Annotated in this window: 95 protein-coding genes and 2 tRNA genes (2 of these 97 running past the window's edge); 43 read left to right on the top strand and 54 right to left on the bottom strand. The window is 44.4% G+C overall.

Going from position 1 to position 115,343, the window contains the following annotated elements:
* The 5 genes in view from glp to P2W76_RS08420 are tightly spaced (at most 3 nt apart) and all read left to right on the top strand, a layout consistent with a single transcriptional unit that may run on beyond the window.
* Positions 1-922, top strand: partial view of a gephyrin-like molybdotransferase Glp gene (glp, locus tag P2W76_RS08440; RefSeq protein WP_276347284.1) — the 3' portion only. Its footprint begins 272 nt before the window's first position; only the last 922 of its 1,194 coding nucleotides appear in the window; its start codon lies beyond the left edge, outside the window; the stop codon is at positions 920-922.
* A 1-nt stretch (position 923) separates the two neighbouring features.
* A complete protein-coding gene (locus P2W76_RS08435; RefSeq protein ID WP_276347283.1) occupies positions 924-1,655 on the top strand; it encodes a sulfite exporter TauE/SafE family protein in 732 nt (243 codons plus the stop codon).
* Positions 1,655-1,888: a MoaD/ThiS family protein gene (locus P2W76_RS08430; protein WP_276347281.1), complete on the top strand. Its 234-nt coding sequence runs from the start codon at positions 1,655-1,657 to the stop codon at positions 1,886-1,888. Before P2W76_RS08435 ends, P2W76_RS08430 begins: the two co-directional genes overlap by 1 nt.
* Positions 1,889-1,891: 3 nt before the next feature.
* Positions 1,892-3,010, top strand: a complete 1,119-nt coding sequence (locus tag P2W76_RS08425) for a HesA/MoeB/ThiF family protein (protein ID WP_276347280.1) — start codon at positions 1,892-1,894, stop codon at positions 3,008-3,010.
* Between the two features lies 1 nt (position 3,011).
* On the top strand, positions 3,012-3,455 hold the full coding sequence (locus tag P2W76_RS08420) for a molybdenum cofactor biosynthesis protein MoaE (protein WP_276347278.1): 444 nt from the start codon (positions 3,012-3,014) through the stop codon (positions 3,453-3,455).
* Here the strand turns inward: P2W76_RS08420 and P2W76_RS08415 are convergent.
* The 7 genes from P2W76_RS08415 to P2W76_RS08385 all read right to left on the bottom strand — a co-directional run bounded on the left by P2W76_RS08415 (position 3,415) and on the right by P2W76_RS08385 (position 11,288).
* A complete protein-coding gene (locus P2W76_RS08415) occupies positions 3,415-4,338 on the bottom strand; it encodes a Gfo/Idh/MocA family oxidoreductase (RefSeq protein WP_276347277.1) in 924 nt (307 codons plus the stop codon). The two genes, P2W76_RS08420 and P2W76_RS08415, sit on opposite strands and share 41 nt — an antisense overlap.
* Before the next feature lie 19 nt (positions 4,339-4,357).
* Positions 4,358-5,413, bottom strand: a complete 1,056-nt coding sequence (locus tag P2W76_RS08410; protein WP_276347275.1) for a glycosyl hydrolase family 18 protein — start codon at positions 5,411-5,413, stop codon at positions 4,358-4,360.
* A 391-nt stretch (positions 5,414-5,804) separates the two neighbouring features.
* Positions 5,805-6,566 (bottom strand): sugar isomerase domain-containing protein, encoded by a 762-nt coding sequence (locus P2W76_RS08405; protein WP_276347274.1) that lies wholly within the window; start codon positions 6,564-6,566, stop codon positions 5,805-5,807.
* Between the two features lie 8 nt (positions 6,567-6,574).
* Positions 6,575-7,741: an MFS transporter gene (locus P2W76_RS08400; RefSeq protein WP_276347273.1), complete on the bottom strand. Its 1,167-nt coding sequence runs from the start codon at positions 7,739-7,741 to the stop codon at positions 6,575-6,577.
* Between the two features lies 1 nt (position 7,742).
* The gene (locus P2W76_RS08395) at positions 7,743-8,699 is read right to left on the bottom strand and encodes an ROK family protein (RefSeq protein WP_276347272.1); all 957 of its coding nucleotides are present in this window, start codon (positions 8,697-8,699) and stop codon (positions 7,743-7,745) included.
* 52 nt (positions 8,700-8,751) lie between these two features.
* Positions 8,752-9,417, bottom strand: coding sequence for a polysaccharide deacetylase family protein (locus P2W76_RS08390; protein WP_276347271.1), 666 nt, complete (start codon positions 9,415-9,417; stop codon positions 8,752-8,754).
* 59 nt (positions 9,418-9,476) lie between these two features.
* Positions 9,477-11,288 carry a glycoside hydrolase family 9 protein gene (locus tag P2W76_RS08385; protein ID WP_276347270.1) on the bottom strand — a complete coding sequence of 604 codons (1,812 nt, stop codon included), beginning with the start codon at positions 11,286-11,288 and terminating at the stop codon, positions 9,477-9,479.
* 180 nt (positions 11,289-11,468) lie between these two features.
* Here P2W76_RS08385 and P2W76_RS08380 point away from each other — a divergent pair, with 180 nt between their 5' ends.
* The 4 genes from P2W76_RS08380 to P2W76_RS08365 all read left to right on the top strand — a co-directional run bounded on the left by P2W76_RS08380 (position 11,469) and on the right by P2W76_RS08365 (position 14,967).
* Entirely contained in the window at positions 11,469-12,212 is a 744-nt protein-coding gene (locus P2W76_RS08380; protein WP_276347269.1) for a DeoR/GlpR family DNA-binding transcription regulator, read from the top strand.
* Positions 12,213-12,325: 113 nt separating this feature from the next.
* A complete protein-coding gene (locus P2W76_RS08375) occupies positions 12,326-13,126 on the top strand; it encodes a DUF5668 domain-containing protein (RefSeq protein ID WP_276347268.1) in 801 nt (266 codons plus the stop codon).
* A gap of 39 nt (positions 13,127-13,165) precedes the next feature.
* Positions 13,166-14,224, top strand: coding sequence for a histidine kinase (locus P2W76_RS08370; protein WP_276347267.1), 1,059 nt, complete (start codon positions 13,166-13,168; stop codon positions 14,222-14,224).
* Positions 14,225-14,226: 2 nt separating this feature from the next.
* Complete coding sequence (locus P2W76_RS08365; protein ID WP_276347266.1) at positions 14,227-14,967, top strand: LytTR family transcriptional regulator DNA-binding domain-containing protein; 741 nt, start codon at positions 14,227-14,229, stop codon at positions 14,965-14,967.
* Between the two features lie 132 nt (positions 14,968-15,099).
* Here the strand turns inward: P2W76_RS08365 and P2W76_RS08360 are convergent, their stop codons facing one another.
* Positions 15,100-15,987 (bottom strand): flavin reductase family protein, encoded by an 888-nt coding sequence (locus P2W76_RS08360; protein WP_276347265.1) that lies wholly within the window; start codon positions 15,985-15,987, stop codon positions 15,100-15,102.
* Positions 15,988-16,077: 90 nt separating this feature from the next.
* On the bottom strand, positions 16,078-17,082 hold the full coding sequence (locus P2W76_RS08355; protein ID WP_276347264.1) for a fumarylacetoacetate hydrolase family protein: 1,005 nt from the start codon (positions 17,080-17,082) through the stop codon (positions 16,078-16,080).
* A 159-nt stretch (positions 17,083-17,241) separates the two neighbouring features.
* Between P2W76_RS08355 and P2W76_RS08350 the strand changes: the two genes are divergently transcribed.
* The 7 genes from P2W76_RS08350 (at position 17,242) to P2W76_RS08320 (ending at position 24,381) form a co-directional block, all read left to right on the top strand.
* On the top strand, positions 17,242-18,408 hold the full coding sequence (locus tag P2W76_RS08350) for a homogentisate 1,2-dioxygenase (RefSeq protein WP_276347262.1): 1,167 nt from the start codon (positions 17,242-17,244) through the stop codon (positions 18,406-18,408).
* Positions 18,409-18,427: 19 nt separating this feature from the next.
* Complete coding sequence (hppD, locus tag P2W76_RS08345; protein ID WP_276347592.1) at positions 18,428-19,552, top strand: 4-hydroxyphenylpyruvate dioxygenase; 1,125 nt, start codon at positions 18,428-18,430, stop codon at positions 19,550-19,552.
* 120 nt (positions 19,553-19,672) lie between these two features.
* Complete coding sequence (purN, locus tag P2W76_RS08340) at positions 19,673-20,251, top strand: phosphoribosylglycinamide formyltransferase (RefSeq protein ID WP_276347261.1); 579 nt, start codon at positions 19,673-19,675, stop codon at positions 20,249-20,251.
* 51 nt (positions 20,252-20,302) lie between these two features.
* Positions 20,303-21,829: a bifunctional phosphoribosylaminoimidazolecarboxamide formyltransferase/IMP cyclohydrolase gene (gene purH / locus P2W76_RS08335; RefSeq protein ID WP_276347260.1), complete on the top strand. Its 1,527-nt coding sequence runs from the start codon at positions 20,303-20,305 to the stop codon at positions 21,827-21,829.
* 102 nt (positions 21,830-21,931) lie between these two features.
* The gene (locus P2W76_RS08330; protein ID WP_276347258.1) at positions 21,932-22,954 is read left to right on the top strand and encodes a rod shape-determining protein; all 1,023 of its coding nucleotides are present in this window, start codon (positions 21,932-21,934) and stop codon (positions 22,952-22,954) included.
* An 84-nt stretch (positions 22,955-23,038) separates the two neighbouring features.
* The gene (gene mreC / locus P2W76_RS08325) at positions 23,039-23,866 is read left to right on the top strand and encodes a rod shape-determining protein MreC (protein ID WP_276347257.1); all 828 of its coding nucleotides are present in this window, start codon (positions 23,039-23,041) and stop codon (positions 23,864-23,866) included.
* Positions 23,866-24,381, top strand: coding sequence for a rod shape-determining protein MreD (locus tag P2W76_RS08320; protein WP_276347255.1), 516 nt, complete (start codon positions 23,866-23,868; stop codon positions 24,379-24,381). Before mreC ends, P2W76_RS08320 begins: the two co-directional genes overlap by 1 nt.
* On the opposite strand, the gene P2W76_RS08315 is transcribed toward P2W76_RS08320, so the two are convergent.
* Entirely contained in the window at positions 24,374-24,811 is a 438-nt protein-coding gene (locus P2W76_RS08315; RefSeq protein ID WP_276347254.1) for a DUF983 domain-containing protein, read from the bottom strand. The genes P2W76_RS08320 and P2W76_RS08315 overlap by 8 nt on opposite strands.
* Positions 24,808-25,680: a helix-turn-helix transcriptional regulator gene (locus P2W76_RS08310; RefSeq protein ID WP_276347253.1), complete on the bottom strand. Its 873-nt coding sequence runs from the start codon at positions 25,678-25,680 to the stop codon at positions 24,808-24,810. Before P2W76_RS08310 ends, P2W76_RS08315 begins: the two co-directional genes overlap by 4 nt.
* Before the next feature lie 316 nt (positions 25,681-25,996).
* Between P2W76_RS08310 and mrdA the strand changes: the two genes are divergently transcribed.
* Positions 25,997-27,913 (top strand): penicillin-binding protein 2, encoded by a 1,917-nt coding sequence (gene mrdA / locus P2W76_RS08305; protein ID WP_276347252.1) that lies wholly within the window; start codon positions 25,997-25,999, stop codon positions 27,911-27,913.
* Positions 27,910-29,169, top strand: coding sequence for a rod shape-determining protein RodA (gene rodA / locus P2W76_RS08300; protein ID WP_276347251.1), 1,260 nt, complete (start codon positions 27,910-27,912; stop codon positions 29,167-29,169). The genes mrdA and rodA overlap by 4 nt, the downstream gene beginning before the upstream one ends.
* Here the strand turns inward: rodA and P2W76_RS08295 are convergent.
* Positions 29,162-30,091 carry a hypothetical protein gene (locus P2W76_RS08295; protein ID WP_276347250.1) on the bottom strand — a complete coding sequence of 310 codons (930 nt, stop codon included), beginning with the start codon at positions 30,089-30,091 and terminating at the stop codon, positions 29,162-29,164. The genes rodA and P2W76_RS08295 overlap by 8 nt on opposite strands.
* A 170-nt stretch (positions 30,092-30,261) precedes the next feature.
* Between P2W76_RS08295 and P2W76_RS08290 the strand changes: the two genes are divergently transcribed.
* The gene (locus P2W76_RS08290) at positions 30,262-30,840 is read left to right on the top strand and encodes a thymidine kinase (RefSeq protein ID WP_276347249.1); all 579 of its coding nucleotides are present in this window, start codon (positions 30,262-30,264) and stop codon (positions 30,838-30,840) included.
* A gap of 17 nt (positions 30,841-30,857) precedes the next feature.
* On the opposite strand, the gene P2W76_RS08285 is transcribed toward P2W76_RS08290, so the two are convergent.
* Positions 30,858-33,662: a S8/S53 family peptidase gene (locus tag P2W76_RS08285; protein ID WP_276347248.1), complete on the bottom strand. Its 2,805-nt coding sequence runs from the start codon at positions 33,660-33,662 to the stop codon at positions 30,858-30,860.
* A 256-nt stretch (positions 33,663-33,918) separates the two neighbouring features.
* On the opposite strand from P2W76_RS08285, the gene P2W76_RS08280 reads away from it, so the two are divergent.
* Positions 33,919-34,956, top strand: coding sequence for a LacI family DNA-binding transcriptional regulator (locus P2W76_RS08280; protein WP_276347246.1), 1,038 nt, complete (start codon positions 33,919-33,921; stop codon positions 34,954-34,956).
* 19 nt (positions 34,957-34,975) lie between these two features.
* On the opposite strand, the gene P2W76_RS08275 is transcribed toward P2W76_RS08280, so the two are convergent.
* From P2W76_RS08275 to P2W76_RS08265, 3 genes are all read right to left on the bottom strand, one after another.
* Positions 34,976-37,252 (bottom strand): FAD-dependent oxidoreductase, encoded by a 2,277-nt coding sequence (locus tag P2W76_RS08275; RefSeq protein ID WP_276347244.1) that lies wholly within the window; start codon positions 37,250-37,252, stop codon positions 34,976-34,978.
* 26 nt (positions 37,253-37,278) lie between these two features.
* On the bottom strand, positions 37,279-38,973 hold the full coding sequence (locus tag P2W76_RS08270; protein WP_276347243.1) for a sodium:solute symporter family protein: 1,695 nt from the start codon (positions 38,971-38,973) through the stop codon (positions 37,279-37,281).
* Between the two features lie 330 nt (positions 38,974-39,303).
* Positions 39,304-39,378, bottom strand: a tRNA-Val gene (locus tag P2W76_RS08265).
* Positions 39,379-39,645: 267 nt separating this feature from the next.
* On the opposite strand from P2W76_RS08265, the gene ligD reads away from it, so the two are divergent.
* Together ligD and P2W76_RS08255 are read left to right on the top strand one after the other, a co-directional pair.
* Complete coding sequence (gene ligD, locus P2W76_RS08260) at positions 39,646-42,342, top strand: DNA ligase D (RefSeq protein ID WP_276347242.1); 2,697 nt, start codon at positions 39,646-39,648, stop codon at positions 42,340-42,342.
* Between the two features lie 223 nt (positions 42,343-42,565).
* The gene (locus P2W76_RS08255; protein ID WP_276347241.1) at positions 42,566-45,070 is read left to right on the top strand and encodes an ATP-binding protein; all 2,505 of its coding nucleotides are present in this window, start codon (positions 42,566-42,568) and stop codon (positions 45,068-45,070) included.
* On the opposite strand, the gene P2W76_RS08250 is transcribed toward P2W76_RS08255, so the two are convergent.
* From P2W76_RS08250 to P2W76_RS08220, 7 genes are all read right to left on the bottom strand, one after another.
* Complete coding sequence (locus P2W76_RS08250) at positions 45,071-46,399, bottom strand: sigma-54 dependent transcriptional regulator (RefSeq protein WP_276347240.1); 1,329 nt, start codon at positions 46,397-46,399, stop codon at positions 45,071-45,073.
* Positions 46,400-46,475: 76 nt separating this feature from the next.
* The gene (locus tag P2W76_RS08245; RefSeq protein ID WP_276347239.1) at positions 46,476-46,790 is read right to left on the bottom strand and encodes a hypothetical protein; all 315 of its coding nucleotides are present in this window, start codon (positions 46,788-46,790) and stop codon (positions 46,476-46,478) included.
* Positions 46,791-47,003: 213 nt separating this feature from the next.
* Positions 47,004-48,803 (bottom strand): serine hydrolase, encoded by a 1,800-nt coding sequence (locus P2W76_RS08240; RefSeq protein ID WP_276347237.1) that lies wholly within the window; start codon positions 48,801-48,803, stop codon positions 47,004-47,006.
* A 58-nt stretch (positions 48,804-48,861) separates the two neighbouring features.
* Positions 48,862-50,172 (bottom strand): RagB/SusD family nutrient uptake outer membrane protein, encoded by a 1,311-nt coding sequence (locus tag P2W76_RS08235; protein ID WP_276347236.1) that lies wholly within the window; start codon positions 50,170-50,172, stop codon positions 48,862-48,864.
* 20 nt (positions 50,173-50,192) lie between these two features.
* Positions 50,193-53,195 (bottom strand): SusC/RagA family TonB-linked outer membrane protein, encoded by a 3,003-nt coding sequence (locus P2W76_RS08230; RefSeq protein WP_276347235.1) that lies wholly within the window; start codon positions 53,193-53,195, stop codon positions 50,193-50,195.
* A 38-nt stretch (positions 53,196-53,233) separates the two neighbouring features.
* Entirely contained in the window at positions 53,234-54,427 is a 1,194-nt protein-coding gene (locus tag P2W76_RS08225; RefSeq protein WP_276347234.1) for an anhydro-N-acetylmuramic acid kinase, read from the bottom strand.
* Positions 54,428-54,599: 172 nt separating this feature from the next.
* Positions 54,600-55,343, bottom strand: a complete 744-nt coding sequence (locus tag P2W76_RS08220; RefSeq protein WP_276347233.1) for a DeoR/GlpR family DNA-binding transcription regulator — start codon at positions 55,341-55,343, stop codon at positions 54,600-54,602.
* Positions 55,344-55,478: 135 nt separating this feature from the next.
* On the opposite strand from P2W76_RS08220, the gene P2W76_RS08215 reads away from it, so the two are divergent.
* Positions 55,479-55,919: a hypothetical protein gene (locus P2W76_RS08215; protein WP_276347232.1), complete on the top strand. Its 441-nt coding sequence runs from the start codon at positions 55,479-55,481 to the stop codon at positions 55,917-55,919.
* Positions 55,920-55,995: 76 nt separating this feature from the next.
* Here the strand turns inward: P2W76_RS08215 and P2W76_RS08210 are convergent, their stop codons facing one another.
* Positions 55,996-56,967, bottom strand: coding sequence for a methylenetetrahydrofolate reductase (locus P2W76_RS08210; RefSeq protein WP_276347230.1), 972 nt, complete (start codon positions 56,965-56,967; stop codon positions 55,996-55,998).
* Positions 56,968-57,405: 438 nt separating this feature from the next.
* Here P2W76_RS08210 and P2W76_RS08205 point away from each other — a divergent pair, with 438 nt between their 5' ends.
* Complete coding sequence (locus tag P2W76_RS08205; protein ID WP_276347229.1) at positions 57,406-59,976, top strand: TonB-dependent receptor; 2,571 nt, start codon at positions 57,406-57,408, stop codon at positions 59,974-59,976.
* A gap of 75 nt (positions 59,977-60,051) precedes the next feature.
* On the opposite strand, the gene P2W76_RS08200 is transcribed toward P2W76_RS08205, so the two are convergent.
* Together P2W76_RS08200 and P2W76_RS08195 are read right to left on the bottom strand one after the other, a co-directional pair.
* Positions 60,052-62,862 (bottom strand): TonB-dependent receptor, encoded by a 2,811-nt coding sequence (locus P2W76_RS08200; protein ID WP_276347228.1) that lies wholly within the window; start codon positions 62,860-62,862, stop codon positions 60,052-60,054.
* Between the two features lie 227 nt (positions 62,863-63,089).
* Positions 63,090-64,487, bottom strand: a complete 1,398-nt coding sequence (locus P2W76_RS08195) for an alkaline phosphatase PhoX (protein WP_276347227.1) — start codon at positions 64,485-64,487, stop codon at positions 63,090-63,092.
* A gap of 168 nt (positions 64,488-64,655) precedes the next feature.
* Between P2W76_RS08195 and P2W76_RS08190 the strand changes: the two genes are divergently transcribed.
* From P2W76_RS08190 to P2W76_RS08175, 4 genes are all read left to right on the top strand, one after another.
* Complete coding sequence (locus P2W76_RS08190; protein WP_276347226.1) at positions 64,656-66,275, top strand: helicase associated domain-containing protein; 1,620 nt, start codon at positions 64,656-64,658, stop codon at positions 66,273-66,275.
* Between the two features lie 171 nt (positions 66,276-66,446).
* On the top strand, positions 66,447-66,779 hold the full coding sequence (locus tag P2W76_RS08185; RefSeq protein WP_276347225.1) for a YegP family protein: 333 nt from the start codon (positions 66,447-66,449) through the stop codon (positions 66,777-66,779).
* Between the two features lie 178 nt (positions 66,780-66,957).
* Positions 66,958-67,470 carry a DUF892 family protein gene (locus P2W76_RS08180; RefSeq protein WP_276347224.1) on the top strand — a complete coding sequence of 171 codons (513 nt, stop codon included), beginning with the start codon at positions 66,958-66,960 and terminating at the stop codon, positions 67,468-67,470.
* Between the two features lie 96 nt (positions 67,471-67,566).
* On the top strand, positions 67,567-68,325 hold the full coding sequence (locus P2W76_RS08175; protein ID WP_276347223.1) for an SDR family oxidoreductase: 759 nt from the start codon (positions 67,567-67,569) through the stop codon (positions 68,323-68,325).
* A gap of 21 nt (positions 68,326-68,346) precedes the next feature.
* Here the strand turns inward: P2W76_RS08175 and P2W76_RS08170 are convergent, their stop codons facing one another.
* Positions 68,347-69,006 (bottom strand): DUF6766 family protein, encoded by a 660-nt coding sequence (locus P2W76_RS08170; protein ID WP_276347222.1) that lies wholly within the window; start codon positions 69,004-69,006, stop codon positions 68,347-68,349.
* 406 nt (positions 69,007-69,412) lie between these two features.
* A tRNA-Phe gene (locus P2W76_RS08165) sits at positions 69,413-69,485 on the bottom strand.
* A gap of 188 nt (positions 69,486-69,673) precedes the next feature.
* Here P2W76_RS08165 and P2W76_RS08160 point away from each other — a divergent pair.
* From P2W76_RS08160 to P2W76_RS08145, 4 genes are all read left to right on the top strand, one after another.
* Entirely contained in the window at positions 69,674-70,126 is a 453-nt protein-coding gene (locus tag P2W76_RS08160; protein ID WP_276347221.1) for a VOC family protein, read from the top strand.
* A gap of 63 nt (positions 70,127-70,189) precedes the next feature.
* Entirely contained in the window at positions 70,190-72,364 is a 2,175-nt protein-coding gene (locus P2W76_RS08155; RefSeq protein ID WP_276347220.1) for a DUF5916 domain-containing protein, read from the top strand.
* Positions 72,365-72,440: 76 nt separating this feature from the next.
* Positions 72,441-73,754, top strand: coding sequence for a (Fe-S)-binding protein (locus tag P2W76_RS08150; protein WP_276347219.1), 1,314 nt, complete (start codon positions 72,441-72,443; stop codon positions 73,752-73,754).
* A gap of 80 nt (positions 73,755-73,834) precedes the next feature.
* Positions 73,835-74,629 (top strand): (Fe-S)-binding protein, encoded by a 795-nt coding sequence (locus P2W76_RS08145; protein WP_276347218.1) that lies wholly within the window; start codon positions 73,835-73,837, stop codon positions 74,627-74,629.
* 193 nt (positions 74,630-74,822) lie between these two features.
* On the opposite strand, the gene P2W76_RS08140 is transcribed toward P2W76_RS08145, so the two are convergent.
* On the bottom strand, positions 74,823-75,479 hold the full coding sequence (locus P2W76_RS08140; protein ID WP_276347217.1) for a hypothetical protein: 657 nt from the start codon (positions 75,477-75,479) through the stop codon (positions 74,823-74,825).
* Between the two features lie 86 nt (positions 75,480-75,565).
* Positions 75,566-76,039, bottom strand: a complete 474-nt coding sequence (locus P2W76_RS08135; protein WP_276347216.1) for a hypothetical protein — start codon at positions 76,037-76,039, stop codon at positions 75,566-75,568.
* Positions 76,040-76,324: 285 nt separating this feature from the next.
* Here P2W76_RS08135 and P2W76_RS08130 point away from each other — a divergent pair, with 285 nt between their 5' ends.
* The 3 genes from P2W76_RS08130 to P2W76_RS08120 are packed head-to-tail and all read left to right on the top strand — an operon-like array spanning position 76,325 to position 80,365.
* Positions 76,325-78,439 carry a TonB-dependent receptor gene (locus P2W76_RS08130; RefSeq protein WP_276347215.1) on the top strand — a complete coding sequence of 705 codons (2,115 nt, stop codon included), beginning with the start codon at positions 76,325-76,327 and terminating at the stop codon, positions 78,437-78,439.
* A gap of 4 nt (positions 78,440-78,443) precedes the next feature.
* On the top strand, positions 78,444-78,983 hold the full coding sequence (locus P2W76_RS08125; protein ID WP_276347214.1) for a YfiR family protein: 540 nt from the start codon (positions 78,444-78,446) through the stop codon (positions 78,981-78,983).
* Between the two features lie 53 nt (positions 78,984-79,036).
* Entirely contained in the window at positions 79,037-80,365 is a 1,329-nt protein-coding gene (locus P2W76_RS08120; protein WP_276347212.1) for an ATP-binding protein, read from the top strand.
* Positions 80,366-80,419: 54 nt separating this feature from the next.
* Here the strand turns inward: P2W76_RS08120 and P2W76_RS08115 are convergent, their stop codons facing one another.
* Positions 80,420-81,580, bottom strand: coding sequence for a BamA/TamA family outer membrane protein (locus tag P2W76_RS08115; protein WP_276347211.1), 1,161 nt, complete (start codon positions 81,578-81,580; stop codon positions 80,420-80,422).
* A 65-nt stretch (positions 81,581-81,645) separates the two neighbouring features.
* On the opposite strand from P2W76_RS08115, the gene P2W76_RS08110 reads away from it, so the two are divergent.
* Complete coding sequence (locus P2W76_RS08110; RefSeq protein ID WP_276347210.1) at positions 81,646-82,134, top strand: ABC transporter ATPase; 489 nt, start codon at positions 81,646-81,648, stop codon at positions 82,132-82,134.
* Here P2W76_RS08110 and mtgA read toward each other — a convergent pair whose 3' ends face one another.
* The 4 genes from mtgA to rpsF all read right to left on the bottom strand — a co-directional run bounded on the left by mtgA (position 82,135) and on the right by rpsF (position 84,110).
* Positions 82,135-82,854, bottom strand: coding sequence for a monofunctional biosynthetic peptidoglycan transglycosylase (gene mtgA, locus P2W76_RS08105; protein WP_276347209.1), 720 nt, complete (start codon positions 82,852-82,854; stop codon positions 82,135-82,137).
* Positions 82,855-83,018: 164 nt separating this feature from the next.
* Positions 83,019-83,462, bottom strand: a complete 444-nt coding sequence (gene rplI, locus P2W76_RS08100) for a 50S ribosomal protein L9 (RefSeq protein ID WP_276347208.1) — start codon at positions 83,460-83,462, stop codon at positions 83,019-83,021.
* Positions 83,463-83,478: 16 nt separating this feature from the next.
* Positions 83,479-83,742, bottom strand: a complete 264-nt coding sequence (rpsR, locus tag P2W76_RS08095; RefSeq protein WP_079702150.1) for a 30S ribosomal protein S18 — start codon at positions 83,740-83,742, stop codon at positions 83,479-83,481.
* Positions 83,742-84,110 carry a 30S ribosomal protein S6 gene (gene rpsF / locus P2W76_RS08090; RefSeq protein WP_276347207.1) on the bottom strand — a complete coding sequence of 123 codons (369 nt, stop codon included), beginning with the start codon at positions 84,108-84,110 and terminating at the stop codon, positions 83,742-83,744. Before rpsF ends, rpsR begins: the two co-directional genes overlap by 1 nt.
* A 702-nt stretch (positions 84,111-84,812) precedes the next feature.
* Between rpsF and P2W76_RS08085 the strand changes: the two genes are divergently transcribed.
* On the top strand, positions 84,813-86,621 hold the full coding sequence (locus P2W76_RS08085) for a DNA polymerase III subunit gamma/tau (RefSeq protein WP_276347206.1): 1,809 nt from the start codon (positions 84,813-84,815) through the stop codon (positions 86,619-86,621).
* A gap of 98 nt (positions 86,622-86,719) precedes the next feature.
* Here the strand turns inward: P2W76_RS08085 and P2W76_RS08080 are convergent, their stop codons facing one another.
* Complete coding sequence (locus P2W76_RS08080) at positions 86,720-87,139, bottom strand: hypothetical protein (RefSeq protein ID WP_276347205.1); 420 nt, start codon at positions 87,137-87,139, stop codon at positions 86,720-86,722.
* 151 nt (positions 87,140-87,290) lie between these two features.
* Between P2W76_RS08080 and P2W76_RS08075 the strand changes: the two genes are divergently transcribed.
* A complete protein-coding gene (locus P2W76_RS08075; protein WP_346429828.1) occupies positions 87,291-88,523 on the top strand; it encodes an NADP-dependent isocitrate dehydrogenase in 1,233 nt (410 codons plus the stop codon).
* A gap of 124 nt (positions 88,524-88,647) precedes the next feature.
* Here P2W76_RS08075 and P2W76_RS08070 read toward each other — a convergent pair whose 3' ends face one another.
* Entirely contained in the window at positions 88,648-89,352 is a 705-nt protein-coding gene (locus P2W76_RS08070) for an RluA family pseudouridine synthase (RefSeq protein WP_276347591.1), read from the bottom strand.
* 49 nt (positions 89,353-89,401) lie between these two features.
* Positions 89,402-90,217 carry a 3-methyl-2-oxobutanoate hydroxymethyltransferase gene (panB, locus tag P2W76_RS08065; RefSeq protein ID WP_276347203.1) on the bottom strand — a complete coding sequence of 272 codons (816 nt, stop codon included), beginning with the start codon at positions 90,215-90,217 and terminating at the stop codon, positions 89,402-89,404.
* 279 nt (positions 90,218-90,496) lie between these two features.
* On the opposite strand from panB, the gene carA reads away from it, so the two are divergent.
* The 3 genes from carA to P2W76_RS08050 all read left to right on the top strand — a co-directional run bounded on the left by carA (position 90,497) and on the right by P2W76_RS08050 (position 93,518).
* The gene (gene carA / locus P2W76_RS08060; RefSeq protein ID WP_276347202.1) at positions 90,497-91,597 is read left to right on the top strand and encodes a glutamine-hydrolyzing carbamoyl-phosphate synthase small subunit; all 1,101 of its coding nucleotides are present in this window, start codon (positions 90,497-90,499) and stop codon (positions 91,595-91,597) included.
* Between the two features lie 86 nt (positions 91,598-91,683).
* Entirely contained in the window at positions 91,684-92,979 is a 1,296-nt protein-coding gene (eno, locus tag P2W76_RS08055) for a phosphopyruvate hydratase (RefSeq protein WP_276347201.1), read from the top strand.
* A gap of 221 nt (positions 92,980-93,200) precedes the next feature.
* Positions 93,201-93,518, top strand: a complete 318-nt coding sequence (locus P2W76_RS08050; RefSeq protein WP_276347200.1) for a septum formation initiator family protein — start codon at positions 93,201-93,203, stop codon at positions 93,516-93,518.
* 176 nt (positions 93,519-93,694) lie between these two features.
* Here the strand turns inward: P2W76_RS08050 and P2W76_RS08045 are convergent, their stop codons facing one another.
* From P2W76_RS08045 to fabG, 7 genes are all read right to left on the bottom strand, one after another.
* Positions 93,695-93,832 carry a hypothetical protein gene (locus tag P2W76_RS08045; RefSeq protein ID WP_276347199.1) on the bottom strand — a complete coding sequence of 46 codons (138 nt, stop codon included), beginning with the start codon at positions 93,830-93,832 and terminating at the stop codon, positions 93,695-93,697.
* Between the two features lie 199 nt (positions 93,833-94,031).
* The gene (locus tag P2W76_RS08040) at positions 94,032-94,301 is read right to left on the bottom strand and encodes an HTH domain-containing protein (protein ID WP_276347197.1); all 270 of its coding nucleotides are present in this window, start codon (positions 94,299-94,301) and stop codon (positions 94,032-94,034) included.
* 10 nt (positions 94,302-94,311) lie between these two features.
* A complete protein-coding gene (locus P2W76_RS08035; protein ID WP_276347196.1) occupies positions 94,312-96,477 on the bottom strand; it encodes a peptidase domain-containing ABC transporter in 2,166 nt (721 codons plus the stop codon).
* Between the two features lie 6 nt (positions 96,478-96,483).
* Complete coding sequence (locus tag P2W76_RS08030) at positions 96,484-97,659, bottom strand: HlyD family efflux transporter periplasmic adaptor subunit (RefSeq protein WP_276347195.1); 1,176 nt, start codon at positions 97,657-97,659, stop codon at positions 96,484-96,486.
* 156 nt (positions 97,660-97,815) lie between these two features.
* On the bottom strand, positions 97,816-99,903 hold the full coding sequence (locus P2W76_RS08025) for a hypothetical protein (RefSeq protein WP_276347193.1): 2,088 nt from the start codon (positions 99,901-99,903) through the stop codon (positions 97,816-97,818).
* A 55-nt stretch (positions 99,904-99,958) separates the two neighbouring features.
* Positions 99,959-100,705, bottom strand: a complete 747-nt coding sequence (locus tag P2W76_RS08020) for an SIMPL domain-containing protein (RefSeq protein WP_276347192.1) — start codon at positions 100,703-100,705, stop codon at positions 99,959-99,961.
* Between the two features lie 48 nt (positions 100,706-100,753).
* A complete protein-coding gene (gene fabG, locus P2W76_RS08015) occupies positions 100,754-101,497 on the bottom strand; it encodes a 3-oxoacyl-[acyl-carrier-protein] reductase (protein ID WP_276347191.1) in 744 nt (247 codons plus the stop codon).
* 343 nt (positions 101,498-101,840) lie between these two features.
* Here fabG and P2W76_RS08010 point away from each other — a divergent pair, with 343 nt between their 5' ends.
* Positions 101,841-102,170: a hypothetical protein gene (locus tag P2W76_RS08010; protein ID WP_276347190.1), complete on the top strand. Its 330-nt coding sequence runs from the start codon at positions 101,841-101,843 to the stop codon at positions 102,168-102,170.
* Positions 102,171-102,173: 3 nt separating this feature from the next.
* Here P2W76_RS08010 and P2W76_RS08005 read toward each other — a convergent pair whose 3' ends face one another.
* From P2W76_RS08005 to truA, 6 genes are all read right to left on the bottom strand, one after another.
* A complete protein-coding gene (locus P2W76_RS08005; RefSeq protein WP_276347189.1) occupies positions 102,174-102,533 on the bottom strand; it encodes a methionine-R-sulfoxide reductase in 360 nt (119 codons plus the stop codon).
* A gap of 239 nt (positions 102,534-102,772) precedes the next feature.
* Positions 102,773-103,156 (bottom strand): septal ring lytic transglycosylase RlpA family protein, encoded by a 384-nt coding sequence (locus P2W76_RS08000; RefSeq protein WP_276347188.1) that lies wholly within the window; start codon positions 103,154-103,156, stop codon positions 102,773-102,775.
* 106 nt (positions 103,157-103,262) lie between these two features.
* A complete protein-coding gene (sucD, locus tag P2W76_RS07995; protein WP_276347187.1) occupies positions 103,263-104,165 on the bottom strand; it encodes a succinate--CoA ligase subunit alpha in 903 nt (300 codons plus the stop codon).
* 251 nt (positions 104,166-104,416) lie between these two features.
* On the bottom strand, positions 104,417-105,691 hold the full coding sequence (gene dctA / locus P2W76_RS07990; protein ID WP_276347186.1) for a C4-dicarboxylate transporter DctA: 1,275 nt from the start codon (positions 105,689-105,691) through the stop codon (positions 104,417-104,419).
* 101 nt (positions 105,692-105,792) lie between these two features.
* Positions 105,793-107,553 carry an ABC transporter ATP-binding protein gene (locus P2W76_RS07985; protein ID WP_276347185.1) on the bottom strand — a complete coding sequence of 587 codons (1,761 nt, stop codon included), beginning with the start codon at positions 107,551-107,553 and terminating at the stop codon, positions 105,793-105,795.
* Positions 107,546-108,316, bottom strand: coding sequence for a tRNA pseudouridine(38-40) synthase TruA (gene truA / locus P2W76_RS07980; RefSeq protein ID WP_276347183.1), 771 nt, complete (start codon positions 108,314-108,316; stop codon positions 107,546-107,548). The genes P2W76_RS07985 and truA overlap by 8 nt, the downstream gene beginning before the upstream one ends.
* Before the next feature lie 227 nt (positions 108,317-108,543).
* On the opposite strand from truA, the gene P2W76_RS07975 reads away from it, so the two are divergent.
* On the top strand, positions 108,544-109,011 hold the full coding sequence (locus tag P2W76_RS07975; RefSeq protein WP_276347181.1) for a DUF4293 domain-containing protein: 468 nt from the start codon (positions 108,544-108,546) through the stop codon (positions 109,009-109,011).
* A gap of 141 nt (positions 109,012-109,152) precedes the next feature.
* On the opposite strand, the gene P2W76_RS07970 is transcribed toward P2W76_RS07975, so the two are convergent.
* The 3 genes in view from P2W76_RS07970 to P2W76_RS07960 are tightly spaced (at most 19 nt apart) and all read right to left on the bottom strand, a layout consistent with a single transcriptional unit that may run on beyond the window.
* Entirely contained in the window at positions 109,153-110,856 is a 1,704-nt protein-coding gene (locus P2W76_RS07970) for a RagB/SusD family nutrient uptake outer membrane protein (protein ID WP_276347180.1), read from the bottom strand.
* 17 nt (positions 110,857-110,873) lie between these two features.
* Positions 110,874-114,017, bottom strand: coding sequence for a SusC/RagA family TonB-linked outer membrane protein (locus tag P2W76_RS07965; protein ID WP_276347178.1), 3,144 nt, complete (start codon positions 114,015-114,017; stop codon positions 110,874-110,876).
* A gap of 19 nt (positions 114,018-114,036) precedes the next feature.
* Positions 114,037-115,343, bottom strand: partial view of a RagB/SusD family nutrient uptake outer membrane protein gene (locus P2W76_RS07960; RefSeq protein ID WP_276347177.1) — the 3' portion only. Its footprint extends 526 nt past the window's final position; 1,307 of the gene's 1,833 nt are visible here — the last part of the coding sequence; its start codon lies beyond the right edge, outside the window; it ends in the stop codon at positions 114,037-114,039.

The following is a 115,343-nucleotide window of genomic DNA, read 5'->3' as shown; positions in this document are numbered from 1 at the left end:
GGCGGTGCGGATATTTACCGGGGCGCCCGTTCCGGAGGGTGCAGATACGGTTGTAATGCAGGAAAGGACCCGCGTAGATGCAGGAAAGCTGATAGTTGAAGACGAAAACCTGGCAGAAGGCTTAAACTTCCGCCCAAAGGGAATAGAGATAAAAGCAGGCGCACTGGCTATGGAAGCAGGAAGCTTTCTTACACCCGCTGCGCTGGGCTATCTTGCTGGCGTCGGAGTAAGCGAAGTCAGCGTGTACCCCAAACCGTCTATAACCGTTATCCTGACCGGCAACGAGCTGCAGGTACCTGGAGAACCGCTACAGTATGGCCAGGTTTACGAGTCCAACTCTTTTACCCTAAAAGCCGCCCTGATTCAAACTGTCGCTGAGATCGACTTTCTTGTTGTCGAAGATACCTTGCTAAAGCTTACAGCAGTTCTGGCGTATGCCCTGGAAAAAAGCGATGTTGTCTTATTGACTGGTGGAGTAAGTGTAGGCGATTACGACTTCGTGATCCGGGCGGCAGAAGCGAACGGAGTGGACCAGGTATTTCACAAAATACGGCAGAAGCCCGGGAAACCACTATTCTTCGGAAAGAGAGACGAAAAGATCGTATTCGGGCTGCCCGGCAACCCGGCGTCCGTATTAAGCTGCTTCTATGAGTACGTACTGCCCTGCCTGGGCCGGATGAGCAAGCGCGAAACTGCTTTGGAAAGCCGGAAAGTTCCATTAAATATGGCATTAAAGAAACCTGCCGGACTTACCCAGTTTCTAAAAGGACATTATGATGGAAAAACTGTGAGCGACCTGAAAGCCCAGGAATCCTTCCGGCTAAGCTCATTTGCCAAAGCAAACTGCCTGATAATACTTGAGGAATACCGGACAGATTATACGGAAAATGAACTGGTAGAAATCCACATGTTACCGGAATAATATGGAAAGCATCTATTTATTTTATTGCCTTCTGTTCATTGTTGCAATGTTGTACTCGTCGGTCGGACATGGCGGAGCAAGCGGCTATCTGGCTTTAATGGCAATCTATGCCTTCAGCCCGGAGGTAATGAAGCCTACAGCACTGATCCTGAATCTATTTGTTTCGCTGACCTCCTTTATCCAGTTCTACCGGGGGGAGCATTTCAAATGGAAGATATTCATGCCATTGGCATTAGCGTCCATTCCATTGGCATTTCTTGGCGGATTGGTTATAATGGAAGCCTCTGTTTATAAGAAGATACTCGGTTCCTTGCTCTTTATTCCCGTCATCCGGTTTTTGTTCTTCGCAAATATTCCTGATAGCGAATTAAGAAAGAGCAATATATTCCTGTCAGTGCTCATCGGATCTCTTATTGGCTTTTTATCCGGGCTGATCGGCATAGGCGGCGGAATTATACTATCACCAATACTCCTGCTGCTGAGATGGACAAACCAAAAGCAGACAGCAGCGATCAGCGCGCTGTTTATTTTTGTGAACTCATTATCGGGATTGGCCGGGCAGCTCACCAAAGGAATTAACTTCAGTCCCGATATGCTCGGTTATGTGAGCGTTGCCTTTGCCGGAGGCTTGTGCGGAGCTTACCTCGGTGCCTTGAAGTTCAACCAAAATATTTTAAAAAACACCCTGGCGGTTGTTCTGATGATGGCCGGCTGGAAGCTTATCTTTACATAATGCAGGTTAAGGTTTTAATATTCGGACAACTGACGGACATTACGGGTCTTTCGGAGCTTTTGGTGACTGATGTTTCTACGAGCAATGAACTTATTGAATCTCTTACCGGAAAATATCCTGAACTCGCAACTGCTAAATATGTGGTCGCTCTCGATAAGAAGGTTATCAGTCAGGAAACCCAACTGCCTGACAATAGCACTGTGGCTCTGCTTCCACCCTTTTCCGGAGGATAGAATATGGCATATAAACAGGGAAACCCCAGATATCAGCGCCAAACAGCTCTTAAGGAACTGGGCGACCAGGGCCAGGAAAAGCTTCAAGATGCCAAAGTACTGGTTATTGGAGCAGGCGGGCTCGGCTCACCTGCGCTGCAATACCTGGCCGGGGCAGGCATAGGAACCCTCGGTATCGTGGACCATGACTTGGTTTCTTTAAGCAATCTGCACAGGCAGACCCTTTACTCGGCCGACGATACCGGCCTTTCAAAAGCTCTAAGGGCACAGGAAATCCTGGCGGCTCTTAACCCGGAAATTGATATCATTTCTTATAATGAGATGCTTAACTCGTCTAACGCGCTGAATATCATTTCTGGTTTCGGGATCATACTCGACGGCACGGATAATTTTGCAAGCCGTTACCTGATCAACGATGCCTGTGTGCTTTTGAACAAGCCCCTGGTATATGGTGCGATTTCAAGATTCGAAGGACAAATAGCAGTTTTTAATCAGCTAACAAACGATACACCCGTTCCGGCCAACTATCGCGATCTTTTCCCTGACCCACCGGGGGAAGGTGAGATCCTTAACTGCGAGGAAGCCGGAGTGCTTGGGACACTGCCCGGAATTATCGGGACAATGATGGCAAACGAAGCTATAAAACTGATCACCGGAATTGGCAAGCCGCTCATTAATACTTTGATGACCTATAACTCATTAAACAACCTGATGTATGAGATGGAAATTCAGGCGGCGGAGCACACCAGGTCGCTGATCCCGGCAGATCAAACCGAATTCAGGAATACAGATTACGAGTGGCTGTGTTCAAGCCGCTCGGAACTAGAGGTCGACCGCGTTTCATTTGATAGGCTGATAAATGATAAATCCGCAACCTTTATTGATGTCAGGGAGCCGGATGAAATGCCATTTATCACGGAATTCGATCACATAAAAATCCCCCTGGGCGAAATACTGGAAAATGCGGCTGTTGTTGACACAGAGACAATTGTCTTATTCTGTCAATCCGGAATAAGAAGCTTAACGGCGGCGGGTGCCTTAACTGAAAAGTACGGCAATTCAAAAAAAGTATATAGTTTAAGGGGTGGAATTCTCAATTGGAAAAATCTAAAAAGATCCTGATATGACGGAGAGAAAACCTAAAAATATATTTAAGGACGGGCCGATACCCGCATCATTTATTGCAGAAAGCATACAGAAGCACAGCACCCAAAAGGCTATTGGCGGTCATAGTATATTCCTCGGCCAGGTAAGGGCTGATGAAACGGAAAAGGGAGTGGTATCAGCTATCGAGTACACCGCTTTTGAGGAAATGGCATTGGAGAAAATGCACCTGATAAGGGAAGATATATTTGCCAAATACCCGCTTACCTGCATGCATGTACATCATAGCCTTGGCACGGTTGAAGCCGGTGAAATATGCTTATTCGTTTTCACCTCTTCGGCACACCGCAAGGCTGCAATAAACGCTTGCGAGGAGACTGTAGAGCGCTTGAAGGCTGAGCTGCCCGTTTGGGGCAAAGAGATCATAGGGGGCGAATCACATCAATGGAAAGTGAACCGGTAATCTCCTCACACATCTGATGCGTCTGCAACGATTCCGCACTTGAAAACTCCGGCTTTCCGCCAGATCCAACAGCCTGCAGAAAATCTCCCACTATCTGCTCAAATCCTCTTTTATAAAGCGTGGAATCCCAGTCGCCCATCCCTTTACTCGTATCGTCCCTGTTAGATTGAATATGTACTGCGGATACGTTCAGAACACTTCGCTTCTCTCCGGAGCTAAACACTTCTACTTTTTCTTCTACCAGTCCCGAGTCACGGTTCATTATACCCATTGCGATCGCCCCGTTATCTGCTATCAGTTGGATGACCACATGGTAAAGCAGATTATCCTTCTTCATACCACTTACCTTCAGCTCTTTAACAGGGTAAGGGAATAGGTAACGTATAGTATCTACAACATGAATAAAATCATCGAAAATGAAGTTCCTTACGTCGCCTGGCAAGGCTACCCGGTTCTTTTGCATGATGATCATATTAGGTTCGGCTACTTGTTTCAGTTCACGGTAAGCCGGGGCGTACCGCCGGTTGAAGCCTACCATCAATAGCAGCTTCCTGCTTTCAGCTAATCGAACCAGGCTTTTCGAAGACGCATAATCGTAAGTGATCGGCTTATCTACATACACATGAATATCATTCATCAGCAACAGCTGGATAATCTCCACATGACTGCTCGTTGAGGCATGGACAAATGCTGCCTGGATACCGCTGTTCAATATCGACTCAAAATCACGGTGCAGGTTTTGAAAACGGTACTGCCTGCCAATCCGCGAAAGCTTTTCCTGGTCTGGAGTATATAGGTGAAAATCCAGCTCCTTATTGCATAATACCGGTAAATATGCTTTTTGAGCAATATCCCCGAGGCCAATGATACCTATCTTTAGCACGATCTTATAGTAGTCAAGCTTATTTACGAACCGTTTCTTTCCTCAGCACATTCCATCCCTCAGGGTCTTCACCACCAAGTACCCACACGGAAATACCTCTCAGGTTATATTTCTTCAGCAAGTCAAGTTTTGGCTTTAACGACTGCGCATCCTCGATAAATAAATACTCGAACACGCCATCTTTGTCCCACATCGCCCAATTCACCTGAGCTTTCTCATGCCAAACCTTCTTCGCGTTATTCTGTCCCAAAAGATGCTGCACCATTGGGTATTTGGCACTTCTGCCATTTGCAAAACCGCCACGCTCAGTAGTATAATCGGTAAACCAGTGCACCGAATAGTTTGGAATCCCCATCGAGAGTTTCTCGGGTTTAACACCTTGATCAAGAAGGTATTTAATAACCTTTTCCATCCACTCCGGACTTGCAACCGGTCCTGGCGGAGTACGCCTTGTATGCTGATCGTAGGTCATGATAGAGATAAAATCGCCGATCTCTGATAATTCTTTGAAAGAGTATCCCGCTCTCCAGTTTTCATATAAAAAGAGGTGATATGCGGTAGGTCCGCCTACATTCTCTGTTGCATGGACCAGGGCAGCAGATAACTGCAGCTTATTTTTGTGAAGTGCGTCTGCAGTCTCCTTGAAATACTGAGTAAAATATGCCATGTCGCGGATGCTTAATCCTTCCAGATCAAACTGCCAGCCATCCAGATCATATTTCTTAGCGTACTCAAGCATCATTTCTATGGAGCGCTTGCGTGCTACAGGATTTGACACAATATCATGCAGCAGTTTTTGATCAAAGCCGCTGTTTACAATCAGGGGCATAACCTTCACATTATTTGCCTTAGCCAGAGAAAGCACACGCGGGTCTACTGATCCGGACAGCGTGCCCTCTTTACTCACTAAAAATGTCTGCGGACAGACGATTGATATTTGGTCCACATTCGCTCTGAAGCTCTCGAAAGATTCAGGGGTGTTAACCATGTAAAACAGGTTTTCTGATTTTGTCTGTGCTTTTGTAATGGATGCTGCAATTATGAGCACCGCCATTAAGAATATCCTTTTCAGCATGAGGTGATGGTTTTGGTTGGTGTAAATGTAATCAATGACACTTAGGGGTGCAATGGGGATAATGATTTGTTAAAACTTACTTTCAAGACCCCAACGTGGACCAGTTGCCCGAATTTTATTAATGATGAGTTCCAGTTTTATCTGGAATGACTACGTGATTAGGTATACTCTATGCGGCTAGTTCCTCATATATAATTCATGTATAAGTCGTATTTCAGTCGTCTTCAATTGTCATATGTCCGACCAATATCCGACTAACGTCCGACTAATATCCGAGTAATAAGCCGTGTCAATACAATGTTGTCTATACTTTAAACTGGCCATCACTCACAGAATTCATCCCTTCAAACTTGACAAACAAGTCTGAAGGAATGAATCTGTTTGATCGGATTTAAACTCCCGCTATCCTTCTCTTATACTCAGCCAGGCAATCTTCCAATCTTTCTTTAGCCGTGTCATCACCCGGAACATTATGTGATGGATGAATAAATAATTTGACACCACGCTCAGCGAGGATCTCAGCTACAGTAGTAACTGTCATCCATACACAGGTAATAAATGCCATTGTGGAAACGGGGCCAATTTTATCCTGGTGGTTTTTAAGGTCTACTGAGGCATCGCCTATAGGAGCGCATGAATCTACCACATGGTCAGCGATGTCAAATATGGTTTTACCGCTCGAATGACGGGTTTTCTTCCCTACGGCTTCAGATGCAGACCCGAATACGATCACCTTCATACCTTTTTTCTTCGCTTCGAGCGCTACATCGATGTTTACATTATTTATTCCAGTATGAGAAAAAAGCCACATAGTATCGCGGGTATCGAAAGTATAGCCTTTCATGATCTCTACGCCATATCCTTCAACACGTTCAAGAAACACAAACTGGTGCACGCCCATTTCTCCGGTTATCCTGGTAAAAAATGTAAGAGGAAGTTCCACCATCGGATGGAAGCCTACAAAGCCCCCTATACGCGGGTACATCTCTTCGATCGGTATGGTGGCATGGCCGCATCCGAACGTATGGACCCATCTCCCGGCTTCAATTGAATCGGCCATTATTTCTGCTGCAATGCGGATATTATCCATTTGGGTTTCCTCGATACGGGTCATTACATCCCTTGCATTCTTAAGCCATTGTTGTGCTAACATAATTTGTATTATTTATTGTTGAGTGGATTGATATTTATTTTTCTGATGATTAAAAGTGTTAAGATGAACATGACGGCGTTCAACAAATAGGTAACCAGGGTCAGATTGGATATCCCATAACCCTGGGCTATAAGGCCCATCAGGTAAGTGACCAGTATATTTCCGATCAGCGCGATAACCAGCACAACGCTGAATGCCGTTGCAGAAAGGGCGGCATAACGTTCGCCCACAAATCCAAGCATCACCGGGAAACCGGAGGCAAGACCCGCGCCGGTAATGATCAGTCCGCACACAGCCAGTTCAAAGGAATGATTTAAACGCAGCAGCGTGGCCCCCAGGAAAAGAAGCCCTAATGAAACGTACATAATACTGTGCGGTTTTGCCTTCCTGAACACACTGCCAGCCAAAAGTCGTGTAACAGCCATACCTACCACGTAAAGCGATAGGGCATAAAGTGCGTTACTTCTTGAAACGCTGAGCTGGTCGATAAGGTAACTGGTCGTCCAATTGTTGATCACTGCCTCGTAAGCGCTCTGACAGAAGAGAAAAAAACCTACAAGAAGTATGAAATTATCGCCAAGCAATTTCATACCCTGTAACACAGGTATGTCCTGCTTCTGCTTTGCAGGAGGAAAATTGATCAGGGCAAAGAATGCCGCTGCCAGAAGTGTCAGAAACCCGACAGACGAAAGGATTGCACTGAAAGAATACCGGCCTTCAAGTATGCCCAATATAAACGGCATACCGAGCGCCCCTACCGCGAATGACACGCCAAGCAAACTCAAATTTGCACCTTTATTCTCCATACTGATGTCGGCAACTACAGCATTCGTTGCTCCATTTATAGCACCTCCTGCCAATCCAAATAGAAAAATGAATATTTTAAGGAGACTCAGATCACCGGCGTATGCTATGCCTTGAAAACCTGCGAACATGCAAAGGGAAGATATTATTAGAAAGGCTTTGTAGCCATATTTATCACAAAGCGGTCCAAAGACCAGCGAACCGGTAAGGATGCCAAAAGGCATAATTGAGAACAGAGTGCCGGCGGTAATTTCGTCCAGCATAAACTTCTCGCGAAGGCCCGTGGCTACTGAACCCAGCGTTATCAGCCCTATCCCGAACAACAATAAGCCTAAACAGGCAGCAAAGAAAACTAGTCTGGCTTTATACATTTCACTTATCAATTGGTTTAATGCTTTTTAGAGCCAGATATGCTGCACCGTAAACACCTGCATCACCGCCCAGGCGGGAATGTTCAATGCTGACCTGGGTTACAGAAATAGGTTGAGCCCATTTATCGGCCTCTGCTTTGATTTCAGGTATACAACGGGCTGCAGGACCAAAAACCCCGCCTCCCATAATTATTTTTTCGGGATTGAAAAGACTGATCAGGTTAGCTATGGCCATTCCCCAGAAGCGGATACACTGATCTATTACCTCGCGTGCAATACCGTCGCCTTGATCATAAGCTGAAAACACATCTGCTGCTGTTATATCGTCCAGAGCTTTATCGCTTAAAATGCCGTCGTATTCGGTAGTTTCCTGCAAAAGCTCGCGGCACACTTTAGCGATGCCTTCTCCTGAAGCGTGGTATTCGAAACATCCGCACGGGATATATTTATCCTTGAAGTGCCCATCAAGCGCCATCCAGCCTATACAGCCTGCTATGTCATGCGCTCCCCGAAGTATCGTATCGTTAATCAGAATACCCGCCCCGATTCCCGTTCCGACAGAAAGATAGATCGCATCGCTGCAGCCCTTTGCAGCACCTTTCCAATTTTCGCCCAGTATATAACATGCCCTGTCGCTGTCAATAACAACCGGTATAGATCCGCAAACATCCTGCAATTCTTTAAGCAGCGGATAGTCATCCCATCCAGGAATATTTGGTGCCCAAACGGTCCCGCTACTAATCCTGCTTATACCCGGAACACAAACGCCGATAGCAGTTATGCCGCTTTCCGCTGAAGTTCGTAAGAACTTTTCTACAAGCTCTGTGACCAGGCCGCCGACTTCGCTGCCTTTTTTACCATGGAGCGCAACAGACTCCTTGCTGACCATATCTCCCGCGGCACTAAAAAGAGCTGCTGCTATTTTTGTCCCGCCTAAATCAATTCCGAGTACCGACATAATAGTTAGTATTTAGTACAAAGTATTTAGCACCAAGTATTTTGTAGTTAGATTATCTCTTAGCAAATCCAGGCTGATCATCCATAAGATCATTCAGCTTCACGAAACTGTATCCCATACTCTTTAATTCTCTCAGCAATTCATCCAGCCTGTTATAAAATTTATCTGTCCGGCGCGGATCGGTACCGATGTGTACAAGCAAAATAAAGCCGTTTAGACCATTGGTATCTGTTCTTTCTTTCTCAATTATCGACCGATAAATCTCATCAGCAGGCCGGTAAGCCGCGCCCATCTCAGGGTATGTATAATCGGCTGCAGACCGCGTGCCCGGCGAAAAGTTAATCAGCTTTAAGCCCATCTCATCCGTCCATTTAGCGATGGTAGAATTGTACCATTCATATGGAGGAAGGAAATACGGCGCATCTTTCCTTCTTATACCGAAACCTGCCATTCGTTCATAGTTCTTAAGCAAGTCATCATTAAACTCTTGGCGGCTGACCAGCAGGCTGCCTCTTTTCGTCCAATCCGCGTACAAAAGGTGCCTGTCTGAATGCGCTCCTAGATAATGCCCGTCCTTTTTCAAGCCCTTAATAAGTCCCTTAAAACGAGCGTCAGCATAGAAGTTGCCCGTAAGGAAAAACGAAGCGGGTACATTGTTCTGTTTGAGTGCACTCCTGATCACTTCTCCGCCATCAGCAAATTCGTCTCCTGTAAACACCAGGGCTATCTGCTTCTTTGTTATATCACCACGAATTATCGCTCCGTTGGCATCAATAACTACTTTTTTTCGGCGACTCCCTCCCGTGAATCATGTTCTTTAGCTGCCAGTAAATAAACCAGTGCCGCCGTTCCATCCATGGTTGGCTCATTGGTACTGTAATCACCTATATCATCGTGGTAAACCGCCAGTTTTGATTGGAATTCAGCATACTCATCCTCTTTTGACAACTCAATACCTATCAGGTTTCCATAAATACTGCCGTATACCGGCCCGTCGACTAAACCTCCATCCAATGGATAGTTTTTAAGAACGGTCAGTGATGAATGCGGATCGACCGGGGTATCGCCATGCGAGGGGAGACCGAACACCATGCTGGTGCCCCATGGATTAAGTCCGAAAAGCCAGTCGAAGCTTGACTGCTCTAACTGTACATAAGTATTGTCACCGCTAAGTTTCCGGTATAAATAACATTGTATCGCAAAAGATGTGGTCAGGTTATTAGAGCACCAGATAAACGGAACCCCACGGTAGAAAGCGTTTCCTTTTGATTTTTGCCAGACCTTTTCAATACCTTCCTTGTAGTAGCTGATCAGCTTCGCCTTAGCAGCAGCGTCGCCGCTTTTTGCAAGTTCAAAATGACCGAAATTATGGAACGGATAATATTGATAATGGTTGGCAGTATCTGCGCCCATCCATGGTGTAATCTTTTCCTCATCACTGTATTTCAAGCCTTGCTCCATATATTTCTTATCGCCGGTAAGCTGGTAAATTGCGGCTGCACCCAACTCCATGTCATCTACCCAATTACCTTCGGCATAAATATAAGGAGCCCTTACTGAAGCGGTTTGGGCATTCCCTGGCTTTGCAAGGCCGAAATTATATGCGGAAATCGACCGGTTCCGAAAGATATCGGCCATAAACTTATCCTGCCCATTATAAACCTGGGATGCAAGGGCAAATGCGCTTGCAAATTTACCGGCAGTAGAAGCTGTACCTGTTGCGTTGTTTTTAAATTTACCCAGGCCTTGCTTTTCACCAGTTATAAAATAAACCGGCCTTCCTGTCCCCCTGCCATAGCCGTAATCCACAGAATCAAGATGAGGCAGGCGGTATCCCGCATGATCCCGGTCGTCAGCTATCTGATTAAACATCCAGCCTTCCCTCGGGTGCATTTTCAACAGCCAGTCCAGTCCCCACCTGGCTTCATCCAGCACGTCAGAGGTTCCGTTAGTGCCTTCAAGTCCGTTGGCCAGATGTCTGTCGTTAAAAACAGCGGGAAAGTCGCGGTAGGCAGCAAGCAGGTGATAGGTCGCATTAGCTGAAGTAGTTGAATATTGAAGGTAATCCGACGCGTCATGCCAGCCTCCTGTAACATCAACAGGCGTCTTGTCGGGCATTGGGCCGTAGACGCTATAACCGTCGTGTACATGGCAGCTGGCTTTGAGATATGGATTATACCCGCATCGCTGCTGGCGCATATATCTGAGAGCAAAATCTGCCGACCCTTTATAGGCTTCCGAGCCAATGGAGAATTGGGGCGACCGGGTTTCTCCTGCCTGAAGATAATATGTTCCTGGCTTTTCAACCTCCGAAAAATCAAGACGATAAGAGGATATAAAAGGACCGTATTCTCCAAAATTCTTACCGGCAGCCTTCTTTAAAACTGTTTTGGAAGTAAGGGCATCGACCAGTTCGAAGCTTCTTACCCTGTTCGAATTCTTGGAGGCAAGAACAGCAACTTTTACTGCCTTATCCGAATATCCCATCTGGTTAATCCTGATCCAACTGCTGGCTTTCTCCTGCGCCACAAGACCGGATGAAATGAAAGCAATTAAAGAAATAATTAATGATTTTCTGATAATAGCCATAATGCTTATTAAGAATGCAATATTTTGCGATATCTTATTTTCAAATGTATAATAATTGCAATAAAACGCAAACAAAATATTTAGTTTAGCGAATTAATCCGGCAGTGTCCTTGATTTGTGAATCAGAGTTTAGATTATATTTGACCATTAATTTCAGTAAATAATTCCATAATTAAACGAATGCTTCAGGAAGAACGGCAGAAAATAATTCTAGAACAGATCAGCCTTCATCACAAGGTTTTATCGAACGAGCTCTGCACTTTGTTAGGTGTTTCACTTGATACGGTGCGCAGGGATCTTATGGAGCTTGAAAAAGAAGGCAAGATCCTAAAGGTTCATGGTGGCGCTTTGGCTAAGACCTTTCATCAACCTTTTCAGCAGGCAGCTGTATATGCGAAAGAGGAAAAGATGCGAATAGCCGAAAAGGCATTAAGCCTGGTTCAGAACGGCATGACCCTTCTTACGGGAGGCGGGACTATTATGGTGGAGTTTGCCAAGATGATTCCCGCTGACCTGACAGGTACTCTTTTTACGGTAAGCCCACTGGTAGCCCTCGAGGTAGCGCAACGATCAAGTGTAAACGTGATCCTGCTTGCCGGACAGCTGGCGCCTAATTCTTATATATGTACGGGAGCCTCTGTTGTGAGCCAGCTTTCGGAGATACATGTGGACTTATGCTTTTTAGGAACGAACGGGATATCAGCAGAGGCAGGCCTGACGGATTATGACTGGGAGATTGTACAGGTTAAAAAGGCGATAATCAAGGCTTCACGAAGAGTTGCCGTGATGAGTATCGCCGAAAAGCTTGAAACTAATCACAAACTACAGGTTTGCAGTTTAAACACAATTGATTTTTTACTGACTGACCTGGCGCCTGGCGATAAGAAACTAGAGAAGTACAATCAGTTCTTCAAGGTGATTTAGGGTTAGATTTTTACCGACAAATTACCGACATTCACCGAGAACTAGGGTAACCTCGCCTAATATACGTTTGCCAGTGACCTTTTTTGCCCTAGATTAGATTCAAATTTAATGATATGCAAAATCTAAAAAGCTCCAATCAAAAATCAGGCAAAGCTCTCGTGGGCTTAATAATGCTTGGTGTGGGATGTTTATTATTACTCAGAACTTTAGATATATTTTTCGTGCCCGGATGGATATTCAGCTGGCCGGTATTTTTGATAATCATCGGCTGTTATATTGGCTACCGCCAGGGATATGACCGGCCATCGGCTTTTGTTCCCATCGTTATTGGTGTAATATTTTTAAGCAACAGGGTGCTTCCGGATATGGACCTAAGCAGGTTTTTCTGGCCGCTGCTGATCATTGCCTTTGGAGTATGGATGATCATGGGAAGAAAGACGCCAAAAGGCCTGGATAATTTCGGGAACTGGGACAAAAGCAATGATTCAAATAGCTGGTCGGCACGTTCCGACCAACCCGTAGGCGGAAGTGCTGATCCGTCGAACACTGGCAGTACAGCAGGTGAGGGACAGTTTCCGGAAGACAGGATAGACTCGGTCTCCATATTCGGAGGGATCAAGAAGAACGTTGTGTCAAAGAACTTCCGTGGCGGTGATATTGTAAATTTCTTCGGCGGTTCAGAGATCAACTTAATGCAGGCCGACATAAATGGCAGGGTAAACCTGGAGGTTGTTCAGGTGTTCGGGGGTACGAAGATCATCGTGCCTTCTAACTGGACAATACACTCCGAAATGGTGGCCATTTTTGGTGGCGTGGAAGATAAACGGCCTCCCCAGCTAAACTCAGTTCCCGACAAAATATTAGTTATTACAGGCACGTCACTATTCGGCGGAATAGACATCAAGAGTTTTTAGGATAAGCGGTAATTTATTTTAAACCAGATAATCACAGCGGTGTCTCAACATCAAATCCGGTCAACTAACTCTGTACTATCAAGGAATAAGATCTTCCTGATCGTTATTCAATGTATTGTAGTGTGCGTTATTGCGCAATCGGCTATATTACTTTGGTATGGGTTTACACCCGAGACCTCTATGATAGATGGGTCTATCAGCACGATCTTACTCGCCATAGCCTGTTACCTTATTGGGAACAACCTTAAATATTACAGGCCTGAGAAGAACCGGTACCTGTTGATGTTGATGTATTGCGCTATCCTGGCTTCGATCTGGCTTCTAGTCAACCATTGGATATTAGATTCATTGGTGTTAACAGATCCGCATTATGCAGAGTTCCTTTATAATTCACTGCCGGTGAGATTCTTCCTGGGACTCCTGATCATTAGTTTGATGGCAATGATAAGCGTGGTTTATTATACGCAGCAAGATCAGAAAGAAACGGAGAAACGAAAGATTGAAGCCGAAACCCTTGCACGGGATGCAGAGCTTTATAATCTTCGGCAACAGTTGCAGCCTCACTTTCTTTTTAACAGCTTAAATTCAATTACAGCATTAATTGGCAGCCGGCCGGAAGAAGCGCGTAAGATGATTCATCAATTATCCGACTTTCTGCGCGGGACTTTAAAAAAGGAGGATCAGGCACCTGTTACCTTAGAGGCAGAACTGGAACATCTTCAGCTCTATCTGGACATTGAGAAAGTAAGGTTCGGACATCGCTTATCAACGGAGATTTCATTTCATGAAGCTTGCAGGGCTTTATTATTACCGCCAATGCTCCTGCAGCCGATTGTAGAAAATGCCATAAAATTCGGCCTTTACGATACCACCGGGGTGGTTACCATCAGTATTTTTGCCGAGTGTGTTGAAAATGAGCTCCATGTGACTGTTCAAAACCCGTACGATCCGGATACCACCCGGCCTAAGCACGGAACTGGATTCGGGCTCAGTGGGGTAAAACGCCGGCTTCATTTATTATTTGGCCGCACCGACCTATTGGAAACTACATCTTATACCCATATATTTACAACAACTGTAAAAATCCCTCAGGTATAAAAATGCGTGTTATTTTAATTGATGACGAGCCTCTGGCCCGTTCAGTAGTAATAGAATATTTGCAGTCGTGGCCGCAGATTGAAATCGTACAGGAGTGCAGTGATGGGTTTGAAGGTGTCAAAGCCATTGCACAGCATGAACCTGACCTGATCTTCCTGGACATTCAGATGCCTAAAATAAATGGCTTTGAGATGCTGGAATTGATCGACCAGCCACCGTCCGTGATTTTTACCACCGCTTTTGATGAATATGCTATTAAGGCTTTTGAAGAGCATGCGATCGATTATTTGCTGAAGCCTTTTACCAAAGAACGATTTGACAGGGCTGTCCAAAAATGGCTGGACACAAAGCCAACAGCAGAAGCCAAAAAAGACACTACCCAGATCCTTGACAATATTCAAACATCATCTCCCAAGAACGAACGTGTAGTTGTAAAAACAGGTAACAAAATCAAGATCATCCCCTTAAACGATATTATATTCCTCGCTGCAGATGACGATTATGTAAAGATCCATACTGCTGAAGGCTCTTTCCTGAAGAACAAAACAATGTCTTATTTTGAAAAACTTCTAGGCGACGTTGATTTTGTGCGTGTTCACCGTTCATACATTGTAAAGATTGATGAGATCACGCGAATAGACCCCTATGAAAAAGAATCCCATCTGGCTATTCTTAAATCGGGAGAGAAAATTCCAGTAAGTAAGACGGGGTATCCGAAATTGAGACAAGTCCTGGGACTTTAATAGGTGAAAGTGGAAAGCTGAAAACTGAAAGTTCTGGATTTCCGACACGTGCTTGTACGTTTTGCTTCAGTTTTCAGTTTTCCACTTTCAGCTTTGCTTTTTCGCCCAGACGTACAACGTATTATTTACAACTCAAGAAAGAAGTGCCTTCCACGCCTCAATAACCCTACCCTCCTCCAGAAGCCTTCGGGCATACTGATGCAGCTCACGTTCGCGGTTGGTGCTATCACCGATAGTTGCATCCATGATCTGTTTTAGCTCAGGATCCGATTGAAATTGAGCAATCTCATCGTCAGCAGGCAAGTGTTCGACATTTCCAAGCTGCCCCAAATTGTTCCCCGTAAGAATATGCGAACTTCTGATAGCTAAAGGGATAGAATCCACTCCTATTCCCAGCGTCCGTACAGGTTTTTCGACTTTAAAGAGATTATCTTCTCCTACGCGGCAATACCAATCTCCTCCTAACCGGGCTACCAGATCAATTTTAGCCTGGTCTATCTTGCCGTTCTCGTCAAGAATATCTTCGCGGATATGGATCCGCTTTACTTCAACTATTACAAGGTTCCCGGCGCCACCATTATCTCCTAAATGAATAACCCGGCTTACAATGCATTCCATCTGCACAGGTGATTCAGCTACTCTGGGCGGCTTTACAAGATCGGACGCTAACTGGGTAAATCCAGCCTTTATAAACTCATTTACTCCTTTTGGATATTCAACACTTGCAAGAGAGGTTTGCCTGACCATATCGTAATTCACGATGTTAATTACGCATTCCGGCACCTGGAGAACATTCTCCAGGCTATGTTTAGTAGTATTATCCCTCACCCTGCGCGCAGGCGAAAACACGCATATTGGAGGATTTGTACTGAACATATTAAAAAAGCTAAAAGGACTAAGGTTGATATTTCCCGCTTTATCAATGGTAGACACGAAACAGATCGGGCGCGGCGCTATGGCATATTGCAGGTAATTCTGCAGTTCGGCGGTACTGAGATCTGAGGGGTTCAGGGTTAGCATAGTAATGGATTAATGAACAAGGAGCAAAGAACAAAGACCAATGTTTGCACCTTCGATTCCGCCCGAAAGTCAGTCCTTGTTCTTTGCTCTTTATTCTCTGTTCTTTTTTAATTTAAGTATCGACCAATCTGTATCTGATTTAAGAATCGTATTGGTCAGACGGCCAAGCCCGGTGATCTCCATTTCAACAATATCACCTGGCTGCAGCCACTGGGGCTTGTAGTTCGGATCGTTTAACAGCCCGGTACCGTTTAACTCCAGGAAACATCCTGTGCCTACAGTGCCGGACCCGATCACATCGCCAGGTAAAATATCCGCTCCGTAAGAACACCGCTCGATGATCTCTGCAAAGGTCCAGTCCATATCTGCCATTGATCCGGAAGAAACCTCTACCCCATTGACCCAGCATTTCATCGCAAGATCATAAGCATTCCCAACATGGCCAGCCTTTGGAGATGTTTTAAATTCTTCCAGCTCGTCAGGAGTTACCAGCCATGGACCAATAACCGTTGAGAAATCTTTTCCTTTTGCCGGACCAAGGTTGAGAAGCATTTCCTCCATCTGCAAAGTACGGGCACTGAGATCGTTCATAACCATATATCCTGCAATATATGAATCCGCCTCTGCGGCGGGAATGTTTCGGCCCTTCTTACCGATGACGATGGCAGCCTCAAGTTCGAAATCCAGCTTCTCAAAATGATCAGGCATACACTCAATATCACCAGCTCCCTGAATTGCGTTATGATTGGTAAAATAAAAGATCGGATACTGATCAAATTCCGGGATCATTTCAACCCTGCGATTCCTCCTGGCTGAGGCGACGTGCTGTCGAAAGGCGTAACCATCCCGGCATGAAGATGGATGAGGCACGGGAGCAAGCACTTCGAAGAACACTTCCTCCTTAGCTTCCTGCTTCCCGGACTTAATGTCCAGAACTACCTTTTTTGCCCTATCCATTAATTCCTCGCCCCCGTACAAAAATTCGTTCATATTATCCGGGATAAGCTTATCGCATGAGTTAAGATTATAAATATGACCTTTTACAAAAACACCGAGATGCTCTTGGTCTTCGGTTTTATAGGATATCAGTTTCATAAAATTTCTGTTTGGTTAGCGGCTTACTCAAAACTAATGAATTGAAATAAGGTTTCCGAAATTATAAAGATGCCCGGAACTTTCATTTACCATTGAACTTTCATTAGCAGAAAACGTTACCTTTATGCTACCAATTATACTAACCAATAATTCTAATATATGCCTGTCTACCATACATTAGGATCTATTCCGCACAAACGACATACCGCATTCCGTAAACCGGATGGCAGTTTGTATGCTGAGGAACTGGTCTCTACTGAAGGGTTTTCCAGTTTGTATTCCCTGGTTTACCATTGTCACCCGCCCACTATTGTTAAATCGTTGGGCGAATCCTACTCTGTAGAACCGAAGATCGCCAGGGAGAAGCATTTGAAGCATACCAGCCTGATCGGTTTTAACATAAAGCCTGAAGATGATTTCCTGGAAAGCAGAAAGCCGGTTCTCGTCAATAGCGATCTCCATATCTCCCTGGCCGCCCCGCGCCGTTCAATGACTGATTATTATTACAAAAACAGTCAGGCAGATGAGGTCATTTTTATACATGAAGGCAGCGGCGTACTTAAAACAGGCTTCGGGAAGATCAAATTCACGTACGGGGATTACCTGGTAATTCCGCGGGGCACGATATATCAGATAGAATTTGATACGGAAAACAACCGGCTCTTCATTGTCGAAAGCTTTAGCCCGATAAGAACACCTAAAAGATACAGGAACCAGTGGGGACAATTAATGGAACATTCTCCCTTTTGTGAACGTGATATCAAAAGACCACAAGGCCTCGAAACGAATGATGAAATAGGAGATTTTAAAGTCCTTATCAAAAAACAAGGACTTATTTATCCCTACGTTTACGGTACTCACCCATTTGATTTCATTGGCTGGGACGGATTTCATTATCCATGGGCATTTTCAATCCATGATTTTGAGCCTATTACCGGCAGGGTCCATCAGCCGCCGCCAGTTCACCAAACCTTCGAAGGACATAACTTCGTAATTTGCTCCTTCGTACCGCGCAAATACGATTATCACCCCGAGTCTATTCCCGCACCGTATAATCACAGCAATGTAGACAGTGACGAGGTATTGTATTATGTAGATGGCGATTTCATGAGCCGGAAGAGTGTGGCAAAAGGCCAGATCACTCTGCATCCCGGGGGGATTCCCCATGGTCCGCATCCCGGAACAGTAGAAAAATCGATAGGCAAAGAGAAGACCGAAGAACTCGCCGTAATGATCGATCCATTTAAACCCCTGATGCTGACAGACTATGCCATAAGCATCGAGGATGAGTCCTATCACAAAAGCTGGCAGGAAAACGTGGAGTAACCTTGTAGAAATTCATCTTATGAAAACTGACATTCTTGCAAATAAAGCTCAGGATACAGACTTCCTTCCCTTGAACGGGACTGACTATATTGAGCTATACGTTGGGAACGCTAAGCAGGCGGCCCACTTTTACAAAACCGCATTCGGATTTCAGAGTCTGGCCTATGCCGGACCTGAAACCGGCGTAAAGGACCGCGCCTCATATGTGCTGGTGCAGAATAAGATCAGGCTTGTGCTAACGACGCCACTTTATCCGGAGCACCCGATCTCCGAACAACTGACCAGGCATGGAGATGGAGTAAAGATCATTGCGCTTTGGGTTGATGACGCTTATAGATCTCATAAAGAAACAACCTCAAGGGGAGCCGAGAGCTATATGGATCCTCAAACTCTGGAAGATGAGGACGGTGTACTAAAAATGAGCGGAATATACACCTATGGCGAAACTGTGCATCTATTTATTGAACGGCTAAATTACCGGGGGCTTTTTATGCCAGGGTACGAAAAGTGGGAAAGCCATTACAATCCCGAAGAAACGGGGCTTTTGTATATTGACCATTGCGTAGGCAACGTCGGCTGGCACCAGATGAACAAATGGGTGAAGTTCTACGAGGATGTAATGGGCTTCAAAAACATCCTTACGTTCGATGACAAACAGATCTCTACGGAATACTCTGCCTTGATGAGCAAGGTAATGAGCAATGGGAATGGCTACGTTAAATTCCCGATTAATGAGCCTGCGGAAGGTAAAAAGAAGTCACAGGTTGAGGAATACCTGGACTTTTACGGAGACGAAGGGGTCCAGCATATCGCTATAGCAACAAACGACATCGTTGACACGGTTACGAAACTACAGGATCGGGGAATCGAGTTTCTTAAGGTTCCAACTGTATATTATGATGATCTTGAAAGCCGTGTGGGCAAAATTGAAGAGGACATAGAACCACTTAAACAGCTAGGTATTCTGGTAGATCGTGATGAAGAGGGTTATTTGCTGCAGATATTTACCAAACCAGTGGAAGACCGGCCCACTCTCTTCTTTGAGATCATACAACGGAAGGGAGCCAAATCATTCGGTGCAGGAAACTTTAAAGCATTATTTGAAGCGCTGGAAAGGGAACAGGAGCTGAGAGGAAATTTGTAATCGTAATTTTAAATTCACTTTGGTCCAACAAATCAACAGCAATCGCGTTATGACCACGTATTTATTAAATTCGCTTTCATGAAGCGACCAAAATAATATCTTTGTTAAAAAACATATAGTTTGAAGAAACGAATAGCCATTTTTGCCTCAGGTTCCGGATCAAATGCACAGAAGATCATGGAGTATTTCAAAAAACACGACGACGCAGAAGTAGCTATAGTCCTTACAAATAACCCCGAGGCCTACGTTTTACAGCGTGCAGATAATTTTGAGATACCATCGCATATTTTTGATAAACACGAGTTTACCAAAACCGACGATGTGGTACAACTTCTGAAAAACCTTCAGATCGATCTCATTGTACTTGCTGGCTTTCTATGGCTCATTCCGCAGAATCTCCTGAAGGCCTTTCCTAATAAGATCATTAACATCCATCCCTCACTTCTGCCTAAATTTGGCGGCAAGGGCATGTACGGTGATAAAGTTCATCAAACTATTCTTAATGAAAAAGAAGAAGAATCTGGCATTACCATCCATTTTGTAAATGAGCATTTCGACGATGGTGAGGTTATCCATCAATCGCGCTTCAAAATTGAGAGTGGTGACGATCTGGAAATGATCAAGTTTAAAGGGCAACAGCTGGAACATTTGCATTACCCGAAGATCGTTGAAGGGCTTTTGAAAAAGATGAAATCTTAAAAACTTTCTCGTCAAAAAAACTATCTTTGCGGCTTCAAGTAAACTTTTTCAATGAGCCATCCCGTTAAGATCAAAAACGCCTTAATTTCAGTCTATTATAAAGATAATTTAGAACCGCTTATCCGCCAGTTACATGCAGACGGTGTTACTTTTTACTCCACAGGCGGAACTGAAAAATTCATCCGTGACCTCGGTATCGATGTTGTCGCTGTAGAAGATCTTACCGGCTATCCTTCCATTCTTGGCGGTCGCGTAAAAACACTTCACCCAAAAGTTTTCGGGGGCATTTTGAATCGCAGGGATAATAATGAAGATAAAGCGCAGATCGGGCAGTACGAGATTCCGGAGCTTGACCTGGTGATCGTCGATCTGTACCCTTTTGAAGAAACCGTGAAATCGGGCGCAAAAGAACAGGATATTATTGAGAAGATCGACATTGGAGGGATCTCCCTTATCCGTGCAGCGGCAAAAAATTACAATGATGTGGTTATCATCGCGTCAAAAAACGACTACACAACCTTAAGCAATATTCTGACTGAAAATGCAGGATATACGATGTTATCGCATCGTAAGTCATTTGCCCGCCAGGCATTTAACATTTCTTCGCATTATGATACCGCTATATTTAATTATTTCAATCAACAGGATCCACTAACCGTCTTTAAATACAGCGAGCAGAACGTGAGTTCGCTTCGTTATGGAGAAAATCCCCATCAGAAGGGTGTCTTTTATGGTGACTTGGGTGAGATGTTCGATAAACTGAACGGAAAAGAGCTTTCCTACAACAACCTTGTCGACGTGGATGCAGCCGTATCACTGATAGACGAATTTAACGAGCCTACCTTTGCGATCTTAAAGCATACGAATGCCTGCGGTGTGGCTTCTAAAGATTCAATCCTGGATGCATGGAAAACGGCCCTCGCCTGCGATCCTGTTTCTGCGTTCGGTGGCGTTTTGATATGTAACCGTGAGATTGATGCGCAAACAGCTGCTGAAATAAACAACCTTTTCTTTGAAGTGCTGATAGCGCCTTCCTATAATGAAGATGCCCTTAAGATCCTTAGCGGAAAAAAGAACCGGATTATCCTGAAAAGAAACGATATACAGCTTCCGCCAAAGCAATTCAAAACGCTTTTAAACGGCGTTATCGAACAGGATAAAGATCTTCTGATAGAAGGCCCGGAACAAATGATCCCGGTTACTGACCGCAAGCCTGATGAACAGCAGCTGAAAGACCTGGCTTTCGCAAATAAGATTGTGAAACATACTAAATCTAACACGATTGTGCTGGTAAAAGATGCCTGTTTGATTGCCAGCGGCGTTGGTCAGACATCCCGTGTAGATGCACTACAGCAAGCAATTGTAAAGGCCAAAGCATTTCATTTTGAACTTTCGGGTAGTGTAATGGCATCAGATGCCTTCTTCCCCTTCCCTGACTGTGTGTCTATTGCTGCCGATGCGGGTGTTGTGATGGTTTTACAACCAGGAGGATCGATCAAGGATCAGGAATCAATAGACATGGCGAACGAAAAAGGAATCGGTATGGTAACCACCGGTGTACGTCATTTTAAACATTAAAATAACGCCATAAAAATAAATTCTGATAAGCCTTTTTTCACAATAATGATTAGTAAAAAGAGTTTATCTTAGCATACATTTTCAACATCTAACAACACAGGAATGGGTTTATTTAACTGGTTTACACAAGAGATCGCGATTGACCTCGGCACCGCAAACACTCTTATTATTCATAATGACAAGGTTGTGGTAGATGAGCCCTCTATCGTGGCTTTTGACCGCACTACCAACAAGGTAATTGCCATTGGCCGACAGGCCATGCAGATGGAAGGTAAAACTCATGATAATATCCGGACCGTAAGACCTCTAAAAGACGGAGTGATTGCCGATTTTAATGCTGCGGAATACATGATCCGCGGTATGATCAAAATGATCAATAATGGTAAAGGCTGGTTTTTTCCATCGCTGCGTATGGTTATTTGTATCCCTTCTGGCATCACAGAGGTTGAAAAACGCGCTGTACGCGATTCTGCCGAGATCGCCGGAGCGAAAGAAGTTTATTTAATACATGAGCCAATGGCAGCAGCTGTAGGTATTGGTATTGATGTTGAAGAACCGATGGGAAATATGATCATTGATATTGGTGGTGGAACTACTGAAATTGCAGTTATTGCTCTTTCCGGAATTGTCTGTGATCAATCTATCCGTGTTGCCGGAGATAATTTCGATAGCGATATCGTTCAATATATCCGCCGCCAGCATAATATTATGATCGGTGACCGTACGGCCGAAAAGATCAAAATTGAGGTAGGCGCTGCCTTGCCAGAGCTTTCTGATCCGCCATCAGACTACGCGGTACAAGGACGCGACCTCATGACCGGTGTTCCAAAACAGATCACTGTTTCATATACTGAAATTGCACACTGCCTTGATAAATCTATTTCCAAGATAGAAGAGGCAATATTGAAAGCACTTGAGATCACTCCGCCGGAGCTTTCAGCAGACATTTACCAGACAGGGATATATCTAACCGGTGGTGGAGCACTACTTCGAGGTCTTGATAAACGTATTGCAGCAAAAACCAAACTTCCGGTTCACGTTGCTGAAGATCCGCTGAGGGCAGTGGTCAGAGGAACGGGCATTGCTTTAAAAAATATAGGTAATTTCAAATTCTTAATGCAGTAAACGAGTTGTAAGTTATAAGTATTAAGTTTGATTTCCGTTGAATATGGCACTTATAACGTATAACTTACAACCTATAACTCACCTATGCGTAATCTCTGGCTTTTCATAAGTAAGTACAACGCATTCTTTTTGCTGGTGATTTTCTTCACAACTTCGCTGATCATGCTGGTAAACAACAATTCTTATCAGCGGGCCAGCGTGTGGAACTCTTCGAATCAATTTGTTGGGAGTGCTTACGAAAAAATGAATGAATTCAGCAGTTACCTGGTGCTTGGAAAAACCAATGACAGTCTTGTGGCCGAGAACGCGCGGCTGCGTAATTTATTAAAGTCTTCCTTCTACAGCGACAGCATTAAACGGGTTACGGTCAATGACACCCTGCTTAAGCAGCAATATACGTATACCGTTGCGAAGGTTATCAATAATTCCATTCATCAGAAGAATAATTATATCACCATCAACCGCGGTAAAAAACACGGGATCGAAAAAGGGATGGGCGTTACATCGGCTACAGGCGTTGTGGGAATCGTATTGAATGTCTCTGATAATTTCTCCACCATTCGTTCTCTTTTGCATACCGAAACAAAGGTCAGTGCAAGCGTTAACGGAAACATAGGTTCACTCGTTTGGGGAGAGGGAAATTTCGATGCCCGCTATGCCACTCTTAAAGACATCCAGGGCCACCTTGTTGTTAAAAAAGGTTCCCGGGTAATTACGTCTGAATTTTCGTTATTCCCGCAAGGAACGAACATCGGGGTGGTGTCAAAGACAGGTTTAAAAGGTACTGAAAGCGCATTAAATATCGAGGTTAAACTGGATACTGACTTCTCTGCGCTGCATTATGTATACGTAATTAACAATGTGCTATCCAGGGAGCAGTTATCCCTTGAAGCGCTAAACAAAGCTGAATAATGGGAAGGGCGGTTATTATTAATGCGATTCGATTTGTGCTGCTGATAGCCACCCAGGTTTTTCTGCTGAAGAATACCGGATATTATAACCTCAGCGTTCCATACCTTTATATTCTTTTCATCTTATTGCTGCCTTTCAACATCCCGAACGGACTGCTTTTCTTACTTGCCTTTGTTACAGGACTAACCGTTGACGTTTTCTACGATACCCTGGGCTTGCATGCGCTTGCATGTAGTGTAATGGCGTTTGTCAGGATTATATTTATTAGTATTACGGTGCAGCGCGACGGCTTCGACAATGAGCCGGAACCTCGTCTCGGAATCATGGGATTCAGATGGTTTGTATTTTATGCTATTATCCTCGCGTTCTTCCACCATCTTGTCCTGTTTATCTTCGAGGCATTCCGTCTATCTGATCTGGGCCACACCTTAGTAAGAGTGGTGCTCAGTTCCCTTCTCAGTACGTTTTTAATCCTGGTAACAGAGTTTGTGTTTTATCGCAAAAAAGTCAGATAGCTGTTTTGACCTTCTTATCCCGGCTCATTTCGGGAACGTAATGAAGCCCTGGTGTCAGGTAGTATAAGAGGATAAGCCTTGAATACCGGTAATTAAATGGCGCCAGAACAACAACCACCGGGAAGATTACTGCCATATATAACCATGGGCTTTCGCTGTTATGCGTAATGAAATAGGTCAGCAAACCTGCTATTATCATCTGCGCTACGTTGAAACCATAACTCACGAACATGGCGACGTAAAAATATCCGGGTTCCCTTTCGAATTTAAGGTTACAATGCGGACAATTCTCGTTCATCTTCTGTGCTCTAAATCCATACATAGAGTTCTGAAAAACATCGCCTCTTCGGCACCTCGGACATTTCGAGTTAACAAGAGCGTACAATTGTGAGATCCTATGATCTTCCTTTTTTTCAGTAAATAGTTTCATGGTTTATATGCTTTTTTAAATTCCTCGGGTGTCTGCCCGACATGCTTTTTAAAGGCTTTTGTGAAATAGGAGTTATCAGTAAAGTTCAACAGATGTGCTATCTCCGAAACACTGAGGTCAGGGTTAATCAGTAGCCGCCTGGCTTCCAAAAAGATCCTGTTTCTGATTACCTCACCTGCTGATAATCCCAATAGATCGTTACATAAGGCATTCAGGTGATTAGGAGTTATATAGAGCAGTTCGGCGTATTCTTTAGGGAATTTAAGCGTTCTGTAATTTATTGATATGAGCTTCTGGAAGTTCTTCAACAATGTATAGTTGTACGAAGATGTGTCATCTTTTGGCAAAGAAGGAAACAAACGCGCTACCAGCACGAAAACATTAATCGCTAATACCTTCACCATAGTTAAGCCAAAATGATCGTCACAAGCACTTTCCAACAGCATATCCTCGAAAAAAGATTCAATTTTAGACTGCAAGCTAATGGGGATGTCTATCACTGAATCCGAAACGTTCCCTCTAAAAAATCTGAAAGAGTCAATAAAATCAGGCTTGAGCAGAAACGACTGAAATACTTCAGCGGAGAAATTGATGATGTATCCGTCTACAAAGCCATCAAGATCCCAGCTATGCACCTGACCAGGGGCCATGAAATATATCTGATAGGGCCTGATAGCAAACGTTTCAAAATCAATCGAGTGCGTACCCCTACCCTGAGTAAATAATAGAACGTGATAGAAGTTGTGGCGGTGAGCGTGCCTCAGATGATTGTGTGCTTCAAAATACGGACTAAAGCGACTTACCTGGATGCGGTCTTTACGAAATTCGGATACAGAGGAGATATCATATACGGGAATTTCATTTTCCATATACAAAATTACCTATTAAAGACATCATTCCATGGTAGAATTTATTGAATCAATGGCATTTTTTACTTATTTATCTGAATTTACTTTAAGCACAATGAGGGTGGCGGAAGAGGCGTTAAATATTGAATTGCCCGGCAAAATTTCAAGAAAAATTCCGCTAATCAAAATCTTAACAGAACGTGTATAATACTCAATTTGAACAATTTCTTTTATTACTTTTACACTGTAATTGCAGCAATAAACAGATGCTTTTTTTGAGATCTGCACTACTGGCTGTCACGTCCTTAAGTAACCCGGCATTTAGAGTAACCCGTTAATGAATAGTTTTTTTGCAAGAAAGTTTGTTGTTCAGGGTATTTTTATTGTCATTGCGATTATTCTGCTTGCACGATTATTCTACATTCAGGTTATCACCGACGAATATATCCTATCAGCAGAAAATAATGTCATCAGGCGTTTGCCTGTATATCCTGCCAGGGGAGTAATTCTGGACAGGAAAGAAAAGATCCTTGTTCAGAACGAGCCGGTTTATGATCTGATGGTCATACCCCGGGAAGTTAAACCTTTTGATACGCTCGAGTTTTGCAAACTCATCGGTATAGACAAAGCAAGATTCGACCGGCAATTCAAAAAAGCAAAATCATATTCTCCTTACAAAGCCTCTATTTTTGAAAAGCAACTTTCTGTCCAGATCTATGCTTCCTTTCAGGAACGGCTCTCGGATTTTTCCGGTTTCTTCGTTCAAAACCGGACAGTCCGCCGTTATCCTGATAGTCTGGGGGCTCATTTCCTGGGCTATATCGGGGAAGTAAATCAAAAGGTTATCGCAAATTCAAACGGCTTTTATAACCAGGGCGATTACCACGGTATAACCGGGGTTGAGAAATCGTACGAGGAACTTTTGCGCGGCCAGCGCGGGGTACAAAACCTTATGGTAGATGCACTGAACCGGCCAAAAGGACATTATGCTGATGGTAAGTATGATACTGTTGCAGTGGCGGGTGAGCACATGATTTCTTCCCTCGATAAAGAACTTCAGGGACTTGGCGAGCGACTTATGAAGAATAAGATTGGCAGTATCGTGGCTATCGAACCCGCAACAGGGGAGATATTATCTTTTGTAAGCAGCCCTGGTTACGATCCAAACTTAATGGTTGGCCGTCAGCGCGGAAATAATTACATGGCACTTCTTAATGACAAATACAAACCAATGTTTGTTCGCCCTATACAGGCGGAGTATCCTCCCGGTTCAATTTTCAAGGTAGTGAATGCCCTGGTTGCCCAGCAGTTCGGTGTGATCAATGATAAAACATTGTTTTTTTGCCCCGGAGGCTACAGGTATGGCCGGCGAGGCTGGATGGGCTGCACACATGTTCATGGTGCTACTAACCTCCGCCGCTCTATTCAGGGGTCCTGCAATACTTATTATGGATATACTTACGCCAGAATGATCGATCAGGCGGGTATGCGACCTGTAAATGCGTATAAAAGGTGGCGCAACGCTGTATCCGCATTTGGAATTGGCAGCCAGCTTGGGATTGATCTTCCGGGGGAACGCAGGGGCCTGTTACCTACCGATGAACTTTATACTAAACGATTTAAAAGTGACAAGTGGGGATCTTCTTACACCATTTCTTTATCAATCGGGCAAGGTGAACTGGGAATCACACCTTTACAGATGGCCAATGTAATGGCGATTGTTGCTAACCGGGGCTTCTTTTACAAACCTCACCTTATTAAAGCCATAGGTGATAAAAAAGTCGTGAAAGACGAGTTTACAATAAAAAATGATGCAGGTATCGACCCCAAATATTTCGAAGCTGTAATCCAGGGGATGAGTGATGTTGTAAACCAGGGCGGCGGAACGGGGTATTATTCGAAGATCACCAATATTGAAATGTGCGGCAAAACGGGTACGGTTCAGAACCCCCATGGTAAAGACCACTCGGTGTTCGTGGCATTTGCGCCCAGAGTTAATCCAAAGATCGCTATCGCGGTTGTAGTTGAAAATGCCGGTTTCGGTTCTACGTGGTCTGCTCCTATCGCGAGCCTGATGGTTGAAAAATACCTTACAGATTCCATTTCAAGACCGAAGTACTATATAGACAGGTTGCTGGAGGCAAATCTTTTACCGGGAGCAACGGTTAAACCAAAAGCGCCTAAAAAAGCAGGCTCTGATACTGTAAATACACAGGGAGAAATTAACAAACCAATAGCCTTAACAACAAGATGAATAATCAGCGAAGCCTATTCTTTAATGTCGACTGGTTTATAATTCTTACATATCTGGCACTATGTATAATTGGCTGGTTTAATATTCATGCAGCCGTTTACGATCCTGAAAACCCCAGCATTATTGACCTTGACACAAATTATGGGAAACAATTAATTTTCATAGTCTCCGCCGTAATTATAGGCTTCGTCATATTATTATTAGACGGGAAATTTTTTAACGCCTTCTCTCCGGTCTTTTATGGTGTAACATTACTTCTCCTGGTTGTTGTCTTGATCATAGGAAGAAATGTCGGAGGAAATCAAGCCTGGATACCCATAGGAAACTTCAGGCTGCAACCCTCGGAGTTTGCAAAATTTGCTACCTGCCTATTGCTTGCCAGGTACCTCAGCTCCAGTACGGTCAAAGTTCAGGAGATAAAGACACAGCTTGTAGCAGCAATGATCATTTTGATCCCAACCGCTCTCATCCTTTTGCAACCAGACGCAGGCTCAGCGCTTACATTCAGTTCCCTGATCCTTGTACTATACAGGGAAGGGCTATCGGGATATTTCCTGGTAATCGAGGGCCTTGCTATTTTGCTGTTCATCCTGACAGTGTTATACAATAAGTATTACGTACTGCTAGGCCTTATGGCTGTGGTAGGGTTGCTGGTATATCTTTTCCGGAAGAACAGAAAAATGATCACTGTCTTTGCTATCGGATTCTTTTTCTCCATCCTGTTTGTTTTTTCAGTTGACTTCGCATATAACAGCATATTAAAACCGCACCAGAAGAACCGGATCGATGTAATATTGGGAAAGGTAAACGATCCTCGTGGAGTGGGGTACAACCTAAATCAGTCAAAGATTGCTATTGGTTCTGGTGGGATGTGGGGGAAAGGCTATCTTCAGGGAACTCAGACGAAATACAACTTTGTTCCCGAGCAGAGTACAGACTTCATTTTCTGTACAGTAGGTGAAGAATGGGGATTTGCAGGCTGTTCTGTTGTGATTGGCCTCTACCTGTTCCTTCTTTTAAGAATAGTTGTTATCGCCGAAAGGCAACGGTCTGCATTTTCCAGGATATACGGTTACGGGGTTGCATCCATACTATTCTTCCACTTTTTCATCAACATAGGTATGACTATTGGCCTCATTCCCGTCATCGGTATTCCGCTGCCATTTCTAAGCTATGGCGGATCTTCATTGTGGAGTTTTACTATTCTACTGTTTATCCTGCTGAAGCTGGATTCAAACAGGATGGGAATTATTTAGCAAATCTCCGGCTTAGTATCTCATAAAACTTATCAGCAACATCCTGCTTAGCGGACCAATTATTTTTGGCGGCATAGTTCTGCTTCAGGAAATTATCCGCCGATTCAAAATTATCAAACCTGTTCAGCAATTCAATCGCTTCGCTATATGCCAGGCTATAGCCGTTAAACAGGTCCCTCACAAATAAAAGTTTGTCATTCAGGCTGACCATGCCTTTAAGATCCTTAGTTTGTCTCGAACTAAACTGGCTGCTGACGGATTTTTGCTGCAGAGTTCTGGAAAGCAAATCATTCACTGTTAGCTTAGGATTTTCATCCAAAACCTGATCTGAAGGAACGGCAATAGTCCGTTCGGAAATTACCACCTCCTTTACATGAATTTCTTCCGCTTCCTCTTTTCGGATACTTATTTCGTCATTGCTTTCGGGCTCAACATTCTCTTTTTTTGCAGGTTCATTAAAGGTATCTGCGATTTCATTATCTTCCTTTTTCGTCTTTTCATCGATAACCTTCTCCTTCTCTTCTGTTAAAGGCGGGTCGATGAGCTTATCCGTTTCCTTCTCCTCAAAATCAAAGGTTAAGCCGGAGTCCTTCTCTAGTTCAAACTTCCAGTCCGGTGAGATTGATTCCTCGGCATGAGCTGATTCTTCAGTCGTTCCAGGCTCTGTTTCTTCAAGAGCTTGTGCCTGCGCGACTCTTTCCAAAGGATCTGGCAAACTCTGCTTAGCGTTCGTATTGGAAGCCTTTTCGTTTAGTTTAACAAGAATAGATAGGTGATCTGAAAGGAAAGTTGCATTAGCTGAAAAAAGCTCCAGTTCCAATTCACTCAGGTTATCCGGGTTCCGGGAAAGATATTCATACTGCTCATTTAATTCATTGAGTATACCGCCCGCTTTTCTTAAAATTTCCTTACTGTTCATCATTGTCTGAATATGGCTTCTTCTATAAAATTCCTCTGTTCCGGCTTAAAAATCGTTATTTCAAAGATAATTACAATATTAATAACGGGGACTATTTTTCTTTGCATATTGTCCCCAAATCATCGTATTCCCAGCTGAAATTCGGATATTAGAAACCTTAACAAAGCATACAGATGTTATTTAGCGAGCATAACTTTAAACGCAGAAAAAAACTAGGCGGGAGCATTGAAGTGATCTGCGGATCGATGTTTTCGGGAAAGACTGAAGAATTGATCAGAAGGCTGCGAAGGGCGCAGATCGCGAAATTGAATGTAGGGATCTTCAAGCCTAAAACAGACACGAGATATGATGAAACATCAGTTGTGTCACATGATCTGAATTCAATTCATTCGACCCCGGTTGAAACTGCCAGCTCAATTCTTTTGCTTAGCGCCAATACTGAAGTTGTCGGGATCGACGAAGCTCAGTTTTTCGACGATCAGCTGCCGGATGTCTGTAATAAGCTGGCGAACAGAGGAATCAGGGTTGTGATAGCCGGCCTGGATATGGATTTCCAGGGAAAACCGTTCGGCCCGATGCCAGCACTGATGGCCATAGCTGAGCTGGTAACTAAGGTACATGCAGTTTGTGTACAATGCGGGGGGCCCGCAACATACTCCTACAGAACCGCAGCGAGCGAGGCAAAAATTCTCCTGGGAGAAAAGGAAAGCTATGAACCGCTATGCAGGATGTGTTATAACTCCCCTGCATAAGCAGGCATTTCAACGGATCATTTCGCAATGATCATTTTCAATGTTTTTTCCTTTCCTTTATACATCATCTTGTATAAATATACACCTGCCTCGAGGTCCGAGAGGTTTACATTTATATTATACACCCCTTTGGGCAAATTTGCATTCACCAGTTCACGAATCTGCTGTCCGCCGGTATTATATAAGGTAAGTGATGTCAATCCCAGCTCGGGCACGCTAAACTCTATAATAGTTTGGTCATTTGCCGGGTTAGGAAAGTTTTGATCCAGGGTAAACCTGTCTGCAGGCAGTGATGAACCTGGTTGTAATACTTCGTTATATTTTTTCTGAGCAGACTGGGCACTCAACTGGAGGTCTGCCAGGTTGTCTCCCGCAATATACGCAAAGGCTATTTTCACCGACCCGCTGGCTGGAATTGATAGAGGACCATAACCGCTCACAAACATGACATCAAGGCCATGGGCCGATGTTTCGCCCAGCGAGCTTGCTTTCACCCCACTCGATAAAGTTTCAAATTTTTCACGGATACTAAGGCCGCCACCGCTTTGGGATGGGTCGCCGAGAACCTGATCTGACAGGGGGTAATAAGAAGGTGCATATTCTGAATTTAATAACTTAATACCGGCATAAAGACGGCTTCCCGATTTCGGGTAAACCATTGCCAGTCGCTCCACGACATCAAACCGCGTGGCATTATCGTCTGAGGTTCCCACATCCCAGTCAGTAAGCATACCTGCATAAACCCCGCTTAAAACAGTGCCACCCGTGTTGCGGATCTCATATTCGGCAATTGTATATTTGTCATCAGGTGTGGAAGCGAATGCAGTTTGAGTATGTCTGACAAGCAAATTAAGATTACTGACGGCGCCTGAATCGTCAAATTCTGAAGTGGCTTTAAACGCAGCCTGGCCGTCATCGATTTTCCCGACGCGCACCTTCTTAACGAAATGCTCGTCTGCACCTCCGCTGTCGTTCCGAGCATTGTTAGAAACCCGGGATGTAGACGTTCCAATCATCAGCGCGCTTTCAAACAACAGTTGTTCACCATTATATACGAATCCCTGTCCTTTCGTAGCTTCAGGCCCGCTAAACCCAACGCGCCCATTGCTGCTAATCGTCGTAGAGATTGCATTCACGTTAATATTCATATAATCGAGAGCGACACGAATCGTAAAACTTTCTGAATCGGAATAAGTTGTACCGGAGGTATATGTGACTTTAAAAGTCACTTCTTCATTATCTGAGATACCCGGCTTGATATACACTCTAAAAGCCCCAACCATAGTTCGCGTTTGCAAGGTTCCGAGCGCACCCACGTTCATCTGATCGTCGATAACCTGCACATCGGGATTGGTTGATGAAAGCGTAGCGGTAAGCGCCGATACGGGAGACAGAAAGTTTTTCAGGTCAAAAAATATCCGAAGAGTGTCACCAGGTGGGATTGAACCCCTGCTTTTATCCACCAAGGTAATTTTTTGTTGCCGTATTGAGGGTGGCGTTTCTGTAACTGCGCGGAATACATTTAATCTTCCCTTTCCCAACAGTCCACCGAAACCCAGGTTGATGGGATCAATATTGTCTGCTGTAACTCTTAACTGCTCCTTTACCTGATCCATATTGAAGCCTGGGAATCTAGTTTTAACCAATGCAGCCGCGCTGGAAACGATAGCGGCGGAAAATGAGGTGCCCCTGGCTGCAGTATAATTATTTCTGTTTCCAGTTGTAAAAGTTTCGCCTGGGGCGGATATTGAAACGTGAGATCCGAAATTGGAAAAGTTACTTTTTCTATCAGCGTTATCGACACTAGCCACCGACATCACACCAGAATAAACTGCAGGGTACTCAGGTTCGTTAGAGCCCTCATTGCCAGCAGCAGCTACTATAAGGCACCCCTTGGCCAAAGCATAGTTAACAATGTCCTGCCCATAAGCCCCGCCTGCCGGACCTCCCCAAGAGCAGTTGATTATATTTGCACCATTATCCGCAGCAAACTTAATACCTTCATAACCCCTGTAAATGGCTGTGGCGTTATTGTCGGCGCCGGCCTTTACGATCAATAATTTAGCATTGAACGCGGTACTGCTCACTCCTATTCCGTTATCTGACATGGCGGATGCTAAGCCGCTTACCCGTACACCGTGATCTGTTGAATCACTTTTGACATCAGGATCATTATCTTCGACCGTCGTCAAATAACTTGCACCCACAAGGTCCTTGCCCGGCAGCAATAAGTTGGGCTTCAAATCTTCATGATCCATATCCGACCCTGAATCGACAATCGCTATAACAATGCCTGCTGAGCCCCTGATAACGTCCCAGGCCAGATTTGCTCTTATTTGCCTCAAATAGCTCTGTGACGGATTGTAAAAAGGATCAGAGGGAACATAGGAGGTATGATAAATATAACTTGGTTCAGCGTATTCGACCATCGGACTTCTCAAAACCTCGTTAATAACAGCTTCAATAGGCTTGCTCCCGTCAAACTGGAGCTCATAAATTCGATCAACTCCTATCGTATCGCTGTAATCAATACGGCCGGTGGCTTTAGTTGTTGCCTGAAGCGATTTTTTGAATAACTGGTTTACATTTCTAATGCTTCCGCTTGTAATATTGGGGAGTTTAGTCTTGAAAATGGTAGCGATATTCTGAATTTGACCTGGAGTAGCATCTACCTTAAATTTAACGATGACGGTATTCGGCAGATAATCCTTACCGGATACTCCTTTAGGCATTTTATACGTCCTTGGAATACCATGAGAACCGTCTTGCCCATAAACTGCCAGCTGAAGAAAGAACAATATTAGCAGTAAAAAGATTCTCATGTAGTGGCGTTTCTCAAAAATAACAAAAACGTTAAATTATCAGCAAAAATCGACTGAACAGAATATCGGCAGACCGTACCCGGATCAGGATTCCTAAGCTTAGGTTTGCTTACCGCCGGCATCTGGTCATTTTTCAGGAGACCAAGTTTAAACAAAATTTTCTCCCATTAACCTGTAGTTAAGTATCTGCTCGGCCTGCTAGCCTTCTAAGGACTATAGCCCGAAATTTATGTTATTTTTATAGCATTAGATTAGCATGAGGATACACCAAACAACGATATACGACATTGCAAAGGAATTAAAGATTTCGAAGTCAACGGTATCCCGTGCCCTAACCGGCCATCCCGAAGTAAAATCGGAGACGCGTCAGGCTGTCCTGAGGCTTGCTGAAGAGCTTGATTATCAACGCAGCAGACTATCACTTAATCTAATAGCCAGGAAGAGCAGCCTCATTGGAATTATTGTTCCTGAATTCAACACCTCGTTCTTTCCTCAGGTTGTTATAGGCGCACAGGAGACCGCTAGTAAACATGGCTATAACATTATCGTCAGCCAATCAAACGAGCAGTTTGAAACAGAAGTAGAAAATACAAAGGTAATGCTGGCGAGCCAGGTTGATGGTATACTCGTATCTGTAACTAAAGAAACGCGAAGCTTTGAGCATCTCAAGGTTTTTGAGCGCAAGGGTATTCCCATCGTATTTTTCAATAGGGTGTGCGATGAAATGCTCGTCCCAAAGGTGGTAATCAATGATTATGAAGCTGCGTTTGGGGCTGTCGAACATCTTATCCAGACGGGAAAAAGAAGAATAGCCCATCTGGCAGGACCTGAATCGTTGATCACTAGCAGAAAGCGATTAAAAGGGTACGAGGATGCTCTAAAAAAGCATCAGATCCCTCTTGATGAATCGCTGATCATCCCTTATGATCTTACCCTCGGAAAGGTAAAAGCCTTTGTCAAACAGTTGATGGAACTTAAATACCCACCGGATGGATTATTCATGGTCAATGACCCAGCCGCAATAGAAGCTATTCAGACTATAAAGCACCTTGGCATCCGGATCCCCGAAGAGATTGGGATAGTAGGTTTTAGTAATGACTATGGCTCCGAACTCATCGAGCCAAGTCTCACTACAATTGCCCAGCCACAACGGCTAATGGGCAGTACAGCAGTGCAATTACTCCTGGAACTCATGGATAAGGAAGCCTCTCAATGGAAAGCCATTACAAAGACGCTCGATTCCAGCCTGATCATCAGAAATTCAAGCGTACGCCTGGAATCAGAGCCGGTCTGATGCTCAAGGTATCAATATATTAGAAAACCTGAATTTCGAATAATGCGACCGGGACATTGTGCGCCGGATGCTCCAGGTGAATTTCGATAGAAGCCGTGGTGATTCCCTGATCAAAAAACACCTCGTTGACCGTCTGATAATTTCCTGTCTTTTCGACGATCAACTGGCCCTTATCACTGAGAATCTTATAATTTCTTACCGTATGAGGCACAACTCGCTCGGGATGCACCCTTAAGGTCGATTCCAACGGATGATCAAAATCTGAGTCGAAGAACAATACTATCCGCTTAATCTGAACTGGCTGATCCCACTGCAATCTTACACATGGATCAGGGTCTTCAACACCGGCAACCCAAGCATTTGTTTTGTTTGTTGGACGGCAATAACCATTGGTCAGGTTGGAGACTTTAAATGGCTCGAGAGACTTTGTAAGTTTAAATGCCAGATTTTGCTCGGCGGGTCGTCTGGAAGGAAGCCAGAATTCAAAAGTATCTATCCCAATATCATCAGGCGGCAGCTGCACACCGCTGGTGGCAACTGCTTTATTGTATCTGTTCATTAACATCATGGTTCCCGTTAAAAACATATTACTTGTTTTAATAGAAACCAGTTCATTTTTCAATATGCACGCAAAAACATACTGTTCGACGCCGATCACATAATCGAATTCTGCAATTACAGTACTTCTCCCTTTTGAAACGGAAACTTCACGGGTCTCAAGAACAACTTCGGGAGTGTAGTTATACGGCTTTTCACTTGAGCGCAACTGGAAAGTCAAAATTGTATCTTCCACTGATTCAACTTCAAAACTGATCTGGATCTGATCACCAGCAGCGCCAGGCAATAATTGAGAAGCGGAGTATTCAAGTTTTTGCCAGCCTCCATCAGCTGCCATTTCCATCAGTCTAAACTCGGAGGTGGAGCTGAGCTTTGCCTGATGAGCCAAATTTTTTCCTTGAGCGATCAGTCCGGGAATAAAATGCCCCTTTTGCATAAGTTCCTGCTGCAATTCCTGAACTGAGGAAGAATTAGCTAGTTCGGATGGAGTGATTGCTTTTCTCAGACAATACTGGGTGGCCAGGCCGAGCACCTGGGCTGAATAAGAGACCGTAGCCATTACTCTTGCAGACCCGAATGCTACATGACTTGCACTGATTATCCTTCCGGCCAGCCAGAGGTTCTTAATATTTTTGCTGTACAGACAGCGGAGGGGAATTTGATAAACGCCCTTCGAATGCCATTGATTACATCCCGGACGGTCACTAAACACGCCGTCGGCGGGGTGCAAATCTAAAGACCACCCACCATAAGAAATAGCATCGGGATGATGCAGTTGCTCAACTACGTCTTTTTGCGAAAGCATGTAGTCGCCTTCAAAACGACGGCTTTCACGTTTTCCGGGAATATGACCAACCCATTCGAGGGTAAGGGTTTCGGCTTCGGGATACTTTCCGGAATTTTTTACATGATCCCATATCCCATAGATCACTTTCCATAATTCCCATTTGATCTCCTCGGTTTGGTGAATGGTATCAAGTCTGCCACCATATTCAAGCCACCAGAGCTTGCATCCGTGATCGCTAACATCGTATGAACGATATTTCACGATGGAAGAAACATCTTTCAACGCGTAAGATGGAGCAGTAAATGTAATGGGCCTGCCAGCATCCTTGGTAAAAAAGTAGATCGAATGTCCTAACAGTTCCCCGTACTCTTTGTCGGGGGCGAACCCCTCGTCAAATTCATCTTTTGATTCTGCCCCCATCCTGAATGCAGCTCCTGCCTGAAAGGCGACGATACCATCGCCTGAGGCATCGCAAAAGTAGGGTGCTGACAAAATATAGCGGGTAGAATTCTGGCTGCAGAAGCCTATTACCGATCGTATTATATCTGCTTCGGATTTAACTACTTCATAGACTGCCGTATTTAAAAGCAATATCAAGTTCTGCTCCTCCTTTACCTTTTCCAGTAAAATAGTATCCAGAATGATGGCATTTCCATCCGGGTTTCGGTACATATTTTCGACGAGTATCTCATTTAATACCCCGCCCTCTCTGGACCAACGATTATTATTTCCCATACTTGAGGTCGCTCCTAATATCCACAGTCTTACTTCACTTGAAGCATTACCGCCAAGCACTGGCCTGTCTTGCACCAGAATAACCTTTAGACCCTCCCGGGCAGCAGCAATGGCTCCGCAGGTTCCGGCAATTCCTCCGCCAACAATAACCAGATCGGCATCCAATGACCGCTCCTGAATGGAACGGCCGACAGATGAAAACTCACTTTTTATCATAATTATCTTATTTGGTAATAGATATTCTAGTTCAACGGACCGGCGACTATCTTAGCTGACGCCCTCCAGGGAATCCAGGCCAGGATAAGGATTAAAGCAGCGATCGAACCTAATAGATCAAGATTTTTGCCGGTAATCAGCCCAAGCAGTAATAGCAAGAATGCGGTAAATGCCAGAGCAAATGCTGTAATTTTCAGACCAAACTTATTTTGCTGTAAGGATTGCCTGATCTCTTCTTCCGTCAAATTATCCTGTTGAACTTTTCTCGAGCTTTTAAGTCTCCTAAACTCGATGTACCGGGGGCTTATATAACCAGCATAATATGTCCTGATTTCGTTGGCAATTAAAAGCATCAAAGGAACGCCCACACCGACAAGCATTTCCTCTCCTCTCGTCAATCCGAAATCTATAAAGAATGGTAAAATAATTTTAAAGACCAGATTGATTGCCAGACTAATGTAGGTAATAACCAAGGTTGCCTTCCCACTCAGCCGTTTAGAAAACAGGGCCCATAGCGGAGGAGCGAGAATCGGCCCACCTGTTATGGCACCTACACTAATTGTAACATTCACCAGCCCGCCAATATAAGGTACGGTCAAAGCGATTACTATCATTCCCAGACCAATTAGCCACGATGACCATCGCGCAACCCGCATCAAGCGCCGATCGCTTGCTCCAGGGTTAATCCGGCCCTTATAAATGTCGTTTGTAAAAACTGCTGAGACCACATTCAGGGTTGTATTTGCAGATGCTGAAGTTGAAAAATACATTCCGGTAAGCATCAACCCTAATAAGCCTGGAGGAAGTACTAACTGGCAGATCATAAGATAGGCATTTTCAGTATCGAGGCCGGTCAGCGCCGGATTAATGGTCTTATAAATCATAGGCGGAAGCATCCATAGCACTGGGCTGATCAAATACAACCCTGCAAACAGGTACGCCACTTTACTGGCTGACCTGTTATCCTTGACACTGGTGTAACGCTGCACAAAAGTCCAGTTCCCTCCGATATAAAAAATATGATACAGGGTGAATGCGATGATGAATCCCAGAGTAAATTCCCCATTTATCAATTCAAAAAAACCTGCAGGGGCGTTCGCCTGAAACTTTTCCAGACCTCCCGCTGCATCGAATGAGAGCGGAAGTATAATCAGAACCGCAGCCGTTAATATTACAAACTGAAGAATATCGGTAACCATAACCGCCCAGAGCCCTCCAACTGCTGTATAAGCGATCATAAATAGACCCAAAACTACAGTAGATGGCATCAATGGATACCCTAATGAAGCACTGACAAGCTTGGCTACCGGGTACAATACAGTTCCCTTAATAAATAGGGAAACCAGCATAAAAATGTAGATATAGGTTTTCTGCACATGCGGGCCAAGACGCTCTCTGATAAACTCCGCTGCGGTAAGGTTACCTGTTGATTTCCACAACGGTGCCAGATACACGCCGCTAATCAACGCTCCGATACACATTGTCCATTGAATGGTAATAGCCACCCATCCATATTTGTAGGCTATTGATCCCCACGCTACAAAGGTGCCTGCAGAAAAGAAACTCATGAATAACGATAGGCCTCCGATAAACCAGGGAACAGACTCCCCGCCGGCGAAGAAAGACTTTAAATTAATTCCGGTCCTTGCAAAAACCAAACCTATGAATAATACAAAGGCCGAAAAAACAAAGATGACTATGGTATCTAAATCCGGGCTCATACTAATTTAAGCAGCTAATATTTCCGTTTATCGACCGCTCAAACTTAATTTAGAATAGAGCCTTGGCCATTGGGACAATAGTTTTATAAATGTATCTCTTAGCACTTCTAAACCATAGTAAGTAACAAGAAAAAATCTCCGGGAACAGTCCCGGTAGTCGGGAGCGATCCCGAAAAGAGTGCGAAAAGCTACCAGGTCGCGGCAAAAGGGGTCGTCGCCACCTCTTACCAAAGGATCAAATTTCAGTCACGCCGGGGCCGGCAAAATTTCAATAAAAAAGGGACTAAGGTCCCTGTTTTCTTTAAGCCGTCGTTTAAACGGCGACTGATGTGGGAAATACTGGGTTCGAACCAGCGACCCCTACCTTGTCGAGGTAGTGCTCTAAACCAGCTGAGCTAATTTCCCGGTTATACCTAATTTAAGGAGGCGCTTCCGCTACGGGGAATACCCTCGTCCGGATACGATGTAAAACTACAATATATTTCCCAATTGATCAGAAGTATAAAGTAGCTGTTTTTTTTTCCGGAACCCTATATATTATATCCAGCGATAGCATACAAAGTCTCAGCTATCCTGCACCGAAATGGTAGGCCCTTGCGAAGACTTAAACTTTTCGAGCTTCGCGATGTTAAGCAGAAGCAGCTGTTATATCCCTGATAGAAGAACATGATTATGAGTTTGAAAAAGTATATAGATAAGCGAGACTTTACGAAAACTTCAGAGCCGAAGGCAGGAAAAAGTAAGGCAAAGGACGAACTTCGATTCGTAATTCAAAAACATGACGCAAGCCGCCTACATTATGATTTTAGGCTCGAGATGGAAGGCGTGCTCAAAAGCTGGGCCGTGCCGAAAGGCCCTTCCACAGACCCGAACACAAAAAGACTGGCTATGATGGTAGAGGATCACCCTTATGATTACAGGTTGTTTGAAGGTATTATCCCGCAGGGTGAGTATGGCGGCGGGACAGTTATTGTGTGGGATGAGGGCGCTTACGAACCGATCGACAAAATCAAAGGGAAAAAAGCTCAGGAAAAACATCTGATCAAACAATTAAAGGATGGTTCTCTCAAAATCAGACTCCATGGGAAAAAGCTGCGAGGAGAATATGCACTTGTTCATACTCAGGGGATGGGTGAAAATGCATGGCTGCTTATAAAGCATAAGGATGAATTCGCCTCGACAACGGACATTACCAAAAAGGACAAATCTATACTTTCTGGCAAAACGATTGAGGCTATGGAAAACACCGGCGAAAAGGTCTGGAAAGAAGGACATGAGCAGGCTTTAAAAAAAGAAAATTTCAAAAAAAAAGGAGTAACGACTAACTCGTCGGCAAAAGAACATGCTAAATCCGGAGAAGACAGCGAATCTTTACTGAAAAGAGCGAAAAAAACCAGATTTCCAACCGGAATCAAACCTATGCTTGCTACACTTGTTGATGAGCCGTTTGACGATCCGGACTGGGTGTACGAGGTCAAGTGGGATGGTTATAGAGCTTTGGCTTTCTTAAATAATGGAGAAGCTGACATTCTATCCAGGAACAATAAAAGCTTTAATGATAAATTCTATCCAATTCAAAAAACTCTGCAGAGCTGGAAGTTCAATGCAGTGCTTGATGGCGAGATCCTGGTTCTAAATGATAAAGGCGTATCGAACTTTGGAAGTTTGCAAAACTGGCGAAGTGAAGCTGACGGAGAACTCGCTTTTTACGTCTTCGACCTGCTATGGTATGAAGGGAAAAACTTAATGGAATTACCCCTGATCCAGCGCCAGAAGGTGCTGAAAGAAATCTTGCCCACCGACGATGACAATGTACGGTTGAGTCAGGTTTTTAATGCAAATGGGACAGACTTTTTTAGCGCCGCAGAACGACTGGGGCTGGAGGGTATTATTGCAAAAAAAGCTGACAGCACTTACTCGGTTAACATCCGTTCCAGGGAATGGTTAAAAATAAAAATCAGCAAAAAACAGGAAGTGGTTATAGGCGGTTACACTCGCAACAAAGATACGACAAAAGCTTTCAGCTCACTACTCTTAGGTGTGTACAAAAACGGAGAGTTTCAGTACGCAGGAAAAGTTGGAACGGGTTTTTCGCATTCCCAACAAAAAGAGATGCTTGCGAAGTTCAAACCACTGATTATTGACAAAAGCCCCTTCCCTATTGAACCGGACTACAATAAACCGTCTCGCTTCCGTCCGAATCCACCACAAGCCAAGGCTACGTGGTTGAAACCGGAACTCGTGTGCGAGATAGCGTTCACCGAGATAACCAGTGATGGCGTATTCAGGCATCCCTCCTTCCAGGGAATGCGCTCCGATAAACAAGCACACGAGGTTATTCTCGAAGTCTCAGAACATACTGAGAATATCGTTAATGATGAACCCGAAGCCATCCACCAGCATGCCGTAAGGCCACCAAAAGGTAAATTCAAAAAGACGCTTTTAAACCCTAAAGATGAAACCCAGGTAAAGAAGGTTTGCGGGCACGAGCTGAAATTTACAAGCCTGAGCAAGCTTTATTGGCCCGAAGATGGAGTAAGTAAACGCGATATGTTCAACTTTTACTATCAAATTGCTGAATATATAATACCCTATCTGAAAGACCGACCGCAATCTTTAAACCGCTTCCCCGGGGGTATACACGGAAAAAGTTTTTATCAGAAAGATGTGAAAGGGAAAGCACCGGATTGGGTTAAGACCTTCCCATACGTAAATGGTGAAGGCGAGCATAAAGAATATCTTGTTGGCGCGGATGAAGCCACCCTTCTCTGGATGGCCTCGCTCGGCTGTATTGAGATGAATCCATGGTTCAGCCGTGTACAATCGCCGGATCAGCCCGATTATTGCGTTATCGACCTCGACCCCGACAAAAACACGTTTGACCAAGTGATAGAAGCAGCGCTGGAGGTAAAAAAGATTTGTGATGCAATTGAAACCCCTTGCTTTTGTAAAACATCAGGTTCTACCGGTATCCATATCTACATTCCTCTGGGAGCTAAATACTCCTATGATCAATCCCAGATGTTTGCGCGGATCATTGTAAATATTGTACACAGTCACCTTCCAGCGTTTACGAGCCTGGAACGAATGATTGCTAAACGTAAAGGGAAGATGTACCTGGATTTTTTACAGAACCGCCCTGGTGCCACCATTGCCGGGCCATACTCCCTGCGGCCTAAGCCGGGCGCTACGGTTTCAATGCCCCTGCATTGGGACGAGGTCAAATCTGGACTAAAAATGAAAGACTTTACCATCTTTACTGCAGTCGATCGCCTAAAACAAGAGGGTGACATCTTTAAAGGAGTTCTTGGTAAGGGCATTGATCTTGAACAGGTTATTAAGAAGGCTCAAAGCCTATTCCAAACCTGAGGGACCTCAGGACTTGCTATGCCGTCGCATACCTAATTAAAAGGGAAGAGATCATCTATGGGTAAATAGTGCTGTGACTAAGGGCTCCACTTTTCGTGTCTCCTTACCCGCCATTACCCATAGAAACAAGGAAAATCAGATCCAAAATTTCTCAAATACTGCTGCGACAATAAAAGAGCCATTCGGAGAGTTTTAAAATAGGACCGCAGACTCAGTATCTTTAATGAATCCGATACCATTCAGAAAAATGATCAAGGGAAAGGTTATAATAGCCTTCCTGATTGCCTGTACAGCCCTTTTCCTGGCCTGGAGCGTTAGCAATGTAGCGTTCCGGGAGATGTTAAAAACGGTTGAACAGTTTTCTGAACCCGATGAAAGACTTTCAGTTGTAAATAACCTCTATCGGAGGATAACGAAACTGGAGCAGGTTCAGCGATCACTTTCCGCTAAGGCCGCCGCGGAAGCCCCTGCCCTTTTCCGCCGGGAATCCCGCCACCTGATGCATTCCCTGGACACGCTTCAAAAACTTTATAAAGGTGACAAATCGCAGGTGGGCCGTATTTACACAATGAAAGTATTGCTTCGAAAGCGCGAAAAATTATTTGCGGACTACCTGACGATAAGGGGCGCAATTGTGAATAATAAAGCACTCAATGGAGAATTAAGCAGCCTGAACGAGCTCCTGCTTGATAATTCCAAACGCCCTGACAGCACAACCGTGCTTAAAGCAGAAAACAGATCGACAACCACCATTATTCCTGCCAGAAAAGAGGAAACACCCGTTGGTTTACTTAAAAGAATATTTGGTAAAAGAACAAATTCAGAAAATACAACGCCTCAGAAAATCATCAATGAAGAACTGAGTATTACCATTGATACCTTTCCGTCGGCTGTCAAAGACAGCTTGGTCAAGAGTGTAGATTCGGTTTTAGTGAATCTGCAGAAAAAACAGAAACAACAGGCTGTGCAATTTATTTCCCGCGAAAAACAGTTAACCGATGCGGGTAATGTCCTGGTCAGTCAGATGCTCACCATTCTGGAACAGGTTGAAAATGAAGTTGTGAAACAATCCAGGGCAAATCATCTGCAAGCCCTTCTTGTCGTGTCGAAAAGTAGCAGGGAGATCAAGCTAATCATAATGGCGTTTTTTCTTGTCACTGCATGCCTGGGATATTTTATACTGACAGACATTACCAGGAACAATAAATACCGTCAGATGCTTGAACACGCCAATCAGGAGGCCGCTTATCACACGATGGCTAAGCAACGATTCCTGTCAAATATGAGCCATGAAATAAGAACCCCGCTACAGGCCATAATGGGCTATGCAGAACTGACCAAACAACAGAATGAAGCAGGCAGCAAGAATATAGATGCAATCTACAATTCTTCAGGCCACCTGCTTCAAATAGTGAACGAAGTCCTGGACTACAGCAATATTATCTCAGGGAAATTTAACTTTACTAATTGCGTTTTCAGACTAGAAGATCTTGTTGATGAAGTGATCTCCGTGATGAGGGTTCATGCTGAGAAAAAGACGCTTGTATTGATCCCAAACTATGAATTAAATACTGAATTGTACCTTGAAGGCGACCCTTTCCGTTTAAAACAGATCTTTTACAACTTAATTGGAAATGCCGTAAAATATACCGAAACCGGAACAATCACGCTGACGGTTGCCGGTAAGGAAAATAACGGGAAAATACACCTCAATATCCAGGTGGAAGACACCGGAATAGGTATAAGTCCGGAAGACACCCGTCACATCTTTAGTGAATTTGAACGTACAGAAAACGCAGCGAGGAACAACAGTTCCGGCACCGGCCTGGGCCTTAGTATTGTGCAAACCATCGTCTCTCATCTCGGCGGCCGGATCTATGTAAAAAGCACGATGGGCGAAGGAAGTTGCTTCACTGTTTATCTCCCCTTTATTAAGGCTGAGAAACCGGCGCAGGCTATTACTATTCAAGAACATACAGACAGGGAGCCTTACGACGGTAGTGTCTGGATGGTCGATGATGACGGTTTCATCCTGCAGCTTTGCTCTGCTATTTTTGAAAAAAATAATATTGATTACAAATGCTTCAGCGATCCGTTGGCTTTGCTAAAAGAAACGCACGATGAAAAGCTTCGCTGTGTATTATTAGACATGAGAATGCCGCGATTGAATGGGGCTGAACTATGTTCTATTTTACGAAAGAAATTGCCCGTTGGTATACATATTTTCGCTCTTACAGCCCAAGCACTCCCCTGGGAGCAGGAAAATGTAATGAGGCAAGGATTTGATGGCTTGCTAATGAAGCCCTTCAGGGAGGCTGAGCTAGTGAACCTTATTTACAGTACTACGGAAGAACAGGTTGGAGAATCCCTCGAACCAATGCCCGACCTGGAATATCTCACAGAGATGTCTTTTGGAAACAACGCTAGGGTCTTGATGATCCTGAAACAATTTGTAAGCGACTCTTTGTCAGATTGTACTCTGTTGGAGATAGCAATATCCAGCGACAATGTCGAAGATTGCCGGTTATTGCTCCATCGTATTGCAGGTCGAACGGCTCAAATCGGATCGCAAAAGTTGGCTGCCGACTTTAGACTGAAGGAAATTGTGCTAAGTGAGTCTTCTGAGTTAACAATTGACATACAACAACAAATAAATCAGGTGATACAAAAGCTTAGGGGCCTTATAGACATTATAACATTACAGTTTGAGACTGAAAAAGTATCATAACTACTTAATATTGTATTTATCAATCTTGCTGTAGAGCGTCTTTCGATCAATGTTTAGCAATTTCGCAGCAAGGCTTTTATTATATTTTACCTGAGCTAGCGTTGCTGCTATTAACGCTTTCTCATTGGCTTCATTAACTGCTTTGATGTCTGAACTACCTGTTGATACTTTTGGCTTATTAACCGAAAATATCATTTCTTCGGGAAGTGCCTCGATCTTAACAAGTTCGTCGCTGCTTAGCAGTACTACTCGCTTAACTACATTTTTGAGCTCTCTTAAATTGCCGGGCCAATCATAAGCCTGAAAAACTTCCATAACCTCGGGAGAGAGGCTGTTGACATTCCGTCCCAGTTCCGAATTAGCCAAACCAATAAAATGCTCGATAAAAATAAGCAGGTCCTTCCCTCTTTCCCGCAAAGGCGGGAGTTGGATTTTGAATTCATTTAACCTATGATAAAGATCCTCCCTAAAATCGCCGCGATTAACGTTTGAAAGAAGGTCCTCATTGGTAGCAGTCAATATCCGGACGTCCACCGGGATAATTTTGGTACTGCCTACAGGCTGTATAAGCCTTTCCTGGACGGCTCTTAATAATTTAACCTGGACGGCATAATTCAAATTACCGACTTCGTCGAGAAAGATAGTTCCACCATTTGCAGATTCAAATTGGCCTTTCTTATCGTCAAATGCGCCTGTAAACGCGCCTTTAACATGCCCGAAAAATTCACTGGCAGCCAGTTCGCCCGACAATGCACCGCAGTCGAGAGCAATAAATGGTTTTGACGCCCTTTTACTTTGGTCATGAATAGACCTCGCAACGTGCTCCTTACCGGTTCCACTTTCTCCCTGGATAATTACCGACATATCTGTGGGAGCTACTAATGAAATATAATCGTATAGCTTATCCGATTCTCCGCTCCTTCCCTTGATAAACCCTCTTTCCGGTCTTCCTTCATCAGTCTTTTGTTTGCCACGATCCATTGATTCCTGTATGATCATGAGTAACTCTTCCGGGTTCACGGGCTTTGTGATGTAGTCAAATGCTCCGGAACGGATCGCCTTGACAGCTGTTCTGACATCGTTAAAACTCGTCATAACTACCGTTGGAAAGTTCAAACCTTTTTTACGCGCGGCATTCAAAACGTCGAGTCCCGTTCCATCTGGTAGTCTATAGTCAAGTAACATGATCTCATAAGAGCCCACGTCGACAGCCAAAATCCCCTCCGCGACGGTCTTTTTAACATCGACCTGGAAACCATGCTTCTGAAGGAAGCCTTCCAACAAACGGGAGAACGTTAAATCATCTTCAACTAACAGGATTTTTGGCATACGCTTAGAAAATATCCAAAAATACGAAAGCCGGGTGACTTCCCGGCTTTCGTTATATAGATATGGTAATTATGGGCTACTGAATTACTTTTCCGGCCGGATCAATTTTTAGAACCGCCTTTTCCTGACCTTTAGTAACGACGATTGCAAAATGTTCTCCATCTTTGGTCTTTACCCATGTTGCCGAAGCAGGAGTCCAGTCTTTATACGCATCGGCTCCTAAGGTAGCTTTCACCGGCGCCGGAAGCTCTTCCAGTTTAACTTCTTTAGATTGAGTACTATCTTGAACAACCGCGTAAACCGGAATTGTTGTATTTTCAATTGATTTTGCGTTCACCGCGGTGAAACCTGTGATCGCCATGATTGCTGCGGATAAGATTACTTTTTTCATAATATTCATTTAAATGGTTATTGATTAATGTGATAAGCATTATGAAAGTACCATGCCAAGCAATGATTAAATAGCCAAAAAGCTGTTAACGAGCTGTTTAATTAAAAATGCCAGCAACAGGTGTTGTAGAGAAACTCCACACTGTGTGAAATAATTCAACAATCAGGATAAGAGAACAGGTGAGAAAATTACAGGTCTACCTTGAAATGACCATTATTGTTTTTTTGCCTTTATTATTTCTTCGTAAACATAATCCAGCACTCTGGCCCGGAGATTTATTTTAGATACTCCATAGGTTTTATTATCGTCGGGATATACCCGGTTTGTCAGACATATATATATCATATTATATTTCGGATCCACCCAAACATAAGTTCCGGTATATCCGCTATGCCCGTAAGCGAGTTGTGAAGGGAATCCTCTATCAGCATTTTCTTCAGCCTCCGTTAAGCGGGCAAAGCCATAGCCTCTCGGGCTGACTTTAGATTGCCGGGAAGTAAATAAGTCTACCGTGGAGGATTCAAAATAACTATCTCCGCCATAACTTCCCTTATTTAGCAGCATTTGGTAGTAAATCGCCAGATCGTTTGCATTTGAGAATAGACCTGCATGTCCCTGCACGCCCCCCGACATAGCCGCTCCCGGATCATTTACATAACCCTGAACCAACATATCTCTAAACCAGTTATCGTTCTCAGTGGTCGGAACAATCCTTGCCTTTTCGAACCGGTTCCTTGGCCGGAATCCTGTCGCCTGCATTCCAAGCGGGAGGTAGAACTCGTTCAGAACATATTCGTCAAGTCTTCTGCGCGTGGTCTGTTCGACCACCTCTTTGAGCATATACATACCAACATCACTGTAGACGAACTTGCCTCTTGTGCCGCCGTGCGATCTCAAGGTAACCGGCCACATCACCTCTTCGAAATAATTAGCTCTCAGAAAGTACCCGTCAGCTACTTTTATCGGGTAAGCGGCCGACGAATCTTTACTCATTTCACCAGGCTTTAATAATTCAAAGAACTTGATGTAAGGGTAAAACCCACCTTCATGAAGCAGAGCTTCCTTAATCTTCACGTCTTTCTTATCAGGGATGTTCCGGGTGGTGGCAACATATATACTTATCGGACTGTCGAGGCCGATCATCTTCTGCTCATACAGCCGCATCACAGAAGGTGTCGTGGCCGTAACTTTTGTAACAGATGCCATATCGTAAATATCGTCAAGCCTGGTTGGGACAACGCCATTATAAACATGAGTTCCATAAGCCTTATTGAAAATAACCTTGCCATCCTTTGCAACCAGGATTACGGCCGACGGAGCTGAGTGAGCGGCAATTCCGTCCTTCACAAGCGCATCTATACCTGAAGTAAAATCGCTTGATAAAGAAACTGATTCCGGAATGGAATATCCCAAACGAGTCTTTTGAATATTAAAGCCTGATCCCTTTTTAAAAACTTCGCTATAATCAGCGTCTAGCTTTGTATTAGATGCCATCCCGCCAAAAATAACCTGGGCGCTGACCGAAGCGGCTTCCGGACTGTTAAGCTTATGCCAGATTACGGGGGATTTCATTTTATTAAGTTTTGCCAAATTAGCCCCATCCCGTGCTACCACGAAAACGACTTTTGTCTGTCTTTCAAGATCGGCAGCAAAATCAATTAAGGCTTTACTTGCAGACGCCTGATCGGGGAGCTTCAGGAAAATCAGGTTAAAAAATTTTAACTTCATGTGTAGGCCATTAAAGCCCTCAACCGTTGTTATCGTATCCCCACGAAAAGTTTTAAGCGCCCAATATTTTCCTGCGATACTGTCAAAAACAGCTGAATTTGAAAAACCGAGATCCACGCTGGCGATTTCAAGATCCTTCAAGCTTTTTAGCGGAAGCAATGATCTGCTATTGTTTAACGCCACGACACCGGCCTCGGCCACCTGAATCCTCTTCAGTGGACTTTCACTTTGTGAAAAAGCAAAGGCAGAAACAAAAATCAAGATCAGGCTTAATGTATTTCTCATAATTCTGGATAAAAAAAGAGAGGAACAACAGTTCCTCTCTTTAACATCTATAGATAAATTAAATGGCCGGATCAGCCGGTGTATTAGTATTGTTTATCCTCTCCTGATCTGGATATGGATAGAATACTCTGTTACGCTCGGAGTTATTCGCTGGCGGAACAGGACGGTTAAAACGCCTTGTATCGTCCCACTTTAACCCGCTCAGGTAAAGTTCGGCACAGCGCTGCTTATAAACTTCCAGTAATAAGGCATCCTTTGTAACAGCTCCCGAGTAAGCAGGAAGCCCCGCATTCACCCCGAAAAGGTCGCCCGTATTCTGAGTTCTTACTTCGTTAATAAGATCAAGCGCGGTAGTTAAAGGACCATCTGTCCTTAAAGTAGCCTCTGCTTTAATGAGTTTAATTTCATCAGTAAGATAAACAGGGATCGGCGTAGTTTGAGCGGCAGCAAAGCCAGCAAGCGTCACCACCGGATCGGTATTGATCACATCTCTTGGAGTGGTGAAGTAAAATGCAAGACGTTTATCTGCAGCCTCATATAATCCGGCAGGCAGGCCATAATTCTCACGCGGGCGGTAAGATTTGGTTACATTATAAATGGTATATAATGGATTAGGGCTGATCGTAGTGTAAGTAAAGCTTGATTTCTTAGTCAGATCTACCTGGTTAGCACTTGCAAGAGCCTGCGGATAATTACCAGCCATCAGATTTATCCTCGCCTGCATGGCATAAAGGGTATTCCGTATGTCGAAATCGGGGCCGGCTACAAGGCTTGCAAATGAAGCAGATGGTGCTGTTGTGGTAATACCAGTTATTCCCAAGCCTATTAATCTTAGAGCTTCGGCAAAAACCTGTGCCCTCGGAACGAAAGCTACTGGCTCGGTTGTGCTGCTGTTAAGATTGGCCTGTTCGAATGTAGTTGCTAAATTAGCTAACGCCATTGCCTTGAACAGGTAAGCCTGTGCCATGATGCCACTCAGCAAACCTGGCTCAATCCCGGCTACGTTTGGCGCATTGGCAATCAGATTCTCACTCATCTGCATCTGCCTTTGCATAGACGACCAGTAAGTTAGAATGATACCATTGGCGCTTGGAAGGGCAGTACCGCCAGCCTCAAGTTCAAGGGTATTCGTGAAGGTTGCAATACCTTTCATCTCCCGGGCTGTAACGGTTGGAGCAAGCATAGCGCTGCTAAGTCCGTTCGTTGAATAGTTTTGTCTTATACCGATACTTAGGGCAATAATACCCTCCCTGGTCTTCAGCACCTGCTCATCTGTCGCAGAGTTAGGATTAGTTTGATCGAGGTCACATGAGGAAACGAACAGAACCAATACGGGAAGGAGATATTTATATATGAAATTTGTTTTCATCTCTTTACAGTTTTGAGTAATTAAAAAGTATAATTTAATCCGACAGCAATAGTTCTCGGGATCGGAACTTCCACAAAGTCGAAGCCTCGTACGGCTGTACTTTGACCAGCCGCGTTGGTTTCTGGATCCCATCCTTTATACTTGTCAATTGACCAAAGATTCCTTCCTGAAACGGTAACCCTTAGTGGCTTATTATTAAGTGCTTTCAGACGGATGTCGTAAGTGGCTGAGATCTCTCTGAATTTCAGATAAGAACCATCCTCTATCCAATTTTCCATAATACTGAATAAGGCCGCGGAAGTTCCTTTCGGTACTGTACCTCTCAATTCATCTTCATAACCTTTAAGTCCACCGTAGATATCACGATCTCCCACGCGGCGCGTAAAGTTGAACACATCGTTACCATAGGAAGCATCCCATTGCATCCTCAGGGAAAGGCTTTTACCAATCGAAAATTCGTTAGTAAATGATCCTGTCCAATCCGGATTAGGATCTCCAATTACCATTGGCTTGTTTCCGCCTGTGGGTTGTCCGGCCGCGTTGCGGCTTCTTTGCTCCGGCTGAGGAAAGCCCGCAGCATTCAACAGTCTGTTCCCTGAAGCATCACGTGCAAAGGCCGTTGCATAAAACGCGCCCAGAGCGTAACCATTAACAGCTGCCACCTGACCAAAACCGCCCGGGAATGTTACTACTCCTCCTGGCACATCGGTAACTCTGTTTTTTACCTTAGAAAAAATCAAAGTAGAATTCCATTTAAAGTTGGAACTCTGAACCGGCACACCTCTCAACATGATTTCCAGACCCTTATTTGTCATGTTTCCTATATTTTGGAACTGGGTCAGGTAACCGGTTGAAGGCCTGAGAGTAACCGGCAGAAGCAAATCCTGAACACTCTTATCATAAAGGGATATCTCAAGTCCTAAACGGTCGCCAAGGAAGCTTGCATCCAAACCAATTTCCTTTTCAGTCTGGCGCTCTGGCTTAACATCCGGATTTCCAAACTGAGTCGGCGCAGAAAGGCCAGGCAGTCCGGCGAGCGAAACATTTACATAATTACTGAAACGGTCGTAGGCGCCAATGGCGGTAAGATTACCTGACTGTCCGTAAGATGCACGGATCTTCAAGCTAGGGATAACAGAAGCGATTGAGTTCTTCCAGAATCCTTCTTCAGAAATCACATATGATCCGCTCACTTTTGGGTAGTTTTGCCACCTGTTCGCTTCCCCAAAAGACGACGAGCCGTCTCTGCGGATCGCTCCGGTTAAAAACAGCTTGTTAGCGAGTCCAAAAGTTTGCTGAACATAAAAGCCCTGAATATTAAGAGTTGAGTTAGCATCTCCTGTTACGATTGATGCGCCGCTTGACGCCGCCTGACTTACCGGGCTTAACTGGGTGCCTGTAATGCTATTAGAGTTTATTCTCTCTGTTTGTAAAGTACCACCAACCGATGTAGTCGATTCAAGCCAGGACCCAACTTTGGCACGATACGCCATGTTCAGATCGTTATTTAGCAAAAGGCTTATCCTGTCTGCTTTTCTGGCATACCCGGTTGTATTGGCTGGTGTTGTGTTGCCAATAGGAATAAAGGCGGTAGCTAGCTGAGTTGCGTTATCAAAGCCAAGCGTATAGTTTATAGAAAGGTTCTTCATGGGCTCCGCAGTCAATGTAAGGTCTCCTATAAAACGGCTGGTTTGCTGGTTAAAATCAAAGCGGTTAATCGCTTCCAGCGGGTTTGTCCTCAAAAGACCAGTCGGAGCTAATGTAGGATACACGCCGGTAACCGGATCAGGATTAGGATTAACAAAGTTATTCCCAAAAATAAATCCGGTCAAAGCACCCCATGCCGAGTTAATCCCTCCGTTCGGAAGTTCAGAACTCGTACTCCTGGTAAAACTGACGCCAGTGCTTAACTTGAATACATCATTAAATCTCTGATCAAATCTTAAACGGGTTGTAGCCCTTTTGAAATCTGTGTTCTTAACAATACCATCATTGCCAAGATAACCTGCACTTACATAGTACTGGCTATTGTCTGATCCGCCTGACACAGATACATTGGTTTCTGATCCATACGCTGTTTCAAAGATCTGGTCCTGAAGATCATATCGTGTTACAGGAACCTGTGTTAAGTCCGCAGCAACTGTGTTTGCAAATCGGAAGGGGTATTGATTATATTCCAACGGTTTCCGTAAAGAATTGCTACGAAACTGTGTAGAAACAGCAACTACTGGCTTACCCGATTTTCCCTTCTTGGTAAATATCTGAACAACACCGTTACTGGCGCGGGAGCCATAAATAGCCGCTCCTGCTGCACCTTTAATGATCTCGATACGGTCGATATCTGCCGGATTAATATCCACAAGCCGGTTTTGGGTATAACCACCCAAGTCGACCAATTCCGCTGAGCTGTTGTTAATGATTACACCATCTACGATATACAAGGGATCACTCGAGCCGGATATAGTACTGTTACCACGCAAGCGTACACTGATCCCGCCTGCCGGGTTCCCGGAGTTTTGAGATATTTGTGCACCGGAAACCTTCCCAGCAAGAGCCTGATCAACTGATGTTGCAGCACCTCCTTCCAATTGTTTCGCAGACACAGTTGAAATTGCGTTACCTAATTGTCTTTTGCTTGTTGCAACTGTAGTACCTGTAACAACGACCTCATCGATACTTAAGGCGTCTTCAGTCATTTGAACGTTTAAAGTTACAGTACTTTGATCCAGCAAAACTGTTCGGCTTACCGGTTTGTACCCTGTATAGGTTATTGAGACGGGATAACTGCCAGCACTGAGATCCACATTAAGGGTGAATGCACCGTTAACATCAGTAGATGTGCCCAGGTTAGTACCTGTAATTTTAACCGCTGCACCAATAAGCGGTTCCTGGTTACGGGCATCCGTTATAACACCCCGGATCGAGTATCTCGGGGTTTGTGCGACAGCCAACTGAGAGCACATGAGTACCAGTACTGCAAGGAGATACCGGCCTTTTTTAAATGTTTGTAACACTCTTTTCATACTTCTGGTTTTTATTAATTGGTTTATTTGAATTAGATCTATTGCGGGAAACTTATCTTACCCATAGATACTGTTGGCACCCCTGGACGATCACCAAACGGGGTGCTCCCTCCGGCCACGGCTTCATTTGCCAGTAAGGCAAATAATACTGCTTCCTTTGCATCCGGATTAATTCCTAAATCTGATGTAAATTTAAGTTTTCTTCCAAAATACTGCTCAATATAACTCACCATCAAAGGGTTATACATTCCACCCCCACTCATATATATTTCGAATTCACCCCTTCCCTTAACGGATTCAACAATGGCCTGTATAATACCTTTCGCAGAGAACATCGCGAGGGTTGCCATAATATCCTCATTTGACAAATTATGTTGAGTTGATCGCCTCATCGCATCGTTCAGGTAATCCAGGCTGAAAAGTTCTGGTCCGGTTGTTTTAGGAAATTCTGCCTTGTAAAACGGATGATCCAGCAATGCCTTTAAAAGGTCGGTATTTACGGTGCCAGCTGATGCTATGGCAGCATTCTCATCGTAATACCTGCCTGGGTATTTAAGCTGGACGAACTGATCCATGAGGGTATTACCTGGCCCTACATCCGAAGAGAAAAATCCCGTCGAATGGGCGGAAGGTAAAAACGTAAAATTGGCTATACCACCTATATTTAGCATTATCCTGTTCTCGGTGGCACTCGAAAAAATGAGATAATCTCCATACACTGCTAAAGGTGCACCCTCACCTCCAGCAGCAATATGCTTTTGACGAAAATCACTTAGCGTAATAATGCCCGTCTTCATTGCTATGTGATCTGCGTCACCAATTTGAAGTGTCGCATTTGGATATCCCCTCATTCGGTGCTGATGCTTGGGCGCATGAAAGATAGTCTGGCCATGACTGGCAATTAAATCAACCTCCGATGGTGAGATTCCCCATTCTTCAAGGCATTCGAGGATTAGCTCTGCATAATAACTTCCAATAACCGCATTAAGGAGTGTGATCTTTTCCAGGTCAGCGAACTTTTTTGCAAATACCGATTTCAAGTCTTCCTTGAAGTCAGAATTATAGTCGCGCGTGACGAAATTGTTTACTTTAATATCTGTGCCAAGTCCGCTCCCTCGAAACTCACATAAGGCAATGTCTAAACCGTCGAAGGACGTGCCGGACATCAAGCCGATTACTCTCCTTACAGGCTTGACAGAAATACCGGCTAAATTCTGTATATTTTTATTCATGATATGATCGGCGCGGAATATGTCTACGTATCAATATACGCAAAAAAAACACGATTATATATTCCTGTTAAAGATACTTTAGACAGTGTAAAGTGGGAAGTTTTTCGTCACTAAACAAATTATTTTGCAAGTTTTTCAGAAATCCTGCAAAATCCTGCATGAAGTAAAAAACCTAGATGAGTTTAATCTTTTCAGCATATTGGCTAAAGGTCGCGTGCGTATTATTCAGATCAGTGATCATGTAAGTAATCTCGTCGAGACTGCAAACCCGCATTTTTTGAACAGAATTAAGCTTATCTGCAATGGTTAGAATAGCTGTTTCAGATGCTGCTTTAATCATACCCTTCTTAACCTGAACCACTTCCCAATCGGAATCCGTAACACCGTCTTTAATCGACACGCTGTTTGCACCCAGAAAACAGAGATCTGCATGAATTTCAGCTAACTGATGAATCACTTGAGATCCTACCAGTATCTGCGAATTTGATGAGAGCTTACCGGCAATCAGGTGAACATCCAGGTTCGGGGACTCGGCAAGTTCGAGGGCAACCAGCGGACTAATAGTAAAAAAAGTACAATGCAGTTGCTCGGGAATCATTCTTGCCAGCTCAATCATTGTAGTACCGCCTCCCACTAATATGACCATGCCGTCTTCAATCAGCCCCAGTGCTCGCCTTGCTATATCTTTTTTGGCCTCCTTTTTATAAACTTCCCGTTCCGAAAAAGGCGAATGGAAAGACCGCGATATCGCACCGCCATGTACTTTAAGAATAAGCCCGCTTTCAGTTAATTCGTTTAAATCTCTTCTTATTGTATCCTCAGAAACACGCAGCTGCACACTCAACTCGGCTGACAACACTTTGTTATGAATGTTTATTTGATTGATGATGTAATTTAACCGTTCTTCTTTAAGCATGGCGAGATATAAAGTTGGAAGACAAATTAATAAAATAAGCGGACAACTGGCAAGCTGATCCTGCGGCTAATCACACTACTTAATACTTATCAAAACCAATCACCTTGCTATTGTGTTATCCCTAAAACTACAAATATGAACTTCATGAAATCTCTTATTGCCGGCTTCGCAGGCGCTGCAGCGCTTAACATCCTTCATGAAACATTACGAAAATTGGATCCGGACGCTCCGAGGCTTGATCTCGTTGGAAAAGAAGCCCTGAAAAAATCAGCTGCGGCAATGGATGTTGCACCCCCTACCGGCGATCGCCTATATGGTATTACACTCGCCGGTGATGTCCTTACGAATGCGTCTTATTTTGCGGCAATAGGAATGGGCGGTAAGAAATTCATGTTATTACGTGCAATTGGAGCCGGAGTATCAGCCGGAATAGCAGCTGTTAAAGCTCCAAAGCCTATGGGTTTAAATGATCAGCACGTTGCAAATACTGATAAGCGGCAAATGATGACCATCGGCTACTATGTGTTTGGATCCCTGGTAACGGCGGGTGTACTGGCGCTTATGACGAAAAAGTAAGTAAAGAACCGTATTCATTTAAAGTAAAGAACCGTATTCATTTAAACTGAAACGACAATTCACTAAATCGCTGTAGTTAAACTCCTTTTGGTAAAACTTCCGCCTCTTTCTCACGCAATTTACGCAAGCCCTTATTTGCAAGCATTTGAGCTATTTCATCCACCATATTTATTGAGGCTTCGATCTCTTCCTTCCTTATCGCGACGCTTTCAATATTAAATCCAAAGGGAATTGAACGCGCGGTGCAGAATTCAATCAACTCGGAAGCTATGCTCAGGCAAACATTCACCGACTTCTCCAGGATATTATCAGATGTCCTTAGTTCTTCCTTTAGCTCTTCGGGTACATGTATTCCAAGCCATTCCATGAAATGCAGCGTTTTTGCCGAACCACAAGCTGTCAGGGTAAATATAATTGTTGGGACTTTCCGATTATTTTTCGTACATGCGCAATCAAGATCTTCGATAACCTTCTTCGCATATTCAACATTAAAGACACATTGGGAAATAAAATAAGATACCCCGCAACCTACTTTATCCAGGATACGTACATCTTCATCTTTAAGAACTGCATGTCTCTCAGGAATAGTGACAGCACCTATCACGGATGTACTTTCGTGCTTACTCCAGATTTTATAAGCCTCGGGGAGACTCGTTTTTACGGGAAAATCAGGAGCCGGAACCCCCACAAACACCGGATAAAAATTATAACTATGAACATTCTCCAGCCATTCCGAAAGTTCTTCTGTCGAAAATTTACCGGCAGGACGATAGATTATCTTGGGAACATCCAATTCATTGAGGTATTTACTTGCGAAATAAAACGGATCAAGAGCCTTCAGAAAAGGGAATGGTCTTTCCTCCGATGTCCTCGCCGACTCATCCTGCACATCGTATACGATAAGGGCATCGATATCAATTGTAGCTAAACGACCCATTGTCTTTTCAGCAATTTCGGCCACTTTCTCCGGACTTGTCTCCGACTTTGGAGGTGTAATACCATAAAGTAAAATCCCTGACGCGCCGGATTTAATTTTTTGTACAAACATAATTCTTAAGCTGCTCTGCTGTTGCAAAGATATAAAAGTAGAACCAAAATATTTTCAACAACCGGAGCTGAGTTCAAGAACGCTATTCGGGGATGGAACGGAATGCCTCTGGTTTATAACTCTTAACAAAAGCCGATATGAACGATAAAAATAATTCATAAAAACGTTGTCTGCCCATTGATCAAAGCATTTTTTAAAATAAATGACTACTAATTCCATAGACTTTATTGATATAATAGGATATTTACCTATACTTGCGGCATGAAACAACCAGAACGTCCCACTACTAAAGGCAGGATTATGTCAAAACAAGTTAGCTATTCACCTCTTCCCCTGAATTTAAGCCGCTTTTTGCAACCCTGTTGTTGCCGCTGATCACCATTGAATTCAAACTATCAATTTTTATTATTTCCAATAAATCTTTAATAACACATAAAAATGAAACATTTCCCGTATGCAGTAAAATTTCTGCTGCTAAACGTATTTCTTCTCTATTCTGGTTCTTTGCTTGCTCAGCAAGTAGTTTCCGGGTCGGTAAAAGACAGCCAGGGACAGCCTCTGGCCGACGCCACAATTGCAGTAAGAGGGACCAACAACTCAACCAAAGCTGATTCTCTCGGGCAATTCAAACTAACTGTGAATCAACAGCCCCCTTTTTACATCAGGGCAACCTTTATAGGGTTTAGACCTCAGGATTTCCAGATACTCGGTTTCAATACGCCAGTACAGCTTACACTTGTAGAAGACGCTCTGCTTGAAGAAATCGTCGTTACCTCCAGGCGGCGATCAGAGGCATTGCAAGATGTTCCAATTCCGATTTCTGTTGTTGGCGGTGCACAGATCCAGGAATCAGGAGCATTCAATGTGGGCCGCGTTAAAGAGCTCATCCCATCCGTGCAGATGTATACGTCAAATCCCAGAAACACCGGTGTTAATATTCGTGGTATAGGCTCACCATTCGGGCTGACAAATGATGGTCTTGATCCGGGAGTAGGTTATTATGTAGACGGCGTTTACTATGCAAGGCCTGCAGCTGCTACTCTTGACTTTATTGATATCGACCGCATTGAGGTACTGCGCGGTCCACAGGGTACCCTCTTCGGGAAGAATACAACGGCTGGTGCTTTCAATATCGTAACCCGCAAAGCTAGTTTCACCCCTGAATATAATTTTGAAAGCAGCTTCGGTAACTATGGATACATCCAGGCGAAAACCTCTGTCACCGGACCTTTAAGCAAGAAATTTGCTGTGCGTGTTTCCTTTTCTGGCACCCAACGGGACGGTGTGATAGAAAACATCCGAACTGGTAAAGCAACCAACGATATAAACAACCTCGGCTTTCGCGGCCAGCTGCTGTACAAGCCCACAGACAACACCTTCATAACCCTTGCGCTGGATGCCTCTGACCAGGAACCTGATGGGTATGCCCAGGTAGTTGCGGGAGTAGTACAAACCCTAAGGCCTGCTTATCGCCAGTTCAACGCAATTACCGCCGAGCTCGGATATTCGCTGCCTAGCCTCAATGCTTTTGATCGTAAAATTGATCATGATACACCATGGAATTCAGGTAACGAACTGGGTGGTGTTTCATTAAACGCCGAAACAAAATTAGGACCAGGCACCCTGACCTCTACCACAGCCTGGCGCTACTGGAACTGGATTCCGTCAAATGACAGGGATTTCACCGGACTACAGGCTCTGGCCAAATCTCAAAACCCGGCAGAACACCGGAACTGGTCTCAGGAGCTACGTTATGCAGGTCAGCTTTCAGAAAAACTAAGCGGTGTCGTCGGTGTATTTTTCATCGATCAGGAAGTAAAGATCAACGGAACAGAAGAATCCGGTTCCGATCAATGGCGCTTCTCTCAGAGCTCCACCAGCCTACTTTGGAGAACACCCGGCCTGTTTGAAGGATATGGTATATACACTACCGCTTCCATCAAATCGAAAAGCGCAGCTGCATTTGCCAGCATCGACTGGGAGATCATTAAGAACTTCCACATATTGCCGGGCGTTCGCTTCAATTATGATGAAAAGGATGTAAACTATAGCCGGATCGCCCGGGGTGGCCTGCAAACTACAGACCCCGCATTAATTGCGCTAAAAAACGGTGTATACAGCAGTCAGTCGTATGTAGCCGATGCCGATGAGAAAAACTTCACGTATTCGTTCACCGCCGCTTACAGACCAAGCAGACGATTAAATGCTTTTGCTACATACTCTACCAGCTTCAAGCCCGTAGGTGTTAACGTAGCTGGTCTTCCATCAGCACCAGGGGGCGGGGCGGCCACTAACCTGGCGGTTATTAAACCCGAGGACACAAAGCACTATGAACTTGGAATAAAATCTTCACCTGCTGACAACCTTACGCTGAACTTTACCCTTCACCAGTCTGATATTAAAGATTACCAGACCAATGTGCAGTCGCCTGAACTGGGCGTGAACCGAGGCTATATTGCAAACGCAGAAAAGGTAAGCGTAAAAGGGTTTGAACTGGATGCAAACCTGAGAGCAAACCAGAATTTCACGTTCTACGGAGCTGCAGCTTACACGGACGCGAAATATGACCGCTTTACCAATGCACCGCTTCCGCTGGAAGAAACAGGCTTAACAGTTAACGGCGTACAGGTAGCATTCAAAGACATTTCCGGCGGACAGCTTCCAGGCATCTCCAAGTGGGCAGGATCAGCGGGAGGAGAATTCGCTACGCCGGCTAAGTTTTTCAAGAAGGAAGCTAAGTTCTTCAGTGCACTGGATGCTTATTACCGTTCCGACTTTTCGTCAAGCCCTTCGCCTTCTAAATACTTGAATATTGAAGCCTATACCCTTATTAACGGCCGCATCGGCTATAAAGCTACGACAGGCTTTTCGGCATACGTTTGGGGCCGTAACCTGTTCAACAAAGATTATTTTGAGCAATTATTGCCTGCAGGCGGAAATGCAGGCCATTACGCAGGCGTACTTGGAGACCCAAGAACATTTGGGCTGACCCTTCGTTACTCCTTATAAACGGCTGAAAGGTAAAAGGTGAATTGAATGCCTTCATAAAACTCATTCAATTCACCTTCTTTCACCATTTTAAACTTAACCAACAGTGCTTCTAGGATTTGACCTGGTTGTTCCTGCGCCTGCCTTATTGATCCGGAAGTTTAACATCATATAAAAATACCTGGTCATACTGTTAAAGCGGATGTCTTCTATCCTGCTGGCATTAATCGTCCTATCGATGTTGGTATTCTGATTAAGGATATCAAATCCTTTTACAGATAATGTCATCCTCCGCTTCATCAAATATTGTTCGATCCCCGAATTCAAAAGGAACATATTATTATTAAAGCCATCGGCCCTTCCGGCTGTGCCATTGAATTGGAGGTCGGCGGTAACGCGCATATTTTTCACGAACTCCCAACTCACATTGCTGTAATTATAGAAACTGAAATACTTGTTATCGATCGCCGCGGGCTGAGAATTGTTAACCATGCTATACTGTACACCAAATGACACTCCGCTGTTTAATTTACCCTCTATGTCATAGCTGAAAGTCGCATTTGGGCCCATATTATATCGCTTAGTCAGGTTCCGGCTCGCGTTTATAAATGAGGATGTATGCGAAGTGAAAAGGTTAAGCCCGTAACCCATTCTCAAGCCTTTGAGCCCGGTTGGCTTTCCAAAATAGGTCCCTGTCGTGATGAAATAATTACCGTCAACATTTACAGGCTGGACATGCTGCACGCCGTCAACATAGCGCATACTATTGCCAAAATCATCCATCGCGTAATTGATCAGGAAATAACCATTCCAATATTTGTTATTGTCGGCGCTGAAGGTGTTAAAATTGATCGACATCCGGTGATTCTTCCTCGCTTCCAGGTCTTGATTCCCGATACGCTGGTAAAGCGGGTTCGTATTATTCTGCACCGGCTGCAGGTCATTTGCCGAAGGCAGGTTTACGGATGAATTATAGTTCAGCTGGATGGTATGATTGGCCTTGTTTTTAAAGCTGATGTTTAACCGCGGTAAAAAATTATAGTAAGCTTTGTCCAACTGATTAATTGTAGCTCCCGATGTGCTAAATGCTGCAACATCGAATCCCGATTCCTGAAGCCAAAAGCCGAAATTATAGGTCCATTGTGCCCGAGTATTAATAAATCCAAAGCGTGCAGACTGCATCCAGTTCATATTGTCGGTGCGGTTTGAAAGATTCGGAACCAGCGTTTCATACCTGTCAGTGATGGTATTATAACTATAAGTCAACTGCTCGGCGTCAACGAGCCCGTGATTGTAAGCATATCCTGCATTTGCACTCCAGGTTTTGTTCAGCTGGCGATTATAGGTTAATCCCACTGTATAGGTTTTCGACGCATTGTCCTGACGCGCCTGCTGATCCAGTTCAGTCATTTCCGGTGTTCCATTCTGGTAAGTATTGATCTGCGATCGATTTATCCAATCTGCATTATAGGTGTTTTGTGTACCATTGAGACGCAGGGCTATCGAGCCCCTTTTTATCCTGCGAAGCGCCGAAAATTCTCCAAACAGCGAAGGTGTCACGTTCCGCTGGCTAAAATACTGATTCCCGTCATTGCTTCTTCCAGTGCCGTCAAAGGCAGAGTTGAAAGCCCTGTTATGAACATTGGTAGTATAATTCAGGATCACATTCGGTCTGAACGTAATATCAGTCAGAGAATCCGGATGATACTCCGCTTTAAGATTGAAGCGGTGAGCCTCATTGTCGGAGTTTCTGTTTGTGACTTCAGCTGTACGCAGTACATCTGCTTGATTAATGTCCTGAATAGTTGAACGCCGATTGCCTACACCTTGGGAAAAGTAGGTAAAGTAGCTGCTGCTAATAGCCAGTTTGTTACTCATACCCCAGCTATTACTGTAATTTATTCCGCCACTATGAGTGGTCACTTCGCCGATGGCATTGTTATCGAAAACTCCCGAACCACTGATAGTAGTACGCCCGTTATTTACATTTATAGAGAAGTTCCCGCCCGCTGGCGGTGCAAATATATTTCCCACATTTCCGCCTGAGAAACTACTCAGGTCATCGTACTGAAAGCTGGAATTACTAATATTATTGCTCATGCCAAGCACAGCAAACTGCAGGTTTTTATTGAAATGATTTGCGCTCAAGTAACCATTATACCTGTCGGTTGTACCGCCGGAAGCATTTGCATTACCAAACCAGCCCCGCTTTTTATCTTCCTTGATTGTCAGATTCAGCACTTTCTCGCGCTGCCCGTCGTCAACACCGGTTGCTTTTGCCTCGAGGGTTTTGCTGTCTACCACCTGCACCTTTGCTATTGCATCTGCCGGCAGGTTTTTAGTTGCCGTTTTTGGATCAGTGCCAAAGAAGTCCTTTCCATCGACGGTCAAACGGGTTACCTTTTGCCCGGCTACCAGGATGTTCCCGTCGCGGTCAACTTCTACTCCCGGCAGCTTCTTCAGCAGGTCTTCTACCACCGCATTAGGCTGTGTTTTAAAGGAATCGGCATTATACTCGATGGTATCCTTCCTTACTTTTACTGCCAGTTGTTCTGCGCTTATGGTAACCTCATTCAGCGAAAGAGCTTCCTCCTCAAGCTTCAGCAATCCCAGATCGATACTTCCTGCAGCTATCTGAACAGGTCTTAAGATCGACTTATAACCCAGGAAAGATATTTGCAGCAGGTACCTCCCAGCCTGCAGGTCTTTTAAGGAAAATTCCCCGGTTGTGCTCGTGAGCGCACCAGTCCGTTTAGTTGAATCGGTTTCTCCGGTTAAGAGTACCGCTGCGTAAGCGATTGGCTCATTATTTTTTGATGAAACTACTTTTCCGTTTAAACGGCCATCCTGCGCAAACAACTGCGCCCCGATCAGGCTGGTGAAAATAAAAATGATGATGTTCTTCATACGGCTTTCCCGAAGGTGGATTTACCTTCTCACAAAAGACTCCGCTTAAATTAAAATGTGACAGTTTGCGGAAAAATAATTTTCATAAGCTGACAGAATCAGCAAGCGCTTTGATCTTACCTGTACCGATCAGAATTCCGGCAAAGGCCAGGAAGGTGATCAATATCGTGGGCCGGAAAGAATTTAACAGCCACACTATATTCTATTTCATAAATATCCGAGAGAGTTTACCATGGGCCTGTAATTGCCAGGGTTAACCCAGGAGATTGAATATTGACGAACAAGGTTTTTCCTGAAGGGGAAAACACAGGCCCGGCAAATTCAGACTGGCGGTAACCAATATTCTTCGCGATCACGTAGGTTTTGCCTTCGGGTGTGATACCTACGATCCTTGGATCCGATTTATCTTCGCAAATAATCACATCGCCCCAGGGTGCAATGGTCAGGTTATCGCAGTTCTGAAATATATTTATATCATTAGGCTCTATATATAGTTCGAGCGTTGCAGGAGATTCTTTCTCCCTTTCCGCTCCTTCGTATTTACTTGGGATATACTTGAATATCTGTCCGGTACGGTTCATCCCTCCATCGGTACAAGCAAAAAACAGCTCATCTTTTCCATACCAGATACCTTCTCCCCTGGAAAATCTTGCAGCTCCTTTTTTATAACCCCTAAGCCGAAGATCGTTGTCGGGCGCTTCTACGTTATCCAGATCTTCCCAATGTACATTGAAGGCCGTCTTCTGAGGAAACTTATCAGTGTTAAGGTTTGCCCAGTTGCGCGTATCAGCGCTCGTCCATTCATCAACAACCAGGCATTGAAGTTTTCCTCCTTTATGAAGGTCGCCGGGTTTAACCGGCACATAACGATAGAACAGGCTGTCGCTGGTGTCCTCGGTTTGATATACAATACCTTCACGGGGATGAACCGCCACCGCCTCATGGACGAAGCGGCCCATTGGCTTAATTGGAACAGGGGCCGTCAAACCTATTTTCTCAGTCGCAAACACTTCGAAATTATAACCGTGATCTTTTTCGAGCAAGCCCTTCTCTCCGCCTTTAAGGAAACTGGTCTCCTCACAAGTTAGCCAGGAGTTCCACGGAGTAATGCCCCCGGCGCAATTCCGCACGGTGCCGATCAGGCTAAGGTACTCCAACTCGATCTTTTGGCGCTTTTCGTTATATACCAGGGTCGTTGTACCTCCATAGCACATGGCATCCCCGTTTCCGTAATCATAAATATTGCTTTTATCGACCTTATATAGCAACTCATTACTTTTCCCAAAAGGGCCTGAAGTTATAGCGCCTGGCGACAATTCGTGATTTCGGATCAATATAATTTTATTTCCCCGCAGCTTAAACACACCCATCCCGTCATGGGCTCCGGGCGACAGAAGGCCGTCGCTCATCTTATCCCCACGACATGAAATAATTTTCCCTGTAAAGCCTTTGGGCAAACTGAGAATCTCGCCCTGCCTGTATTCCAGCGGACCATATTTGCCCCCCGCATCATTATAATTAACAAAGCCAAGGGCTGCAGCCTCGACTGCCAGCTGATTCAGGCCTAAAAATCCAAGACCTATCAGGCCGGTGCTTTTTATAAAATCTCTTCTCGAATTAATCATCCGATAAATGTACAAGCCCGAATTAAAGCTTAAATTAATAATTTATTAACTAATCATCCACCTTAATACATCAAACAATTTGATTCCTCTTGCCTTTTGTGACAAAGGTTAAGAAAAGATAACAGCAATTTGACAGGGGGCGAGTGCCCTTCCTTGTAACTTTGCAACATGATCAATACTACCGGGAATATAACATTAGATCCTGCTCAAGACCCTATCGAGAAACATTATACCGCTGCCGGCAGATCTGCTGTGGACGATCAACTAAAGTCTTCCCATCTGCGGGACGAGCCGGCCGACCCCACACTCACTTTTGGAGAAATAGATAACTTCTGGGAAACCATGTACCTGCGCCTGGAAACTGCAATTAAAGATACCGGCCTTGCAGGCGTATTTTCGGACCCGGGAAAACATGAATTAAGAGACTGGCTGAACCGGCAGGTTTTGAACAGGCGTCATTTACAGAAGGTGCAATTCCTAAAACTCGATGGTCTGGGCATCCACTGGGATGTTCCCATGAGCCGCGATCACGCCTGGGAGATCATGTATAACAGACTGCTAGCTTTTAATAAAGAGCACGGCCATTGCCGCGTACCCTATCAATGGAAGGAAGATAAGCAACTGGCCCTTTGGGTACTCAGGCAAAGGAAACAATATGCAGATGGTAAAATGCTCAGCTATCGGGAACAATTACTTAAAGAGATTGAATTTACCTGGCAAGTCCAGGACCTGTATGACGCCCAGTGGAATGACCATTACCAGGAGCTGCTTGGATTTTACAACCGGCATGGTCATTTTAATGTTCCGGGAAGTGAGAAAAAGCTTGTGAGCTGGATGGAGCGTCAGCGGTTGCAAAAGAAGAAAAAATTCTTGTCGGAGGAGCGCGAAACCCGCCTGAATAATATTCAGTTTATCTGGGACTTCACAGCGGTTAAAAAGAAGAACTGGGAAGGCAGGTACAAAGAGCTATGCGAATTCAAACAAATCCACGGCCACAGTTTTGTTCCTGTTAATTACAAGAAGAATAAATCGCTGGGCATCTGGATAGCGCTGCAAAGAAAACTGGAAAGCAAGGGAAAGCTCCCGCCGGAAAAAATAAAAAAACTGGATAAGCTTAATTTTGTGTGGAGCCGGGATACTTCTGGCAGACTGCAGTCTGACCTCGATTCCCTATGGGAGAATCATTTTGAAAAGCTGACCGACTACTATCGTAAGCATGGCACGTGTCAGGTTTCTTTGAAAATAGAGCCCGCTCTTCAGGGATGGACGGTGTGGCAGCGGAAGTTATATTACGAGGATAAGTTATCAGCACAACGAATCGCTAAGTTGAATACAATATCCTTTCCCTGGAGCGTAAATGAGGGCTACTGGCAGAAAATGTATCAGCTCCTCCTCGGTTTCCATGAGCAGTTTGGCCACAGCAGGGTTCCATCACAGTGGCCACAAAATCCAAGACTTGCCACCTGGGTCTACAGAATGAAATTATTACGTCATGAGCTAAGTCCCGAAAAAACAAACCTGTTAAACAAGCTCGGATTTGAATGGCCGATACAAAAAAAAGTGTTCGTAGCATGGCCATTCATGTATAAACGCCTGCTGGCGTTCAAACAGGAGTTCGGACACACCCGCGTACCGGTCTATTGGGAAAGGGATCCCAAACTCGGCAAATGGGTCAGCAGGATGAGGAACGAATCGGCAAAAATAAGCCAGGCAAGGTGTGCTCTTTTAGACGCTATCGGTTTTGAATGGCGGGTAGTAAGTAAAGACAAAAAAAAGGCAGCTGCGTAAACTTAATCTTTTGCTAAAATTAAGTTCACGCGGCATGCTTAATTTTAGATATGAAGATTATCTGCCCGGAACATAATTGCTTCCGGCAATAATTACTTTCCTTATACATATCTATTCCAAAAATTCTATCTTTATTTAAACACTATCCAATAAAAACTAAATATTAGCAACATGGGATCATTTGTAATTACTAAAAGGACAAACGGAGAATTTCAATTCAATCTTAAAGCAGGTAACGGACAGACCATATTAGCAAGCGAAGGCTATTCTTCAAAGGCAAGCTGCGAAAACGGCATTGAGTCAGTAAGAACCAACTCACAGGACGACGCCAGGTTTGACCGCAAAACATCTACAAATGGAAAACATTTCTTCAACTTAAAAGCTTCAAACGGACAGATCATCGGATCCAGTGAAATGTACGAAAGCGCCTCTTCACGCGAAAACGGGATCGAATCGGTAAAGACCAATGCGCCAGACGCAAAGGTGAATGATCAGACTGCGTAATACCAGCTTCTTTAATTTGCGAGGGCTTATCAGGAACAGATACGCCATAGGACCGGTATGTAAAATTCCGCGTAGTCTTTTTTTCTTAGTCAGGTATTAATACTTATTTCGCCAGTTAGCCAAACCACGCGCTGAGAATTGCTGTTATAGAGTTAAATCATCATTAAAAACTTTACTTATGGCAAATTCAAATCAATTAACAGGAATGCCGAACGGCCATCTGCACGAATTATTTGTAGATGAATTAAGAGATATTTTAGGAGGAGAGAAACAACTTCTAAAGGGATTGAAAAAACTGGCTAACGGCGCGAGCAGCCCGACCCTGAAAGCTGCCTTTGAAGAGCATTATGCCCAGACGGAACAGCACATCGAGCGGCTAAAGGACGCTTTCAAATCCATCGGTCTAACCGCAAGGGGTAAAAAGTGCAAAGCAATGGAAGGCCTCCTTGAAGAAGCAGATGAAATCATGGAAAGCTTCGAGGACAGCCAGATACTCGACGCTGCCCTTATAGCCGCAGCCCAGAAGGTAGAACATTATGAAATAGCAAGTTATGGCTGTCTCGTTACCTATGCGCACCTGATGGAACATACGGAAGCTGAGGAACTTTTAAGTCAGACTCTCGCGGAAGAGAAAGACACCGATGTGAAGCTGACGGAGATCGCCATGTCGGAATCCAATGTAGCGGCATAACGTCTTCATAAAATGGCCTCTTCTATCCGGACAGAGGCCATTTTTATGATTTGTTAAGCGAACCGTCATTTTTACCACAAATAAGCCAGCTAAGAAATGAAAGGTCTGAATACTTACTGGAAAGAGAAAATATCGGGTAAACGGGTACTAATTACAGGAGGCACCACCGGAATTGGCCGGGAAATAGTCCTGCTGCTCATCTCGTTTGGCGCCAGGTGTATCATCTGCGGGCGTCACCAGGCCCAAATAGACGAAACCATTGCCGAGGCCAACAGTATATCGCCAGGTGCCTACTGCCTGGGGGTGGTAGCGGACCTGTCTAAGAATGAAGATATTGAAAATATCTTCCACACGGTCGATAACATATTCGGCGGTATCGATATCCTCATTAACAACGCAGCCCTTGGATACGGAAGTATCATGGAGGGTGATTATGAAAAATGGAGCTATACAGTTCAAACTAATTTGCTGTCGTACATGGCTTGCACTCATCATGCCGCCACGAGGATGAAAGCCGCGGGAAGCGGTCATATCCTGAATATTGGATCGATGAGTGCGGATGTCAGGGAGGAAGGAAGTTCTGTATATGTTGCCACTAAGTCCGGGATCCAGGGTTTTTCAGAAGCGTTAAGGAAAGAGCTTAACCCGGATGGGATAAAAGTAACTTTAATTGAGCCCGGTGCTACCGACACCGACATGCAGGAGGCCAGTAACGACGAAAAGCTTCTCCAGGTAGCGCAGGGAGAAATGCTTAAAGCAGAGGATATAGCTATGGCCGTTGCATTTTGCCTGGTTCAGCCCGACAGATGCGACATTGTGGGAATGCAGATAAGGCCACATTTACAACTAATATAGCACGATGCCCGCCTTCAAGGATTACTCCCCAGTTTCATTATGGGGCGCGTCAACAGGTTTGGATTCCGGTGAACCCTTCTGCCTCAAGTATATCGACAATATCACGATAGAAGCTACCGAAAGAAATTCACTCTGCCAGTTTTGAAAAGTCTCGAACCAGAATAGAGGCTGACCAAGGTACTCCATCAAACTTACAGCTGCCTCACCGTCAAGCAGATTTTGTTCATTATAGTCATTCATACTTCCGTATAAATGCATACCCCAACTGATGAAAAAGAGTATAAAGAAGGCCAGCGATAAGGACATACTATATAACCTCAATATCCAGCCGCCTTTTTTTACAGCTGCCGGTGCGTCTTTATGAGCCTTCGGCTCACGGTCGACCGCTTCCTTGCCATCCAGCTTTTTAGATTCGGATGAGCCCTCCTGCCGCAGATAAATCGTCAGCACTACGTAGAGCGCCATTTGAAGGAACTCGCTCTGAAAATTTTCGAAGGTAGATGAAATAAAATGCCCGGTGTTGAGGTAAGCTCCAAAAGTTATTGCCGTCCTGCCGGCATCCTCAAGCTCGCTATTATGCTCTTTCCACCCGGTTAAAGCCTGCGCAAGGAGCGTAAAAATAAACAGCGAGAGAAACACGATACTTAAACCATTCCGATAAAAAAAAGTATGTTTTTTCATGTTCAGTAGTTTATACGTGTTGCCAACAACCGTCCGGGGCTTTTGTTCATATATGTTATAATAAAAACTTTTAGCAGAGTCTTTCATACCTACCGCCTCGTTCGCCTTCGGTGTACTAACCGTCGGAGGCGGCTTCACCATACTAACGGCACAATTCGGAAATGTGTGATAGAAACTTCTTGCGGTTTTTCAGCAGGTTTGCTAAAAAATATTTTTTGCATACCTCAATACCGGTTTTATGGCAGGTCCTCGGGGAGAGAATGAACAGGATAAAGGTCGACGATGATATCTTTGACTTTGAGCTATGACACTAAATCGGCATCTTAAAATAGCTTTAAATCAAAAAACCCCCAGATCTCTCTGAGGGTTTCTTTGACCTCCTTCGCTGAAGCTACGGCGATCGATGTGGTACCAGCTGGAATCGAACCAGCGACACAAGGATTTTCAGTCCTTTGCTCTACCAACTGAGCTATGGTACCAGACCATACCCGTTTTGTTCGGGACTGCAAATGTAGTGTCTTTTTTGGTTTAAGAAAATAAAATTTGAAATTAGTGTTAGTTCCGGTCTGCCGGATATTTGTAGTACTCAAAAGCATTAAAACGAAATGATCTGAAAGTCAGACTTTACAAGACAGAAATACATTGAAAGAAATTAATGGCTGCAATTATGACTAAAAACAAATTATTAAGAATGGACAATGTCAGCATCGTCGTTGAGTCGCTTGATGATGCTATTTCGTTCTTCTCAGAGATAGGCCTGACGCTTGAAGGAAGGGGAGTAATAGAAGGAGAGTGGGCTGGCCGGGTTACAGGGCTGAGTTCGCAGCATGTAGAAATTGCCATGATGATCACTCCAGACGGGCATAGCCGGCTGGAACTTTCAAAATTCATTACGCCTCCTATTATGTCGGATCACCGCACGGCTCCTGTGAACTCTCTCGGCTACCTGCGTGTCATGTTCACCGTTGAGGATATTGACGAAATGCTATCCCGGCTAATCAGGCATGGCGCTCAGCTTGTTGGAGATGTGGTGCAGTATGAAAACGCGTACCGGCTGTGCTACATCCGGGGAACCGAAGGACTGCTTATCGGGCTGGCAGAAGAAATAGGTAAAAAATAACACTCCTTTTCATTACATTTAAATCCAATTCCCCGGGATTTAACTTGTATACTATTTTTTGTTTTGAGATACCTACTTCTGTGCATTTTTTGCACGCTTTCCGCTTCCAAGCTTTATTCACAGAAAATAAACAGCGCCTATAAGCTTCATATTTCCGAGACTAAGCTTCCCATAAAAATTGACGGACTTATTGATGAGGAAGCGTGGAAGGTCCGCGACTCAGCCGCTAACTTTTTTATGGTTAACCCCATGGACACCAGTTATGCCAGAATCGGAACCACCGTACGCATGACCTACGACCAGCATAATCTCTATATCTCTGCAGTTTGCTACGAACCTGTAGCAGGTAAAGATTATGCAGTCGAATCTCTGAGACGGGATTTCTCCTATACAAAAAATGATAATTTCCTGCTCATTGTCGATCCTTTCGACGACCAGACCAACGGCTTTACTTTCGGGGTGAATGCAGCGGGCGCCCAATGGGACGGGTTGATATTCAACAGCAATGGCTACGACTTGAGCTGGGACAATAAATGGTATTCGGAGGTGAAGCATTATGCAGACCGCTGGGTTTTTGAGGCGGCCATCCCCTTTAAATCGATCCGTTACAAGAAAGGCATTCGGACCTGGGGGATCAATTTCGCCAGGCTGGACATCAAGGAGCCAGAGAAATCGGCCTGGGCTAAGATCCCAAGACAATTCAATGTTGCGTCCCTTGCCTATACCGGCAACCTGATCTGGGATAATCCTCCGCCTGATGCAGGGACCAATATATCCGTGATCCCTTACGTCCTGGGTGGCTTTACCAAGGACTATGAGAATAACACGGGAACCAAATTTAAACGCGATATCGGTGCGGATGCCAAGATCGGGATCACCTCTTCCCTGAACCTTGACCTGACGGTGAACCCGGATTTTTCACAGATTGAGGTTGATAAACAGGTAACCAACCTGGACCGCTTCGAGCTCTTTTTCCCTGAGCGCAGGCAGTTCTTCCTGGAAAATGCCGATCTCTTTGCAAACTTTGGTTACTCTACGATCAGGCCTTTCTTTTCGCGAAGGATCGGGTTGGGTGTACCTATCGAATACGGCGCGCGCCTGAGTGGAAGCATCAACAAAAAATGGCGGATCGGTGCAATGGATATGCAGACAAAGAATATGGATGAGACAGGCCTCCCAGCGCAGAACTTTGCCGTTCTCGCTCTGCAGCGAAGAGTGTTCTCCAGGTCTAATATCCGCCTTATGTTCGTGAACAAGCAATCAGTTAATTACGACCCGGCGCAGCATCCAGGGAAGCCTGTTTACAGTGCATATAACCGGAATATCGGGTTGGAATATAATCTGGCCTCCACCAATAACCTGTGGACCGGAAAATCCATGTTCGTCAAATCGTTTGGGCCTGTAAAAAGCAGCAACGATCTGGTGCACGCGGCCAATCTGCAGTACAACAGCAGAAAGTGGGTTCTCAGCTGGCAGCATGAGTATGTAGGTGAAAATTATACTGCAGAAGTGGGTTATGTACCCCGCATCAACTATGTCAAGCTCAACCCCAGGATCAGTTACTTGTTCTTCCCTAAAGGTGGTAGTATTCTGAACCACGGCCCGGCGCTCGGCTCCACCTATTATTTTGACAAATCCTTCGACCAGACAGATAACGAAACCTCGCTCAATTACCGGTTTACGCATCGCAACCAAAGTACCTTCGAGGTCTGGACTTCCGATAATTTTATCCGCCTGCTGAGGCCATTTGACCCTCTGAATACGGGAAAAGGGACGTTAAATACCGGCACCGAACATTCATGGAACACCGTCGGAGCAAACTATAGCTCCAAACCTCAAAAGCTATACACTTACTCTTTCTCAGGCCAGTACGGAGGGTATTATGCAGATGGTACACGCCTGAGCATGTCGGCCGACCTCGGCTACCGTTTTCAGCCCTATGTTAATATCGCCATGAGCGCCAGCTATAACCATATCGTGCTGCCCCAGCCCTGGGCGACAACTAACCTATGGCTGGTAGGCCCCAGAACTGATTTTACATTCAGCAATAAACTGTTCTTCACCACTTTCGTGCAGTATAACAACCAGCAGAAAAACCTGAACGTGAATACCCGATTTCAGTGGCGGTATAAACCAGCCAGCGATCTGTTCCTTGTATATACAGACAATTACTACCCGTCCCCCTTTGCCATTCGAAACCGTGCCCTGGTGCTGAAGTTCACCTATTGGTGGAATTAAATAAAAAGTATTATGCGTGCATAGCAATTGGATATGCAGGATATTATTTACTTTAGCACTATCAAGCTATACCAATATGCTTCTACAGGCCCTTTTTCTTATTCTTACAATTACTGCAATAGCACTTTTTTCGTTCAATGCACGGAAAATCATACGGAATATCAGGCTGGGCCGTCCGGCTGACCGCTCAGACAGGCCGGCTGAGCGGCTGATGGTGATGCTCAGGGTAGCATTCGGGCAAACCAAAATGACTAAGAGACCTTTGGCCTTTATCCTGCATCTTTTTGTTTACCTGGGATTTGTGATCATCAATCTGGAGGTGCTGGAGATCATCATTGATGGCCTTTTCGGTACTCACCGTATTTTTGCTTCTCCGCTCGGCGGATTATACAATATCCTGATAGCTTCCTTCGAGGTACTTGCCGCGCTGGTACTGATCGGTGTTATCGTATTCCTGGCGCGACGAAATATCGTTAAGGTCGGGCGCTTTTCGGGAGTAGAAATGACCAAATGGCCGAGATCGGATGCTAATATCATTCTGATAGCAGAAGTACTTTTAATGACAGCGTTTTTAACGATGAATGCCGCCGACCAGAAGCTGCAGCTGATGGGCGCTGCCGGCTATCCGGTGGCGGGCTCTTTTCCTGTAAGCGGCTTATTGCTACCCCTCCTCCCCGACTCGGAAACAACACTGGTGGCTATCGAACGCGGCTGCTGGTGGTTTCACATCATTGGGATCTTTGCATTCCTGAACTATCTTCCTTATTCAAAACATCTCCACATCATACTGGCTTTTCCGAACACTTATTTTTCCAACCTACAGCCAAAAGGCGAGTTTACCAATATGCCGGTAGTAACTAACGAGGTAAAAGCGATGCTCGATCCTTCCTTCACTCCCGAGCCGGTTGCCGACGGGGGGCGCTTTGGAGCTAAAGATATTAAGGATCTGACCTGGAAAAACCTGCTGGACGCCTATACCTGCACAGAGTGCGGAAGATGTACTTCCGTCTGCCCGGCAAACATTACGGGCAAGCTTTTATCGCCACGCAAGATCATGATGGACACACGCGACCGGGCCACCGAGGTGGGCGATCTGGCTGGCAAACATGGCAAAGACCATGACGACGGCAAAACCCTGCTCGATAACTATATCAGCCGCGAAGAGATCTGGGCCTGTACCACATGCAATGCCTGTACTGAAGCCTGCCCCGTGAATATCGACCCGCTGGCAATTATCGTGGAGCTGAGACGTTATGCGGTGATGGAAGAATCGCAGGCCCCGGCAAGCCTTAACAACATGTTCGGTAACGTGGAGAATAATGGCGCCCCGTGGAAGTACTCGCCGGCGGACAGGATTAATTGGAGAGTTGAGAATGGGGAGTGGAAATAGAGAATGGAGAATAGGGAATGGGAATGGAGAACTGGCTTGCCGAGACTGATCACTAAATACTGACTACTGAATACACAGAAATGGAAAATCTAAAAGTCCCTACAATGGCCGAAATGGCAGCAAAAGGTGAATCACCAGAAATCCTCTTTTGGGTTGGTTGTGCCGGCAGCTTTGATGAGCGTGCGCAGAAGATCACCAGGGATATCTGCAGGATCCTGGAACATGTAGGCCTGAAATATGCTGTGCTTGGTACGGAAGAGAGCTGCACCGGCGACCCGGCTAAGCGCGCGGGAAACGAATTCCTTTTCCAGATGCAGGCTATGGCCAATATCCAGACCCTCGACGCTTATTCCATTAGGAAAATAGTTACAGGCTGCCCGCATTGTTTTAATACCATCAAAAATGAATACCCTTCATTAGGCGGCAATTATGATGTGATCCACCACTCGCAGCTCATTCAGCAACTGATAGACGAAGGCAAACTGAAGGCAGAAGGCGGAGAATCCTTTAAGGGTAAACGCATCACCTTTCATGATCCCTGTTACCTGGGCAGAGGCAACAATGTCTATGAAGCACCCAGGGCTGCACTTGAGATCCTCGACGCCGAGCTTGTTGAGATGAAGCGCTGCAGATCTAATGGTCTTTGCTGTGGTGCAGGCGGAGCCCAGATGTTTAAGGAGCCCGAAAAAGGCAACAAGGATATTAATATTGAACGTATAGAAGAAGCCTTAAGCCTCGAGCCAAATATCGTAGCCTCTTCCTGTCCCTTCTGCATGACCATGCTAAGCGACGGCGTTAAAAACTTCAATAAAGAACAAGAGGTGAAAGTATTGGATATCGCCGAAATAACCGCGAAGGCGAACGGGCTTATTTAATAGACTAGGTTGGGAACGGTGGAATAGTTGAAAACTGAAAGCTGAAAACTGAAAACTGAATTCGTAACTTAACAAGTTACCTATTACCTATTACCTATTACCTATTACCTAATACCTAATACCTCAAAAAACAAAAACTCCCAACTTCTTTTGCAGGAAGCCAGGAGTTTTGCGTTATAATAAAGGTTAAGGTTTATTTGATCCTCGTTTGAATTTCATTCACGATGTTTTCGTATTTCCTAAGTATACGATCCCACTCAACGAACTTCTCATCGGCTTTCGGACTTGTTCCTGCCTCACCCGATTGCTCACTCATTAGCTTTATTTTGTAGTATAGCGGGTTATTGGAACCCAGTTTCACAACCACGCGGGTTCGGATGGTATTTCCCTTAAAGGACTGCACCGCCCAGGCAGTACGCAAGTAACCTGTCTCCCTGTCGGTGATTTCGATAATATCGAACTGCGAAGTGATGATTTGGTTCATTAGCCTCCAGGCGTCAGCTTCAGATTTGCTGGTCCGCACATCGATATCATTGTTGGCAAAGTCGATCTTTGTAGAAGCATCATATGAGTCATCACGCTTCATATCAACGAAAAGAGTTTTCGGGATGCTTGCCGCATTCTTTTTATCGCAAAACGAAAGAGTCTCGGTCAGGAAGCCGGTTTTAACGACTTTCACAGTTACACATGAGCCCTTGTCAATCTTGATCTCCGCAGAAGATCCTGAAGGTTTGCCATCCACGTAAATTACCGCATCCTGCTCTGATGCATTGATCTTAATTTTTTCATCTGCTTTTAAAACGAACGATGTTATTAAAAGACCGAAAGAAAGTAGTAGAGCTTTTTTCATAATCATTTTTTTAATCAAAAATATTAAAATTATCGTTCCTGAAATATACCCATTTACGGTGATTTCACAAAAAATGCTGCAAAAAACTACTTGCTTACAAGGCGCTTCAGCTCAATAAGATCGCGCTCCAGCGCTGAGATATCTTCGGGCTCAACTATTCTCAGAGAAAGATCAAATCGTACTGACATCGAATCGACATTCCCACTTCGGTCATTATAAGTTTGAACGATAACATCGTCTTCCTGCGTATGCAGTGTAAGACTGCCAGCTTTGATCGTGCCGTAATAATCGACACTCCTGAGCCGTGAGAGGTTAAGCGAATAATATTCCTGCTTACCTGTGGCATAGGTTCTGCGGTGTCTTAAAAAGCCCTCATCCGAGAGTATGATCTCACATTTCTTAATCCTGTCCGCCTCTGGTTCGGCACTATGAAGCGCAGTCAGCCGGCGCTGTGTTTGTTCTGCAAGCTGATGTATACGTTCGTCAGCCCCGAAAACAAAGACAAGCAGGTATGTAACAACAGCGTACGATACCGTAAGCAAAAATATTATCGGTTTCATTTTTAATACCTCAGGCCTGAAATGACCCTTCTAAAATAAGTATTCATAAATATTTTCAATGAATAATTACAGAAATGAGCTAATAACAACCGCAATTTTCATTAAACAAATTGCTCCACGAGCGGTTATGTTGATCAAATAGGTCAACATAACACTTTGCAAGGCTGTATTACAAATGCGCCTTCATCGCATATTTATTAAATTGCATATCAATTACTCCGGCGTAATTAAATATTCCAAGGATTTCTCTCCTGGGCTTTTGCCAGAGAGGTTTTTATTGTATTTATGAAGATTAAAATCTTTACCCTGCTTATTATCTGTTTCTGCGCACTGCGTGTTTCAGCTCAACGCGAACCGGCGCAAATCGATTCCCTTTCCGGTTTATCGTTGGAAGAACTAATGAACATAAGGGTTATTACGGCATCCGGCTATCTTCAGAAAACCTCTGAAGCTCCTGCTACGATCCAGGTTATTACAGCTAAGCAAATTTCGGAAAGAGGTTATGAAGAACTGAGCGATGCGTTGCGCGATATCCCCGGCATAGATATGATCCATTTGAACGGATACGCCCCTACTCTGATCTACTTCCGCGGCATGTATGGCGCAGAAAACCTCCGTGCATTGCTGATGGTCGACGGAATTGTCGAAAATAATATCATCGGCAGTAACGATATGGCCGGGCCAGCCTATAATCTTCACAATGTAGAACGCATAGAGATCGTATGGGGACCCGCTTCAGTTCTGTATGGTGCGAATGCATTTGGCGGCGTAATTAACATCATCACCAAAAAAGGCCGCGACATAAACGGTGTGATTGCCGAAAAGGGATTTGGAACATTCAATACTTCCCTGGACAAAGTTCACATGGGTGCAGCCAGTTCGAAGTTCGAAGTTGCACTCTCTGGCTCATTGTATAGCACAGACGGGCCAAAATTTTCCAACAGGGACCCAAATTACAGTGCTTCTTACGTCGACAAGGCTTATTCGCTAAACGGCTCCGTTTCCTATCTTGGAAAAAACTCACGCAGTACCCTGGGTTTCCGTGCTTATAAAACACCCATGGGCTGGGGGACATTCTTCAACAGTCCTACCGAATTTCTCGGGCTTCCCTCACAGGGATATGAGAATAAGGGTGTTCTGGGGCTCCTGGCGCGCGATGTGCGGAACGAGCGGTCAGGACTGGAATCTCCTTACTCCCGGACCCTCTTTCTACAAAACGAGTTCACTCCGGGTGAAAAACTTAATTTCCTGGCACGCGCGGTTTATCGCGAGACGGGTGTGGGAGAAGATTCTTATGCCTATATCACCATCGACGGACGGACCCTCTACCGTGTGATCACCGCGAGCCGTTCAACCCGTGCATTTGGGGAACTAATTGGAAACTTCTCCCCCGCGGAAAATCATAAGCTCTCCGCAGGGATCCAGTGGTACCAGGATAACGTGGAGAAAGGTGGAAGAAAATCGACTGTGGATACCGGCACAGTGTACCTGATAGATGGCAGGCACCTCGTTTCCAACCTCTATTCTACATTTCTGCCCAGGCAGTATGATATCAGGAACAATTTTGGGAGTTACCTCCAATATGTGCACAGCACAAGATTTCTAAGGAAGACAACCATTACCCTGGGAGGGCGTTACGATTACAACAGCTATTACGGAAGCAATGTAAGCCCAAAGGTGGCAATAGTTAACCAGCCAACTGACAAATTCACAGTTAAGCTACAGTTTGGTACAGCCTACCGTGCACCAACAAACACCGAAATATACCAGGCGCCGCCTAATATTCCTTTAAAAGAAGAGAAGATAAAAACCTATGAGCTGAACCTCTCTTATGAACTGTCCAGCCGTGCAATGTTCCGGTTAAACGGATTTCGTAATAAATTAAAGGATGTGATCGTTATTGGGAACCTGTCTAATCTGACTGTAAATAAAAATCCCGCAGAAATAACTATCAATGGCATTGAAGGGCAGATTAATTATGCCTATTCTTCCAGACTCTCAGCGTTTACCAACTTTACTTTGCAAGACGGTACCGGAATAAATAAAGCCACCAACCGGACAGGAAATGTGCCGGGTATTGCCAGGATAAAGGGGAATATCGGGATGTCGCTCAATGTTCAGGATCTCTTCAATGCAGCCCTCACCGGCAATTGGGTGGGAGAACGGAGAGCGCCTTCTACGAGCCCCTATGGTGCGGTGAGCGGCTATTTCCTGACACATCTGAATTTGAAAACCAGGAAACTCTTTAATGACCGGGTTAGCGCCAGTCTGAACATTCGCAATTTATTTGACGTAGAATGGCTTGATCCGGGCTCCCGTACTGCCGACGGGTTTTTATTCTCTACGGTGCTGGAACAACCCGGGAGAACCACGATGCTCAAGGTAGAGGTAAGCTTTTAAGAACATGAGAAGGCTAAAAAGGTTCATATTATTACTTTTGGCATCAATTCCGGTGCTAAGCGGCTATACCTTCCAGGGACCCCAGCTGCTCGGCCAGGAGTACAACCTGAAGGCGGCCTTTCTCTATCGTTTCATGGATTATATTGACTGGGGCGAGGGAACTGACCGTCCGATCACGATAGCCGTTCTTGGGGAGTCGGGGATGTATGCGCCTCTTAACCAGATCAGTAAAGCATCCCACAGGTCGGGCAGTAAAATAGTCAATGTCCGGCTGTGTAAGAGTGTGAATGAAATTGGTCGCAGCCAGGTGGTCTTCGTTTCACGGAATTATAAATTTCCCATTGAGGCTGTCGTTTCCAGGCTATATGAGCGCCAGGTCCTGATAATCAGCGAGCAAAAGGGGGAACTGGAGAAAGGCAGTCATATTAATTTTCTTATATCAGACAACAAACTGAAGTTTGAAGTCAATTTGAAAGGTGCCTCCGGCTCTGGCATTAAGATTGGTTCACAGCTACTACAGCACGCACAAGTAATACGACGATAAAAGATAAGATGGTTGGTTTACGCGATTTCTCGATAAAAAACAAACTAGTTTTAATGCAGGTCATTACAGCGGTTACAGTTCTCGGCTTGTGTTTTGCTGCATTTGTGATCACCGATATCAGGGGCTATAAAGAACGGAAAATTGCGAGCACCATCTCATTCGCACAGGTCATCGGCACGAACAGTATTTCTGCGATCCAGTTTCTTGATAATGAAGCAGCCCGTAAAATTCTCCTCGATCTGCAAAATGTCGAGTCAGACGTGGTCAATACGAGTATTATTGATAACCGGGGGAATGTATTTGCAAGTTTTAGTCGCCCGGGCCAGCAGAAGTACCGCTTTCTTCCCCCTTTTAAAGATAAAGCCGTCATCAGGGACGGTTACCTTTTTGTCTATAAGAATATTGACGATAATCAAGGCCTGCCCCTGGCTACCGTTTGCCTTAAGGTTGAGCTCACTCAGCTTGAGGCTATCAAGGCCCAGAAGTTTGAGATCGCTACCATCCTGCTTTTTGTTGGCGTTGCACTCGCTTTCCTGATCGCCTACCTGAATCAGCGCTATATTTCCCGCCCATTGTTAAGCCTGGTTAATGTGATGAAGCAGATCAGGGAGAGTAATGATTATAGCAGGCACGTTACTGTAGCCGGAAAAGATGAGATAAGTAAGCTATCAGCTGAATTTAATAACCTGATGGACGAGGTTGCCAAGAGCCACCAAAAGAAAGACGAGTTCATCGGCATTGCAAGCCATGAACTGAAAACCCCGCTTACCAGCGTCAAGCTTTATCTTGAAACTCTCGCCAAAATGAAGCATGAACCGCTGGTTCATACGTTTATCTTAAAATCAAAGGAAGGTGTCAAGAAGCTTCACAATCTTATCCTGGACCTTTTAGATGTTTCGAAAATCGAGTCGGGACAGCTCCAGCTAAATCATAAAGAGCTCGCCATTGATGAACTGGTCGATGAATGCATTCAGGATGCTCAGATGAGCACCACGACTCATACGATCACTAAAATTGGCGGCGCGTCAGGAGTGATTACCTTGGGTGACCGCGACAGGCTGGAACAAGTATTGATAAACCTGATCTCGAATGCTATAAAATACTCCCCGGCAGGAACGCATATTTTCGTGGAAACCACGAAAACGCCTGCTGAAGTGAAGGTTACTGTAAGAGACGAGGGAATTGGAATCGCTGATACGGAACATAAAAAGATATTCGGCAGGTTCTACCGGGCGAAAGACAGCAATGCGGTTATCTCGGGCTTTGGCCTTGGTCTGTATATCTGTTCGCAGATCATCAAAAGACATGGTGGCAAAATTGGCGTCGACAGCGAAGAAGGAAAAGGCTCTACCTTTTACTTTACCCTGCCACTGCCTTCTTAACAAGTGCCTAATCTCCCAGACACTTTCAACTTTCAACTTTCAACTTTCACCTCCCTAAAACCGTTGCCTTACCGCCACGGTTGCCTGCATTCCCTCTTCAGAAAATCCCGCGACACCACGAAGGAAGATCTTGTTAAAAGGAATGAAGAATATCCCACCTCCAACGCCCTGATGAATGGTCTCTGAGTTCTCTTTCTTAACCCAAACCCGGCCGACATCGTAGAAGCCGATCAGGCCGGTTCTCCCGGGAATTAATGAGCTGATAATATTGGGGATCGCAATGCGTGCTTCCAGGTTATTATAAAGGGTAGTTTCCCCGGCGAACCTGTTCTTTCTAAATCCGAGCAGGGCGTCCTCGCTTCCCAGAAATGCATGCTGGTAAAAAGCAGTTGTTCCTTTTGTGAACCCGGCGCCTGTCCGGTTGGCAATAGTAATATTGCCATCCTTATCCAGTGCCTTATAAAAAGATACCTGCGGAAACAACTGGGCATAGGATGCCGACCGCGTGTTCAGTCCTTCATAACCCTGAATTAAAATATTGACCTTATAACCGCGGCCGGGCAAATAAACATCGTCACGTCTATCGAGGGTGAAATTCAGAACTAAACCGCCATGGGCCTTTTCCTGAAATATATCAGGGTCTTTGTCAATTAAAGAAGGGCCCTCTATAAACCGGCCGCCATTAATTCCATATACGAAATACTGCAGTGAAGGCCCGGCAGTCAGCGTGAAGCCCTCAGCCAATAAAAAGCGGAATGCCGGGTCCAGTTTATAAAAAGAAAAATTTGCACGGTAAAACTTACGAAAGTCGCCCATCCGTTCAAACTCAGTATCGTTTCCTTTGCCAAAATAGTTCATGATATTGCCCTTCAGGTCGGCCAGGGCATTTACTACTATATCGGTATTTTTAAAAACCTTGGCGAACTCTGCATCATAGGCAAGTACTAAGGACCGCGTAGATAGACTATGAAGGGCCTTGAGTTTATGTATATTGACTGCAGAGCCTTTAGTTTCAATTTTGTAGGATAAGCCAAGCGATATGCCATCGACCGAACGCAGATCTGCAGTAGGCTTTAGCCCGGGTCCTTCAAACAATCCCTTTAAGCCGCGCGGCGCGGAGCCCCCGTTAGGAACGATGCTTGTATCCTGCTGAGCAACGGCTGACCAAACGGTAGCAGTTATAAAAACTGAAGCTAATGCTATCCTTTTAAACATACCGCCGTACTTGCAATAATCAGACCCATTACTAATATACCCTATTAAATCGTTAATTTTGCAGTATGAATATTTCTGAGAATTCCAGGATCTGGATCTACCAGGCTAACCGGATCCTGAGCGAAACGGAAAAACAAAAGATCCAGCAAAAGCTTGATAATTTCACTTCGCAGTGGCAAGCCCACGGGCATTCGCTGGCGGCACATGGGGAGATAAGGCATAAACAGTTTATTATCCTGTCTGTTGACGAACAGGTTGCCGGCGCCACAGGGTGTTCTATAGATAAGTCGGTTTATTTGATGAAAGAGATAGAAAATGAATTCAATCTGGATCTTTTCGACAGATTTAGAATAGCTTACCGGGATGGTGAGAATGTAATTAATTGCAGCCGCAAGGAATTTGAAGATCTGTTGGATAGAGGAGATCTTAATTCGGATACCATTGTGTTCAACAATATGGTGTCAACACGTAAAGATCTGCTGACTTCCTGGGAAGTTCCGGTTAAAAATAGCTGGCATGGGAGTGTTTTTGCTGACAAGATAAGCTGGATATAGTCAAAAAGGTAACTTCCCGAGCCTTCGCATATTGCGGAGTATGAGCCCCTGCTTATAGTAAATGTATGATGTAGGTTTTGCAGGCGACCAGCGTCTTGGATTTGGAAGTACCGCCACCAGCAAGGCGGCCTGCTGTTTGCTCATACTCACTGCCGATCTATGGTAATAGTTCCAGGAAGCAGCCTCTGCGCCGTATAACCCGTCGCCTGTTTCAATGACATTCAAATAAACTTCCAGGATACGTTCCTTGCTCCACAACAGCTCGATCAGGCCTGTGAAATAAACCTCGAACACTTTGCGTACATATGATCTGCCCGGCCAGAGGAAAACGTTCTTTGCAGTCTGCTGACTTATTGTACTGCCGCCAATAATACGCTTGCCTTTCTGATTTTTCTCAAAGGCATTCTCCATTGCTTTGAAATCGAAGCCCCAATGCTTCAGAAAATTCACATCCTCCCCGGCTATTGCAGCTGCTTTCAGATTATCAGAAAGATCTTCTAACCTGACCCACTCCTTTTCGATCTTCCAACCCTTATTGTCCACTTTGCGTTCAATACCTCGCTGCAACATCAGAAACGTAATAGGAGGATTAAGAAACCGGTAGGCCAGGACCCATACGAAGGTGATGCCAATAAACCATAAAATGGCTTTGCCGGCTAACCGGGCTAGTTTTCTGATTTTGGTTTGGGTGGAAGGTTTAGGTTTAGGTCTTTTTGCCATTTGGGGATTCTTGGTTCCAGATTACCAGTTACAACTCGCCATTCTGGGCGAACAAATGCCTTGCCTCGCAGCTGAAAGCTGGTAAACTAACAACAGATAATTCCCTAAAATAAAAAATGCTTCCTGAAATTAATCAGAAAGCATCATTTTATCAGTAAAATGAATTATTCCGCTATTACTTCAAACGGAACCTTAACCTTCACTTCTTTGTGCAGGTTTAAGTTTGCGATGTATTCACCTACAAACTTAGGCTCGGTTTCGAATGTAATGCGCCTGCGATCTACATCAAATCCTTCTTTCTTTAAGGCATCAGCAATCTGGATGGTATTTACTGATCCGAAGATCTTACCGCTCTCACCTGCTTTAGCTCCGATAGACAATTTAACACCTTCCAGCTTGCTCGCGATTGCGTCCGCATCCTTCTTGATCTTATCTTGTTTAAAAGCTGCCTGCTTTAAGTTTTCAGCTAATACTTTTTTTGCTGATTCAGTAGCCAGTGTAGCATATCCCTTTGGTATAAGATAATTGCGCCCGAATCCTGGCTTTACATTTACAACATCATCTTTCTCTCCGAGATTCTTGATGTCTTGTTTTAAAATTAGTTCCATGTCGCTTATCGTCCTCTTATTTTAATGAATCAGTAACATAAGGTAACAAACCGATGTGGCGCGCGCGCTTCACAGCCTGAGCTACTTTACGTTGGAACTTTAATGATGTTCCCGTTAAACGGCGTGGTAAAACTTTACCCTGGTCATTAACGAACTTTAAAAGAAAGTTTGCGTCTTTATAATCAATATACTTAATTCCGTTCTTCCTGAAACGGCAGTATTTTTTACGGCTCTCATCAACTTTTGGAGCTGTAACGTATTGGATTGTATCTTTTGCCATTAGTTCGCTACCTCCTCAGTTTTAGTTTCCTTGTTCTTGTTGAAAGCTCCGCTACGCTTTTTCTCACTGAAAGCAAGTGCATGCTTGTCGAGCGCTACAGTTAAGAAACGCATGATGCGCTCGTCACGTTTGTATTCAACTTCAAGTTTGTTAATGAACTCACCCGGAGCTTTGAATGTAGTTAGGTGATAGTATCCCGTTGTCTTCTTTTGAATCGGATACGCTAGTTTTTTCAAACCCCAATTGTCTTCATGGACAATTTCGGCTCCGTTATCAGTCATAAGCTTACCGAATTTGGCTAATACCTCTTTCGCAGCTTCTTCAGATAACAACGGGGTCAGAATGATCACTGTTTCGTACTGTTGCATTGTTGCTATTTATTTTTTTTAATTTATTAATCCCCTCTGGTCCTCAGAACAGGGCTCAAAGCGGGATGCAAAAATAGATATAATTTTCTATTTATCAAATGGTTTTGTTAGAATAGTATATGGAGCTGAAAGGGGAAAACCGAAGCTGAAAACGTCCACACGTCTGCCTGGAAAGCGCTGCAGGGTATCCATAGCCTCGCTATTTAGATATCTACCGTTATTGGAGGAGGGGAACCCGGTCGAGGGATCAGGACCTCATTCGCGGCTTAAAATCGGGAAGTATTATCTGGTATTGCTTTTTACAATAAAAACAAGGAACCCAATCGTAAATCTCAAATACTTATTAAATGTTTTCATCTCACTCTTTCCTATGCAAATATCAATCTATGATGCAACCTGCACCATACCCAGAAATGGGTATTTTCTTTAACAAGTGGTTTGCGGAATTGTTCTTATTTTGTTGTTATCAGCTGTGAGCTATGAGCTATCTGCTATCAGGCTAGATATAGAAGCACAGTTATTGAGATCCACTTATTGACACGATACGTCTTGTTAAGTCTTGGTTCCTCGCCACACACTTACCTGGTACGTTTTGTGGAAGTCCTGGCTCTTGGTTCCTGGTTCTGCTCACAAAAACTGGCAACCAGAAAAATCTCCCCCTAAGTTTGCTTTAACCCGTTCCTCTTTCTAATTTAGGAGCCGATGGATAACTTCATAGTTTCAGCACGAAAGTACCGGCCCTTAACGTTTCAAACCGTTGTTGGTCAGCAGCATATAACCGGTACGCTGAAAAATGCCATTAAGGGAAATCAACTTGCCCAGGCCTTTCTTTTCTGCGGACCGCGCGGAGTTGGGAAAACAACCTGTGCCAGGATACTTGCCAAAACGATAAACTGCCAAAACCTGAGCGCTGAAGCCGAGGCATGCGGAGTCTGCGATTCATGCGTATCATTTCAAAATGGCAATTCATTTAATATCCATGAACTGGACGCAGCTTCGAACAACTCGGTTGATGATATAAGGAGTCTTATAGAGCAGGTTCGTATCCCGCCGCAGGCCGGTAAATACAAGATCTATATCATAGATGAGGTCCATATGCTCTCACAGGCGGCATTCAACGCTTTCCTGAAAACGCTGGAAGAACCGCCTAATTATGCGATCTTCATTCTCGCGACAACAGAAAAGCATAAGATACTTCCGACAATTCTTTCAAGATGCCAGATATTTGATTTTAACAGGATCAAGGTAGATGACATGGCCCTGCACCTGCAGGAAATTGCAGTTAAAGAAGGCGTAAGCTACGACCAGGATGGTTTACACCTCATTGCCCAAAAGGCTGACGGCGGGTTAAGGGATGCCTTATCCATGTTTGACCAGATTGTCAGTTTCTCTAACAAGAACGTCAATTATAAAGCAGTAATTGATAATCTTAATATACTGGATTACGACTATTACTTTAAACTCACTGATGCCATATTAGGAGAAGACGTTCCGGGCAGCTTGCTGATCTTCGATGAAATTCTGAGCCATGGTTTTGACGGCAATCACTTTATCACCGGGTTGGCTTCACACTTCCGGAATTTGCTTGTGTCAAAAGACGCCTCTACACTGAAATTGCTGGAAGTTAGCGAAGGTATCCGTCAGAAATACCAAATGCAGTCACAAGCCTCGACTGCGTCGTTCTTAATGTCCTCGCTGAATATCACAAACCAGTGCGACCTTAATTATAAGACCAGCAAAAATCAACGCCTGCAGGTAGAACTCGCCCTGATCAAACTCTGTCATATACCCTCAGCGATTAACATTTCCAGCGCTCAGCCTCTATCTTCCGAAAACGGGGAACTAAAAAAAAAACCTGAGTCAGTAAAGAAAGAGCCGCTGCCGCCTGATACAAACGTTCTTAACAGCTCGCAAGCGCCTGTTCCAAAAACCGAAGCCCCTCAGGCTGTGCCCTCCACTGTTCGGGTGCCTGGCCAGGAAATAATTTCGCCTGTCTCTCAGGTTGAGGAAAAGAAGAAGATCAGCATTCCTAAGCCTTCACTCGCAGGTTCAGCATCGCTTATCCCAAATCTTAACGATCTGGAAGCCAGTTATTCAAAGAAAGAGGATCAAGCCCCTGAATATCTCATCGGTGAAAGCCGGGAAGATTTTGATGCTGACAAGATGTTAAAGCATTGGAACCAATATGCCGGAAGAATAAAGAAGGAAGGAAAGATCAATATTTTTACGATCATGACATCCAACCCTCCTGCATTGCTGGAAGGATTTATTATCGAATTGATCATAGAAAATAAGGTACAGGAAGAGCTCCTGATGAGCGAAAAGGTTGATCTGCTCAACTTCATGCGTACGGAGCTTAAGAACTTCGGAATTGAGCTCACCACAAGGCAGGTAGAACCTACCGCAAAAAGAAGGCTTTATACTTCGACTGAAAAGTACAGCCACATGGTAGAAAAAAACCCAAAACTGGAGGAATTCAGAAGGAGGTTTAACCTTGACATAGACTATTAACTGAAGGTCGGAGGTTCGGAGCTCGGTGGAGATGCACGACGGACATGCAAATGTCGGAAATCCATCAGACCTCAGACCTCTACCTCAAATCTCCGACCTCACCTATCATTCATCGGATATCCCTCTTCATCCAGATCATCCCTGTCATCTTCCGGCGTCCTTGAAAGCTCTTCATCTATTGGCAGCACTTCAACAATATTTCCATTGTCGACATGCATCCCCAATTCTTCCAGATCAGTCTCCAGACTAAGGTCCTTGTCGTATTCCTTAACTGCCGTCGGGTTGGCCTCATCGAAATCCGAGTCGGCATCACCCCCATTTTCGACAGCGGTGTCGTATGGGTCCGGGTGGATATATTCCGGGTCTTCACTCTGAACGTCAAGCTCATAGCTATTCTTTTCTTCATCGTAGGCCAGATCATCTATGTTCACCTTCATATTCAACTTATCTTTCAATGCCTGGTCTCTATCTGTTTTATCGGGAAGTAATTCTTCTCCGGGTTTTTGTCTGCGTTCCATAAATCGGGCTTGTTTGTTCTATTGAAACAGGAACGTTGGAATTTAGTTTTTAATTAAACCGCATTAAAAATAGTGGAAGAGGCTTTTAGGGTCTACCCAAAATTCCTATCTTTGTGGAAATTACAAAAACCTCATTATTAAGTATATGTCAATACAAAAAATTAAAGTTGCAAATCCGGTAGTAGAATTAGACGGTGATGAAATGACCAGGATAATCTGGAAATTTATAAAGGACAAGTTGATCACTCCTTATCTTGATCTGGATATTAAATATTATGATCTCGGCATGGAATATCGTGATGAGACTAATGATCAGGTTACTATAGATGCAGCGAATGCCATAAAACAATATGGGGTTGGTATCAAATGTGCAACCATCACTCCTGATGAGCAGCGCGTAGAAGAATTTGGACTGAAGCAAATGTGGAAGTCGCCAAACGGAACCATCCGTAATATCCTCGATGGTACAGTTTTTCGTGAGCCGATCGTTATGAAAAACGTGCCACGTTTAGTCCCGAACTGGACCGCTCCTATCTGTATCGGACGTCACGCATTTGGCGATCAGTACCGTGCAACAGATTTCCTGACAAAGGGAAAAGGAAAATTAACAGTAACATTCACCCCTGAAGACGGCGGTGAAGTACAGTCGTTCGAGGTGTTTAACTTCAAAGGTGACGGTGTTGCCTTAACGATGTACAATACAGATGAAAGTATCTACGGTTTTGCCCGCGCTTGTTTCAACCAGTCGCTTTCTAAAGGCTGGCCTTTATACTTATCTACCAAAAACACAATCCTGAAGAAATACGACGGAAGGTTCAAAGATATCTTTGAAGAAGTTTACCAGAACGAATTCAAAGCTAAGTTCGATGGAGCCGGCATAACCTACGAGCACCGTTTGATCGATGACATGGTTGCCTCGGCTTTGAAATGGAACGGAAACTTCGTTTGGGCTTGTAAGAACTACGATGGCGACGTTCAATCGGACACTGTAGCACAAGGCTTCGGCTCACTTGGACTGATGACTTCTGTACTGGTTACTCCGGATGGGGGAACTATGGAAGCTGAAGCAGCTCACGGTACAGTAACACGTCACTACCGCGACCACCAGGCCGGGAAACCAACGTCGACCAACCCTATCGCTTCGATCTTTGCGTGGACCAGGGGACTTGAATTCCGCGGTAAGCTAGACAACAACCAGGAACTGATCAACTTCTGCAACACTCTTGAGGAAGTTTGTGTTGAAACAGTTGAAAGCGGTAAAATGACTAAGGATCTTGCAGTTTGTATCCACGGCAATAAGGTAAACCACGGTGAGCACTACCTTTACACAGAGGAGTTCTTAGCAGCGATTGACGAGAATTTAAAAGCTAGACTGGCGAAATAGTTATAAGTTTCTGAGCGCTCTGGCAGCCTGGCTGAATTACAGCCAATAAAACAAGGGCCGTTTCTTGTGAAACGGCCCTTGTTTTTTGAATCAAAACCGTTATATCCCTATTTGGCAAGTTACTTCAGACCTCAGGCCTCAGACTCTCAAACCTCTCCCAGAAGCCATCAACCGGCAAAGGCGCAAATATGCTTACAGGTTCTTGCTTTACAGGATGAATAAATTCAAGCCGCCGTGCATGGAGGCAGATACTCTTTTTAAGACTCCCGCGTGGATAGCCATACTTATTATCCCCTACTATCGGGCAGTTTAATGTAGAAAGCTGGACACGGATCTGGTGCGGTCTGCCGGTTATCGGATCTACTTCTATCAGGTAATATCCGCCAAGTTCGCCCAAAAGCTTATAATTTAACTCGGCGCGCTGACTGCCAGCTACTTCTTTGTCGTAGGCCTTGGTTACATTTTTCTGCGGATTCTTTACCAGCCAATGAACCAGGTTGCCGGACTCTACAGCCGGCCGGTTCCTGACTACTGCCCAATACGTCTTGTGCATATCCCGGTTCTTAAACATCTTGTTGATCCGGTCGAGGGCCTTACTGGTTTTTGCAAACAGGATAACACCGCTCACGGGCCTGTCGAGGCGATGAACAACGCCTAAAAACGCACCATTAGGTTTGTTATATTTTTTAGCGATGTAGCGTTTGACCTTCTCATCGAGTGATTCGTCACCGGTATCATCCACCTGGACGATATCCCCCGCGCGCTTATTCACTGCAATAAGGTGATTATCCTCGAACAGGATATCGCTGTCACCAATATCAGCTACCAGCGCAGGGAATTTCGATTTCTTGTATGGCGGCTTATTCACACCAAATATTTTAGTACTGCTCAGACTCGTTCGGAAAGGACCCTGATTTAACATCGCTTACATAACTACTCACGGCACCGTTGATCTGATCGAACAGATTAAGGTATTGCCTTAAGAATCTTGGCTTAAATCCCTTGTTTAAACCCAGCATATCGTGTACTACCAGCACCTGCCCGTCGCAATGTGGTCCGGCACCGATTCCAATTGTCGGGATCTTTACACTTTTACTTACCTCCTCGGCAAGTGTTGCTGGTATCTTTTCAAGCACTACAGAAAAGCAGCCTGCCTCCTGGAGCACAACGATGTCGCTCTTCAGCTTTTCTGCCTCAGCCTCTTCCTTAGCCCGCACCGTATAAGTGCCGAATTTATAAATGGATTGAGGCGTCAGGCCGAGGTGTCCCATAACGGGTATTCCGGCAGTAATGATCCTTTCAATAGATTCTCTGATTTCAACCCCGCCTTCCAGTTTTACAGCATGTGCCCCCGATTCTTTCATGATCCTTATGGCCGAATTAAGAGCTTCCTTCGAATTCCCCTGATATGAGCCAAAAGGAAGGTCCACAACAACCAGCGCACGCTTAACAGCCCTGACAACCGATGCAGCGTGATAAATCATCTGATCAAGGGTAATCGGAAGGGTTGTTTCGTGGCCGGCCATAACATTCGAGGCTGAATCGCCAATCAGGATAACATCAATCCCACCGGCGTCAACGATGGTTGCCATGGAATAATCATAAGAAGTGAGCATAGCGATCTTTTCGCCTTTTTGCTTCATCCCCAGGATCGTATTTGTGGTGATGCGTTTCACCTCGTTGTGAACAGACATATGGACGGGTTTAGTAAATCAGCTCAAAGTTAGGATTAAAGAAACAATATGATCTTACGGAAGACGAGAAATGTGTACTTTGATAAGATTATCCAATATGCCCGTAACAGCGACACAGGAAAAGCAATCTTTTTGTAAGAAGTTTTTTCAGGAACGCATAAAAAACCGTACTTTTGTCCTTTGTGATAAAAGAAGTAATAAACTTCCTTCCCAACAGTCAGAATTCATTCGAACTGACTCTCTTTTTACCTGATTTTCTAAATTCTTCAAATAAAATCAATGACTAATTACATCAAATTACCTGCAGTATTACTTTTGGAAGACGGAACCGTTTACCATGGAAAGGCAGCAGGAAAAATTGGTACCACTACTGGTGAGATTTGTTTCAATACAGGTATGACCGGCTACCAGGAGATCTTTACGGATCCTTCCTATTTCGGTCAGATCATGGTTACCACCAACGCGCATATCGGTAATTACGGGATACATGATGAAGAAATAGAATCAGGCGACATTAAGATAGCCGGCCTGGTGTGCAAGAACTTCAACATTGCATATAGCCGTAAGATATCGGATACATCCATCCAGGATTATTTCCAGGATGAGAATATCGTGGGTATTTCTGACGTTGATACACGCTCACTCGTAAGACATATCCGTGATAAGGGTGCGATGAATGCGATCATTTCGTCTGAGATCCTTGACCTGGAAGAATTGAAAAAGAAACTTGCTGCCGTTCCTCCTATGGATGGTCTTGAGCTTTCATCGCAGGTCTCCACGCAAGTAGCTTATGAATATGGCGATCCTAAGGCTGCCCATAAAGTTGCAGTACTTGACCTGGGCGTAAAGAAAAATATTCTTAGAAGCTTTGATACCAGGGGTGTCTTTGCGAAGGTATTTCCTGCGAAGACCAGCTTTTCAGAAATGGAAAACTTCAAACCGGATGGGTACTTCATTTCGAACGGTCCCGGCGACCCGGCAGCAATGCCCTACGCTGTGGAAACTGTAAAAGAGATCCTTGCTGCCGACAAGCCATTATTCGGGATATGCCTGGGGCACCAGCTCCTTGCGCTTGCCAATGGTATCGGTACTATGAAAATGTTCAACGGGCATCGCGGCCTGAACCACCCGGTTAAAAATGTGATCATTAACCATTGTGAAGTTACTTCCCAAAACCATGGCTTTGGCGTTATCCAGGAAGATGTCCGCAAATCAGATAAAGTGGAGATAACACACGTGAATCTGAACGATCAGTCTATTGAAGGCATAAGGGTTAAAGGCAAAAAAGCGTTCTCTGTACAATATCACCCCGAATCTTCACCAGGTCCGCATGATTCGAGATATCTTTTTGATGACTTTGTGGGGATGCTGAAGAAGTGATGAGAGACGCAAAAAGATATCTTTGAATGATCAACGAATAGTGTACAAACTACACTAGTAATTTATTACCATATAAAACATTAATCATGAGCTTAATAATCGACGTACATGCAAGACAAATCCTGGATTCCCGGGGAAATCCTACAATAGAGGTTGACGTAATCACCGAAAACGGGATCATCGGCCGAGCGGCTGTGCCATCTGGCGCTTCGACAGGGATTCACGAAGCTGTTGAGCTTCGCGATGGTGACAAAGGAGTTTATTTAGGCAAGGGCGTTCTGAAAGCCGTTGAAAATGTAAATGAGAAAATTGCACCTGAGCTGCAGGGCATAGATGTATTTGAGCAAAACAGTATCGACAGCCTGCTTATCAAATTAGACGGGACAGACAACAAGGGAAATCTCGGAGCGAACGCTATTTTAGGTGTTTCTTTAGCCGTCGCTAAGGCAGCCGCTCAGGAAAGCCGTCAGCCGCTCTACAGATATATAGGAGGTGTTAACGCCAATACATTGCCTATTCCCATGATGAACATCATCAACGGCGGTTCTCACTCTGACGCGCCTATCGCATTCCAGGAATTTATGATCATGCCGGCAGGCGCTTCTTCATTCTCTGAGGCTCTTCGCTGGGGAACTGAAGTTTTCCATACGTTAAAAAAGATCCTTCATAACAGGGGCTTATCCACTGCTGTTGGTGATGAAGGCGGCTTCGCACCGAAGTTCGCAGGAACTGAAGATGGTGTTGAAACTATTCTGCAAGCGATTGAAAAAGCGGGATATAAAGCCGGTAAAGATATTTATCTGGCATTTGATTGTGCTGCTTCAGAATTCTACAAAGACGGAAAATACGATTACACTAAATTTGAAGGTGAAAAAGGTGCTATCCGCACCAGCGCAGAGCAGGTTGAATATCTTGCTGAGCTGGCTTCAAAATATCCGATCATTTCTATCGAAGACGGAATGGCTGAAGACGATTGGGATGGCTGGAAATTACTAACTGACAAAATAGGTTCGAAAGTCCAGCTGGTTGGAGATGACCTGTTTGTTACCAATGTAACACGCTTACAACAAGGTATAGACACTAATACCGGTAATTCCATCCTGGTTAAGGTAAACCAGATCGGCTCCCTTACCGAAACCATCAATGCGGTTAGCCTGGCTCAAAGTAATGGCTATACTTCAGTAATGAGCCATCGCTCAGGTGAAACGGAAGACTATACTATTGCAGATCTTGCAGTTGCTTTAAACTGCGGCCAAATTAAGACTGGTTCAGCCTCCCGTTCAGATAGGATTGCAAAATACAACCAGCTGCTTCGTATCGAAGAGGAATTAGGTGCTAACGCAAGGTTTATTGGCAAGGATTTTAAGTTTCTGAAAAAATAAAGCTGACGGCCGGCTATATTAGGACTTGCGCCTATTAAAACGCAAAGGACGCGGAGTACGCGCGAAGGACGCAAAGTGATAACACATGCTGGCTACCTTTGCGAACACCTCGGCCTTCCTTTGCGTTTAAGGAACACCCGCTACCAATTTGTTAATAAGTTGATAACTAGGACTCTCTGTTAAGCGATTATTATAGTCCTTAATCAGTTATATTTGCTGTGATGACACAGGCCTTCAATCTCCTCAAGAACAAATACCTGATCTGCGGAATTGCTTTTCTTACATGGATGCTATTCTTTGACCGGAATGACCTGATGTCGCAATACGAATATCGGCAGCAACTTAATGTGCTGGAAGCTGAGAAGGAATTCTATACTACAGAAACCGCAAAAACGGTTAAAGATCTGAATGAACTTACCACCGACCGCGCGAAACTCGAAAAATTTGCTCGCGAGAAGTACCTCATGAAGAAGGATAACGAGGATGTATTTGTGATCATTAAGGAGGAAGAGAAAAAGGAAAATAAGTCATTTTTCTAGCAGCCGGATCCTGCAATTTCTAGCTTTCCAACCGGATATCGAATCCGGAATGCAGGATTCCCGTAACAAATATTCGATATAGATGGTAAACGAAGCATCTTTATGATGTTAACAGAAGATGGGAGTATACACACGATACACTCCCACTCGTTTAAGACTCCGGGATAACGCAGATCCTACAGGTCTTCGATAAATCTGACCGTCCGGCCCAGATAAGCTCCGATGTGATACCAGAGAGTTTCGCCACCGTTGATCTCTGCCTGCTCCCGAACGTTCAGTTCCCGTAATCCGTTTACCATTTTAAGATTTTTCATTTCTTTTAATTTTTAAGTGTTAAACATTTATATATCCCTACTCTTTTCAGGCTTTTCGGCTTCTGCCTTCGCTGATCAGCATTTTCGCGATAGTCTAAGAAACCTGATTTCAGTGGAAAAAAATTAGAGCAAATGGAAAAACCAGCTAGCGTGGGTTAATTTCTAGCAAACGGTGAATTGACATTTGCAGACCGGGCTATTATTCTGTCCTGTTCCCAGGCTCATCGTCGTCCAATAAGCGAAAATCCATTCGAATATGCATTAGATATTGACTCGAATAATAATAAGTTTTGAGTTGTCTTGAATATTCTATGGGTGCGTCGTTTAGTCTCAATTCCTCCATAATCTTATAGATCATCGATGTGGATAGGTTCAGGCGTTTCGCCAATTGTTCAGGCGTGCCGGTTCTTTTATATTTGATAAGCTGGTGGAGCCTGTTGATACGTTCTATCTGTTCGAGTAGTTTCATACTGCGTTTGTTAATTAAGATTGTTAAAAGAGGCATTTTGGGACCATAGTAAGTGATAATCTGATTTAAGGGATATCAGGAACTCATGAGACCCTTCCTCGACGACCTTTCCATCTTTCATCACTATGATTTTGTCGGCGTTCTGAATGGTACTTAACCGGTGTGCAATGACTATCGCTGTTCTTCCCTTTCCCAGAAAAATCTCTATCGCTTTCCGGACAAAACATTCACACCTTGGGTCGAGCGATGAAGTGGCTTCATCCAGGATCAGGATCTCCGGATCTCTATATAAGGCACGTGCAATTGCTATTCGCTGTCTCTGCCCGCCCGATAAAGCAAATCCATTTTCACCAATATTTGTTTCAAAACCTTCCGGAAGATCTTCGATAAATTTCGTGATGCCAAGCTGATCGCAAATGCTTAATACGCTTTCCATGTCAACGTTTTCATCACCTATCGTGATATTGCTTATAACACTCCCGTAAAACAGGTCGGTAACCTGCGGCACTACTCCTATGGCTGCCCTCAAGGATCTGGTAGTAAAATATTTTAACGCATGGTTTCCGATGAATATGCTTCCGTCCGTTACCGGATAAATATTATGAAGCAGCGCCGCCAGGGTAGACTTCCCGCAACCACTTTCACCGACAATTGCGGTCATTTTTTTAAGAGGTATAACTAAGTTTAGATTTTCGAATACCGCAGGCCTTGCACCGTAACGGAATGAAATGTCACTGAACCGGATATCTCCAATGTTACCCGCATTCAACTCTATCTGGGTTTCCCCGGCCGGTGTTTCCTTTTCCAGATCCATAAGCTCAAATAACCTGTCGGCAGCGATGAAAGCATCCTGCACCACGCGGTTCATGCCTACTATTGACGAAACAGGCGCCGTGAAATAGGCTATCAAAGCATAAAACGACAACAGTTCGCCGGGGCTGATCTGCTGATTAAGAACGAAACCTGCACCCAGCCATAATAATATGATCGTAAATAATTGAGAAACAAATTCAGCAGAAATGCCCGACATAACAGAATTCATTCCGGACCGGTATACTGCTCGCATGAGCTTTATAAACCTTAATTCAGTTTTATTATTAGAATAAGCTTCAAGTCCCAGGCGCTTGATCGTACCAATAGAGTTTAAGCTCTCTACCAACTGTGATTCAAGCGCCGAACTCTCCTCCATTAACTTTCGCTGCCATTTTTTGTTCAGTTTGTTCGCAGCAAAATAGATCAGGAAATAGATCGGAACCATAGAAGCCATAATAAACCCCAGTTTCCAGTAGTAGGTAAACATCAGGGCCAGTGAACAAAGCATCATACAAATGTTCACGACGAGGTTTATTGCGATATCATTGATGAACAAACGGATTTTAACGGCATCATTGATGCGTGAGGTTATTTCCCCGACGCGCATCGAGTCAAAAAACTGCTGCGGCAGGTTGAGCAGGTGCTTATAATAACCCAGAATAAGCCTTGTATCAATCAATTGGCCTGTACGCAAAACGAAAACGCTCTTAAAAGAACTTATACTGATCCTTAATAAAAGAAGCAGTACCATCGCTATAGTCATCAGGTTGAGAAGTCTGAAATTTGCCCCTATGATCACATTGTCAACAATTTTTTGAATGTAGACCGACATGGAAAGGCCAAGAACAGTGTAGATCAATGCTCCGAACAGCGACTGGATCAATATGCTGCTGTGAGGGCGGAGAAGAAACCAAAATCTCTTATAGCCGCGTTCGCCGGGCGGCGATGATTCGAGGTCGTCTGAAGGCAGCAAAAGTACGAGCACCCCGCTCCATAATTGTGAAAACTCCTCCCCGGTCTTAAAATGGTACTCTCCGTCTGCCGGATCCATAATTTCAACACCCCTGCCAGTTATCCTATTAATCACCACATAATGATGAATATGTCCCTTTACAACTATATGAGCGATAGCCGGCAAGGGAACTGACTTAAGACTCTCATAGGGTCCCTTTACACCTTTGGCATCGAAGCCAAAGCTTTCTGCCGCCTGGACCAACCCTAGCACGCTGGTTCCCTTTTTGTCGGTACCCGCTTTCTGACGAACCCGGGCAATAGGAAGATCAAGTTTATAAAACTTCGCAATCGAGGCTAGACACGCTGCGCCACAATCGGTGATATCAAGTTGCCTGACTCTTATGTCCATAAACACCTAATTGCCGATATCAGTACTCTTTCCCACCATATCATCTGCGCTTCGATACAGTAACTGAAGCAGACTATAATCGCCTATCCTGAACCGTGCAGTAAAACTCATTCCTTTCTTTAGATAAGCACGGCTGCCTGCCGCCTCGAAATAGTCCCTGTCCAAAAAGCACTCAATCCTGAAAACAGGCACTTCATCGTTTAAAAGGACCACATCATCCGAGATCTCTGCTACCCGTCCGGTTAATGATCCCCATTTAGCATAGTTGAATGCCTCCACCTGGAAACTAACCCGCTGGCCCCTTTTAATCTCTCCTATGTCGGCCGGCCTCACAAAACAGTATGCCTTAAGCTTGCCGTCTGGAGAAATCTCGGCTATTTTCTGACTGGCAAGCGCATAAGTTCCCTTTTGCAGAAGTTTGAGATTTTGTATGGATCCGTCGTACGGCGATATTATCGAATAGAGATCACGCTCCTGCTGCAGCCCAAAGATCCTGGTTTTTATCTGACGCAATTCCTCGCGATATCCGGTCATGTCCGTTTGCCATTGGAAACGATACTGCCTGACGAGGAAAAGAAATCCAGAGACAGACTGATCATGCTCGAATTTGAACCCTTCGAACTCAGCCCGGGTAATAACACCATTCTTATATAGATAGCCATACCTGTTGAGCATGCGTTCTTTCTGACCGCGTGTATTTTTCTTTTGCTGTACTTCTTCAAGAAATTGCTTCAACGCTGCGTTGTACCGCCCTGTTTGTAATGCTGACAAAGGATCGTCGAACCGTTGCCTTTTAGAATACCTCAGAAGGATCTCCAGGTCCTCTATAAATTGCTCCAATTGTAATGCACGTTCATTCAGCGAGGTGATCTGCTCAGCAGTTACGGATGCGTCCATTATCAGTACCGTATCTCCTCTACGTACCTTCTGATTCTCAGCAACAAACACCTTAAGGATTCTTCCCTGAACCGGACTTATCAATTCATAGCGCCTCGATTCCGGCAGCAAAACGCCTGTGGCTTTGACATTGACTGGAATATTAATATACGGCAGTGCTATCAGAACGACGATGAACACTGCTAATACAGTGATATAGATTATCCTGCTCTGCTTCCTGACTCTATAGGCATAAGCTATAGATAAAGGCGGTTCACTATCGGAAAAAGGACTGGCTAATGACATATTTACCCGTTGATTACCTAAAAGTATCAGCCAGGTATCAATCAGAAGATTAAATTAAGCCCGGTTTAGCGAACGGCGAGTTGTGGGCAAGAAACGGCATATTAAAGGCCCGTTAGGTCAAGTATTGTTATGAACAGTTGCTACTCGGCATGCCTCTTAGACTTCCCCATTTCTTTTCCTTGAGAACCATTCTAAACTAAGCAATGCGAGGATGACAAAAAACAATAACTTAACATTAATGAGTTCTTCATATTTACGGTCTTCATAAGACACAGTCTTTATATTCTCATTTTCCTTAATATGCCGCGCCAGATCTCCGATCTGTGAGGGAAATATCATCTTACCCCCGCTTTGCTGTGCCATTGCATAAAGCAATTGGTGGTTCGCCCTTGTTTGTTTGAATTCCGCCTGCTGCTGTGTGATGACGAATTTACCGGCGGCCGAATGCCTGCTCTTGCCATATTCTGTTCGCGCAGTATAACTGTACTCGCCAGCGGGCAATATCCCGGCATCGAGGCTGTATGCATTACTTGTTCTTGAAAAAACAAAGGGATAGCTTTTCCCGGCCTTACTTCTAAGGGAGATATTTACATCCGGCGTATTTACAAGCTCAAATGCGTCATTATAAAGTTCGGCGTTAAGTATGACATGCTCATTTTCATCAAAGGCATTTTTTGCCGGATAAACCCGGAACTTCCTCTTATCTTCCCGTGTTGAAAGGTACTGGACGGTTTTCCCTACTAACTCATCCACAGCCTCATGGTTCCCGCTCTCCTGGAAATCTTCGAGCCTCCATCTCCAGATCCCTTCACCAGCCATTACTGCGACCTTACGCTGTGCGTCTTCTCCAAAAACAAGCAAGGGCATCTTAGTAACAAGTTTCCCGACCTGCTGACTAATCATAACACTGGCAGGGCCTTTCAAACCATAATTCCCGAAAGGACTTATTAGCGGCGCCAGATTACGTATACGCTGCTTGCTCGCATCGGTTAATGTAAATGCATAAAAGTCAGGTTCAAAACTGGCTGTAGCTTCCTGGGTATTACCCGATGAGGTGATTCCCAGAATGGATTGGAATGAAGAAAAGGCATTGACATTACTTTGAGCACCGAGCACAAACCATAGTGGTTTCGAAGGCATTGCTTTTAGCAGCTCCGGAGCGCTGTTACTAAGGGAAGGAAGCTGGTGCAGGATCACCAGACCGGCATCCTCAATATCTGAGCTGGTTACCTCAGCGGCAAACGCTATTTTCGTGGAGTAATTTTTATTAACCTCTATAGATTGCTTTAAGGCCGACAGGTCGGGGTGCGGTGAGTTAGCAAGGAGCAAGACTTTCTGCCTGCCATCGATCACCTCCACGAAAATAGTTTGAGTATTATTCTTGACCGAAAGCTCATTTGAAATCGGCGACAGGCGGATTGTATATTGCTGGATCCCCTTATTGTTAGCCGGCAATGTTATTGGAACAAGCAAACGGAATTCGTTCGAACTAATCGATACCGGTCGCGAAAACACTATACCTGACTTATCGGAGACTGTAAGTACGCTCGAACTGCCTTGCGCCTGATAAGCTTCGACACTAACCTCCACCTGGAACTGATTATCCAGGTATGTGATATTATTATAATTTACGTTGGAAATAAGAAGGTCTCTTTTTGCAATGGTGTCTCCTAATGCGATAGTATAGACCGGGGACTTCAGATTTTTTGCTTCATACTGAGGGTTGGGGCCACGGTTGTAGATCCCGTCACTTCCAATTATTAAAGCTCCAATATTACGATTGGAAAACTGATCGTCTATAAGTTTGAAAATTGAAGCGATATCCGTGAGCGGTGCGTTAAACATGAGATCAAGCCCGTTTTTAACCTCCGATCCAAAGCTGAAAGAGCGGACATCATAGTCGTCTGCCAGGGCTTTTCTGAGTTCCTTCAATTCTTCAGCGTACGATCTTTCATTAAAACCTTTGGTTTTGGAAACAAGGATCGATGCCGAATTATCCTGCGCAATAATGATGAGAGGCTTCTCAGCAGTTGTTTTAATATTCCGGACGAGGGGGGCGAAAAGAAGAAAGGAAATAAAAGTTACAGCAAGAGTCCTGAGCGCAAATAATAGGTTCCGAAGAGGTTTTTTCAGATGCGCAGATGAGCTATAAAGCAAGAAAGCATAGCCCATCCCCAGGGCAAGGCAAGCTAACAGCCAGAAAAAAGTAAGGGATGTAAACTGCAGCTGAAATAACAATGGCATAATTATAAAAATATGCCTTTTTCTTCAAAGCGATATGCTTTAAAGAAAAGACTCGCTAATCTATTTCAAAATTGGCGTTCACCACGGCAACAATTTCCTTGCGGATCGAGCTCACATCATTGATCCCATAATCGGAAGTCAGGTTAGAGTTTTCCGGTGTGATCTGCAATACGCCCATTCGGGCGCTCTTCAGAGTCCCCAGTTTCCTGCCTGTGGCTTCAGCGATCCGTTCCCCCCGGTTCATCGCATCTTTCGCCGCCTGAGCCTGGATCTCAATTTTAATATCACCCAGCTTAGTATAGTAATATTCCGGAGAATTTACCTGGAAACTTACACCCCGCTCTACCAAAGAGCTTATTTCCAGGGAAATTTCTTTGATCAGATTGACGTCAGATGAAGAAATGTCAATCGTCTGCGCGGCATTGTAAGACCGCACCCCTACGTTTTGCCCCTGGGCATTGAAGTTAAAATTCGGATAGGTACTGATCGTCTGATAGTTTACCTTATCGCTGTCAAAGCCCTTTGACTTTAAATATGTGAGCAGGACCGGCTTTTGCAATTCAAGGGCACGGTAAGCATCCCTGGCTGTAGGGCCCTCCACATTAAGTGTTCCCCGTAATATCCCCAGATCTGATACAATAACCTTTTTCGCCGATCCCGTAACTGTAATGATCTGGTTCTCACTTTTAATTTTCTTCCAGGTTCCTGAAAAGATAAACGTGGAAAGGATCAGTGAGATGCCAAGTATCGCAGCAGGGACGACAAAATAGCTTTTTTGTGGGGGAGGGGTGTTATCGGGCATATTAATAGTTATAACGCTTTATATATGGAAATGTTGGATGGTTTTGTTCTATAACATCCCCCCATCCACCGGAATAACCTGCCCGGTAATATACCCTGCCATATCCGAGCCCAGGAACACACAAAGGTTAGCAACGTCTTCCGTTTCACCGGCACGCTTCAGCGGAATAGCCTGCGCCCAGCCTTCAACGACCTTGGGATCCAGTACATCTGTCATCTCTGTGCGGATAAATCCGGGAGCCACGACGTTAGCCCGTATATTTCTTGAGCCCAACTCTTTAGCAACAGATTTAGAAAAACCAATGATACCGGCCTTTGAGGCTGCATAATTTGCCTGACCCGCATTGCCCTGAACACCCACTACAGAGCTCATATTAATGAACACGCCCTTACGGTTCTTCATCATGATCTTGGAAGCCGCTTTGGTAATATTGAAAACCGATTTAAGGTTGATATTCAGAACATCGTCCCAGTTCTCTTCGGTCATTCGCATTAAAAGGCCGTCTTTGGTAATCCCAGCATTGTTTACAACTATATCAAGTGAACCAAAATCGGCTACGATATCATTAATCAGCTTTTCAGAATCTTCAAATTTAGAAGCATCTGACCGGTAGCCTTTTACTTTTGTACCAAAACTTTGAAGCTCATTCTCCAATGCCTGCCCCTGTTCAACGGATGATAAATATGTAAAAGCCACATCAGCACCGTGCTCGGCAAATTTCTCAGCAATCTTGCGGCCAATTCCCTTAGATGCCCCGGTGATTAAGGCGATTTTTCCTTCAAGTAGTTTCATAGTATAATTTTAGAACTGTAAAATTAGGGTTTTTCTTAAAAAAGCGTGAAATTTTATGTGTGAAGGTTGTTAACGACCCGCTTCCCAATCGCTTATTTCTTGAATGCAGAGAATGGCAAGTACACGCGAAGTACCCTGAGTTTTCAATGAACATCTTGACCATAAACTGTCGCTATAAATGCTTTGCGATCTCCGCGTAAACCTTCGCGGCCTTTGCGTTAAAAAGGCGAATGCTATAACACAAGTAGGGAATAAAGTGAGAAGAATTTGAGCACAGAAAATAAAAATCCAAAAACACTAAGAACAAATAAGGAGGCTGGTGGTTAGGAAATAAATCACCGCTATGACCACTGCAAAGATCATCCGCCACCGGCATAAATATCATCATTACATGAATGATGATCTTAAAGATGTAAGAGAAGAAACATTTTTTAAGATCGTATTCTCAGATCCCAAAGAATTTGACCTATGGAAAACCTGGTGCCTTGAAAATGACGGGCTGTATGATTACGATAAGGAAAATAGCTGCCAGAAAGGTTCATTACCCCAGCTTGAGATCTTTAGAGATGAAATTTGCTGGTGCGATATTATGGCGTACTACCTGGTGCACGTTGCTGGGTTTAACTTCCATTCGGTTATTGAACCTTATAAAGGCGAAGTTTATATTAAGTGATGGTCAGGCCGGGATAAATTTCATCGACAACGAATTCACACAGTGACGCGTATTCTTCGGGGTAAATCTTTCGCCCTCAAATACATGTCCTAAATGCGCGCCGCAGTTATTACAAAGAATTTCAGTTCTTCTGCCATCCGCATCAGTAACACTTTTTACTGCGCCGGCAATCTCATCGTCGAAACTTGGCCAGCCACAATGTGATTCAAATTTGTCTTCCGACCGGTACAATGGACTGTCACAGCGTTTACACACATACGTACCGGGCAATTTATTATCCAGCAACTCGCCGGTAAAGGGGCGCTCTGTTCCTTTATGCAGTATGATATATTCTTCTTCGGGTGTTAATTTATTGTACTCCATGTTTATTCGCTTGTACAAAGATAAACACAGGGGAGGCAAAAGAGTTTAAATGGGAAGAGAAATGACGTCGAAGAAACAATAGCTTTAAGCTGAACGCCGATTTTAACGCAAAGGACGCAAAGTTTTTCGCGAAGGACGCGAAATCACGTGACTAGCTTTAGCGAAACCTATTATACGTTATGCAAACTTTGCGTCCTTCGTGTGTACTTTGAGGCCTTTGCGTTGAAATAAAATAACCGTTATTCTCCCGGCAGTGTATAACTTATCTCAACATTCGCCACCCCTTTACCGAACATCCCGATCTCCCTGGCTGCCGCCTGGGAAAGGTCGATGATATAATATTTACTGTGCGGCCCCCGGTCGTTGACCCTCACCTCGACCGATCTGCCGTTGTCGACGTTCGTTACAGTCACCATTGTCCCAAAAGGTAACTTAAGGTGCGCAGCTGTTAATTTCTTGTTGCTGAAAACTTCACCGCTGGTGGTTTTACGTCCGTTAAACTTGCTGTGGTAATAAGTGGCTTTGCCAGTAACGGTAATCAATCCTGATGCTTTGTCCCTCTCCGCAGGCTCACCGAATGCTGTCGAAAAAACTGTGAAGAGTATAAAAATTAGTGTTTTCATATGCTTCATTCATTTGTTGAACGGGGCAAAGATGGGGTTTTAGGGAGGTAAAAACAAAAAAACCGGCAAAAAGCCGGTTTTCCGATGACTAATCACCCTAATTTCACTATAGCTTTGCGAGCTCTTCTGCCATTGCTGCACCAATCTCTGCCGGCGACTCAACAACACGGATACCGCATTCTCTCATTATTTTCATCTTCGCTGCTGCCGTATCATCAGCACCGCCTACTATTGCTCCTGCATGCCCCATACGACGTCCCGGAGGCGCTGTCTGACCTGCAATAAATCCTACAACGGGTTTAGTTCCCAGCCCGAGCAGCTCGTTCTGGCGGGCATTTTCCTTGATCCAGCGGGCTGCATCAGCTTCCATACTTCCGCCAATCTCACCGATCATCACGATACCTTTAGTTTCAGGATCATTCATCAATAATTCAACAGCTTCTTTCGTTGGCGTGCCGATAATCGGATCACCACCAATTCCTATCGCGGTCGTAATACCCAAACCAGCTTTCACAACCTGATCAACAGCTTCATACGTTAGAGTACCTGACTTGGATACGATACCAACACCTCCTTTTTTGAAGATAAATCCTGGCATAATGCCAATCTTAGCTTCATCAGCGGTGATAATACCCGGGCAATTCGGACCGATCAGACGGGAATCTTTATCAGAAAGATATTCCTTAACCAGGATCATATCCTTAGTCGGGATACCTTCTGTGATACAAACTATAACTTTAATTCCTGCTTCTGCAGCCTCCATGATCGCATCTGCAGCAAATGCCGGCGGCACGAATATGATAGAAACATTAGCTCCGGTCTTGTCCACTGCGTCTTTAACAGTATTAAAAACGGGCCTGTCAAGGTGAGTTTGACCACCTTTTCCCGGAGTAACACCTCCTACAACCTGCGTTCCGTATTCAATCATTTGCGAGGCATGGTATGTGCCTTCGTTTCCTGTAAATCCCTGAACTATAACTTTTGAATCTTTATTAACAAGTACACTCATTGAATATATTTTTGTACCGCAAAGCTAACAGAATCAGCAAGAATGTCAAAAGGTAATTGGGAAAAGAATTATAATTAGGATTAATAAGATGACAGGATTAATAGAATGCGGGCGGAAAGCTGACTTTTCGTGTCATAGCGAGCGAAGCGAAGCAAAGGATTAATAGGATAATAATCCCGCACGTGCGGGATAGGCGTTTTCCACTTTCAGTTTTCAGTTTTCCACTTTCAGTTTTCAACTTTCAACTTCCTTTACCCCTCACTAATGAAATCTGCCGTCCGCGGATTAGTTGCCTTTTCATAAGCCGCCTGGTCAAACTCCTTTTCGCTCTTGGCAATAACTATTGCCGCCACTCCATTCCCAATCAGGTTGGTGATTGCACGGGCCTCAGACATAAACCTGTCTACACCCAGTAAGATAGCTATACTTTCTACGGGAATAACCTTCAGCGCAGCGAGGGTTGACGCCAACACTATAAAACCGCTTCCTGTTACACCCGCCGCTCCCTTTGAGGTAACCATCAACACCCCGATGATGGTGATTTGCTGACTGAGGCTCAGGTTAATGTCGAAAACCTGCGACAAGAATATCACAGCCATCGATAAATAGATCGACGTGCCGTCCAGGTTAAATGAATAACCCGTTGGAATAACCAGCCCCACAACCGGTTTCGAACAGCCGAATTTTTCCATTTTCTGCATCATGCTGGGAAGAGCAGATTCCGAGGAAGATGTACCAAGAACGATCACTATTTCCTGCCGGATGAACTTTAGATATTTCCAAAGGCTGAAATCGAAGATATACCCTATAATATTCAATACCCCAAAAATGAAAAGGAACATCGTCATATAAACGGCTATCATCAGCTTACCAAGCGGAAAAAGCGTCTCTATACCATACGTTCCAATGGTATATGCCATACCACCAAACGCTCCGAAAGGTGCGAGCTTCATGATCATTTTCATAATATTGAAGATCACCTGTGAAATTTTTTCAAAGGTATTTATGAGGGAAGTACCTGTTGCCCCCATCCTACTGAGAGCAAGACCAAATAGAACAGCAAAAAATAGTATCTGAAGAATGTCGCCCTTTGCAAACGAATCGATAATGTTTTTGGGAACGATATGTGCAAAAAATTCCAGCCAGTTCATGTCTGCCGCACCATCCTGGTATGCCTGTACCTTGGAAATATCGGGATGAGTAGAACGTATGTCGACGCCTTTACCAGGTTGAAAAATATTAGCCACGAGCATGCCGATAACTATTGCCAGCGTCGTTATGACCTCGAAATATAAAATTGCCTTTCCTCCTACCCGGCCAACTTTTTTCATGTCGCCCATCTGAGCGATGCCAAGAACAATGGTGAAAAATATGATCGGTGCGATAAGCATGGTGATCATATTGATAAAAGTTTGACCGATCAGCTTCGCCGTTGGCGCGAATCCTGGGAAATTAAGACCGACAAGTATTCCTATTACTATAGCTACAAGTACCTGGAAGGTGAGGTGGGTAACGACTCTTTTCATGGATGACTAATATAGAGTTTTAGGTAATACGTTTTACGTTATACGTTCTTCCGCTGTGCTAGCCGCCCAGAACGTCAAACGTATTACGTAAAACGTACAACTTACAAGATTCCTTCCGAATTAAACTGCAGATCGTAAAGCCGCTTGTAGTAGCCATCAAGCTTTAAAAGCTGTTGATGCGAGCCCATTTCCTTGATTTCGCCGTGATCGAGCACGATAATCCGGTCGGCGTTCTGGATGGTAGATAAACGATGTGCGATGACGATAGAAGTACGGCCTTCCATCAATTTTGTAATTGCATTCTGAATTAGTTCTTCGGTTTCGGTATCGAGCGAAGCAGTCGCTTCGTCGAGAACAAGGATCCGCGGGTTATACACCATGGCCCGTATAAAAGAGATCAACTGCGCCTGACCCACTGATAATGTCGCGCCTCTTTCCATGACGTTATAATCGAAACCTGCCGGAAGCCGCCCGATAAAATCTTCGGCACCAACCTCCCGTGCAGCCCTCATCAACTTTTCCCTGGTAATTTCCTTGTTATTCAGATTGATATTATTGGCAATCGAGTCTGAGAACAAAAACACGTCCTGCAATACCGTCGCTATATGGGTGCGCAGATAAGCCAGGTCGTACTCACGGATGTCAATGCCATCTATTTTAACACTGCCCTTATTTATTTCATAAAACCTGTTTAGAATATTTATTGTGGAAGATTTACCGGCTCCGGTAGCACCGACAAGGGCTAATGTTTCGCCGGGTTTTACATGGAACGATATATCTTTTAATACCCAATGCTCATCGTTATATGCAAACCAAACCTTGTTGAATTCAATGTCTCCCCGCAGATTTTCTGGCTTTTGCCTGCCTTTATCCTCAGTCTTTTCATCGGTATCTAATACAGTGAAGATCCGTTCGGCACCAACCATACCCATCTGCAGCGTATTGAATTTATCTGCGAGCTCACGTATAGGTCTGAAAAGCATATTTATAAACATGATAAATGAAACTACCACCCCTGGGGTGATCCGGTCGGTGAGAATAAATTCAGAACCCCACCATACTAAAAGACCTAAAGAGATGGCCGAAATAATTTCGACAACAGGGAAAAAGATAGAGTAATACCAGTTTGAACGGATGTGGGCATCCCGGTGTTTTGCGTTAATACGCTTAAACTTTCGCATCTCCTGGTTCTCTCTTGCGAAATATTGGATGATCTTAATACCGGTGATGTGCTCTTGTAAGAAAGTATTGAGATTGGAAACCTGGTTACGGACATCCTGGAAGGCAGACTTGATAGCCTCCTTAAACACATAAGATGCCATCATCAGGAAAGGCATAGGAATAAGCACGACCAGCGTGAGTTTCCAGTCGATATAAAGCATCACTCCGATGATCGCTACTACCTGCAGGATATCACCCAGTATAACGATCAGCCCCTCGGAAAAAATGTCGGCAATAGTTTCCAGGTCGGACACCGTGCGGGTGATCAGTTGTCCGATAGGGGTACGGTCAAAATATTTCAAGCGAAGACTGCTGATGTGATTGAATACATGAACCCTCAGATCTTTGATCACCGATTGACCCAGGATATTTGTGTAAAAAGTATGGAAATATTGAACGCCGGTTTGAACCAACAACAGGCCGATCATGATAAGGGTCATAGTGAGCAATCCTGCGCTATCGTTTTCGACAATAAATCTGTCCAGCGTGAACTGAATCAACCAGGGCCGGATCGGAGCCAGAACGGCGAGCGTTACGGTCATGATGATCGACCATACAAAAATACCCTTATATGGTTTAACATAATGGAAGATCCTTTTTAGAAGATTCACGTCAACCGCATTGCCGCTCACTTTAGCCATTAGGTGCAGATCTTATGTATGGGTATAATACTTCGGTTAAATATAATCCGCAGGCAGGTACGGATTCACCCGCATTAGATCTGTCCCTGCTTTCAATTATGTGCCGTAAATCCTCAGGTACTATCTCCCCTTTTCCCACTCTCATTAAGGTACCAACAATTGCACGGACCATATTCCTTAGAAATCTATCTGCTGAAATATGAAATATTATGCCTTGAGCGGTGTTTACCCATTCGGCTCGTGATATGATACAATTATTGGTAAAGGTCTGGGTATTCGATTTGCTAAAGCAACTAAAATCGGTGTACTCCATGAGTATCAGAGCAGCCCTGTTCATCATGTCAATATCGGGAATATCGCGTAGCAGCCAGGATAAATTATGTTTAAAGGGATCTTTTTTAAAGTGAATATGGTACTCATATGACCGCTGGCTCGCATCAAAACGGGCATGCGCATTGGGATGCACCTCGATGATACGTTTCGCGGAAATATCATAAGGAAGCAAGGAATTGAGGCTTAGAAGAAAACGCGGGTCCATCAGGTCAGCTTTTTCATAAAGATCAAAATGCGCAAACAGCTGCCGGGCATGGACGCCGGTATCCGTACGGCCGCATCCCACTGTTTCTAAGTCTTCCCGGCAAATGGTAGACAGGGCCTTATTAAGAACTTCCTGAACAGAGCGGGCATTTGATTGAACCTGCCAGCCATGGTATGACGTTCCATTGTAAGCAATTTCTATAAAATATCTCTTTGGTGCGTTCAAGATGCAAATGTAATGACCGGGAAGCAAAGAGACGGAGTTTCGAAATTAAATTTTATCGCGAGTTCAACGAATAATAAAAGTAAGGAACATGGCTTCCGGCATGCGCCGGATGACAGCACATTCGCGACATTGGAAGATCCCTATCTGATTATCATTCCAGTGCATTACCGGAACCTCCTATTCCAGACTATTAATCCTATTCCTATATTTGTCTAAAATTCCAATTTATGATACAAAGGATCCAAAGCATCTGGCTATTTTTCGCAACTGCGTCTATCTTCAGTTTATTCTTATTCCCTTATCTCAGGGTGCTTGATGAAACTGGCTTTGCGAAAGATATTATGGTAACGGGCATTTATCAGAACATCAACGGGCAACAGGTACAAACCGAGCCGTTCCTGGGCCTGACTATAGCTACTGTTATATTGGGACTCATACCATTCGTGATCATATTCCTTTATAAAGATCGCAAAAAACAGGTACTATACTCCTACTTAACGGTCGTCCTGGTTATCGGCTTTAGCTTTTGGATAATACAAAGGGCCCGCGGTGTTATAGGAAGCGCTGAGCTCCAGCCTGAGAACTACGGAATTGGCCTCATGCTGCCGTCATTTGCTATCCTGTTCCTGATCCTTGCTATACGGGGGATGAAAAGGGACGACAGATTGATTAAATCGGCTGACAGGCTGAGGTGATTGCTTCACCAATTTAATGATGGATATGCAAGATCATGTCTGAAAAGACTTCTATGCCCCCTCCTCTAAGCTGGCTGGAATTGTTGATAAAAAATGGCTGATCCTTTACAGAATCAGCCAAAAATCTCTAATCATTCAATACTACCAATTCGGATTTTGCGTGAGAGCAGGCGCTTTTGCTAGCTGTGTTTGAGCAAATGGGAAGCGATACATCTTATCCGAAAAAGTCCTGTTTTGAACGGTAAAGTATGTATAAGTGAAAGGCGCTGCTGTACCCGTTATTTTTACTCCGCTAACTGGTTTATTAAAGAACAGATCGCCTAGCTTCCAACGACGAACATCAAAAAACCTGTGTTCTTCAAAACTAAGTTCAACACGACGTTCATTTTGAATTCTTAAACGCATAGCATCTCGTGTGGGTGGTACATATCCGTTGCCGTTAATATTCGTGCTTTGTAACGCGGCCAAACCGGCAGTAGTCGAAGTAATATCTCTTCGCCGCACACTGTTTACAGCGTTATAAACTTCTATAGATGGTGATGCCTGAGTTTCATTCAGCGCTTCAGCATAGTTCAATAAGATCTCGGCATACCTGAAATAAACATAGGCCCTTCTTGTAGCGGCGGTGTTCGTAGTATTAACAAATTTGCGCAAGTAATATCCCGTCTGCGTAGTTCTGTCAACTGCGGCCTGCGGATTATTGTCTTTCGCTCCAACACGCGTGTCAATCGCAACGCCTCGGAAATTGAGACCATTATAGTTTACAAATAGCGCCAGCCTGTCATCACGACCTGCATAAGGATTGCTGGCGTCATAACCAGAACCTGGTGCATTTATATTTTTCCCCGAGGCCTTCATCTCGAACGCATCCACAAATTCCTGTGTCGGATTCGTTCTTCCTCTGCCATCCGTGTAACTAGGGGGTGCATTATTGAGGTCGATCGTTGTTGCTGATAAGGTCTCAGAAGCAAATATTACTTCTTTATTATACGCCAGTGTTCCAAAATTCCACAAATTGGGAAGCTGGGCAAAAGTAAGAAGTCCGTGTTTAGTACCTGCCAGATCGATAACTGCTTTCGCAGCGTTTGCGGCGGCCTGCCACTTAGTTATATCATTGCCAGGATTATTCAGTGGACTTGCCGCATATAACAATGTTCTTGATTTGAGCGCTAAAGCTGCTGCCTTTGTTGCCCTTCCTTTTAACGCCGATCCATGATCTAAAGAAGTTGCGTAACTAATATTGGCTGCAGCCAGATCACAGTCTGCAACAATTTGTGCTGCTACCTCATCAAAAGTGTTTTTAGGAAGGTCGAGATTATCGGTCAGGTCAAAAGGCTTAGTTGCAATGATCACTCCGCCGTACCTTTTCAGTAATTCGAAATGAAACATTGCACGCAAAAAATAAGCCTCACCTATTAACGTTTGCTTAGAAAGCGTTGCATCGTCAATCAATGCACTTGTTGGTGCATTTTTTAAGAAAACATTAACACTTCGCAAAGCGCGATATTGTTGAACATACACATCATCGTAGAGAAGAGTAGGACTCCAGTTACCATTATTGAATAGATTGATTGCCGCTCCGGGCAATGCACTTACCGCCTCATCACTGCCAGTTGACAATCCCATTTCTCCGATTAAATTATACCGGAAGTCACCGTTCCCGTTTGCTACGAGGCCGCGATAGGCATTGTTTAAGAAGTTTCTGGCATGCTCGTTAGATGCAAAAACCTGATCCTCTGAAATCGTTCCATCAACAGCATAATCATATGTTAAGAAATCCTTTTTGCAAGCTGAAAAGCCTATTAGCAAACAGATCAAATATGCCTGTATTATATATTTTTTCATAACTAATGATTTAAAGTTTAAAATTTAGCAGTCAGCCCAGCCGAATACATCTTAACATAGGGATAGGTTGCGCCGCGGCCTAAGAAGGGAAGCTCAGGATCAATATCCATATCCAATTTGGAGAATGTCAACAGGTTAAATCCGTTCAGATAAAACCGGAGACTTTGCATCTTAACCTTTGCTGCCAAAGTCTGCGGGAGGGTTAGCCCTAGTTCAATAGTTTTTAATTTCAGATAATCAGAGTCCCGAACCCAGAAATCTGAATCTGTTCTGTTGTTTCCGAGGTTAGCCAATCCTACTCTAGGATAGATAGCCGTCGCAGCAGTAGCCGGTGTCCACCTTTTCAAACTTTCGCGATTGAATGCGGAGGGCCCGGTATCAATAATGCCCCTGATATTCATTTTCTGACCTGAGGTGCCTTGAAACTGGGCGTTCAAATCAAACATTTTATATGTAAGAAGCGCTCCGATACCGAAGTAAGTGGGAGATCCGAAAGTATATCTCACCCGGTCATTCGCGTCGATAATATTATCATTATTTACATCTTTATAACGAATATCACCAGGCAGTATCTGGTTTGACAGGGTCGATTGCGGCCCAGCGGCAATCTCTGCAACATTTTGATAGATACCGTCAGAAACATAATAAAGCCCTGATCCGGTCCCGAACCCGATAGTACTTTGATAGTCCGGGATGCCTATTTGTCCTCCCTGATAGACAATCTTCTCATCAGTTAACAAAAAATTTGCATTTAATGAGAGTTTAAGATTACGAAAACCTTTGTTATACAGTAAAGAGCCTTCCAATCCTTTGCTATCTACAATTCCTTCGTTCAAATCGCCGGTAGTTTGCCCAATTATATCCGGTATAGATGCACTCGTAAGAATTCCGTCTCTCCTGTTTTTGAAAACATCAAAAGTGGCGGATAGCGTATTCTTAAATAAGCTAAAGTCTACCCCTAAATTGGTTGTTGTTAACGTTTCCCAGGTTATAGAATTATTTCCAATATTTAACTCATTAGCCGAGCCTGTAAAAGCGAATCCAGTCCCAAACTGATATCCTGCAGCATTACCAACTAAGTTACGGGTATATTTCCCCTGATACGGAAACCTGCTCAGGCTTCCCTGACCAAATCCAATTTGCGTATTTCCGGTTTGACCATGAGCAGCCCTAAGTTTTAAAAAGCTCAGAACATCGCTATTGCTAAACATACTCTCGTCCGAAATTATCCAACCGGCAGATATAGCATGAAATAACCCATATCTTTTATTTGGAGGCAGATCGTCGTCACCTGAATAACTGCCAACGAGGCTTAATAAATATTTCTTTTTATAGTTATACTCTACTCTTGAGGAAATACCCTGCAGTCGTTGCGAGAAATCAGTCCGGCTTGTAAAGTCGACCACCTCAGACCTCATTCCGCGAATACTTCCATTTACCTGATGGTCACCGAAAGTTCGATCATAGTCAAAACCTCCCCAAATTTCACTAGCTCTGAAAGCATTTGCATAAGCAGCACTGCTGTATGCAGGACGGGTTTCGGCCCGGTAAGGTAGTGGATTGCCTGCACCAGTTGCGTCAAAAATCCTGTAATTCTGGGTAAAGCCAGAAGAATAATCCCCTCGGGTATCATAAGAAACCAAGAGATTTGCCGACAAGCCCTTAACAAGCATATCCAGTTTGTGCCGGGCATTAAAGTTGGCGTATCCTACTCGCTGCTTTGCCTGAATCACGCCATTAGAGGTGATAGCCCCCAGAATATTATTTTGATCCTCAACAGTTCCCCCAAAAGTTCCGTCTTTGTTTAAGATAGGATAGGCATTCGGCCTGGTATTATTAATTAGGCTCATCAGCGTCGGAGTTCCTATGGCCGGATCATTCCGGTTCTCAACTCTTCCCGCCAGGTTAACGGAGACTGTAAGTTGAGGATTCACATCAAAATCAACATTGCCTCTAAAATTGAATCGCTTATAGCCATTATTACTGTTATAGTCAGCGCCGTCACCCCCATTAAACAAGCCATCCTGCTGCAAATATCCGATCAGAGCAAAGTACCTGACGTTTTTATCCCCGCCTTGTGCTGAGGTTACATAACGTTGGTAAGGAGTTGTGCTTTTAATAAACCTTTCCTGATAGTTATTATCAGGATATAAAAATGGATTGGAACCGTCCCGGTATGCATTTAATGCAGTTTGATTATACCTTGGTGTTGCAGAAGGGTTATCGTTCAATAAGGCTTCATTATACAATGAAGCGTATTCAAAAGAGTTCAATTGCGCTACCATGTGGTCTGGCGTTTGAAGGCCATACTGGGCATTAAAATTAATGGATGATTTATTTGGACTTCCTTTTTTTGTTGTTACCAATATCACTCCCTGGGATCCTCTCAAACCATACCAGCTCAATGTCGCGGGATCTTTCAATACGGTAAAACTTTCCACCTCTTCGAAATCAAGGTCTGAAAGTTCACGTTCAATACCGTCAATCATAACCAAAGCATTCACAAAGTTGAAGGAATTTCTTCCTCTGACGCGGTAAACGCTCAGGTCGTTACCAGGCTGTGTATTTGTTTGTAACACATTTAACCCAGGCAGTCTGCCCGAGAGTACATTCGTTAAAGAACTGGTAGATGGTTGCGGCAACTCGGAAGTCTTTATTGATGAAATTGCACCTGTCAAATATCGCTTTTGACGAATTCCAAATGGTATATCAACATAATCATCGTCACCAGCCAGAATTTTAGCTGCTTCCAGGATAACTTCAATATTGGCTTCTAAACCTAATTCATAGGTCTTCGATGAAAACCCCATCTTATTAAAAATCAGTACATTATCACTGCTTGTGGATATAGAGAACCGGCCGGAAATATCCGTCAAAACGCTCACAGTTGTTTCTTGAACAGAAACTGTTACTCCTGCAATGCCATTATTATTAATATCCTTTACTAAACCGCTATAGACCACAGCCACCGCAGCATTTTTTCCCTGTGCGAAGGAATACGTGCTTATTCCCATCAGAAGGCAAATAAACATGCACCTTATATTTTTATATAGATTTTCCATTGGCTTTATTTGTTTGTATTCACTGAACATGCCTGAAGACTTCATGGCGATCTCTGAAACAGGGTTAATAACCCCGACTTTATCGTTAGAATTAGTCATAATTATCGTATTAGCCCAGTTAATTAGGCCATCCCGGGTTCTGTACCAGCTTACTGCCTTTTGCTATTTCATTTAGAGGGATTGGATACAGGTGCATGTAATCTTCAAACCTGCGCTGATAACCGGTCGTCATCAATGTTGGAGTATAAATAAAAGCCGTGCCTTGCTTCCTTACATCCATACGACGTATTGGTTGAGCTATTATTTCAGTCCCTTTCTTCCAACGTAAGATATCAAACCACCTTATATTCTCAAATGCCATCTCTACAGCGCGTTCGTTGCGAATCAGATCTCGCATATTTTCTTTCGATGCAGCAATACCACGGGCTGCAAATGTCTGAGCGACCGTGGGCATATTTACCCTTTGTCTTATTTGATTAACAGCAGCCGCTGCTGCTGCAACCGGACCCTGTGCTTCGTTTAACGCTTCCGCGTAATTAAGAAGGATTTCTGCGTACCTATAATATACAAAATTCAATATAGCTGTTGACGTTGCATTCCCTTTTAAAGCTTCAGGCCATAATTTCCGGCAATAATAACTGGTGGTTGTACCTGTGCCTGGAGTTGCCGTAACATCTTTTCCGTAAACTGTTCCGGTGGGCCCGGTAGTATACCAGGTTTCCATTTTCGACGGAGCTTGCCAACTCTGATCGTTATGAATGACATTAAACTCGAGTCTTGGGTCCCTGTTAGCATATGGAGAAGCTAGTGAATAACCCGATCCGCTATCACTAATACGTAAGCCTTGCTTGGTTTCGTAAAGGTCCACATGGTTTTGCGTAGGATTTAATGAACCGCTTTTTTCCAGATATCCATTGGTACTCGGGGAAATAAGATAATCCCTAAAGAAGCCTGCAACATTCGAGGCACGTGGGCCTTTAATATTGGCGAGAATATACTCATGCGAAATAGGGTCGGTTAATATCCTTGAATAATCAGGATTTAAGCTGTAACGACCCATATCTATAACCAGTTTAGCGGCATCAGCTGCCTTTTGCCATTTGGTGACATCACCGGAAGTGTTCCATAATGGACTAGCAGCCAATAGCAGCGCCCGTGAACGTAATGCCCTGGTCGCCCCGAGGTCCGGTCGCCCATTATTATTCGACACATTGCTGCCCGGAATGCTAATGGAGTAATTTGGATTCCAGCCCATTGCTGGATTATAAATTAATAACGGACTGGTACCGGTATTATCCACAAAAGTCGTTGTCGAGAATATTTTTTCCGCCTCATTAATATCCTTTTCGACAAAAGCGATTGTTTCCTCAAAAGTTGACCTGGGGATATCCATATCCTGATCCAAAGCCAAAGGCTTATCCATTA

This window comes from Daejeonella sp. JGW-45 (assembly GCF_029360805.1).
GTDB lineage: Bacteria > Bacteroidota > Bacteroidia > Sphingobacteriales > Sphingobacteriaceae > Daejeonella.
This window is presented reverse-complemented; position numbering and strand designations above follow the sequence as displayed.

What these genes read in the sequence shown, in the direction of transcription:
- P2W76_RS08435 (WP_276347283.1), top strand. Translation starts at nt 924, where the DNA reads ATGGAAAGCATCTATTTATTTTATTGCCTTCTGTTCATTGTTGCAATG.
- P2W76_RS08430 (WP_276347281.1), top strand. Translation starts at nt 1,655, where the DNA reads ATGCAGGTTAAGGTTTTAATATTCGGACAACTGACGGACATTACGGGT.
- P2W76_RS08425 (WP_276347280.1), top strand. Translation starts at nt 1,892, where the DNA reads ATGGCATATAAACAGGGAAACCCCAGATATCAGCGCCAAACAGCTCTT.
- P2W76_RS08420 (WP_276347278.1), top strand. Translation starts at nt 3,012, where the DNA reads ATGACGGAGAGAAAACCTAAAAATATATTTAAGGACGGGCCGATACCC.
- P2W76_RS08410 (WP_276347275.1), bottom strand. Translation starts at nt 5,413, where the DNA reads ATGCTGAAAAGGATATTCTTAATGGCGGTGCTCATAATTGCAGCATCC.
- P2W76_RS08405 (WP_276347274.1), bottom strand. Translation starts at nt 6,566, where the DNA reads ATGTTAGCACAACAATGGCTTAAGAATGCAAGGGATGTAATGACCCGT.
- P2W76_RS08400 (WP_276347273.1), bottom strand. Translation starts at nt 7,741, where the DNA reads ATGTATAAAGCCAGACTAGTTTTCTTTGCTGCCTGTTTAGGCTTATTG.
- P2W76_RS08395 (WP_276347272.1), bottom strand. Translation starts at nt 8,699, where the DNA reads ATGTCGGTACTCGGAATTGATTTAGGCGGGACAAAAATAGCAGCAGCT.
- P2W76_RS08385 (WP_276347270.1), bottom strand. Translation starts at nt 11,288, where the DNA reads ATGGCTATTATCAGAAAATCATTAATTATTTCTTTAATTGCTTTCATT.
- P2W76_RS08380 (WP_276347269.1), top strand. Translation starts at nt 11,469, where the DNA reads ATGCTTCAGGAAGAACGGCAGAAAATAATTCTAGAACAGATCAGCCTT.
- P2W76_RS08375 (WP_276347268.1), top strand. Translation starts at nt 12,326, where the DNA reads ATGCAAAATCTAAAAAGCTCCAATCAAAAATCAGGCAAAGCTCTCGTG.
- P2W76_RS08365 (WP_276347266.1), top strand. Translation starts at nt 14,227, where the DNA reads ATGCGTGTTATTTTAATTGATGACGAGCCTCTGGCCCGTTCAGTAGTA.
- P2W76_RS08360 (WP_276347265.1), bottom strand. Translation starts at nt 15,987, where the DNA reads ATGCTAACCCTGAACCCCTCAGATCTCAGTACCGCCGAACTGCAGAAT.
- P2W76_RS08355 (WP_276347264.1), bottom strand. Translation starts at nt 17,082, where the DNA reads ATGAAACTGATATCCTATAAAACCGAAGACCAAGAGCATCTCGGTGTT.
- P2W76_RS08350 (WP_276347262.1), top strand. Translation starts at nt 17,242, where the DNA reads ATGCCTGTCTACCATACATTAGGATCTATTCCGCACAAACGACATACC.
- hppD (WP_276347592.1), top strand. Translation starts at nt 18,428, where the DNA reads ATGAAAACTGACATTCTTGCAAATAAAGCTCAGGATACAGACTTCCTT.
- purH (WP_276347260.1), top strand. Translation starts at nt 20,303, where the DNA reads ATGAGCCATCCCGTTAAGATCAAAAACGCCTTAATTTCAGTCTATTAT.
- P2W76_RS08330 (WP_276347258.1), top strand. Translation starts at nt 21,932, where the DNA reads ATGGGTTTATTTAACTGGTTTACACAAGAGATCGCGATTGACCTCGGC.
- mreC (WP_276347257.1), top strand. Translation starts at nt 23,039, where the DNA reads ATGCGTAATCTCTGGCTTTTCATAAGTAAGTACAACGCATTCTTTTTG.
- P2W76_RS08320 (WP_276347255.1), top strand. Translation starts at nt 23,866, where the DNA reads ATGGGAAGGGCGGTTATTATTAATGCGATTCGATTTGTGCTGCTGATA.
- P2W76_RS08315 (WP_276347254.1), bottom strand. Translation starts at nt 24,811, where the DNA reads ATGAAACTATTTACTGAAAAAAAGGAAGATCATAGGATCTCACAATTG.
- P2W76_RS08310 (WP_276347253.1), bottom strand. Translation starts at nt 25,680, where the DNA reads ATGGAAAATGAAATTCCCGTATATGATATCTCCTCTGTATCCGAATTT.
- mrdA (WP_276347252.1), top strand. Translation starts at nt 25,997, where the DNA reads ATGAATAGTTTTTTTGCAAGAAAGTTTGTTGTTCAGGGTATTTTTATT.
- rodA (WP_276347251.1), top strand. Translation starts at nt 27,910, where the DNA reads ATGAATAATCAGCGAAGCCTATTCTTTAATGTCGACTGGTTTATAATT.
- P2W76_RS08295 (WP_276347250.1), bottom strand. Translation starts at nt 30,091, where the DNA reads ATGATGAACAGTAAGGAAATTTTAAGAAAAGCGGGCGGTATACTCAAT.
- P2W76_RS08290 (WP_276347249.1), top strand. Translation starts at nt 30,262, where the DNA reads ATGTTATTTAGCGAGCATAACTTTAAACGCAGAAAAAAACTAGGCGGG.
- P2W76_RS08285 (WP_276347248.1), bottom strand. Translation starts at nt 33,662, where the DNA reads ATGAGAATCTTTTTACTGCTAATATTGTTCTTTCTTCAGCTGGCAGTT.
- P2W76_RS08280 (WP_276347246.1), top strand. Translation starts at nt 33,919, where the DNA reads ATGAGGATACACCAAACAACGATATACGACATTGCAAAGGAATTAAAG.
- P2W76_RS08275 (WP_276347244.1), bottom strand. Translation starts at nt 37,252, where the DNA reads ATGATAAAAAGTGAGTTTTCATCTGTCGGCCGTTCCATTCAGGAGCGG.
- P2W76_RS08270 (WP_276347243.1), bottom strand. Translation starts at nt 38,973, where the DNA reads ATGAGCCCGGATTTAGATACCATAGTCATCTTTGTTTTTTCGGCCTTT.
- ligD (WP_276347242.1), top strand. Translation starts at nt 39,646, where the DNA reads ATGAGTTTGAAAAAGTATATAGATAAGCGAGACTTTACGAAAACTTCA.
- P2W76_RS08255 (WP_276347241.1), top strand. Translation starts at nt 42,566, where the DNA reads ATGAATCCGATACCATTCAGAAAAATGATCAAGGGAAAGGTTATAATA.
- P2W76_RS08250 (WP_276347240.1), bottom strand. Translation starts at nt 46,399, where the DNA reads ATGCCAAAAATCCTGTTAGTTGAAGATGATTTAACGTTCTCCCGTTTG.
- P2W76_RS08245 (WP_276347239.1), bottom strand. Translation starts at nt 46,790, where the DNA reads ATGAAAAAAGTAATCTTATCCGCAGCAATCATGGCGATCACAGGTTTC.
- P2W76_RS08240 (WP_276347237.1), bottom strand. Translation starts at nt 48,803, where the DNA reads ATGAGAAATACATTAAGCCTGATCTTGATTTTTGTTTCTGCCTTTGCT.
- P2W76_RS08235 (WP_276347236.1), bottom strand. Translation starts at nt 50,172, where the DNA reads ATGAAAACAAATTTCATATATAAATATCTCCTTCCCGTATTGGTTCTG.
- P2W76_RS08230 (WP_276347235.1), bottom strand. Translation starts at nt 53,195, where the DNA reads ATGAAAAGAGTGTTACAAACATTTAAAAAAGGCCGGTATCTCCTTGCA.
- P2W76_RS08225 (WP_276347234.1), bottom strand. Translation starts at nt 54,427, where the DNA reads ATGAATAAAAATATACAGAATTTAGCCGGTATTTCTGTCAAGCCTGTA.
- P2W76_RS08220 (WP_276347233.1), bottom strand. Translation starts at nt 55,343, where the DNA reads ATGCTTAAAGAAGAACGGTTAAATTACATCATCAATCAAATAAACATT.
- P2W76_RS08215 (WP_276347232.1), top strand. Translation starts at nt 55,479, where the DNA reads ATGAACTTCATGAAATCTCTTATTGCCGGCTTCGCAGGCGCTGCAGCG.
- P2W76_RS08210 (WP_276347230.1), bottom strand. Translation starts at nt 56,967, where the DNA reads ATGTTTGTACAAAAAATTAAATCCGGCGCGTCAGGGATTTTACTTTAT.
- P2W76_RS08205 (WP_276347229.1), top strand. Translation starts at nt 57,406, where the DNA reads ATGAAACATTTCCCGTATGCAGTAAAATTTCTGCTGCTAAACGTATTT.
- P2W76_RS08200 (WP_276347228.1), bottom strand. Translation starts at nt 62,862, where the DNA reads ATGAAGAACATCATCATTTTTATTTTCACCAGCCTGATCGGGGCGCAG.
- P2W76_RS08195 (WP_276347227.1), bottom strand. Translation starts at nt 64,487, where the DNA reads ATGATTAATTCGAGAAGAGATTTTATAAAAAGCACCGGCCTGATAGGT.
- P2W76_RS08190 (WP_276347226.1), top strand. Translation starts at nt 64,656, where the DNA reads ATGATCAATACTACCGGGAATATAACATTAGATCCTGCTCAAGACCCT.
- P2W76_RS08185 (WP_276347225.1), top strand. Translation starts at nt 66,447, where the DNA reads ATGGGATCATTTGTAATTACTAAAAGGACAAACGGAGAATTTCAATTC.
- P2W76_RS08180 (WP_276347224.1), top strand. Translation starts at nt 66,958, where the DNA reads ATGGCAAATTCAAATCAATTAACAGGAATGCCGAACGGCCATCTGCAC.
- P2W76_RS08175 (WP_276347223.1), top strand. Translation starts at nt 67,567, where the DNA reads ATGAAAGGTCTGAATACTTACTGGAAAGAGAAAATATCGGGTAAACGG.
- P2W76_RS08170 (WP_276347222.1), bottom strand. Translation starts at nt 69,006, where the DNA reads ATGAAAAAACATACTTTTTTTTATCGGAATGGTTTAAGTATCGTGTTT.
- P2W76_RS08160 (WP_276347221.1), top strand. Translation starts at nt 69,674, where the DNA reads ATGACTAAAAACAAATTATTAAGAATGGACAATGTCAGCATCGTCGTT.
- P2W76_RS08150 (WP_276347219.1), top strand. Translation starts at nt 72,441, where the DNA reads ATGCTTCTACAGGCCCTTTTTCTTATTCTTACAATTACTGCAATAGCA.
- P2W76_RS08145 (WP_276347218.1), top strand. Translation starts at nt 73,835, where the DNA reads ATGGAAAATCTAAAAGTCCCTACAATGGCCGAAATGGCAGCAAAAGGT.
- P2W76_RS08140 (WP_276347217.1), bottom strand. Translation starts at nt 75,479, where the DNA reads ATGAAAAAAGCTCTACTACTTTCTTTCGGTCTTTTAATAACATCGTTC.
- P2W76_RS08135 (WP_276347216.1), bottom strand. Translation starts at nt 76,039, where the DNA reads ATGAAACCGATAATATTTTTGCTTACGGTATCGTACGCTGTTGTTACA.
- P2W76_RS08130 (WP_276347215.1), top strand. Translation starts at nt 76,325, where the DNA reads ATGAAGATTAAAATCTTTACCCTGCTTATTATCTGTTTCTGCGCACTG.
- P2W76_RS08125 (WP_276347214.1), top strand. Translation starts at nt 78,444, where the DNA reads ATGAGAAGGCTAAAAAGGTTCATATTATTACTTTTGGCATCAATTCCG.
- P2W76_RS08120 (WP_276347212.1), top strand. Translation starts at nt 79,037, where the DNA reads ATGCAGGTCATTACAGCGGTTACAGTTCTCGGCTTGTGTTTTGCTGCA.
- P2W76_RS08115 (WP_276347211.1), bottom strand. Translation starts at nt 81,580, where the DNA reads ATGTTTAAAAGGATAGCATTAGCTTCAGTTTTTATAACTGCTACCGTT.
- P2W76_RS08110 (WP_276347210.1), top strand. Translation starts at nt 81,646, where the DNA reads ATGAATATTTCTGAGAATTCCAGGATCTGGATCTACCAGGCTAACCGG.
- mtgA (WP_276347209.1), bottom strand. Translation starts at nt 82,854, where the DNA reads ATGGCAAAAAGACCTAAACCTAAACCTTCCACCCAAACCAAAATCAGA.
- rplI (WP_276347208.1), bottom strand. Translation starts at nt 83,462, where the DNA reads ATGGAACTAATTTTAAAACAAGACATCAAGAATCTCGGAGAGAAAGAT.
- rpsR (WP_079702150.1), bottom strand. Translation starts at nt 83,742, where the DNA reads ATGGCAAAAGATACAATCCAATACGTTACAGCTCCAAAAGTTGATGAG.
- rpsF (WP_276347207.1), bottom strand. Translation starts at nt 84,110, where the DNA reads ATGCAACAGTACGAAACAGTGATCATTCTGACCCCGTTGTTATCTGAA.
- P2W76_RS08085 (WP_276347206.1), top strand. Translation starts at nt 84,813, where the DNA reads ATGGATAACTTCATAGTTTCAGCACGAAAGTACCGGCCCTTAACGTTT.
- P2W76_RS08080 (WP_276347205.1), bottom strand. Translation starts at nt 87,139, where the DNA reads ATGGAACGCAGACAAAAACCCGGAGAAGAATTACTTCCCGATAAAACA.
- panB (WP_276347203.1), bottom strand. Translation starts at nt 90,217, where the DNA reads ATGTCTGTTCACAACGAGGTGAAACGCATCACCACAAATACGATCCTG.
- carA (WP_276347202.1), top strand. Translation starts at nt 90,497, where the DNA reads ATGACTAATTACATCAAATTACCTGCAGTATTACTTTTGGAAGACGGA.
- eno (WP_276347201.1), top strand. Translation starts at nt 91,684, where the DNA reads ATGAGCTTAATAATCGACGTACATGCAAGACAAATCCTGGATTCCCGG.
- P2W76_RS08050 (WP_276347200.1), top strand. Translation starts at nt 93,201, where the DNA reads ATGACACAGGCCTTCAATCTCCTCAAGAACAAATACCTGATCTGCGGA.
- P2W76_RS08045 (WP_276347199.1), bottom strand. Translation starts at nt 93,832, where the DNA reads ATGAAAAATCTTAAAATGGTAAACGGATTACGGGAACTGAACGTTCGG.
- P2W76_RS08040 (WP_276347197.1), bottom strand. Translation starts at nt 94,301, where the DNA reads ATGAAACTACTCGAACAGATAGAACGTATCAACAGGCTCCACCAGCTT.
- P2W76_RS08035 (WP_276347196.1), bottom strand. Translation starts at nt 96,477, where the DNA reads ATGGACATAAGAGTCAGGCAACTTGATATCACCGATTGTGGCGCAGCG.
- P2W76_RS08030 (WP_276347195.1), bottom strand. Translation starts at nt 97,659, where the DNA reads ATGTCATTAGCCAGTCCTTTTTCCGATAGTGAACCGCCTTTATCTATA.
- P2W76_RS08025 (WP_276347193.1), bottom strand. Translation starts at nt 99,903, where the DNA reads ATGCCATTGTTATTTCAGCTGCAGTTTACATCCCTTACTTTTTTCTGG.
- P2W76_RS08020 (WP_276347192.1), bottom strand. Translation starts at nt 100,705, where the DNA reads ATGCCCGATAACACCCCTCCCCCACAAAAAAGCTATTTTGTCGTCCCT.
- fabG (WP_276347191.1), bottom strand. Translation starts at nt 101,497, where the DNA reads ATGAAACTACTTGAAGGAAAAATCGCCTTAATCACCGGGGCATCTAAG.
- P2W76_RS08010 (WP_276347190.1), top strand. Translation starts at nt 101,841, where the DNA reads ATGACCACTGCAAAGATCATCCGCCACCGGCATAAATATCATCATTAC.
- P2W76_RS08005 (WP_276347189.1), bottom strand. Translation starts at nt 102,533, where the DNA reads ATGGAGTACAATAAATTAACACCCGAAGAAGAATATATCATACTGCAT.
- P2W76_RS08000 (WP_276347188.1), bottom strand. Translation starts at nt 103,156, where the DNA reads ATGAAAACACTAATTTTTATACTCTTCACAGTTTTTTCGACAGCATTC.
- sucD (WP_276347187.1), bottom strand. Translation starts at nt 104,165, where the DNA reads ATGAGTGTACTTGTTAATAAAGATTCAAAAGTTATAGTTCAGGGATTT.
- dctA (WP_276347186.1), bottom strand. Translation starts at nt 105,691, where the DNA reads ATGAAAAGAGTCGTTACCCACCTCACCTTCCAGGTACTTGTAGCTATA.
- P2W76_RS07985 (WP_276347185.1), bottom strand. Translation starts at nt 107,553, where the DNA reads ATGGCTAAAGTGAGCGGCAATGCGGTTGACGTGAATCTTCTAAAAAGG.
- P2W76_RS07975 (WP_276347181.1), top strand. Translation starts at nt 108,544, where the DNA reads ATGATACAAAGGATCCAAAGCATCTGGCTATTTTTCGCAACTGCGTCT.
- P2W76_RS07970 (WP_276347180.1), bottom strand. Translation starts at nt 110,856, where the DNA reads ATGAAAAAATATATAATACAGGCATATTTGATCTGTTTGCTAATAGGC.
- P2W76_RS07965 (WP_276347178.1), bottom strand. Translation starts at nt 114,017, where the DNA reads ATGACTAATTCTAACGATAAAGTCGGGGTTATTAACCCTGTTTCAGAG.